Source organism: Arthrobacter sp. 754, from assembly GCF_040548695.1.
Classification (GTDB): domain Bacteria; phylum Actinomycetota; class Actinomycetes; order Actinomycetales; family Micrococcaceae; genus Arthrobacter.
The window spans coordinates 450,873-557,570 of record NZ_JBEPSC010000004.1 but is presented as its reverse complement, the minus strand read 5'-3'; the positions used below and the strand labels follow the sequence as shown (position 1 = coordinate 557,570).

Here is a 106,698-nt window from a genome sequence, read left to right as displayed (position 1 = left end):
GCGAACATCATCGAGACCCAGGAGACGGTCCGGAATTCGGGTTTTTCGCCGTCTTTGCCCAGCGGGATGTTGCCGAATTTGCCCAGGGCCAGCCAGAGGACGAAGACCACGAAGAGCGAGGCCAGGAGCATGAAGAGCCAGCCGGTGTATTCCATGACCCAGTTCAGGGCAGCCGTGGAGGACGTCGCGAGGCTGTCGCGGCCGGTGAAGCCCCAGATCACAAAGGCGATGGCGATGGCGCCGGTGATTCCGAACGTGACCTTGTCCAGTGTGAGTTTGACATTCCGGCGCGCCGAAACGGCCTGCTCGGTTTTGGCGGTACGAAGCTCTTCCAGGATCTGGACGTACTCCTCTGAATCCGGCAGGCCCTCTGCGCCTCCGCCCTCCGGATCAAGGACAGCAGGGCTGGAGTCTTCGTCCGCGGGGACAGCAATGACTGTTGCGGTGTTCCGCGTTCTTTCACGCTTCCCGTTGGGGGGAATTGCAGCCAACGAACTCTCAGCAGGCAAATCCTCGGGCGTATGGGATTTCAGGTCACTATTAATAGCCAAGAGCGGGTCCTTTGATCGGTGAGGCATGGGCTGGCGGCTAACCATGGCCCAGAGTGTCAGTCCGGGCCGAAGGTTGGGGCCTCGTCCGGTTCGATGATCATGGTGTTGACGTCGACAATGTGCGCTTCGTGGGTGCCTACCGGAATGTTTGGCCGGGTTGCATCCCGGGTTCCGGTGCGGAGGGTTACCTGCGTGAAGGAGGCACCCTGTCCGGCACGTCTTTGGTGTTGGGGGACTAAATTCGCGTCGAGTGGGTTATGACGGGATCGTTCCGCATGACTCAACGACAATCGCGATAAGCAACAGATTGCGCTCGGAGGAGTCTGATGTCAAGGGTCTCGGCTGATTTGCGCCAATGATGACACGCAAAACGGAATAGTTACAGCTGTCGCCTACCGGCGTCTGTAGCCCATTTTTGTGCTGATGGCCAGGCCTGCGTCCTTGAGGCCGTCAATAAGCCCGGGCTGCTCTTCCGGTGTGAACCGGAAAGCGGGCCCGGAAATACTCACCGCGGCGATGACATTTCCCAGGTGGTTGTAGATCGGTACTGCAACCGCCGTCAGCCCGATCTCGAACTCCTCGTGAACGACGGCATAGCCATTGCGCGCGACGTCCAGCAGCTGCTTCTCCAGCTCCGAACGGTTGGTGACGGTACGTGGCGTGCGGGCAGGCAGGCCGATCGTCTTAAAGATTGCGTCCCTTTCGTCGGCAGTCAGGGCCGCGAGGAGCACCTTTCCACTGGACGTTGCATGCAGCGGTGTCAGGCTGCCCACCCAGTCATACGTGGCCAGCGTGGAAGGTCCCATTGCCTGGTCCACGTTGACGGCAAAATTCGATCGCAGCACAGCCAGGTTGACCGTTTCCTTATATGCCGCTGCGAGGCTCTCGAGGACCTCCCTGGCTTCGTGAACCACGCTCAACCTGCCCGGGATGGACGATGCCAGGCGCAGGATGCCAAATCCCAGCTGGTACTTTCCACGTTCGCTGTTCTGGCGGACCAGCTCGCGCCCGACCAAGGATCCCACCAGCCTGGACACGGTGGACTTGTGGATGCCCATCTCTTCGGCTATTTCACTGACGCCGGCATCGCCTTCGCGGGCCAGGATTTCCAGGATCTGCAGGGCGCGGTCCACCGATTGGACGCCTCCAGCCTGCGCATCCGGCTCCTTGTCCATGTCCGGGTCATTGCGTGCGGCCATCATGCCTCGTGTCGTCGTCCATGCAGGGTATGCGAACCCGGAGGGAGGTCCCAGCCAACCTTCCGGCTCATCTTGGTTCATCCTAGACCGACACTGCGGCAAGGCCGTCAATCGGCGTTAGGCGTGGCAATGCAGAAAACCCCGCCCCGTTGCCCGAAAGCGGTGCTTCGATGGGGCTACCTCCCCAGGTTTCAGGCCATCGAAGCACCATTTACGGGAACGGGACAGGCGCCAACGGTGCATGTCCAGAGATTTCCTAGCGGCCGTGGATCAGGCTCAGCGCCTCGGCCCGGGCGGCCGGCAGGCGCAGTTCGCCTCGGACTGCGGACGTTATGGTTTTTGCCCCTGGCTTGCGGACGCCCCGCATTGACATGCACAGGTGCTCGCACTCGATCACCACAATGGCCCCCAGAGGGCGCAGTGACGTAACAAGCGCGTCCACCACCTGGGTGGTGAGCCTCTCCTGGACCTGCGGCCTTCGCGCGAAGACGTCCACCAGCCTGGCAAGCTTGCTGAGGCCGGTCACGAGTCCCTCGGCGGACGGGATGTAGCCTACGTGGGCCACGCCATGGAACGGCACCAGGTGATGCTCGCAGGTGGAATAGAACGGGATGTCCTTAACGATGACCATTTCACCGTGGCCGAGGTCGAAGGTCCGGTCCAGGACCGCAACAGGATCCTCATGGAGCCCGCCGAACATCTCCGCGGCGGCGCGCGCAACACGGGCCGGGGTGTCCGCCAGCCCCGGCCTGTCCGGGTCCTCCCCGATGGCCAGGAGGTATTCGCGAACAGCCCGCTCCACCCTCGGCCCGTCCACACCCGTGGTGACGGCTGCTTCCGCCGTCAGGACGGAACTCACGCTTCAGCCCGCTCAAGCCGCACGATAACGGACTTGGAGGTCGGCGTGCCGCTGGTGTCGGCTACGGAGTCAAGCGGCACCAGGACGTTGGTCTCCGGGTAGTAGGCCGCCGCGCAACCCTTGGGCGTCGAGTATGACACGATGCGGAAGTTTTCGGCGCGGCGTTCGGTCCCCTGGAATTCGGAGATGAGATGGACCATGTCCCCGTCCGCGAACCCCAGTTCAGTGATGTCGTCCGCGTTGGTCATGACTACACGGCGGCCGCCGTGGATGCCGCGGTAGCGATCATCCTTGCCGTAGATGGTGGTGTTGTACTGGTCATGGGAGCGCAGGGTCTGGAGGACGAGCCGTCCTGCAGGGACCCTGATGAATTCGAGTTCGTTGCCTGTGAAGTGGGCCTTGCCCGAAGCGGTATCGAACTTCCTGGCGTCCCGGGGTGGGTGCGGAAGGACGAACCCGCCGGGGTGCTGGATCCGCTCCTCGAAGTTCTCGAAGCCGTTGAGCACCGCTTCGATGTGTTTCCGGACGATGGAGTAATCGTCCTTCATCGCTAGCCAGTCGGCTTTGGGGGTATTGGGCAGCGGGAGGTTATCACTGCCGGTGAAGATCCTGTGGGCAATGTTGCACACGATGGCCACCTCGGAGTGCAGGTGGTCACTCGCGGGCTTCAGGCGTCCGCGGGAAGCGTGGACCGCACTCATGGAGTCCTCCACGGTCACCCTCTGGTCGCCGGTGCGCTGGGTGTCCTTTTCGGTTCGTCCCAGCGTCGGAAGAATCAGCGCACGTCTGCCCGTCGATACGTGGGAATGGTTCAGTTTCGTAGAGATCTGCACCGTCAGGCCGGTGTTGGCCAGCGCCTGTTCCGTGACCTCGGAATCCGGGGCCGCCCGCACGAAGTTGCCGCCCATGCCGATGAAGACGCGGACCTTGCCGTCCCGCATGGCGCGGATGGCGGCCACCGTGTCGAAGCCATGCGCCCTGGGGGAGAGGAACTGGAACTGGTGGTCAAGCCTGTCGTGGAAGCTCTCCGGCATCTTCTCGAAAATGCCCATGGTCCGGTCACCCTGGACATTGGAGTGGCCGCGGACGGGGCAGACGCCGGCCCCGGGCTTGCCGATGTTGCCTTGGAGAAGCAGGACGTTGACCACGTCGCGGAGGGTGGGAACCGAGTGCTTGTGCTGCGTCAGGCCCATGGCCCAGCAGACGATCGTGGCGCTCGAGGCCAGGAGGCGCTCACCCGTGGACCTGATCTGCTCCAGAGTCAGGCCGGTGGCTTCGACGATGTCGTCCCATTCCGCCTTTTCGAGGTAGCGCAGGTACTCGTCGATGCCAACGGTGTGGTCCTTGATGAATGCGTGGTCCAGCACTGTGGCCAGCCCGGGGGTATTGCGCCCCTGGGCTTCGGCTTCGAGAAGGTATTTACCAAGTCCCTGGAAGAGGGCCTGATCGCCGCCGGCGCGGATTTGCAGGAAGTCGTCGGTCAGTTGTGTGCCCACCACCATGCCGGAAATGTTTTGCGGATTCTCGAACCGCATGAGCCCGGCTTCGGGGAGGGGATTCACGGAGATGATGACGGCGCCGTTCTTCTTCGCCTTCTCCAGCGCGCTGAGCATGCGGGGGTGGTTGGTGCCGGGATTCTGTCCCGCCACGAAAATCAGCGACGCCGTCTCCAGGTCCGTGAGGCTGACGGAGCCTTTGCCGATGCCGATCGTTTCGACCAGGGCCGATCCGGACGATTCGTGGCACATGTTGGAGCAGTCGGGCAGGTTGTTTGTCCCGATGCCGCGAACGAGGAGCTGGTAGGCGAAGGCTGCCTCGTTCGATGTCCGCCCGGACGTGTAGAAGACTGACTGGTCGGGGTGCTCCATGTCCCTGATCTCCTGGGCGATCAGCTCATAGGCGTCGTCCCATTCGATGGGCCTGTAGTGGGTTGCGCCTTCGTCGAGGAGCATCGGATGCGTCAGCCGGCCCTGCTGGCCCAACCAGTAGTCGTCCCGGGTCTTCAGGTCCGCGATGGAGTGTTGCGCGAAGAATTCTGGCGTGACGCGGCGGCGCGTGCCTTCTTCGGCTACCGCTTTGGCGCCGTTCTCGCAGAATTCCGCAGCATTGCGCTTTTCGTGTTCAGGCCAGGCACAGCCCATGCAGTCAAAGCCGTCAACCTGGTTGACGGCCAGGAGTGTCTGGATGCTGCGCAGCGGGCCCATTTGCTCAAGGGAGATTTTCAACGCATTCGCCACAGCCGGAAGACCGACGGCGGTCGTCTTGGGCTTCGTCAGAGTCAGCTTTGACTCGTCGATATTCTGCTTGGGGGCTTTTGAAGCCATGTGATCTTCTCCAACTGGTACCTACCGGCGGGTGACATTTTCTTGATAGTATATTGATATATCAGTTCTAGGAATACTATGTACAGGAGGCCTTCGCGTCAAGGCTAAGCCGTGCATCGGGAGGGGACGTGGAAATGGCAAGCGCTGGAGAACTACCGTCGGATGCTGGGAGGTCTTTGCGGCCAACGAGGCGGGAGGACGAATCCTTCGCCGACTTCGCCTACAGGGTGCTCTGCGATGAGCTGATTGTGTTGGACATCAAGCCTGGCGAACCGTTGAACGACGAAGTGATCTCCCGGCGGCTTGGAGTGGGACGGACGCCCATCCGGGAAGCCATGAAGCGCCTTGAGAGCGACCACCTGGTGGTGGCGTATCCCCGCAGGGGAACATTCGCCGCAGGCGTGGACATCACGGATCTGGCTGAAATATCCGAAATCCGGCAGCTTCTGGAGCCTGCGGCCGCAGCGCGGGCTGCCCGGATGGCATCGCCGCAGCTCCGGCGGGAGATCAGGGAATTTGCCAGGGAAGTCGGGGAGCTCCTGCCGGAGATGCACTCCCAGCAGGACCTGATGCGCCTGGACATGCGGGTGCACCGGATGATCTACCGGGCCACCGGGAGCCGGCATCTTGAGGATGTCCTGATCCGGTACGACAACCTGGCGACGCGGATCTGGAGCCTTGTGCTGGAGAAACTTCCTCCGGTATCCGAGCACATTGCCCAGCACATTGAGCTGCTCGAGTGCATTGCGGACGGGGACTCCGAAGCTGCTGCGCGGCTGACCACCAAGCATGTGACGGACTTCGAGAACCTCATCAGGGCCGTCCTGTAGCCCCGCGGCGGGGACACTGCGGGCCCCTTGGCGGGGCGGCGTCCGCGCCTGTCCGGATCGCAGGGATCCGCACGGGCGCGGAGATAACCGGGCCTAAGCGAAGCAGGGTTCCCTGCCGTGAATCACCCGGCTGCTCCCCGGACCAACGCACGCGACTGTTCCCGCGCTGCCTCGGTGGTGTGCAGCAGAAGCAGGGATGTGGTCACTGAGCCGACGCCACCCGGAACGGGTGTCAGTGCCCCGGCGATACCCCGGACGCTCGCTTCGTCCACATCCCCGGCGAGTGACCCGTCGGGAAGGACGTTGGTGCCGACGTCGATCACAACGGCCCCGGACGAAATGTGGCTGCCGTTCAGCAGGCCGGTGCGCCCGGCGGCGACCACCACGACGTCGGCCGTCTTGGTGTATTTCTCCAGCGCCCCTGACCTGGAGTGGCAGACGGTGACCGTGGCGTCGCGTGCCAGCAGCAGCAGGGACAGCGGTTTTCCGACGACGGCGGAACGTCCAATCACGACGACGTTCCGGCCGGCCACCGGGATGTCGAAGTGGTCAAGGATCTCGGTGACGGCCCGTGCGGTGGCAGGGGCGAACGAGGGCTGGCCGACAGCCAGGCGGCCAAGGCTCAGGGGATTCGCGCCGTCGATGTCCTTCCCAGGGGCGATCTGCCCCACCAGCGCATCTGCATCGACGCCGGGAGGCAATGGTGTCTGCAGGATGATGCCGTTGATGGACGGCTCGGCGCTGAGGTCTTTCAGGACTGAGGCCAATACTTGTCCTGACGCGTCGTGGCCCAGGTCAACGATCCGGCAATCGATGCCCGCACTCTCTGCGGCCCGTTCGATGGAACGCACATACCAGTGCGTGGAGCCGTCGTCGGTGGCCACAACCACTGCAAGGGTGGGGCGCAGGCCGTCAGATTCGAGGTTCCGGGCTTCGTCGTGGGCCTTCTGCTGAATGAGCTTTGCCAGGTTTCGTCCAGAGAGGAGTGTGGTGCTCAACTGAGAATCCTTTCACGCACGCGCTTCACGAGTTCGTCGGCTGCCAGGATGATTTTGTCCTCAAGGCCATCGGTCTGCTCAGCCAGACGGGACCGTGTTTCGGTGTCCTTGATGGCCACCACGTTGATGTCGATGTTGACCCGTGCAGTGGTGGCGGCTGCCCGGGCTGCGTCGACGGCGGCGGCGATGTCGCTGATCACGTTGGCGTTGGCCACCTCGAACAGTTCCGTGGCAAGTTCCACGACGGCGCCGGCGACAAGGATCAGGTCAGCCGGTGTTTTCGCGGCCTGGACGAGCGCGTCCTGGATGGACGCTGTCCGGGCGGCTTTGAGGCCGTCAGTACCGGACGGGAGCTTGTAGGCATCAATGACGCCTTGGAATGCGTGCTGGTCGGCGTCGGCGAGGCGCACGGCCTGGGCCACGAGTCCGTCCGCGCGGCTGATGATCCTGGTGACGAGTTCGGCGTGCTGCTCATATTTCGTACCGGTGGTGTATCGGGCCACCATGGCCACAAGCGCCGCCCCCTGGGCTGCGTGGAGTGCCGCGGCTGCACCGCCACCCGGGGTGGGTTCGCGGGAGGCAAGCCTGGCGAGGTAGTCGTTTATTGTCTCTGAACTGATCATGTGTCTTCCTGTGCTGAAGCTCTACCCGGCTGGCCCGGGGCATGGGACGGAAAAGCAGCGGCCCGGACTCCGGTTGCGCATGAAGAGTCCGGGCCGCGTGCCCTTGAGCGGTCTGGCGGGTGGTTAGCCGCGGAGCCTGGTCATCGTGGGGTCGTACAGTGGATCTGCCGTGACGGTGGCCTGGATGCGCCGGCCGAAGTACTCGATCTCGACCGAGTCACCAAGGGACACAGCGGCCGGGAGGTACGCGTAAGCGATCGGTTTGGCCACCGTGTAACCGTAGGCGGCACTGGTGACGTAGCCGACTGCCTGGTCCTTGTAGAAGACCGGTTCCTTGCCCAGGACGATGCTGCGGCCGTCGTCGACCGTCAGGCAGCGCAGGCGGCGGGCGGAGTTTTCCTCGGTCCGGCCTTCCAGTGCTGCCTTACCGACGAAGTTTTCCTTGGTCATCTTCACGGCGAAACCGAGTCCCGCTTCGAGGGGGTCGTGCTCGGTGGTCATGTCGGTGCCCCAGGAGCGGTAGCCCTTTTCCAGGCGCAGCGAGCTGAACGCGGCGCGGCCGGCAGCGATCACGCCGAACGGCTGGCCCGCCTTCCACAGTGCGTCCCACAGGCGCTGGCCGTTGTCCGCGCTGGTGTACAGTTCCCAGCCCAGCTCGCCGACGTAGGACAGGCGCATCGCCGTGACTTTGACGCCGCCAATGACTACTTCCTTGGCGCGGAAGTACTTGAGTCCGTCGTTGGAGAAGTCGTCGCTGCTGACCGTGCTGATGAGGTCCCGGGCGAGGGGTCCCCACAGGCCGATGCAGCAGGTGCCGCCGGTGGTGTCGCGCACCTGGACCCAGTCGCTGGCGGTGCCGTTTTCCGTCTGGTGGCGTGCGGCCCGCTCAAAGTAGGCCGTGTCGATGTTTCCATTGGCTCCGAGCTGGAAGGTGTCTTCGTTCAGGCGGGCCACGGTGATATCGCTTCGGATCCCGCCGGCGTGGTCCAGCAGGAGGGTGTAGGTGACGGCGCCCGGCTTCTTGGTCATGTCCGCGGTGGTCAGCTCCTGCAGCAGCTTCATGGCTCCGGGGCCGGAGACCTCAAGGCGCTTCAGCGGAGTCATGTCGTACATGGCCACCGCGGTGCGGGTCTTCCAGGCTTCGGCGGCGGCGATGGGCGAGCTGAACATCCCGGACCAGGCGTCACGTGCCGGCGGCTGCCATTCGTCAGGCATCTCCTTGAGCAGTTCGGCGTTGGCTTCGAACCAGTACGGACGCTCCCATCCGCCGCCCTCCAGGAAGTAGCCGCCCAGCTGCTTGTGGCGTGCGTGGAACGGGCTGACGCGGAGGTTGCGGGGGGAAAGCTTGGGCTGGAGCGGGTGCATGACATCGTAGATTTCCACGAAGTTCTGCTGTGACGTCTCGCTGACGTATTCGGGGGTCAGCTGGACCTCTTCGAAGCGGTGGATATCGCAGTCACCCAGATCGATCTCCGACTTTCCGGTGGTCAGCAATTCAGCAACGGCGCGGGCGATGCCGGCCGAGTGGGTGACCCACACGGCTTCGGCGACGAAGAAGCCGTCCAGCTCCTTGGACTCACCCACCAGGGATCCGCCGTCGGGAGTGAAGGAGAAGATGCCGTTGAAGCCGTCTTCGATTTCGCTTTCGCGCAGGGCCGGCAGGATCTGCTTGGTGGCCTCCCAGGCCGGGAGGAAATCCTCCAGGGTGAAGTCGAGGCGGGAGGGCATGTTGTGGTCGCTGATGGTCTCGGGTGCGAACGTGCCCAGCTCGTCAAGGTCCACGGGCATGGGGCGGTGGGCGTAGGAACCGATGCCGTAGCGCTCGCCGTGCTCGCGGTAGTAGAGGTCCTGGTCCTGGTGCCGCAGGATGGGCAGGGATGCGTCGTTGGGCAGTTCGTTCTTGCCCTTTTGCGCGGGCACCGGAGTGGTTTTGACGTACTGGTGGGCCAGCGGCAGGAGCGGGACTGACATCCCGATCATTTCGCCGATCTTGGCGCCCCAGAAGCCGGCGCAGGAGACCACGATATCGGCAGGGATGGTGCCCTCGGAAGTCTCGACGCCGGTGACCCGGCGGCCGGACTGCTCGATGCCCGTCACCGTGGTGTTGCCCAGGTACTTGACGCCCGCGGCTTCCGTGCGCTTGATCAGCAACTGGACTGCGCGGGCAGCACGGGCCAGGCCGTCGCTGGGAACGTGGAGCCCGCCCAGGACGTCTTCCTCGTTCAGGAGCGGGTAAAGCTCCTTGCACTCGGCACGGGTAAGGATCTTGCCCTCGATTCCCCACGCGGCGGCATAGCCGAGCTTCCGCTTCAGATCCGCGAGGCGTGTCTCGGTGGTGGCGATCTCGAGGCCGCCCACCTGGTTGAAGCAGCTGACGCCGTCCTCGGTCAGGGACAAAAGCTTTTCAACCGTGTACTTGGCGAAGAGCGCCATGGACTTTGAAGCGTTGGTCTGGAAGACAAGTCCGGGTGCGTGGGACGTCGAGCCGCCGGGCATGTTCAGCGGTCCCTGGTCCAGGACGGTGATGTTGTTCCAACCCCGGGTGACCAGTTCATCGGCCAGGTTTGTGCCGACGATTCCAGCTCCGATAATGACAATGCTTGGCGTCGATGCCATGTGGTTTCTCCTGCTGATTTTCGGGTGTTGTCTGTGCTGGGCGGGTGGCTGTGCTTAGCGGAACACTACGGTGCTGGTCTGGTCCAGCAGCACACGGTGTTCACAGTGCCACCGCACGGCGCGGGAGAGTGCCAGTGCTTCGGCGTCCGCTCCGACGGTTGAAAGGGCGTTCGGTCCATAGCTGTGGTCGACCCGGATGACTTCCTGTTCGATGATTGGCCCCTCATCCAGTTCCGCGGTCACATAGTGGGCCGTTGCGCCCACCAGCTTGACTCCGCGGTCGTAGGCCTGGTGGTAGGGGCGTGCGCCCTTGAATCCCGGGAGGAAGGAGTGGTGGATGTTAATGGCCCGGCCTTCCAGGGAGCGGCAGAGGTCGTCGGAGAGTACCTGCATGTACCGGGCGAGCACGACGAGGTCGATGTTGTGCTCGTCCACCAGTTCCAGCAGGCGCCGCTCGGCGTCGGACTTTGTCTCAGGGGTTACCGGGAGATAGATGAAGGGGAGGCCGGCGGCCTCGGCCATGGCCCGGTGGGTTTCATGGTTGGAGACGATCAGGGCGATGTCGCCGCCGAGGCTTCCGCCGCGCCAGCGGAAGAGCAGGTCGTTCAGGCAGTGGCCGAACTTGGACACCATGACCAGGATGCGCTGCTTGGTCTGGTCGTGGAAGCTGAACTTCATCTCGAAGCGGTCCGCAATGGCGCTGAACTCCTCCTGGAGGCGCTCCGGTGTGTATTCGGGAGACCCCGAGAACGCGGTGCGCAGGTGCAGCGTCTCGCGGAGCCCGTCGTCGAACTGCTGGTGCTCCTCGATATTGAAGCCGCGTTCGAAGAGGAAAGTGGTGACCGCCTGGACGATACCGGCACGTTCGACGCACGACAGTGTGAGTACGAACTTCTGGGCATTGTCCTTCACGCGGGGCCGGTCCTGAGTCAGCGTGCTGGTTGATGAGTCTGTTGCCACGAGGGTCATGTCTCCTCCTTTGGGTGTCTTCCCGTTAGATATATTCTCAGATAATAAACTGATATATTAGGGCTGGGAATCAGCGTATACTGGTCAGTGGGCGAGGTCAATAGCCTGTTCGGCTGAATTGAAAGGGGTCCGGGTTATGGCAGTTGAAGCTTTGGCGATCGTGGAGGATGCGGTAAAGAAGTCGTTGGCGGACGTGGCGTATGAGCGCATCCGCGACCGGCTGCTGATGCTTGAGATCAAACCCGGCGACCTCCTTAACGACGACCACCTTGCCAGGGACCTCGGAATGGGGCGGACTCCGGTGCGGGAGGCTTTGAAGCGGCTCGAGCTCGACCGCCTGGTGGTTTCGTATCCACGCAGGGGCACCTTTGCCACCCGCGTGGAGGTGACCGACCTCGCTTTCATTTCAGAAATCCGGACACAGCTTGAACCACTCGCAGCGTCCCGCGCCGCCCGGGTGGCCACGGAGCAGCAACGGGAGCAGTTGCGGGCTGTGTTGCGGGCTGTTGAAGCCTTCGATACCGATGCGGCCCCCGTCGTCGAGACCCTGCGCCTTGATGCCCGCGTCCATCAAGGCATCTATGCAGCGGCGGGCAATCCCCACCTCGAGGACGTCCTGATCCGGTACGACAATCTCGCCACCCGCATCTGGTGCATGGTGCTGGACCGCCTTCCCGATCTTTCCCGCCACGTGCATGAGCACCTGGACCTGCTCGGCGCAGTGATCGACGGCGACGAGGAGCGGGCCGCTGACCTGGCGCGGAGCCACGTCAGCGGCTTCGAGGACGCCGTCCGCAAGGCGCTCTTCACCTGACCTGATCCCCACCTCCCGGCGAATTACCGAATGCGCGGCCCTTCCGGCCGCGCATTTGGCGCCTCTGGAACGGCTCAAAAAATCTGTTGACACCCACCAGCCTGGATAGCATACTTGAGTCACGTAACTAATATATCAACAGGATATTAGATAGCAGAGGAGAAAAGATGGTCGACGTTCTGACCCGTACGCTCGCAGAGACCGATCCTGCGATCCACGCAGCTGTTCAGCAGGAGCTCCTGCGCCAGCAGGGCACACTCGAGATGATCGCCTCCGAAAACTTCGCGCCGACCGCCGTCATGGAGGCGCAGGGATCCGTCCTGACCAACAAGTACGCCGAAGGCTACCCGGGCAAGCGCTACTACGGCGGCTGCGAACACGTTGATGTGGTCGAGCAGCTGGCCATCGACCGTCTCAAGTCATTGTTCGGCTCCGAATTCGCCAATGTGCAGCCCCACTCAGGCGCCCAGGCCAACGCAGCGGCGATGTTCGCCCTGATCCAGCCCGGCGATACCATCCTGGGGTTGAACCTCGCACACGGTGGCCACCTGACCCACGGCATGAAGATCAACTTCTCCGGCAAGCTCTACAAGGTGGTCCCGTACGGCGTGCGCGAGGACACCATGACCATCGACATGGCTGAAGTCGAGCGCCTGGCGGTTGAGAACAAACCGCAGCTGATCGTCGCCGGCTGGTCCGCCTACTCCCGGCAGCTGGACTTCGCCGAATTCCGCCGTATCGCGGACCTGGTGGGCGCCTACCTGATGGTGGACATGGCCCACTTCGCCGGGCTGGTGGCTGCAGGGCTGCACCCCAACCCCGTGCCTCACGCCCACATTGTCACCAGCACCACCCACAAGACCCTGGGCGGCCCGCGCGGTGGTGTGATCCTGACCAATGACGCCGCCATCGCCAAGAAGGTCAACTCCGCGGTGTTCCCCGGACAGCAGGGTGGCCCGCTGGAGCACGTCATTGCCGGCAAGGCTGTGGCCTTCAAGCTCGCTGCTGAGCCCGAGTTCCGCGACCGCCAGGAACGCACCCTGGAAGGCGCCCGCATCATCGCAGAACGCCTGCTCTCTGACGACGTTGCGGAGTCCGGCGTGACGGTAGTCAGCGGTGGCACCGACGTGCACCTGGTCCTTGTGGACCTGCGCCATTCGGAACTGGACGGCCAGCAGGGCGAAGACCGCCTGCACCGGATTGGCATCACGGTCAACCGCAACGCCGTACCGTTCGACCCGCGGCCGCCGATGATCTCTTCCGGTCTGCGCATCGGAACGCCGGCACTGGCCACGCGCGGGTTCGGGAAGGCAGAGTTCACCGAGGTCGCAGACATTATCGCCGCAGCACTCAAGCGCGAGTTCAGCGACGAGACCGTGGCGGAACTGCGGCAGCGGGTGGAAATCCTCGCCGGAAAGTTCCCGCTCTACCCCAATCTCTCTTCTGACGCGAACGAAAACGAGGTGGCATAATGGCCGATCTGCTTCCCGAGCACCCGGAATTCCTCTGGCACAACCCGGACCCCAAGAAAAGCTACGACGCAGTCATCGTCGGTGGCGGCGGGCACGGCCTGGCCACCGCCTACTTCCTGGCCAAGAACCACGGCATGACCAACATCGCCGTCCTCGAAAAGGGCTGGCTGGCCGGCGGCAACATGGCCCGGAACACCACCATCATCCGGTCCAACTACCTCTGGGACGAGAGCGCGGCCATCTACGAGCACGCCCTCAAGCTCTGGGAAATCCTGCCGGAGGAGCTCGAATACGACTTCCTCTTCAGCCAGCGCGGCGTGATGAACCTCGCCCACACCCTGGGTGATGTCCGCGAAAGCATGCGCCGGGTCGGGGCGAACCAGCTCAACGGAGTGGACGCCGAGTGGCTGGACCCCAGGCAGGTCAAGGAACTCTGCCCCATCCTGAACATCAACGACAACATCCGCTACCCCGTCATGGGCGCCACGTACCAGCCGCGCGCCGGCATCGCCAAGCATGACCACGTTGCCTGGGCCTTCGCCCGCAAGTGTGACGAGCTGGGCGTGGACATCATCCAGAACTGCGAAGTCACCGGCTTCGTCAAGGACGGCAACCGCGTCACGGGTGTCCAGACCAACCGCGGCACCATCAACACCGAAAAGGTGGGCCTGTGCGCCGCCGGGCACAGCTCGGTCCTGGCCGAAATGGCCGGCTTCCGGCTCCCCATCCAGTCCCACCCGCTGCAGGCGCTGGTTTCGGAACTGCACGAACCGGTCCACCCCACCGTCGTCATGTCCAACCACGTGCACGTCTATGTTTCCCAGGCCCACAAGGGCGAGCTGGTCATGGGCGCCGGTGTGGACTCCTACAACGGTTACGGCCAGCGCGGCTCGTTCCACGTGATCGAGCACCAGATGGCGGCCGCCGTCGAGCTCTTCCCGATCTTTGCCCGTGCGCACGTACTCAGGACCTGGGGCGGCATCGTTGACACAACGCTGGACGCCTCCCCGATCGTGGGCACCACTCCGGTGGAGAACATGTTCGTGAACTGTGGCTGGGGCACCGGCGGCTTCAAAGGCACGCCGGCCGCGGGCCTCACCTTTGCCCACACCATCGCCACGGGAACTCCGCACGAACTGAACAAGCCATTTGCGCTGGAGCGGTTCGAAACCGGCGCCCTGATCGACGAGCACGGCGCAGCTGCCGTGGCCCACTAGAAGAGAGTCCGGACATGCTCCTCATTTCATGCCCCAACTGCGGCTCCCGCGACGAGACCGAGTTCCACTACGGCGGCCAGGCCCACGTGGCCTATCCGGAAAACCCGAACGAACTGAACGACCGCGAATGGGCCGAGTTCCTGTTCTACCGGGACAATACCAAGGGCGCCTTTGCCGAACGCTGGCTCCACAGCACCGGCTGCCGCCAGTGGTTCAACATGCTCCGCGACACGGTCACCTATGAGATCCAGGCGATCTACCCCATGGGCGCGCCCCGGCCCGACAAAGCCGCCCCGGCACCTGAATCAGGCACTGCCAGCACCGCCCCGGACAGCACCACCACCGGGACCGCGGCTCCCAGCATCTCCGGCACCAGCATCGCGCCGGCCGATTCAGCGCCCAGCACCAGCACCACCGCCCCGAAGGGAGCAACCAAGTGACTTCCCAGAACGCCCGCCTCGCCTCCGGCGGACGCATCGACCGCACCATCTCCTGGCGTTTCACCGTGGACGGCGAGGAATTCACGGGCCACCCCGGCGACACCCTCGCCTCGGCCCTGATCGCCAACGGGCGCATCGCCGCCGGCAACTCGCTCTACGAGGACCGCGCCCGTGGCATCATCTCCGCCGGCGTTGAGGAATCCAACGCGATGGTCAAGATCTTCCCGCGCTTCCCCGGCGACGTCGCCGAGTCCATGCTCCCCGCCACCACCGTCACCCTGGTGGACGGCCTGAAGGCGGAACTGCTCAACGGCCTGGGCAAGCTTGACCCGGACGAGGACCACGCTGAATACGACAAGAAGTACGTCCACACCGACGTCCTGGTCATCGGCGGTGGCCCCGCCGGCCTCGCCGCAGCCCGCGAAGCTGTCCGCAGCGGCGCCCGTGTCATCCTCATGGACGACCAGCCTGAACTGGGCGGGTCCCTCCTGTCCGGCTCCACCGCCCCCGAACTGGCCGAGACCATCGAAGGCAAGCCGGCCCTGGAATGGGTAGCTGACGTGGAAGCCGAGCTCGTTTCCGGCGCCGAATCCACCGTCCTGAACCGCACCAGCGCCTTCGGTGCCTACGACGCCAACTACGTCATCGCCGTCCAGAACCGCACCGACCACCTGTCCAGCCCGGCCGCCCCCGGCGTGTCCCGGCAGCGGATCTGGCATGTCCGCGCCAAGCAGGTCGTGGTGGCACCCGGCGCGCACGAACGCCCGCTGGTGTTCGAGAACAACGACCGCCCCGGCATCATCCTGGCCTCGGCCGTCCGCAGCTACCTCAACCGCTACGCAGTTGCCGCCGGGCAGCGCGTTGTCATCAGCACCACCAACGACAGCGCCTACGCCCTGGCCGCAGACCTCCGCGCCGCCGGGGTCAAGCTCGCCGCCGTCGTCGACGCCCGCCCCCAGCTCACTCCGGTGGCTGCGGCCGCCGTCGAAGCCGGCACCCGCGTGCTGATCGGCAGCGCGGTGGCCAACACCACTGCGGGAGAGGACGGCCGTCTGAACTCCGTCACCATCCGCAGCATCAACGACGACGGCGAACTCACCTCCGGCATCGAGGAGATCGCCTGCGATCTGCTGGCAGTTTCCGGTGGCTGGAGCCCGCTGGTGCACCTCCACTCCCAGCGCCAGGGCAAGCTGCGCTGGGACGATGAGCTCGCCGCTTTCGTGCCGAGCACCGTGGTCCCGAACCAGCAGACCATCGGCTCCGGACGCGGCAGCTTCGAACTCGCAGACTGCCTGGCCGAGGGGATCTCCGCCGGAGCATCGGCGGCGATCGCTGCGGGCTTCGAGTCCACCACGAAGCCCGTCCCGTTCGGTGAGCCAAAGGCCTCGGCCCCGACGCGCCAGCTGTGGCTGGTTCCGGGCGAGCAGGGCACGCCGGATGACTGGCACCACCACTTCGTGGACTTCCAGCGCGACCAGTCAGTGGCTGACGTGCTGCGGTCCACCGGAGCCGGCATGCGGTCCGTGGAGCACATCAAGCGCTACACCTCCATCAGCACCGCCAACGATCAGGGCAAGACCTCCGGCGTCAACGCGATCGGCGTCATCGCCGCAGCGCTCCGCACGGTCGGCGAAGCCTCCCGCGGCATCGGCGACATCGGCACCACGACCTACCGCGCGCCGTTCACCCCGGTGGCGTTCGCGGCACTGGCCGGACGCCAGCGCGGCGAACTGTTCGATCCCGCCCGCGTCACCTCGATCCACCCGTGGCACGTTGCCAAGGGCGCCCTGTTCGAGGACGTCGGACAGTGGAAGCGTCCCTGGTACTACCCGCAGGCCGGCGAGGACATGGACGCTGCCGTGCTGCGCGAATGCGCCGCCGTCCGCGATTCCGTGGGCTTTATGGACGCCACCACGCTGGGCAAGATCGAAATCCGCGGCAAGGACGCCGGAGAGTTCCTCAACCGGATCTACACCAACGCGTTCAAGAAGCTCGCCCCGGGTTCGGCCCGGTACGGCGTGATGTGCATGGCTGACGGCATGATCTTCGACGACGGCGTGACCCTCCGTCTGGACGATGACCGCTACTTCATGACCACCACCACCGGCGGCGCCGCCAAGGTGCTCGACTGGCTGGAGGAATGGCTGCAGACCGAATGGCCTGAGCTGGACGTCCACTGCACCTCGGTGACCGAACAGTGGTCCACCATTGCCGTCGTCGGACCCAAGTCCCGCGAGGTCCTCGCCAAGGTGGCACCGGAACTGGCAGCCAACGGCGGGCTGGAGGCGGAAGCCTTCCCGTTTATGACCTTCCGTGAAACAACCCTCGCCTCCGGCGTGCAGGCACGGGTCTGCCGGATCTCCTTCTCCGGTGAGCTGGCCTACGAGATCAACATTCCGTCCTGGTACGGGCTGAACACCTGGGAAGCCGTGGCCGCGGCAGGGGCCGAATTCAATATCACCCCCTACGGCACCGAAACCATGCACGTGCTCCGCGCCGAAAAGGGCTACCCCATCGTGGGGCAGGACACCGACGGCACCGTTACCCCGCAGGACGCCGGCATGGACTGGGTGGTCTCCAAGGCCAAGGAGTTCATCGGCAAGCGCTCCTACGCCCGGGCGGACGCCCGGCGCGAGGACCGCAAGCACCTGGTCAGCGTGCTGCCCGTGGACGGCTCGTTCCGGCTTCCGGAAGGCACCCAGCTCGTGGAAAAGGGGATCCCCACCACCCCCGCCTACGGCCCGGTTCCCATGCAGGGATTCGTGACCTCGAGCTACCACAGCGCCGCACTGGGCCGCTCCTTTGGCCTCGCACTGATCAAGAACGGCCGCAACCGGATCGGCGAGACCCTGGTGGCCGTCGCAGGAAACCAGGTGGTTGACGTTGTTGTCGCAGAAACCGTACTTTTTGACCCCGAAGGGACCCGCAAAGATGGCTGAAACAGCAGCACCCAAAACCTCCCGTGAGACGAACCTGTCACTCCGCACCAGCCCCGCTGCGCTGCTCAGGGCAGCATTTGAAACGGCGTCCGTCCCCGGCACCGTGGAACTGAGTGAAATCACCTTCCTGACCATGGTTGGCGTCCGGGTTAATCCGGCCACCGAAGCCGGGACACGCATCGCGTCCGTCACAGGCGGGCTGCCCGCAGCGTGCGGCGCCGTCAGCGGCGCCGGGGAAACGTCCGTGCTGTGGCTCGGGCCCGAGGAGTTCCTGGTGGTGGCGCCGATGGAAGCCCACGAGTCGCTGGGCGGTGACCTGCTGCAGGCACTCCGGGAAGCCCTTGGCGACGGCGAAGGCCAGGTGGTGGACCTCTCCGCCAACCGCACCACGTTCGAACTGACCGGGGCGCGGGCCCGGGCCGTCCTGGAAAAGGGCTGCTCGCTGGACCTCCACCCCCGCGGGTTCAAGGCCGGTACGGCACTTTCCACGGAGATCGGCAACATCCCGGTGGTCCTGTGGAAAACCGCTGACGAAAGCTACCGGATCTTCCCCCGGGCTTCATTCGCCGATTTCCTGGGCCGCTGGCTCCTTGATGCCATGCGGGAATACGCCTCCCCTGAGGTCCCTTAATGGCACTCAGTGCCCTGGACCTGTTTTCCGTTGGCATCGGGCCGTCGTCATCACACACGGTCGGCCCGATGCGGGCAGCGAAGCTGTTCGCCGACGGGCTCAAAGGCGAAGGACACCTGAGCTCCACCAGGCGCGTGCAGGCCGAACTGTTCGGCTCGCTCGGGGCCACCGGCCGGGGCCACGGCTCGGACAAGGCCGTGGTCCTGGGCTTTAGGGGGCTTGATCCCGAAACCGTGGACACCACCACGGCGGATGACCAGGTGGCCGCGGCGGCCCTCGACGCCGAACTGTGGGTGTGCGGGGTCCACCGCGTGGACTTCAACTGGGACGAGGACGTGGTGCTGCACCGGCGCAAGTCCCTCCCCGCCCACCCCAACGGCATGACATTCCGGGCTCTGGACCACGCTGGAACCGTCCTCAGCGAGCGGAGCTTCTATTCGATTGGGGGCGGCTTCGTCGTTGACGGCGATGCCGCGGGCGAGGACCGGGTAGTGGCCGACGCCACCGTCCTGCCGTGCCCGTTCAGCACGGCGGACGAACTACTGGAGATCTGCAGCCGCGAGGGCATGTCCATCTCCGACGTGATGCTCGCCAACGAACTCACCTGGCGCAGCGAAGCTGAGCTTCGGGAAAAGCTGCTGGGGCTGTGGGCGGTGATGCGCGAATGCGTGGACAACGGCTGCGCTGCGGAAGGGATTCTTCCCGGCGGCCTTAACGTCAGGCGACGGGCGCCGTCGTTGTTCCAGACCCTGACGGCGGACACCGGGGTGACCGATCCGCTCCGGGCGATGGAGTGGGTGAACCTGTTCGCCCTGGCCGTCAACGAGGAAAATGCCGCCGGCGGCCGGATCGTCACCGCACCCACCAACGGCGCGGCCGGCATCGTTCCCGCGGTGCTGCACTACTACGTGAAGTTCGTGCCCGGCGCCAACGACGACGGTGTGGTCCGTTTCCTGCTGACAGCGGCCGCGGTGGGAATCCTGTTCAAGATCAACGCCTCCATCTCCGGGGCCGAGGTGGGCTGCCAGGGCGAGGTCGGCTCCGCCTGCTCGATGGCCGCGGCCGGCCTCTGCGAAGTGCTGGGCGGCACGCCGGCCCAGGTGGAGAATGCCGCCGAGGTGGGCATTGAACACAACCTTGGCCTGACCTGCGACCCAGTGGGTGGCCTGGTGCAGATTCCCTGCATCGAGCGCAACGCCATTGCCAGCGTCAAAGCCATCAACGCCGCCCGCCTTGCCCTGCACGGCGACGGCAGCCACAAGGTATCCCTGGACAAAGCGATCAAGACCATGAGGGAAACCGGCGCCGACATGATGAGCAAATACAAGGAGACGTCCCGGGGCGGCCTCGCGGTGAACGTCATCGAATGCTGACTCGGTGACCTGCGTGTAGCCCCGGGTGCGCTCATGCGCCCGGGGCCAGTCCCTTTACCCGAATGCCTGGCTTCGCAGGCGCCCCGTCCTTTTGGAGCAAGAAGTGACCCTGAAACGACTCCCGTACGAACATATTGCTGTCGCGGGCAGCAGCCGCGTCAAGCGCGGTATGGCTGAGATGCTCAAGGGCGGCGTCATCATGGACGTCGTCAACGTCGAACAGGCCCGCATCGCCGAAGATGCCGGTGCCGTGGCAGTCATGGCGCTGGAACGCGTTCCGGCCGATATCCGCGCCCAGGGTGGCGTGTCCCGCATGTCCGATCCGGACATGATCGACAAGATCATCGACGCCGTGTCCGTGCCCGTCATGGCCAAGGCCAGGATCGGCCACTTCGTCGAGGCGCAGATCCTGCAGTCACTCGGCGTGGACTACATTGACGAGTCCGAGGTCCTGACCCCCGCCGACTACACCAACCACATCGACAAGTGGAAGTTCACCGTTCCCTTCGTCTGTGGCGCCACCAACCTCGGTGAGGCACTGCGCCGTATCAACGAGGGCGCGGCGATGATCCGTTCCAAGGGCGAGGCCGGCACCGGCGATGTCTCCAACGCCACCACCCACATGCGCCAGATCCGCGCCGAGATCCTCAAGCTCGCGTCCTTGCCCGAGGACGAGCTGTACGTCGCGGCCAAGGAACTGCAGGCCCCGTACGAGCTCGTCAAGGAAATCGCCTCCACCGGCAAGCTTCCCGTGGTGCTGTTCACCGCCGGCGGTATCGCCACCCCGGCTGATGCTGCGATGATGATGCAGCTCGGCGCCGACGGCGTGTTCGTCGGTTCCGGCATCTTCAAGTCCGGCAACCCGGCCCAGCGTGCCGCCGCCGTCGTCAGGGCCACTGCCTATTATGACGACCCGGACGTCATCGCCAAGGCCTCCCGCGGCCTGGGCGAAGCCATGGTGGGCATCAACGTGGACGAGATCCCGCAGCCCCACCGCCTCGCCGAGCGCGGCTGGTAACTCGCGCCTTGGGGCGCCGAACCACACCGCCCGTCGCCTTTCGCTCCGTAATTGTTTTAGACGTGGAGTGGAGTTATTTCCTTGGTTCCCGGCTGCCCGTATGGTTGCCGCGGCCCGGAACGGGTAGAACTAAGTCATGACGACGTCGCCCCTGGTGTTGGGCCCCATGATGCGGTACGTGGACGAGACTTCTGCCAGCATCTGGGTGGAGACCCGGGGCGATTCCCGTGTCACGGTCCGGGCCGGTGACCGCAGCTGGGAGGCCCGCACGTTTGTTGCGCACGGCCACCACTATGCTCTGGTGGAGGCGGCCGGGCTGGAGCCGGGCAGCGTGCTGCCTTACACCCTTGAAATTGACGGGACCCAGTGCTGGCCCGAGCCCACCTCAGGGTTTCCGCCACCGGTGATTGCGACGCTGAAGCCGGGCAAGCCATTGCGCATGGCCTACGGCTCCTGCCGCACCAGTGTCCCGCACGACGCGGCCGGCAACCGCACCCATGGCGTCGATTCACTCCGCGCTTTCGCCTTGGCGATGGCGTCCGACGCTGACCTGCCGTGGCCGGATCTGGTGGCTTTCCTAGGGGACCAGGTCTACGCCGATCTGACCAGCGAACAGATGCAGGAGTTCATTCGGGCCAGGCGGGACATCGAGGCGCCGCCGGGGGAGGAACTGAAGGACTACGAGGAATACGCCCACCTTTACTTCCTGGCCTGGTCGGACCCGGCGAACAGGTGGCTGCTGTCCACCTTGCCCAGCGCCATGATCTTCGACGACCACGACATCCGTGATGACTGGAACACCTCCTTGAGCTGGAAAAAGGAGATGGAGGCGACGTCCTGGTGGCACGGGCGGATCGTCGCGGGGCTGGCCTCATACTGGGTCTACCAGCACCTGGGGAATCTCTCACCGCAGGAACGTGATGAGGACCCGATCTGGCGGCAGATCGCCGGCCACACGGGTGAGGCCGAAATCGACGTCAGCGCTGCGCTGGATGATTTCGCGGACCGGGCTGATCAGGATCCGAAGTCCTACCGGTGGAGCTACTGCCGGGATATTGGCGATACCCGGCTGATTGTGGTGGACTCGCGCGCCGCCCGGGATCTGGCTCCGGACAACCGTGCCCTGCTCGACAAGGATGAAATGGCCTGGCTCGACGGCAGTATGCGGGGCGGTTTCCGGCACCTGCTGGTAGCAACCTCGCTGCCTTTCCTGCTGCCGATGGGCCTGCATTATGTCGAATCCTGGAATGAGGCCATTTCCCAAGGTGCATGGGGAAACCGTGCCGCTCGTGCGGGTGAGAAAGTCCGCCAGGCTGTGGATCTTGAACATTGGGGCGCTTTCGAGAACAGCTTCCATCAGGTGGCAGCCATGGTCACTGAGATCGCCGACGGCAAACGCGGCGTTGCACCGGAAACAATCATGTTCCTCTCCGGGGACGTCCATTATTCCTACGTCGCGGAGGTGGAGCGCGCTTCGGGCAGCCGCATCATGCAGGCCGTCTGCTCCCCGATCCGCAACCCCCTGCCCCGCTTGATGAGGTCCTTCGCTGCAGTCATGTCCTATGGAGTGGCTGCGCCGGTGGGTGCTTTGGTGGCGCGCTCAGCGAAAGTGCCGGACCCGCCGTTCCGCTGGAAAGGCGTCAAAGGTCCCTGGTTCACCAACAACCTGGCCTGCCTCGAAGTCCTCCCGGAGGGGCTGAAGCTGTGGTGGCAGACCGGAGTGGTGGAAGACGGCGACGACCTGCACCCGCGGCTCGAACAAGTCGCCTCCGTTACCGTGGCCTCCCGGGAGGAAGGCGGGAGCCCACCTGCGGGGCGGGGTCTGGACAGGCTCACCCGCCGGCGCGCGGCACGAACGTAGCCAGCAGGAAACCATCAGGAGAGGCCTGCGACGGGGAGTTCAACCACGGAGCGGAGGACCTTACCCTCATGCATTTTGGCGAACGCCTCCTCCACCTGGTCGATGGTGATCCGCTCGGTCACAAACGCGTCCAATTCCAGGTTGCCCTGTTTGTAGTGGGCCACGAGCATGGGGAAGTCGCGGGAGGGCAGGCAGTCGCCGTACCAGGAGGACTTCAGCGAGCCGCCCCGGCCGAAGACGTCCAGCAGCGGCAGTTCGAGCAACATGCCCGGCGTCGGGACGCCCACCAGGACCACGCGGCCGGCGAGATCGCGGGCGTAGAACGCCTGCTTGTAGGTTTCGGGGCGTCCGACGGCGTCAATCACCACGTCCGCTCCGTTGCCGCCCGTGAGGGCACGGATGGCCTCGATGGGATCTTCCTTGCTGGAATCCACACCATGGGTGGCTCCCAGAGACCTGGCCATTTCCACCTTGTTGGCGTCGATGTCCACCGCGATGATGGTGGTGGCCCCTGCGAGCTTGGCGCCGGCGATCGCGGCGATGCCCACACCGCCGCAGCCGATCACGGCTACGGACTCGCCGCGCTTGACCTCACCGGTGTTGATGGCGGCACCGATGCCGGCCATCACGCCGCAGCCCAGCAGGCCGACGGCGGCGGGATCGACGTCGTCGTCAATTTTGGTGCACTGCCCGGCGGCGACGAGGGTCTTCTCCGCGAAGGCGCCGATGCCGAGTGCGGGGGAGAGTTCCGTGCCGTCCTCGAGGGTCATCTTCTGGGTGGCGTTGTGGGTGTTGAAGCAGTACTGCGGCTGGCCCTTGGCACACGCACGGCATTCGCCGCACACGGCCCGCCAGTTCAGGATGACGCGGTCACCGGGGGCCACTTCTGTGACGCCGGGACCCACGGCGCTGACCACGCCGGTGGCTTCATGGCCGAGCAGGATGGGGAAATCGTCGGTGATTCCGCCCTGCTTGTAGTGGAGGTCGGTGTGGCAGACGCCGCAGGTGAGGATGTCCACCAGGGCCTCGCCCGGGCCCGGATCCGGGACGAGGATGGTCTCCACCGAGACCGGAGCGTTCTTTTCCCTGGCAATGACGGCCTTGACCTTGTGAACCATTTAGCTGTGTTCCTTTCATGGGTCCGCGGACCTGGGGGAGATCCCATTGCGTATTACACAACACAGTGCGTATAGCGCGTACTCGAAATATCTCAGCCGAGGGAGGGCGAGTCAATAGAACCTGGAAGTACTACGCCTGCCGCCTCACGGCGAAGTGGACTCTGCTGTTGACTCCATGCAACACGGTTACTCCTGACGCAACTTCTCATGATCCGCCAGGCATGCCCCTACCGTGGCGTGCCGGCCACCGGGCGTCCGCAAGCGCGCGGCCTGTGCCCCTGCTGAGCTTGTCTGCGATCTAGGACGAAAATCAAAGAGTGGTATTGACTGTGGCGCAGCTCACCACCTAGTCTGATGCAACAGCGTTGCGCTGATTGCAACCCCAACACAACTTGGTGGATACATGAGTAACGAAACTTCTTCTCCCGCTCTGGCGGGACGACCCGTCCCGGAACCGCATGGCACCCATGCCGGCGTCCGGACCGGCCGCAGCACCATGAGCGGCCAGAATTATGAGCCTGACAACGGTGTCAGCAAGGAAACCCGCCGCAGGGTCATCGCGGCAAGCTTCATCGGCAACTTCGTTGAATGGTTTGATTACGCCGTCTACGGCTACCTGGCCGTCACCATCGCCACAGTCTTTTTCCCCGAATCAGATCCCCAGACCGGGCTTCTGCTGACCTTCGCCCTGTTCGCCATTTCGTTCCTGGTCCGCCCGCTCGGCGGGTTCGTCTGGGGCCACATTGGTGACAGGGTGGGCCGGCGGACGGCTCTGTCGCTGTCCATCCTGATCATGTCCGGAGCGACGTTCTGCATCGCACTCATCCCGGGCTACGACACGATCGGTATCTGGGCTCCGGTCCTGCTGCTGATCATCAGGGTTGTCCAGGGCTTCTCGGCCTCCGGCGAATATGCCGGAGCCTCGGCCTTCCTCGTGGAGTACGCACCGGGCAACAAGCGCGGCCTGTACGCCGCGGTGGTTCCGGCCAGCACCGCTGCGGGGCTGCTCCTCGGCTCCCTGATCGCGGGCCTGCTGACCGTCCTGCTGACGTCCGACGCCATGCACAGCTGGGGTTGGCGCCTGCCGTTCCTGCTGGCAGCCCCGATGGGACTGATCGGCCGGTACATCCGGACCAAGCTCGAAGACACCCCGGTGTTCCGCGAGTTGGCGAAGGAGGACCAGGCCGTCAAGGCTCCGGTATCCAGCCTTTTCAAGAACCACTGGCGGCAACTGCTGCTTGCCGTTGGCGCCGTGCTGCTCAACGCCGTCGGGTTCTACGTGATCCTCAGCTACATGCCCACTTACCTGTCCTCCGAGCTGGGGCTGGGCGAAACGGAATCATTCCTGGCCACCACCATCGCGTTGCTGACGTACATCGGGTTCATCTTCCTCACCGGTATGCTCTCGGACCGGTACGGCCGCAAGAAGGTGCTGATCAGCGCCTCCATCACGTTCATCGTGCTGACGGTGCCCGCGTTCGCGTTGCTGGGGACCGGCAACTTCCTGGTCATCGTCCTGGTCCAGATCCTGCTGGGCGCCATGCTCACCCTCAACGACGGGACGCTCCCCAGCTTCCTGGCCGAAATGTTCCCCACCCGGGTCCGCTACAGCGGCTTCGCGGTCAGCTTCAACTTCTCCAACGCGCTGTTCGGCGGCACCGCCCCGTTCATGGCCACGCTCCTGATCGCCGCTACCGCCAACGATCTGGCGCCGGCCTGGTACCTGGTGGGCGCGGCAATCATCTCCCTGATCGCCGTCGCGCTTTCCAGGGAGACCTGCAAAGAACCGCTGCGCCACGAATAGCCCACAATCTTCCCTACTTTCCTCCTCAAGTAATTGCTCTAAAGAAAGGCACCACCACAATGACCACCACAACATCCGAGAACGCAACGTCCGTCGCCGAACTGGAGCGGGTCAAGTTCCTGAAGAACGGCGAGAAAGTCAGCCTCACGTTCTCAGACACCGAATTTGAGCGGCGCCTCGCCGGCCTCCGCCGCATCATGGCTGAGAAGGAACTCGACGCCGTCGTCCTGACCAGCTACCACTCCATCAAGTACTACTCCGACTTCCTTTTCACCACCTTCGGCCGTCCGTACGCCATGGTGGTCACCAAGGACGACAACGTCACCGTCACCGCCAACATCGACGCCGGGATGCCCTGGCGCCGCAGCTACGGCGACAACATCATCTACACGGACTGGCGCCGCGACAACTACATCTTCGCGATCCAGGAAGTCCTGCGCACCCGCGGCATAAACCCGCGCCGCCTCGGCGTCGAGGATGACTCGCTTCCGCTGGACAACCGCAACAAGATCCAGGCAGCGTTCCAGTCAGCCACCCTCGTGGACGTGGCCCAGGCCGCCATGCGCCAGCGCATGATCAAGTCCGCCGAGGAGATCGAGGTCATCAAGCACGGCGCACGGATCGGTGACCTGGGCGGCGAAGCCATCCGTAACGCCATCACCGCCGGGATCACCGAGTACGAGGTGGCCCTGATCGGCACCGAGGCCATGGTCCACGAGATCGCACGGACCTTCCCGAACTCCGAAATCCGCGACACCTGGGTGTGGTTCCAGTCCGGCATCAACACTGACGGCGCCCACAACTGGGCCACCACCCGCAAGATCCAGGAACACGACATCCTGTCCCTGAACTGCTTCCCCATGACCTCCGGCTACTACACCGCCCTGGAACGCACCCTGTTCTACGGCGAACCGGACGCCCGCTCCCTGGAGCTGTGGAACATCAACGTTGAGGTGCACAAGCGTGGCCTGGAACTCATCAAGCCCGGTGCGGTCTGCAAGGACATCGCAGCCGAGCTCAACGAGATTTACGTCGGCTACGGGCTGCTCGCCAACCGGACGTTCGGCTACGGACACTCCTTCGGCGTCCTGAGCCACTACTACGGCCGGGAAGCCGGGCTTGAGCTCCGCGAGGACATCGACACCGTCCTGGAGCCCGGCATGGTGGTCTCCATGGAACCGATGATCACCGTCATGGACGGCCAGCCGGGCGCCGGCGGCTACCGCGAACACGACATCCTGGTGGTTGGCGAGGACGGCGCGGAGAACATCACCAAGTTCCCCTTCGGCCCGGAATACAACATCATCGGAGCCTGACCGGCGACCCAACCTAGCAACGCGGGGTCACTCCCGGCCCAATCTCGGGCGTTTTGAGGGCCAAAAGTGACCCCGCGTTGGGGTTAAGGTGACCCTGGGCGAGAGCCTGCCGGCGGCGCCGCACCCAGTGCGGCGCCGCTTTCGGCTGACAAGCTTTCGACTGAGAATGCGGAATGATAGTGAGCACCATGACCACACCAGACTCCAGTGATACGAACGACGGCGATACCAACGGCAGTGACATGAACAGCAGTGACATGAATGGCAGCGGCACGAATGGCAAGGGCGACACCAAAGGCGCCTCCGTCATCGTCAACGCCATCGCGGTCCTGCGCTCCTTCACGGCGGACGAACCGTTACTGGGGGTCACCGAGATCGCCAACCGGGTGGGCCTGCACAAGAGCACCGTCTCCCGGATACTGGCAACCTTCGAACAGGAAGGCCTGGTGGAACGGGATCCGGACACGCGCCGCTTCCGCCTGGGCCTGGGGCTGATCGCCGTCGCTGGTCCCCTCCTGGCCGAGCTGGAGGAGCGCCGCGTTGCCTACCCTGTCCTGCGCGAGCTCACGGAGCGGACCGGAGAAACCAGCGCGCTCATGATGTGGGAGGGCAACGAGTCCATCTGCGTGGAGCAGATTGCCAGCCGGCACCAGATCAAGCACACCGCACCATTGGGGGCACGGTACAACGATGCGCTGAGCTCCTCCGTCCAGGTGTTCCTGGCCAAGGAGCCGGAAGAGCGGGTGCGTTCCCTCCTGCTCAGCGGAGCGATCGCCTACCCCGGCCTGGACGAGTCGAGCCTCGAGGACTACCTGGTCCGCCTGAAGGAGGATTCCAGCCGCGGGTGGGCCATCAACTACGGGGAATCCTCCCTTGACGAGGTGGGTGTTGCTGCCCCGGTCTACGACCACCGCGGCGACGTCGTTGCTGCCGTCCTCATCCCGGCCCCACGGTTCCGGGTCTCCCAGGAGCGCCTGCAAAGCCTTGGCGAATCGTGTGCCGCAGCTGCGGACAAAGTCACCGCGCGCCTTGGCGGCCACGCGCCGGGGACCCGCCGCGGCGAACGCTAAACAGCCTCAGGGAACGATGGAAGCCGCCCCAAACACTGAAAGGCGTCAGGCGGTATCCTCCGGGCCAGCGGGATCGGCGGGTGGATCATCAGCGCCGAACTCGTCGGAGTAGGGTGCGCGGTGGCCCGGCTGGCCTGAGAACAGCTCGTTGGCGGCCATGGCCAGCAGGTCCCGCTGCAACTCGGGGAGGGACAGCAGCCCCTGGAGATACGCCTCAACCTCATACTCGCCCACCGATCCGCCGATGCCGAAGTAGTACAGCCACAGATCGCCCGTGCTGATCTGTGCTGCTGACAACGCTGACCGGAGCCTGCTGCGTTGCTCGGGTTCGCTGCTATCGAAACCCATCACTTCTGCCTCTGTCCGTGGCGGCGGATGTGACGCCTGCCAGGATCGCGGCGCTTACCTCCCTGAGTGTGCTGCGGGTGATCCGGGCTTCCCGCATCAGGAGCCTGAGCGCTTCGTCCTGCGTCAGTGTGTGGCGTTCCATGAGCACGCCGCACGCCCGGTTGATCAGATCCCTGCTGTAGAGGGCGGCCTGCAGGCTTTCGCTGATGCGTTCCGGGATTTCCGCGGTTTGGATGTGCGAGAGGAGGGTTGCTGCCGGTGAGGCAAACAGCTCCATGAGGGCCGCGGTTGATTCCTCAAAGGCCCCTGGGCCTCCAGCGTAGATCTTCATGGCGCCGATACCCTGCCCGTCGGTGATCAGGGGCGCACTGATCACCGATCGGATGGAGAGCTCGCGGACGGCGGAGCTCCAGCCGGGCCAGCGGGGGTCTGCGGCGACGTCGTTGACCAGCACGCTTTCCTGGGTAGCCCAGGCAGTGAGACAGGGCCCTTGCCCCAGCTGATACTGGAGGGCGTCCGCCCGTTCCACAATTGCGTCCGTGAAGCCGGAGCTGACCGGCCGAGCCTGGGAATCGAGGATGGAGACGCCCGCGCCAAGGGTTCCCGGAATTGATTCCTTGACGGCGCGGGACAGGAGCTGGACGGCGTGGTCCACTTTTTCCTCGGTCAGAAGCAGCCCCATGATCCTGCCAATGACAGAGGAAAGCTCATCCAAGGGATACTTCCTGATCATGTGTTTGCCTCCGGCCATTTCCGCGCGACCCGTCCCCGGGGGCCGTTTCACCCGGTATCGACCGTTCATTTACTCCGAATAAAGACTATCGCTTTGTGTTGCACTGCTACTCCGCCGGGCACGAATTCCGGTGCATGGCGCTATTCATCGTAAGTGGTCGGAATTTCCTCCTCGCCGGCGATGGAGGAAATTATTGCTGTGGCCACTTCCCTTAGCTTGACGTTCCGGTTGCTGGAGGTCGTGACCAGGATCTGGAATGCCGCGTCACGGCTGCACCGGTTCTGCGCCATGATGGCGCCGATGGCCGTGTCAATAACGGTGCGGGACTTCAGCGCGGCCGTGAGGTCGTCCCGGGCGTCACGCAGGTGTGCAATGTTCAGGGCAAGGTCCAGGGCTTTGGCTGAGATGCCGGTGAGGTTTTCGGCCTCATCCATGTCCTGGCGCGTGAAGCCGTGCGCTGCGGGTGAGTAGAGATTGACCACGGCCTGCGCTTGATTTTGTAGGCGCATCGGAACTGCCAGGACGGAGCCGATGCTCGCTGCCCCGGCAGCGCGGAGGTATTTGGGCCAGCGGCCGTCCGAGTACGTGTCCGGTACGGAGACCACGGTCCCCGACCGGAGGGCTGTCAGGCAGGGGCCGTCGCCGAAGCTGTTTTGGAGTTCATCCAGGCTTTGCGCCAGGGCGTCGCTGCTTGCCACAGCAACCGGCCTCTTGTGCCGGACCACCGTCATCCCACAGGACATGCGGTTCCCCTCCCGCGAGAGCTGCCCGGCGATAGTCGTTGCCATTTCTGTCAGGAAATTTCTCACGTCAGAGCTTTCCAGGACGAGGTCCTGGAGGAGGAGCACGAAGTCCTGCAATCCTGTTCCGGTGGGCTCAAAGCCGTCGGCGGGTATTTCGCGGATTCCTACGTTGTCCGACATGGCAGCCCCTTCACGGTCCGTCCGCCGTGATCTCCTCGATGGCGGCGTGGATCAGGTCCATCTGCAGCGGAGGCAATTCCATTATCTCGTGCAGACAGGCGTCCAGCGCCAGCTCATCGGCGTTTCCGCCAATGCCGCAATAATAGGTCCACAATCCCGTCAGATTGATGTTCCCATTCCGGTAGCGTCTGGCGGCGAAGCAGCGCGGGTCCGCTTCGTCGCCGGGCTGCTGAACTCCAAGGCTGCCGTTGTCATTCATTTCCTGCCCTTTTGCTTACCTCTCCCCATCCGGGGTTATCACCGGTATGTCCGACGCGCGCTGGAGAATGTCCTTGGCGATATCGTGCAGGCGGCGGTTGCTGCTGCGGGAGGCAAGGTGCAGGAGCTTAACGGCATCTTCGCGTCCGCAGCGGTTGTGCACCATGATCAGGGACACTGCCGCGTCCACGATCGCACGGGACTGCAGGGCCGACCGCAAATGCTCTGGGTAGGCCTCCGAAGGATGCACACGAATCGCCAGGCGAAGAATCCTTGACAGCGATGCTGCATGCTCTTCAACGGCGGCCACCGTTTCCGGGTCAAAGGTGCCGGCGCGGGTGGAGTAACAGTTAAGGGCTGAACGCGAACCGTTGTCGGTCTCGATGGGGACTGCGAGAACGGTCCGGATTCCTTCGTCGGCAACCGCCCGCGCGTACCAGTCCCATTGCTCGTCAGACTGGAGGTCGGAGATCAGGACCGTGTGCTGCTGCCGGAGGGCGGTCAGGCAGGGACCGTCATCGAACGCGTACTGCCGTTCGTCCAGTCCCCGGGCCTCCTCGCTGCTGCTGGCCACTGTCGACGGACCCTCATCCCTCTCAACAGTGATGGCGCACAGCAGGGGCGTTTCGCCGCCCAGCAGAGATGCGGAAATGGCCGTCAGTTCCAACAGGAATTCCGTGAAACCCGGGCTCTCGAGGAGAAGGTCCTGAAGCTGCTCGGCAGTGGGGAGAGCATCGTGGTCGGCCATACGGCCTCAATTCCATGCAGCGCCGGGGTTCGAAACGACCCCGGCTGGCGGCTGGGCGCTCTATGCGCGCACGGCCCGAATATTCAACCCCGGACCTGTATGCCACCTATATGTTCCCGAAATCTCCTACTACTGACATTACGCCTACCTGGTCACCCCGCGGGGGTTCCGTAGGAGATTGATGAACGGTTGCCTGCCCTAAGCCCGATCTAAAGCCGGGACGATCCCGTCGTGCTTGGGAAAGTGTCTGCAACCTTCGCCACAGAGCACGCTGTAGGCTCGGCACATGGCTGATCTGCGGCGTCGGACGTTTGTCTTCCGCACGCTGGTTGGCGCGGTTGCCGCGGCAGCCGTTGGAACTCTCGGCGCCGCGTGTACGCCCGGCGCCGGGCCGGACGGCACCGCCGGTGGCGGCGCCAAGGGGGATGCGGTGAAGCGGCACAAGTACCAGTACGGCGAGGATGCAAGCCAATGGGGGGAGCTCTTCCTCCCTGACCAGCCCGACGGCGGTGAGCACCGTGGTGTCGTGGTGGTTATCCATGGCGGCTATTGGCGCTCGCAGTACGGGGCAGAGTTGGGGGAGCCGCTTGCCAAGGACCTTGCCGCCCACGGCATGGCTGCCTGGAACCTTGAATACCGCCGGGCCGGAAACGGGGGTGGCTGGCCGAACACTTTCGCGGACGTTCTTGCGGGCATCGACAAACTCGGCGACCTCGCGGCCGAACACGCTTTGAACCTTGGCCCGGTGGTTGCCCTGGGCCATTCGGCAGGCGGGCATCTGGCCGCCTGGGCGGCCGGCAGGGGCAAACTCGCCCAGCTGGGAATGCCTGACGTTGACCGCCAGCTCCTGCGGAAATCGGATGGCTCGGCCGTGCACCTGACCGGCGTGGTCAGCCAGTCGGGCCTGCTGGACCTGGCGGGGGCAGAGAAGCTGAACCTCAGCAACGGTGCGGTGAGCAACCTGCTGGGCGGGTCGTCGTCGAAATATCCGCTCCGCTACAAATACGCGGACCCCATGACGGCCCTTCCGCTGCCGGTGCCGGTTTATGCGGTGCATGGGTCCGATGACACCACCGTTCCAGTGGGGCAGTCCCGGTCGTACGTCAACGCTGCTGCGGCCGCCCGGATGAGTGCGAAGTTAGTCATGGTCCCCGGCGACCACTACGCCCTCATTGATCCGAAAATGCGTGCCTACCGGACGTGCCGGGAGCTGGTCCGGTCCCTGCTGGATTAGATTCGGTCGCGGGGTGAGGATTGTTCAAAATTGGTTTGATCGTTCTGGACATTGGACGTCCCATCTCCTGTACTCTTGAGAGGTAACGAGTCGCGAACCCTGAGCGCGGCAAGGAGGAGACCCACGTGGCCATCGCATCGCAAGAAGTATCGCCCGCACGTTTCAGTGCGCAGCTCCGTTCGCATGCCCTGCAGACACGGATCATGGACCTGATTCTGGACCGGGGGCTGGACGTTGGGGACGCGCTTCCCACTGAAAGCGAACTGTCGGCCGAACTGGGCGTGGGACGCAACACCGTCCGCGAGTCCCTGAAAGTGCTGCAGGCCCTGGGGGTCATCGAGATCCGGCACGGCTTTGGCATGTTCGTGGCGCCCAACAACTTCAGCGCGCTGGTCTCCGGCCTGACCTTCCGCGGCCGGCTGTCCCTCCGCCACAAGGGCGAGGAAGCGATGGAACTCATCGATGTCCGGCAGGCCCTCGAATCCGGGCTGATCGGATCGGCCATTGACCTGCTCACCGACGAGCACCTTGCTGACCTGCGCACCACCATGGAGGCCATGGAGGCCGCGGCCCGCAACGACGAGCCCCTCTACGAGCACGACGCCGAGTTCCACCGCAGGCTGTATGCGCCCCTGAACAACGAGCTGCTGATCAACCTGATGGATGTCTTCTGGCAGGTTTACCGCAAGATCCATCTGGCCCTCGGTACCGGCCCGGTGAATCTGGAGCAGCAGACGCAGGACCACTGGGACATCTTTGAGGCCGTGGCCAACAAGGACAAGGCCCTCGCCTCCGAACGCCTGCAGCGGCACTTCGACGGGATCCGGCTGAAGCTTAAAGACGTCGCGGCCGCTTAGCCGGCACCTGCCTCCACCTTTTACGCCCTTGCCCTTACACCGACACCCGGCTCCCTGACGCCCGGGTGTCATGACACCTGCCACCCCCTTTGTAGAGAGTGCCTTTGACGTGGAAATTTTCGTTGTGCCTACCGCCTCAGCCACCGGCTCCGTTGCCGCCGGAATCCTGGCCGCCGTCATCCGCAGCAAGCCGGACGCCGTCCTGGGCGTAGCCACCGGCGGATCGCCGCTGCCCATTTACGCGGCGCTCGCGGACCACCGGCTGGACATGTCCTCCCTCCGGGCCTTCGCCCTGGACGAGTACGTGGGCCTGCCCGCCGGGCATCCCGAGAGCTACGCCGAGGTGGTCCGGCGCGAAGTGACCGAACGGCTCCACCTTGACCCTGCCAACGTGAGTGTGCCGGACGGAGCCGCAGCCGATCCCGAGGCAGCCGCCGCCGGCTACGACGCAGCGATTGCCGCTGTTGGCGGCGTCGACGTGCAGATCCTCGGGATCGGCCACAACGGGCACCTGGCGTTCAACGAGCCCGGCTCGGCCCTGGACTCTCGGACGCGGGTGGAGGTTCTCACCGAACGCACACGTGAGGCCAACGCCCGCTATTTCAGCTCGCCGGAAGAGGTGCCGCTCCGCTGCATCACCCAGGGCCTGGGCACCATCCTTGAAGCCCGGCACCTGCTGCTGGTGGTCAACGGGCCGGACAAGGCAGGCATCCTCGCTGCCGCCCTGCACGGGCCTGTCACGGCCGACTGTCCGGCGTCGGTCCTGCAGCTTCATCCGCACGTGACAGTGGTGGCCGACGAAGCCGCCGCCGCGCAGCTGGATGAGGGGCGCGGGCAGGTCACCGTGCGGGTGTCCGGCGCAGTAGCCACGGCATAGGGTCCGATGGCTAATCGACCAGTGGCCGAGCCGGCAATGATTATGGGTGCATTCCCCCGGCGTCGGAGGCGCGGCGTCTAAAGTCCGAGGCCGGGATGGACCAGCACCTTCCCGGCCCGCATCACCAAAGTGCGCTCGAAGTTCCGGTCCACCACCACGACGTCGGCACTCAGTCCCGCACGGAGGCTCCCCAGTTCCTGTTGGAGACCAAGGATCCGGGCCGGAACCGCCGTGGCGGACTGGACGGCGGCCGCCGTCCATACGCCGGCATCGACGGCCCGCCGCACAACGTCCAGCAGCGTGGCCGTCCCGCCCGCAAGCGAACCATTGCTCCGCAGCCGTGCCTCGCCGCCACTGACAGTGACGGCGGACGGTCCAAGTTCGTAGTCGCCGTCGGGCAGCCCGGTGGCAGCCATCGAGTCAGTCACCAGGACGACGTTCTCGGCTCCCACCAGTTCGAAGACCATCCGGACGGTCTCGTGATCCAGGTGCACGCCGTCGGCAATGAGCTCGACGGTGGCTGTCCCCGCGCGGGCCAGCCGGAGGCAGGCTGCGACTGGTCCAGGGCTGCGGTGGTGAAGCGGCGGCATGCCGTTGAAAAGGTGCGTGACGGTGGGGCGCGAGACCCCCGGCTGCCCGGAGCCCGCCAGCAGCCGCGCCGCCTGGGTGAGCGAGGCCGCCGTCGTCCGTGCGTCCGCGTCCGTGTGGCCCAGCGACGGGGTGACGCCATGCTCGGCGAGCACCCGCACCAAGGCGTCAGCCCCGGGAAGTTCGGGGGCGTAGGTCATGGTCTTCAGGTGGCCGAGGGCCGCCTCGATCAGTTCCCTCAGGAAAAACACATCAGGGTCGCGCAGGAACCGGGGATCCTGGGCGCCGCAGCGGGCGTGGGAGAGGAACGGGCCCTCCGAGTGGATGCCCGCTATGAGCCCTTCCTCGGCGAGCGGTGTGAGGGCGCCGATGGCCCGGAGCAGATCCTCACGGGAGGCCGTCACCAGGCTGGCCAGAAGGGTGGTGGTGCCGCTGCGGTGCAGGAAATCGACAGTGGCCCGGGCGGAATCGGCGTTACCGGTGGGGAAATCGCCGCCCGCCGCGCCATGGCAGTGCAGATCCACCAGGCCGGGCAGGATCATGCTGCCCGGCGGTACTTCGAGCTCCTCGAAACCCGGCAGCGACGAAGCGTCCATTCCCGCGCGCGGACCAACATAGGCGATGCGGCCTTCGGCGACGGCCACCACGGCGTTGTCCATGGCCATGCCGTCTGTGAGGACAGTGCCGGCCAGGAGGTAGCCGGCCCCGGTGCCGTCCGCGGCGGGGATCACTTCAGGGCCTCAGCGAACCAGCCGGTGATGGTGGCCGGGTGGGTGATCGCCGTCCCGACGACGACGGCGAACGCGCCGGCGTCGAGCGCCTGTTTTGCCTGGCTGGGTGAGTGGATCCGGCCCTCGGCGATCAGCGGCACCCCGAACCCGGCGGCGGCAATCTGTTCGAGCAGTTCGAGGTCCGGGCCATCCGTCTTGGGGCGCTCGCCGGAGTACCCGGACAGGGTGGTGCCGATCAGGTCCGCGCCGGCCTCGACAGCGGCGGCGGCGTCCTCGAACGAACCGCAATCCGCCATCACCAGCGCATGTGAGTCCGCGTGGATTCCGGCGACGGTCCGGGCCAGGGTCAGCCCGTCCGGGCGCGTGCGCCGCGTGCCGTCCAGTGCCACAACGTGCGCGCCGGCGTTGGCCACGGCCAGGGCGTGCCGCAGCGTGGGGGTGATGAAGACGCCGTCGTGCCCGTCCTTCCAGAGCCCGATCACCGGGACCTCGACGGCGGTGCGCGTGGACTGCACGTCGGCCAGACCCTGGACGCGGATGGCCGCCGCCCCGCCGATAACGGCCGACGCCGCCACCTGGCCTGTGGTGCGCGGGTCCCGCATGGGCTCGCCCGGGTACGCCTGGCAGGACACGATCAGCCGGCCGCGCAGGGCTTCGAGGGCTTCGGGGGTCAGGATCACGGGAGGTTCCTTTGGGGCGTAGGGCTGGTGGTGAGGATCAGGCTTGCCGCGCCCACGATGGCAGCCGCGTTGCCGAGTTTAGCGGGCATGACCGGCAGGGCAGCCAAAGTCGGCAGCAGCTCGGCGCGGAGGGCACGTTCCATCGGGTGCCACCAGGGGGCGCCGGCATCGGAGAGTCCACCTGTTACCACCACAACTTCGGGGTCCAGGATGTTGGCGAGCCCGCCCACGGCCTGCCCGGCAGCCGCGGCCCCGAGGCCCACCGCCTGGATGGCAAGGGCGTCACCGGCCCCCGCCAGAGTGAAGACGGCGCGGGCGTCCGGGGCCGGGGTGCGGCCACCCAGGCGCAGGTAGGCCTCACGGAGGGCCGGACCGGAGGCTATGGCCTCAACGTGCCCGGCTCCGCCGCAGACGCAGGGGAGTGGGGTGCCGTCGTGCTGGGCATAGGGCGACGCGAAATGGCCCACATGCCCGCCGCCGTATCGATGGCCCAGGACGGGCTGGCCGGCCAGGACAAAACTGCCGCCAACGCCTGTGCCGAAGGCGACCAGAAGCGAACTCGCCGTTCGCGCGGCCGCACCGGTCCATGCCTCGCCGAGCGCATGCGCATGGACGTCGTTGACGGCGCGCACAGCTTCCGGAGCCAGCCCCAGCCGGCGGGCCAGCCCCGCAGTGAGTTCGGTCCCGGCCCAGCCGAGGATCGCATCAGTTGCGGACACCACAACACCGCGCCCGGCATCAATCACCCCGGCAGAGCCAACCCCAACCCCCACAACTGCCAGGCCCTCAGCCCGAGCCCGTGCAACGAGCGAAGAAACCAGCACAGCAGTAGCATCAAGAATCGCCCCGCCACCATCCCGGTTCAGCGTCGGAATGGTCTCCGAAAACAACACCTCGCCCGCTGCCGAAACAACTCCGGCAGCAGTCTTAGTACCGCCGAGGTCAACACCGATCGCGTACATCATGTCTGTCCTTCTTATCGTGGGAGGGGCGCCGGCGGAACGCAGCTACCGCACCGCCCCAATCACGGCTAACTAAACGAGCCCGTTGCGTTCCAGGATGCCGCGGATTGACTTGGTTTCGTCGTCGTTGAGGGAGAGCATCGGCACGCTCATGGTGTTGGATTCGATGATGCCCATGATCTGGAGGGCGGTCTTGAAGGCGCCGAGTCCTGCTGCGCCGCCGGAGACACGGCCGTTGGGGGTGTAGACGATCTCGAAGAGATCGGCCAGGCGGTCCTGTTCGCGGGCCGCTCCGGCCCAGTCGCCGGCCTGGGCGGCGTCGAACAGGCGGCGGTAGCCGGCCGGGTCCACGTTGCCCAGCCCGGGGACGACGCCCTGGGCGCCGCCGAGGAGGGCGCCGTCAACCACTACTTCGTGGCCGGTGAAGATATCGAAGTTGGGGATATCGCGGGCGGCCAGGAGCAGCTGGCGGAAGGAGACGTCGTCTCCGGAGGAGTCTTTCACGCCGGCAATGACACCGTCGCGGCCCAGCCGGAGCAGGAGGTCGGTGGGGAGCTTGAAGTGGGTGCGGACGGGGACGTCGTAGGCGAAGATCGGCTTGTCGATGGCGGCGTGGATGGCGCGGAAGCTGGTTTCGGTTTCCGCCACGTTGCCGATCGCGTAATACATGGACGTGACCACAATGGCGTCGGCACCGAGGTCAATGACCTTCCGGGCTTCCTCGATCACGCGGTTGGTGGTCTGCTCGTTGGCGCCCACGATCAGCGGCACTGAGCCCGCGTTGGCGTCGGCGATGGTGCTGACCACAAGTTCACGCTCGGCGTTGGTCAGGTAGGGGACCTCGCCTGAGGAGCCCAGGACGAACAGTCCGGACACGCCGCCGTCGAGCAGGTGCTTGGTGACGTTCTTCAGCGACGCGGTGTCGATGCTGCCATCAGCATGGCGGGGGGTGACGACAGGCGGGATGACGCCCTGGAATTGGGTAGGCACGTGGATTCTCCGTTGGTTGGAACTGATGAAGTGAAAGCTAGATGTGCAGGAGGCTCGGGGCGGCGCCCAGGAGCTTCTTGGTGTAATCGTTGGTGGGGCTGTCGAAGACCTGCGCGGCGGTGCCCTGCTCCACGATCTTGCCGAAGTACATCACGCAGATCCGGTCCGAGACGTAGCGGACGGTCTGGATATCGTGCGAGATGAACACCATGCCCAGGTTCAGCTGGGTCTTCAGGTCCGAGAGCAGGTTCAGAACCTGCGCGCGCACCGAAACGTCCAGGGCCGACGTCGGCTCGTCCGCCACAATGATGTCCGGATCCAGGGTCAGGGCGCGGGCGATCGCCACACGCTGGCGCTGGCCGCCGGAAACCTGCGACGGCGTGACCTCGGACGCGGACTGCGGGAGGCCCACGAGGGCCAGCAGTTCCTTGACCTTGGCCGCCCGCGAAGCGGCGGTTCCGATGCCGTGGATCTGCAGCGGGTCCGTCAGGATGTCCTGGACGGTCATCCGCGGGTTCAGAGCGGTGGCCGGGTCCTGGAACACAACGGACACCGACCGCCCGAATTCCTTGCGCATCGCCGCGTTCCGCTTGATGGCCGGCTTGCCGTGGAAGAGGACCTCGCCCGACGTCGGGACCTGAAGTCCCACCAGCACGGAAGCCAGCGTGGACTTGCCGCAGCCGGACTCGCCTACGATGCCCACGGTTTCGCCGCGGCTGATGGTGAAGTCGACGCCGTCCACGGCTTTGACGATGTTGGGGCGGAACAGCCCGCCGCCGCGTGCGTGGTGATGGACCTTGACGTCCTTGAGCTCGATGCCCGGCTTATCGGTGGAAATGCTCATTTCGCATCCTCCTTCAGGTGGCTTGCCCAGTAGTGGTCGGCATCCCCGCCTCCGGCGGCGCTTACGGATGTCAGGACCAGCTTCTGGTCCGGATCGGCGTCGGACCGCAAAGAGCGCGGAGCGAAGCGGTCACCGGCGGCGAAGTCGCGCGGGGACGGGACGGTGCCGGGGATCTGGTGCAGCCGGACGGCGTCGGCCTCGATGGAGAGGACGGCACCGAGCAGGCCGCGGGTGTATTCGTGTTTGGGGTTCTGCAGGAGTTCGGACGCCTGTGCGGATTCCACTACCTGGCCTGCGTACATGACCGTGATCCGGTGGGCCAGGGAGGCTACCAGGGCGAGGTCGTGGCTGACGAAGACCATGGCAAAGCCGAGCTGTTCACGGAGATCGTTGAGCAGGTCCACCACCTGTTTCTGGACGGTGACATCCAGGGCGGTGGTGGGCTCGTCCGCCACCACGATCTTCGGCGAACGGGACAGGGCCATGGCGATCAGGACGCGCTGGCGCTGGCCGCCGGAGAGCTCGTGCGGGTAGCTGGCGAGCGTCCGGGCCGGGTCAAGCCTGACCAGTTCCAGCAGTTCGGTGGGGGTCTTGCGGCCGCCGCGCTTGGTCAGCTGCTCCAGCTGGTCCTTGATTTTCATGGAGGGGTTCAGGGAGCTCAGCGCGTCCTGGTAGACCATGGCGATCTGCTGGCCACGCAGGCCTTCGTAGGCCTTGATGCTGCTGTGCTTGGTGGCGGGATCCAGCAGTTCCTTGCCGTCGAATGTGATGGACCCGGTGACCTGGGCGGTCTTGGGCAGCAAACCCATAACGGCCAGGGAGGTGATGGACTTTCCGCAGCCCGATTCACCCACCAGGCCCATGGTTTCGCCTTCGCGGACAGTGAAGGAGACGTTGTCCACGATCGCGGTCTCGCCGAAACGGCCGGGGAATCGGATGGACAGGTTCTTCACCTCAAGGACGTTCCGGGCGCCGGCCGGAACCTGGGGGAGGCGGTCGGTGCGCGTGGCCTCGATGGCTGAGAGCAGTTCAAGTTCCTTGTCCAGGAGCAGGTGCGGGTTGGCTACGGCAAGCTTCGGATCGGCGAGGACGTCTGCCTCGGTGTAGCGCTCTTCGGTGAGGACATCACCAAAGGAGGCGCGGACGCCGTCGAGCTCGTGCTCCTCCACTACGGAGGGCTGGGCTACGGACGTCGCCACCTGGGTATCGACAGGTTCGGCGGCGGCACCCACCGCAGCGCCGGAAACAACAGCTGCCGAGCCGTCGTCGTCCTTGACGCTCACTGCCTTGCGCAGCTTCGGGTTCACCATGGCGTCGGTGAGGCCCTCGGCCAGGATGTTCAGTGACAGCACCGTCAGCAGGATGGTCACACCGGCAAAAGTGGTGGCCCACCAGCCGCCGGACAGCACCAGGTTGCGGCCGTAGGAGATGACGTTGCCCCAGGACGGCGCGGGATCCTGTACCCCGGCGCCCAGGAAGGACAGCGAGGCCTCGAGGATGATGGCGTCGGCCACCATGACCGTGGCGAACACCAGCACGGGGGCTGCGGTGTTGCGGACGATGTGCTTGAGCAGGATGTAGAAGCGGCCGGCACCGATCACACGCTCGGCGCGGACATAGTCTTCGCCGTACTGCGAGAGCACGTTGGCGCGGACCACGCGGGCCAGTTGCGGGGTGTAGATGATGGCGATCGCGATGATGATGGTGGGTACGGAGTTGCCGAAGGCTGCCAGTAGGACGGCTGCCAGGGCGATGCCGGGGAACGCCATCAGGATGTCCATCAGGCGCATGATGATTTCGTTGACGGCCTTGCTGGACGTGGCGGCGAGGGACCCCAGCAGGGCACCGACGAGGATGGCCAGGATCACGGCGCCGAGGCCGATCATCAGCGAGGACTGGGCGCCGAACAGCAGCCGGGAGAAGATGTCGCGGCCCAGCCGGTCGGTGCCGAAGAAGTGCTCGGCGCCCGGCGGGGTGGCGGGGATGAACGTTTCCAGCGGGTCATGCGGGGCGATGACCGGCGCAAAGACGGCCGCGAGGACGATCATGATGAGGAAGAGAAGGGCGATGCGGGAGCCCCAGGGCAGCGCCTTGAAACGGATGCCCGGCGCACTCAGCCGGTCTGCGAGCTTGCTGCGCATGAGCTATACCGTCCTGATTCGGGGGTTGATGAGCAGGTAGAGGAGGTCCACCACGATGTTCACCAGAACGAAGGTGACGGAGATGGTGAGCACCACGCCCTGGACCAGGTTGATGTCCAGGTTGGTGATGCCGTTCAGGATCAGCTGGCCCATGCCGGGCAGGGCGAAGATCATTTCAATCACGACGGCGCCACCCAGCAGGTAGCCCACGCGCAGTCCCAGCACGGTCACCGGAGTGACCAGGGCGTTGCGGAGGACGTTCTTGGAGACCACTTCGCCGTAGGGGACACCGTTGCCGATGGCGGTGCGGACGTAGTCGCGGTCCAGTTCCTCCACCATCGAGGTGCGGACCACACGGATCAGCGACGCCGAAACAGGGATGCCGAGCGCCAGGGCCGGGAGGGCCATGGAGTTGAGCCAGCCGCCGAAGCCGGATTCCGGCGTCGCGATTCCGCCGGAGGGGAACAGCGGGCTGGCGCCGAGGGCGAACCACTGGATCAGCAGGATGCCCAGCCAGAACGACGGCGTGGCGATCGCCGCGATCGAGAAGACGCGGACCAGCTGGTCCTGCCATTTATCGCGGTAGAGGGCGCCGAGGATGCCGAAGACCAGGGACAGGACGATCGCGATCAGGACGCCCAGGAAGGTCAGCTGCAGCGTCAGGGGGAACGCCGAGCCGATCATGGAGGCCACCGACTTTGCCGGCGGGGTGGTGACGCCGAGGTCGAAACGCAGGAGCTTGGCCAGGAAGCCGAAGTACTGCACGATCAGCGGATCGTTCAGGCCGTTTTCCTGGCGGTACTGCTGTTTGGCTTCTTCACTGGCGCCGTCACCGAGGGCCGAGCTGGCCTGGTCGCCGGGAGCTGCCTGCAGGACGAGGAAGACCAGCAGGGTGATGCCCAGGATCATTAGTGGCAGTGCTGCGAGTCTGCGGCCGAGCAGACGCAATATCGTGACCAATGTGTTCTCCGGTGTGTTTGAGGTGCTGCAGATCCTGTGTTGCGGTGCCTGCCCTGCGTGCTTCCCCGGGGATCAGGGGCGCAGGGCAGGCCTCGCAACGCAAGGGGGTGCTTAGGCGGTGCGTCCGACGTCGATGAAGGACAAGCCGGTGGTGGGCAGCGGCTTGAAGCCGTTGAGCTTCTTGTCGTCCCAGGCGCTGGGCAGTTGGCGGTGGAAGATCGGGTAGAGGGGGAGTTCCTCGGAGATCAGGTCGACGATTTCGCCGGTGATCTTCTTGGCGTCTGCCTTGGCGGCCTGGGAGCCCTTGTTCATGAGTTCCTGCAGTTTGGCGCGTTCCGGGGCGGTCCAGTAGGCGCGTTTCTCCATCCAGGTGGCGCCCGAGTAGAACCAGCTCAGGAGCAGGTCCGCGTCGTTGCCGAAGACGGAGGGATCTCCCGGGGCGGCAACCACGGAGTAGTCACCTGCACCTACGCGGTCGGTGTACAGGGCGCCGGACTGGATGCTCTTCACAGTGACCTTGACGCCCGGGAGCTTGTTCCAGGACTCGAGGATCAGCGGGGCAACATCCTTGACCCAGGCGGTGTCCGTGGTGAGCAGCTCGAACTCGAGGCTCGTCACGCCGGCTTCCTTCAGCAGCTCTTCGGCCTTCTTGGCGTCGTAGCCGTAGACGTTCTTGGCCTTGACGTAGTCCGGGTGGCCTTCCTGGAAGTAGGAGCTGGCGGGCTTGGCGTTGCCGAACAGGGCCTTCTTGATGATGGCGTCCTTGTCCAGGCCGTAGTGCAGGGCCTGGCGGACCAGCTTGTTGTTGAAAGGCGCCTTGGTGCAGTTGAACATGAGGAACATCAGGCCGAAGGACTGCACGGATTCGACCTTGACCTTGGATTTCAGGCCATCGATATCCAGGTAGGGGACATCCTCGATCGCCTGGACGCGGCCGGACTGGACGGCAGTGACGCGGGCTGCGGCGTCGGAGAGCAGGAGCCAGGTCATGCCCTTGGCCAGGGCCGGCTTGGGTCCGTTGTATCCGGCGAAGGCCTCGAAGACGATTTTGTCGTCCTTGACGGCGGAGATGAGCTTGTAGGGGCCGGTGCCGACAGGCGCTGCGTCGAAGGCCTTCAGGTCGGTGGCGAGGGCCTTGGGGACGATCTTCACCACGGAAATCCGCGGGCCGAAGCCCGGGAAGGCGTACTTAAGGGTGAACTCGACCGTTTTGGCATCCACTGGCTTGACGTCCTGGATGAACGGGATGAACTGGGAGAAGAGCGATTTGTTGGCGGGGTCCATAACGCGGGTGAAGGAGAAGGCCACGTCTTCGGTGGTGACGGGGGCGCCGTTGTGGAACGTGGCGCCGTCGCGAAGGGTCACCTGGTATGAGGTGTCGCTGACCTTCTTGGGATCTGCCGCCGCCAGTGCGTTGTACGGCTCGCGGGTGGCCGGGTGGAGCTCGATGAGTCCTTCGAAGATGTGCAGGTTGGCGGCCATCGGGGTGGCGCCGGAGGAGCTGAGCGGGTCGAAGCCGGTGGAGAGGGCGTAGGAGATGCCCGCTTCGATGGTGAGGTCCTTGTTAATTGCAGCGGAGTTGGCGGAGCCGCCGCTGGTGGTGGTGGCTGCAGGGCTGCCGCACGCCGCCACGGAGGCGGTAAATGCTGCCGCGGCGCCCATGGCACCGGTCAGCTTGAGGAAATTCCGGCGGCTGGCGTCATTGACCAGCGGCAGGTTCTTGGTGGTTACATTCATGAGGGCCTCGCCATTCCAGAAGGTTTATCGGATGTAGGACGTCCGAGCTCGTAGGACGACTGTAAGCGTCATCACAGGTCCGCGTCAAGCAGCACCCGGGTCCAACGCTCTCTCATCTCCCGCACGTTTTTCCCGGACGCTCTGGCACTTAACGCGGATTTTCACCGAACGCTTCGTCAGTTCGACTCGCGGATGTCACCCGTGCGGGTGTCAAACCTGAACGTCCGACGGCGGCGCACGGCACCGCTTTCACACTCGCCGGTTACCCCGTAGGTCACTTGGGCGAACCCGCGTGCCACATCCGCGGCGGTGACGGTATAAGCCGGGGTGAAGTGGCGGTCCGCACCACCCGCTGGGCGCCCCAGGTCCGGCCGCTGTCCTTGGTGCGGCGGAGCAGGAGGTCGATCGGGTTCGGCAGGTCGTCGAGGTTGGGGTGGCCATCGTAGGCGGCCAGCAACGTGCCTTCGCGCGAGACGGCCAGGGCCGGGATCCTGTATTGGCGGTAGCCGCCGCTGCCCCGCGTTGCGAGCACATGTTCGACGCCGGCCACGGCAGCCGTCATCGGCCGCAGGACATGGGATGTCATATCTCCTTCGTGGGTGAAGCGGGCTTTGACATGCCGGGCGGCCGCTTCTCTGGCAGAGTATGACCATGCTCACTGTTATTGGCGAGGGCCTTGTTGACGTTGTCCAGCGCGCCTCCGGAATCGAAGCCCACGTGGGCGGCAGCCCCCTCAACGTCGCGGTGGGCCTGGCCAGGCTCGACCATCCCGTGCAGTTCATCGGCCGCTACGGGCGCGACGCCTACGGCGATTCGGTGGCGGCGCACCTTCGAACGAGTTCAGTCATGCTGCCGCTGGGCCCCGATGACCTGCCCACCAGCGTGGCCACCGCCCTGATTGACGACGACGGCGCCGCCACCTACACGTTCGACCTCGCCTGGGAGCTTCCCGGCCTGGCGGACCGCCTGGCGTTCATGCTGCAGGGAACCACCCTGCTGCACACGGGCTCCATCGCCACGATGCTGGCGCCCGGCGCCGCGGACGTTCTGGCCGCCGTCGAGCACGCCCACCCTGCCGCCACCATCAGTTTCGACCCGAACTGCCGGCCCAGCATCGTCACCGACGTGGGCTACGCGCGGCGGCAGGCAGAGAAGTTTGTCACCCTGTCAGACGTGGTCAAGGCCTCGGACGAGGATCTGGCGTGGCTCTACCCGCGTTCGGACGTGCTGGACTCGGCGCGCCGCTGGCTGGCACTGGGCGGCTCGGAAGGGCCTGCCATGGTGGTTGTCACGCGCGGTGCGGCCGGCCCGTGGGGCGTCACAGCAGCTGGTGAGGCGGAGTACCCCGCACCGAAAGTGGAGGTCGCGGATACCGTGGGAGCCGGGGACTCGTTCATGGCCGCGCTGCTCTCCGGGATCGTGGACCGGGGCCTGGACGGCGCCCAGAACCGGCAGGAATTGAGGGAGCTTCCGGCCGAGAGCCTGGCGGAACTCCTGGCCCACGCCTCCCGCGCGGCCGCTGTCACCGTCTCCCGGCCCGGCGCCAACCCGCCAACCCGCGCGGAAATGAACGCAATCCCGGAGGTGTACCCGGAGGCCGCGGAGTAGCTCGGGGACTACTGGCCTGTGACTCTACGGCGCCGTTTTTCACTGTGCCGCAGCTGAAGGATGCGGGCGCCGCCGGCGATTGCCACCAGGATGCCGCCTCCCACCGCTGCAATGAAGAAGGCCACACCCTGGGCAAGCCGGCCCTCAAAGCCGAGGAATTTCACCGCCACCATGTCCTGGTTCTGGATGAAGAAGATGATCAGCAGCACCAGCACTACGAGGCTGACAGCCACCGCACTCCAGATGACGGCAGCCCGGGTAACGCGGTTGGGTGCGGCCGCGCCCGCCGGGGGAGGCGCAGGTTCCGTGCGCTGGACCGTGGGCTTGCTATCCGGCGTCGGGGGTACCGCGCCGGGCGTCAGTGGTTCTTCTGTGCTCATAAGCCATTGTCTCTCCAGCGGGGTGTTTTGGCGGGACCCGGGAGGGCTGGCCGTTTCGGCGGAGCCGGGTCGTGGCGCCGAAGCGGGCCGGGCGCTACTCCTTGCCCAGCCCCGCAGCCGGGGTCTTGTCCCCGGTCACCTCGTTGAGGGCGGTGAGATCGAAGATGCCGTTGATGTCCGCCTGCTTGGTGGTGCCGGCCTCCACGCCGTCCTTGAGCAGCTTGGGGTAGGTTCCGGCGAGCGGATCCACGGTGAAGACGATGTTCTTCAACGACCGCTCGATGACGTCGGCCTTAAGTTCCGCGCCCGCTGCTTCCTTGAGCGCAGCATTGATGACGGTCGCCTTTTCGGCTGACGTTGCAGTGTTCAGCCACTCCACGGATTTCACGTGGCCCTGGAGCAGCGCCTTGATGGTGTCCGGGTGTTCGTCCGCGAACTTCTGGTTCACGATCAGGATGGTGGTGGGGAACTCGCCTGCCTTACCGGAGAGGGAACCGTCCCAGAGGTCCTTTTCGTCCACCAGCACCTTGGCGCCGGCGGTCAGCACCAGCCGGGAGGCCCAGGGTTCAGGCAACCAAGCGCCGTCGAGCTTTCCGTCCTGGAACAGCTTCAGCGTCTGCGCGTTCTCGGTGGGGTTGATGGCGACGTCGCCGCTGCCGTCCACATTGGTCTTGTAGCCCTGCGCCGACAGCCAGGCACGGAGCGCCACGTCCTGGGTGCCGCCAAGCTGCGGGGAAGCGAGCGTCTTTCCCTTCAGGTCGGCGGCCGAGGTGATCTCCGGCTTCACCACCAGCTGCGCGCCGCCTGCTGCGGCGCCGGCGATGATGTGCACCGACTCGCCTGCGCTCTTCACGAAGGAGTTGATCGCCGGGTTCGGCCCGATGTACGTGGCGTCGATGGCGCCGGCGTTCAGCGCCTCGATCGCGGCGGGTCCGGCGTTGAACACCTGGGTGCTGAGCTTGGTGCCGCCCAGTTCCCCGGCGATGTAGCCCTGGCTGACCCCCACCAGAGCCGGGGCGTGGGTGACGTTGCCGAAGTAGCCGAGCTTGAGCTCCGCCGCGGGGTTGCCGGCCGGAGCGGCGACTGACGCGGGGGAGGTGCCGGCGTTGCTGGCAGAGACGGCGGAAGCCACGGCAACGCCGCCGCCCACCAGGGCCAGGAGGCCGGCGGCAATGCCGATCTTCAGGCCGAGGGGACGTTTGGGGGCGGTCGGTTGCCCGGCCACGATGCGGGTGGATGCCTGGTGGTTCTGCGGACTGTTGCCCTGGGGAGTTGTCATGGAATTTCCTTTGCTGGCGGAGATGCTGGTGATGAGATTACGGAGCACCCCGCGGTGCCACAACGGTTCCTGACGCGGGCGTTAACGGGGCGTAGCGAAGGCTCAACATGACGTAGCGCAGCGTCAAGAATCGTCGCGGGACGACTCGGGCGGTCCTGCCCGCGGCAGGCCCGCGGAGCACCCCCGGAGGGCCCGCAGGCGGCCCGGGAAGCCTGCCGGGCCACGTAGACTGGCAGGATGCGGCTCGTAGCAAGTGATATTGACGGAACGATTCTTGGGCACGACGGAAAGATCAGCGACCGCACCGTCCGCGCCTTCCATGCCTGCCGTGAGGCCGGCGTCGAGCTGGTTTTTGTCACCGGGCGGCCGCCGCGGTGGCTCCACCCGCTCGAAGAGCAGCTCGGCCACACCGGCACGGTGATCTGTTCCAACGGCGCCGTGGTGTGGGACCTTGAGCAAGACAGACTTGTCTCGGCGCGGACGCTGAGCATTGATGCGGTCCTGGAAATCCGGCGGATCATCAAGGACGTCCACCCTGCCGCACTCTTCGCAGCGGAAACGCTGACCGGGTTCCACCTGGAGCCTGGTTTCATTGAGAACGGCTCCGGCGAGCTGCTGGCAGAGTTCACCCCGGCCGCGCTGGCCGAAACCCTCACCAAGGACGACGCCGTCGTGAAGTTCCTGGCCATCGTCAGGGAGGGCACCCCGGACGACTTCCTCGCAGCGGTCCGCCCCGCCGTCGCACATCTCGCGTTCGCCACCCACTCCGCGCCCAGCGTGGCCATGCTGGAACTGTCCTTTCCCGGCGTCAACAAGGCCGTCACCCTGGCCGAGTACGCGGGCTCCCTGGGGATCGACGCGGCCGACGTCGTGGCGTTCGGGGACATGCCCAATGACATCGAGATGCTCCGCTGGGCCGGTCACGGGTATGCCATGGCCAGCGGCCACCCCGAAGCCATCCGCGCAGCCGGGCAGCAGGCACCGCACTTCGACGACGACGGCGTGGCCCAGGTCCTCGAGGCCAGGCTCGCGGCGCTGGGTGTGGAGCTGGCCTGACCGGCGGCTTCGGCTTTCCCGCGCCTGGCGCGGAACATTCACAGCCTGCGCTCACCTGCCGTTCATCTTTGCCCCCTAGCGTGGTCCCTGGATACACATCCACAGCTTGAGGGGAAGTCATGGCAAGGAACAGCAACCGCGCCGCCGAGGCGCCGCTGCGCCCGGCAGAGCCGGCAGAGCACTGGAAAGCACTCAAAGAGGGCGACCGCGTGCGGGTCCGCCTCACCCCTGGTTTCGAAACCGGCGGCCTCGTGGATGCAATCACCTGGGACCACACCGCCGTGTGGGTGGATCTCGACGGCGGCAAGGGCCGCACCCTGCTGCACTGCAGCGACGGCGTGGAGATAGAGCCGCAGGACGCCTAGCCCCAGGCCCCGGGGTACGCTCACAACGTGACCTTGCCCTTTTTCGACCGTTCCCCGGACGATGCGCATCCAGCCGGGCCCATCGCCATGGCCCACCGCGGGTTTTCCCGGGAGGGGCTGGAAAACTCGATGGCCGCGTTCCGCGCCGCCGTCGAACTCGGCTACCGGCACCTCGAAACGGATGTCCACACCACCTCCGACGGCGTGCTGGTGCTGTTTCACGATGACACCCTGGACCGGGTCACCGACGGGCGCGGCCGGATCTCCGAACTGACCGCCGCCGAAGTTGCCGCGGCCCGGATCGGCGGTCGTGAGCCGGTGCCGCTGTTCGATGAACTGCTCACGGCGTTTCCCGATGCCCGGCTGAACCTGGACGTTAAGGACTGGAACTCCGTGCAGAGCCTGGCTGCGGGGATTGAGCGGCACGCCGCCCATGACCGCGTCCTGGTGGCCAGCTTCTCGGACCGCCGACGCCGGGCGGTGCTGAAGCTGCTCAGCCGGCCGGTGGCGTCGTCGGCAGGCCGGATGACCATCTCGCTGTTCGTCCTTTTGGGACCGGTGCTCCCGGCTTCTTTGCTGCGCGCTGTGCTGCGCGGTGCGTTGCGCGACGTCCAGGCGCTGCAGGTTCCCGTTCGTTACGGTGCCGTCCGGGTGGTGACGCAGGCCTCGGTTCGCCGCGCCCACACCCTCGGGCTGGTGGTCCATGTGTGGACCATCAACGAACCCGCCGAGATGCACCGGCTGCTGGACCTCGGCGTGGATGGGATCGTGACCGACCGCGCGGACCTGCTGACACAGGTACTGCAGGAACGGGACCGGCGGCCCCAGGGCTGAGCCGGAGACTGGCCGGTTTCAGCTGCGTCCAAGATTGGTGGACGGATCTTCGTCACCCTCGCCGGGATCGGCCCGCAAGGTATCCGGATCGCCGTTCGGCAAGCCGCCGGGACCAGGAACGTCACGTGGAACGTCCGCCGACGCTGACCCTGCCGACGAATCCGCTGCGGACGATTCCGTTGCCGCCGATTCGTCACTGCCTTCAGGCCCGGTGGGATTCGCAGACACCGGTCCGGTGGCGGGGCCGGGCTTCAGGCCGGGGGCCTTCTCTTTTTCGGCTTCCATGGCGTTGGACCCCTCGCTGATGGAGGAGTGCACTTCAACGTCGCTGTTCGGATCGGTCGGCTCCGGGATTTGGGTGCCTTCAGTGGGCGATGACGTGCCCGCCAGATCCTCCATGGCGTTTTCCGCGGCCTTGCCGATGCTGTCTCCAATGCCCATCTGACTGCTCCTTCGTGACGATGAGGGCCGGCCGACTGCCTGCCGGTCCGCCGGTCTGCTACCGTTCCAGAATTATCAGCATGCTTACAATTAGTCCAGAGCTGTGGAGAAACCCAGCCGATTATGGAGAGGAAACCGCACCATGAGCAGTTACCATCCGGAGAACGATCCCGCGAACCCCGATCAGCCGGGGCGTCACCAGCAAGAGCGCGGCCAGGCAGGGCACGGGCAGCCCGGCAAAGACTCTGCAGCCTCGGCGAACCCTGACCCCGCAGAAGGAAACATCACCGGCCTGGAGCCGGGCGGCGGCGTCCCGCCGGGCGAAACCCCGCCGGCAGAGGACCAGATGAGCGGTGATCAGGGGCACGCCGAGTAGCCGGAATCAGGCTGGCTTGGGTTGGGGCGGGTCCCGAACTACTGGTGCGGCTGCAGTGAGCAGCCGCTTCACTGCCGGTCGGGGCCGCCGGGACCGTGGCTCGCGCGGCTGGACTCGGCCGAGACGTGACGCAACCCGTCCGGATCGAGTGGGGTGTTCCACGCGGCCCAGTCCTTCGGCCGGACGGAGGGCCGTCCGAGCAGATAGCCTTGGCCGGCGCTGAAGCCGAGCTCGGTGAGGACCCGGAGTTCCTCCGCCGTTTCCACGCCTTCCGCCACCAGGACGCTGCCAATTTGCTCAGCGAAGTCCACCATGCACGCCGCCAGCACGCGCTGGGAATCGTCCTGGTCCACTCCGCTGATCATGTTCCTGCCCAGCTTGATGAAGTCCGGCCGTAAATGCAGCATGCGGCTCAAGGCGCCGGCATGGGGGTGGGAATCGTCGATGGCTATACGCAAACCGCGTTCCCGCAGCGGCGTAATTGCGGCAACGAAATGCGAGTATTCTTCGTCCGGAATTCCATCGGTCAATTCGAGCACGATGCGGCTTATGGGCAAGCTGATGTGATCAAACAATTCAGGCAGCCGCGGATCGAGGCATGATTTCGGCGAGATGTTGAGGGCAACATAAAGGTTCGGGGGGAGGGTGGCAGCCGCGGCCGCAGCGGATCCAAGTGCCGAGAATTCCAGGTTGGCGCCCATGCCAACCGCCGCAGCTTCGGCAAACCAGAGTTCGGCCCCGGCGCCGTCATCGCTGACAAAGCGCGACAAAGCTTCAACGCCCACGACGCTCCTTGACGCGAGGCCGTAAATCGGCTGGAAAGCGGTCATCAGCATCTGGTTTTCCAGCAGGGCGCTGATCCGGGACAGGCTCCGCAGTGAATCCAGCCGCTCGGCCAGCAAAGGCGGCATCGAGTTCAGTGGCTGGGGTGCGCGGGCGGCGTCGGGGGTGGCCCCGTTTTCGCTGTCCTGTTGCCGGCGTTCCAGAAGATATTCCAGCAGCGCCCGTTCCGGGACGCCGGGATTCTCGCCAAGGCTGTCGCTAAGACGCTGGCGTGTGGCTGCCCCGGCGGGATCTGAATCCGCCAATACCGCAGCAATAATTCCCCATGCTTGCACCCGAACAGTCATTATCGACGCCCCCAGTTGACGAAGTAATGGCTCGTTTGCCATTTTGTTTTCAAGTGTTTGACGCTTTCGGAATCGCTGGTTCTGATGTCGGCCGATCTTCTGGCCTCGAAGAATCGGGTATTCCAACTTGATCGTATATCGGCGTGAACCAAAACGCAGCCCTACATCATGAACCGGTATTGCTTTCCGCGGACGTTCTGGCCAGCAGCTCCGGAATTTTCCCGGGCGGTACGGGTTTGCTGAAGAAATATCCCTGCGCGCTCAGGCACCCCAGGCTTCTCAGATGCTCTGCCTGTTCGGCTGTCTCCACACCCTCCCACACCGCTTCGAGGCCGCAGGCGCGCACCAGCTGCAGGACGGCCGCCACCAGGGGCGGCTGGCTGGGGTCGGTTCCCAGGCCCACGATCAGGGACCGGTCCACCTTGACCCTGTCGACGGGCAGCCGGCGGAGGTAGCTGATGGAGGAGTATCCGGTGCCGAAGTCATCGATCTCGATCCCGACGCCGAGCCCCCGCAGCCCGCCCAATGAGTAGCGGTCCAGTTCGTTGCCCCTGACGATGGCCACCTCCGTCAGCTCCAGGACAACCTGTTCCGGCCGCACTCCGGTTTCCTTCAGGACCCCGCGGACGTCCTCGATGAACTGCAGGCTCTGCAGGTCTGTTGCGGAGATGTTGATGCGGACCGAAAACCTGCTGTCCACCACGTCAGCGTCGATCCAGCTGCGGAGCTGGCGCACAGCGGTAGTGAGCACCCACAGGCCAAGCTCGGATATGAGCCCGGCGTCTTCAGCGAGCGGGATGAACTCGTCGGGCATGATCAGCCCGCGGGAGGGATGGTTCCAGCGGACCAGGGCTTCCACGCCTTCGATCCGTCCGGTGCCCAGCTCCACCACGGGCTGGTAGTGAAGGATCAGGCCCTCGCCCTTGATGGCCGCCCGGAGATCGTCCAACAGCTGGCTCCGGAGCCGCCGGACCAGCAGGAGCCCGGGTTCAAAGACGTGCAGGCGGTTCTGGCCCTCGGCTTTGGAGGCGTACATCGCGATGTCGGCCTCCATCAGCAGGTCCTCCGGCGTCCGCCCAGGTTCCCCGAGGCTGAGCCCGATGCTCGCCCCGCAGCGGATGGTCCGGTCCGGCAGCTCGATCGGCTCCTTCAGGGCGGCCAGGATCCGCTGGGCAACGACGGCGGCCTGGTCGACGCCAGTGCCCGGCATCACGATCGCAAACTCGTCGCCGCCCAGCCTGCCCACCACGTCGGTGGCGCGGACGGCGCTGCGGATCCGCTGGGCGACGGTGATCAGCACCTCGTCGCCGGCAGCATGGCCGAGGGTGTCGTTGATGGATTTGAAGGCATCAAGGTCCAGGAGCAGGACGACGGGCTGGGTGGGGGTTTCGTCGTGGCCCTCGCTGGAGGACTTCAGCGCCGCGAGGAGCGCGGACCGGTTGGCAAGACCGGTGAGGGGGTCCTGCATGGCCATCTTCTGCATTTCACGGTGGGCCTCATGGAGCAGCTGCGTGCGGACCTCCACCCGCTGCTCAAGTTCCTCGTAGATGATCTGCAGGTCTTCGGCCAGCAGGTTGGTGCCCATGATGATTGCATCGAGTTCGTCGCGCGCCGGCGATACTTCTATCCGCGACTGGAGGTCACCGGAGGCAAGCCGGACAATGCCGTCGAGCAGCTGGGACAGCCGCGGGTCGTCGTCGTTGAACATCGGGGCCCTCCTTTCCGGTTACGTGGAATCCTGCCTGGGTCACAGACCTGTGATCAGGGAACCTGCATCGCGTGCGCGTCGAAGGGGAGGCTCACGCTGACGGTCGTTCCCGCCCCGAGCTCCGAGGCCACATCAATCCTTCCGCCATGGCGCCTGACGATGTCCTGGGTAATGGCCAGTCCAAGCCCTGTCCCCGGGACTGCGCCGGACATCGCGTTCGAGGCGCGGTAAAAGCGGGTGAAGATGTGGGCTAACTCGTCACCGGAAATGCCCATCCCGGTGTCCGCCACGCTGACAGTCGCCAGGCGGGCGCCGTCGGGGTCCGCATGGAGCCGCATGCCGACGTCGATCCGCCCGCCTCCCGGCGTGAACTTGATGGCGTTGGAGACCAGGTTGGTGAAGACCTGCTGCAACTGCACCTCGTCAGCCAGGATTTCCGGATCTTCCCGGGCAGGTGCAACCGCTATGGTGACGTTCTGCAGCTTCGCCAACGGCCTGAGCGCGGCTGTGACGATCTCCAGCGTCCGCGCCAGCCGGACCGGCGTCAGGTGCAGGGGGCTCTCTTCATGCCCGTTCCGGGAGACGCTGAGCATGTCTTCAACGAGCAACCTCAGCCGTTCGGTGTTCCTGACCACAATGTCCAGCATCTGGTGGACCTCGTGGGAGACGGGATCGGACGTGTTCTCCTGGATCATGTCCAGGTAGGCCATGATCGAGGTCAGCGGAGTGCGGAGTTCGTGGTTGACGGTGGCCAGGAAGTCAGTCTTGGCCTTGTCCAGCTGCTGGAGCTGTTTGACGACCTGCTGCTGGTTGGTGATCAGGTGGCTTTGGATCAGCCCGTGTGCGGCGTTACCGGCCACGTGCTGGATCAGCCCAAGCTCAGCCCGGGACCAATCCCTGGGCGAGTCCATGAGTGCCATCCAGATAAGCCCGAGCGACGAGCTGCCTTCTCCCATCGGGACGGCTACGGATGCCGCGGCCCCCAGGGCAGCGAGTTCGGCCGGCAACCTGATGTCGCCCTCTGCGGCGGACGGGTGGGCATCCTCCACTGTCACCGTCTCAGCACGCGTCCAGAGGGCATCCGCCGTCTTTCGCGCGGACTCCTCGTCGCTGAAAAGATCGTCCGGCAGGGGTGCCAGCCGTGGCCGGTGCCACTGGGCCGTAATGGGGGGCACCCTTTCGTCGTCGAACGTTGTCAGCCAGACACGGTCGGCACCGAACGTTTCACCGAAACCCCTCACCACGAGGTCGGCGATCTGCCGGGGGTCGTTCGTGCCGCGGACAGCGGCCGAGACCTGGCGCAGCCTTTCACGCAACGTCTCGGCTTCCTCGCGGGACTCGTTCCGGCGCGAGACCAGGTTGATCAAGGCTGTGGCCCGGTGGACGAGCTCCTTGGCCACGGGTGGTTTCGCGATGCAGTCGCGCACTCCGGCGTGCTCCACCGCCTTTACCTCCGCCGGGCTGTCGAGGTCCACCAGGACCAGGGCTGGGGCGGCGGTTTCGATGTCGGAGAGGGAACTGTCCAGGACCAGGACGGAGGGATCGGAGTTGTCCAGGAGGGCTGACAGGCCTGCCTGATCCGCCGCAGTGCTGACCGTGAAGCCCGCAGCTTCCAGCGCTTCCGCGCTCGATTGCCTGCGCCCGGCGTCGGGATCGGCGACGACTGCCAGGTATGGCACCGTTGCGACGTGTGGCGTGTCCCCTGGCAACCTGTCCCCTTTGCTGCTGATTGAGCGCCCAGTACTCCTGAATGAGTACATTGTAGGGGGACGGCGCTCAGCAGTTCCCTATGAATATGCGTGGAGGGCAATCGTGACGAATCAGCCGGCAGATGGTGCCAAGGCAAATCTGGCGCTGGACGGGCACAGTGTGGTCCAGCTGAAGTGGCCGCACGGTGTCTCCATTTCGGAAGCCGATGCCGAGGCCGCCATGCGCGGCGTAAATGAGCTGTGCGGGGCGGCCCGCTACCCGATGCTGGTGGATATGGCGAGCACGGCGCAGGTCAGCAGGGGAGCGCGCGCGGTATTTGGCCGCCCGTGCCAGGCGTCCCGCATTGCGCTGCTGGGTGCTTCGCCCGTTGACAAAGTGCTGGCGAACTTCATTCTGGGTATCAATAAACTGCCGTGCCCCACCCGCTTCTTTACCTCACGGGAGGATGCCATGGCCTGGCTGCTGAAGGAGCGGGCGGCCGCCGCCTGACCGAAAGACGGACCGAAGGACTGACCAGGGCCGGCTGGACTGCTAGCCGTGGGCGGAACGTCATGTGGGGATTCCGGGCCTATATTTGAACGGTGTCCTCCCCAGTTGATTCAGTGCGCTCCGCCCTGCGGAAATACCTGATCCTCCCCAAGCTGATCCGGCTTTCCCGGTCTGCCCCCAAGGACAGGGCTGTTGCCTGGGACCGCTACTGGGCAGGAATCGCCAGGACGGGCCCCAAGGGCGAGGTGCTGTGGGACTCCGGCACTGACCACGAGGTGCTGGGCTACCGCGACACCCTCGACCGGCACTTTGATTCAGCCCTTCCCGTGGTGGATGTGGGCTGCGGTCATGGCGGTTTCAGCCGCGCCCTGGCTGCTTTTTATCCGAAGGTTCTCGGTGTGGACGTCTCTGCGCACGCCGTGGCCCGCGCCCGCGAAGAATCCGGGGGCCTGGACAACGTCAGCTACCTGGAGCAGGACATGACACTGCCAGGGGCAGGTACCGGGCTCGCGGGGCCCGGGGACGTTAACGTCTTTATCCGCGGCGTGCTCCACGTCCTCGATCGGCCCGACCAGGCGGCGCTGCTGGATAACGTTCTGCAGCTGGTGGGGACGCGGGGCACCGTGTTCCTGGCGGAGACGAACTTCCAGGGAAACCCGGTGGAGTATGTTTCACACCTCGGCGCATCAGTGCGGAACATCCCGGCGCCGCTGGAACTTGCCATCCGGAAACTCCCCATGCCCGGCCACTTTGGACCGGAGCAGCTCGCCCGGGTGCTGCCGGCTGACCGCTGGACCCTGCTGGAGGACGGGCTGGCCACGATCGAGACGAACCCGATGACGGACGCCCCGGGCGACAGCCTGGTACCGGGGTACTTTGCCCTTTTGCGCGCGAGGCAGTAATTCCCGCCTTTTGCCGCCCTTTGCCGCACAGATTCCGCAGTACTGGTGCCGGGATCCTGCCCTGCCCTTGACACAAAGACGGCTTGGACGGGTACTTATAAGTACCCTTATCAAAACGGCAATCGCGGAAAGGACTTCGGAACCGCGGCGGGGAAACAGCCTCCGCCACGCGGGCCTGTGGGAGGCGCATGGACCTTCGGCTCCCCCGGCTCAAATCATCCATCAGAACAAGCAGTGGCGGCCGAAACGCCATCATCTTCCGGCTCGGGAACAGGGCCGCGAAGGCGATAACCGCCGCTGCCCAATCGTCCGGCACTGACCGGCGACCGGATGACCCCGGGAGCCGCTTCAGGGGCCGGCGCACGAGTTACAGGAACGATCATGCTCGAACTGCTAGCCTCCGGCTCCCTCCGCGGAATGTTGCTGCCCCCCACCTACGGGACGCATATCACCCAGTCGGCCGAATTCACCGTGCTGTCCGTCGAAATCTGGACCACTGGCCTGGTGGTTAACATCCACCTGGCCTCAACCGGCGGCGCTCCGCCGAACATCACGCTGCAGGACCACTTCGGCACGGAGTACTCCCTGAAGGACTCCGCCACGGTAGGGTCCCGCAACCTGCAGGTCTTCACCCCTTCCGTCCCGGAGGGAACCAGGAGCCTGACCATCCGGTCGAAGGATGACGAGGAAGCCCGTGCTGTGGTGACGTTTGCCGTTCCGCCCCTGTTCCGCCGTCGCGCCGCGGAGCAGCCGCGGGCCATCCCCCTCCCGGCGCCCGCCCGGCTCCGGCGGCCGGCGTAGGGCACCGGCACGCCTCAAGCGCCGCACGGCTCCAGCCGCGGTCCCAGCGCCCGCCGGAATACACCGCGGTTCCCGGCCTGTCCGCATCGCGGATTCGGCAAGCGCTTTCCGGCGCGGGACTGGCATGATGGAGCGCATGCGTATCCTCATCGCCCCGGACAAATTCAAGGGCTCGCTCACAGCTGCAGAAGCCGCCGCCGCCATCGCCGAGGGCGCCCTGCGCGTCTATCCGGACGCCGTCGCCACCCAGTTCCCCATAGCCGACGGCGGTGAAGGAACCCTGGAGGCAGCCGTGTCCGCAGGGTACGAGGAGCGGCTCAACGCCGTCGTGGGTCCCATCCTTGCCCCCGTGGGGGCCGCATGGGCGATCCGTCCGAACGCCGACGGCGGGGCTACCGCGGTCATTGAAACGGCGCAGGCCTCCGGTCTCGCGGAGATGGAGCCCACTCCGGCAAACGCCTTGCGTGCCCACAGCTACGGTTGCGGGCAGCTGATCGCGGCTGCCATTGAGGCCGGAGCCACCGAGATCGTGCTGGGAGTGGGCGGATCGGCCATGACCGACGGCGGCAGCGGCGCCCTGCGTGCGCTGGGGCTTAAGCCCCTCGACGCTGCCGGAAACGTGGTCCCGCTCGGCGGCGGATCCCTCGCCGACGTCGTGGCCCTCGATACCTCGGGACTGGATCCCCGGCTGTCCACAGTGACCTTCCGGATCGCCGTGGACGTGCAGAACCCGCTGTACGGCATTACGGGCGCCGCGCATGTCTTCGGCCCCCAGAAGGGCGCCGATGAGGAAGCGGCGGAACTGCTCGACGCCGGGCTCCGCAACTGGGCGTCGGTCCTGCGCGAAGTCACGGGCCGGGACGTCAACGTTCCGGGGGCCGGAGCGGCAGGCGGCTTCCCGGCGTCGTTCCTTGCCTTTACCAGCGCCACACTGGAAGGCGGGTTTGCCTTGGTGGCAGGACTCACCGGCCTCGCCGGACAGCTGGAGAACGCCGACCTGGTGATCACCGGTGAGGGTTCCATGGACTCCCAGTCACTGACGGGTAAGGCGCCCATTGCCCTGGCCGATGCTGCCCATGGCCTCGGCATCCCCGTGATTGTGGTGGCGGGACGGATCCTGGTCACCCCGGAGGAGCTGGCGGGACACGGCGTGGTGGCTGCGGCGCAACTGCTCGACGTGGCGGGAAGCGCGGAAGACGCCGTCGCAAACGCGGCAAAGTACCTCACCTGGGCCACCACGCAGGTGCTGGAAGGCGCGTAGCGGCCCACACCTGCGGCCCACGCCGGCGGCACCTCCTGCCGGCGGCACCTCCTGCCGGTGGCGTGGGCTGGTGCGGCGGCTTAGGCGCCGGTTTCGTAATGCGGCTCGGCCACCGGTTTGGACTCGGGGGAGCCCTTTTCCCGGAGGTAGACGGACGCGCCCACCAGGACCGCGACGGCGAGGAATTCGCTTTGCCAGTTCTGGAAGGATTCGAACCAGAACTGGCTTGTTCCCATGAACTCAAAGACGCTGACAGCGGCCTCCCCATGGCTTTGCTGGTCCTCGCTGTACGCCGCAGCGCCGCCCATGGCATGCAGGCTGAACGAGGCGATAAAGAGCAGGAACAGCAGCAGGGACAATGAGTGTTCGTAGACCTTGAGCACCGCGCCGCCCCGTTTTACCGGCCAGGGCGTGGTGTCCTTGATCGTAGCGGTCCGGGGGTCCTCATCCTGCGGCGCTTCCTTGCCCATCGGCTTGGACTCGGACGATCCCTTTTGGAACAGGAAGACGGTCAGGACCACGTACATGGCCATCTGAAGGAATTCGGATTCCCAGTTCTCAAAGGTGGCTTCAACGAAATTGCCGGTCGACAGATATTCCAGCACAGAGACACCAGGCTGCCCGTGTGCGGACTGCTCCTCGCTGTACGCCGCAGCGCCGGAGAGGATCATTCCACCAAAAAACGCCAGGAACAGCCCGACGTTGACCAGCAGCAGCCCGTGCTCTTTTACAAATTTACGCATGTAAACACCTTCGGTAGGTCCCCAGTAGCCTGCTTGAATTTCTTGCTTGCTCCCCTGACCCATTAGTCGCCGGCGGCACGCTTATTAAGCCGTACCGGGACATAAACGAGCAAAATGACAAGGACGGCCAGCAGAACCCCTCCCGCTGCCAGGCCGGCAGCGCGGCCCACTGTGACATCGAAGACCAGCGACGCCGTCCCTACGCTCAGCATTCCGATCCCGGCCAAAGCCAGTTTGGTGATGGAATCGGCGCTGGAAACGAGGGTCGCCTTGAGCCGCTGGCGGAACAGTCTGCGGTGGACGCTCACCGGCAACAGGATCAGGGCTGTGGTCAGGGAAGCTATCACCACGTTGACCAGGTAGAGGGCAACCTGAAAATCGTCGAGGGATTCGAAACGCTGCTGGAAAGGCAGGGTCAGCAGGAAGCCGGCAAGAATCTGGACGCCCGTCTGCAGGACCCTGAGTTCCTGCAGCAGTTCAGCCCAGTTCCGGTCAAGTTGCTCCTCGCGGGTTTCGTTCCGCCCGGTCTTACCCGTGAAGTCCTCCACATCGGACACGGCTTCTCCTTCCCCGCTGTGCGCTGCTGGTCCCGCTGGCCCATGCCGGGGTGCTCCAAAACTAGGCCGAAGTTGCGCCGAGATCAACTTTTGATAAGTTTACTGATTATTCCTGTCTGGCGGTGGACTTGCTCCGTCCAGCGGGATAGTTTCGAAGGGCCGGAACACTCCGGGGCTGGCCTCGACAACCGACAGCGAACAGGCGGACTATGAGCGACACCGAGAAGCAGACGGACCAGCCCACAGACCCGCGGGGCGGCTACCACTCCGGCCCGTTCCCTGAGCAGGAACAGCAACAGCCGGGCCTCACGGCGCCAATGGACCCCAAGCCTGACCATGGTGAGCTCAGTTACGAGGGCCACGGACAGCTGCAGGGAAAGTCCGCCCTGATTACGGGCGGGGATTCGGGGATCGGCAAGGCGGCCGCCATCGCGTTTGCACGCGAAGGAGCCGACGTCGCAATTTCCTACCTTCCCGAAGAGGAAGAGGACGCCCGGGACACGGCTGACTGGATCCGCAAAGCCGGCCAGCGGGCGCTGCTCCTCCCCGGGGACGGACGCGAAGAGGAGTTCAGCACCAGCATCGTGGCAGATGCGGTGGCTGAGTTTGGCCGGCTGGATGTGGTGGTGCTGAACGCGGCCTACCAGAAGAACCGGGACAGCTTCGAGTCCCTGCCGACAGAGGAATTCGACCGCGTCTTCAAGACCAACCTCTACTCGCTTCTCTGGACGGCGCGGGCCGCGGTTCCGCACTTGGCTGCCGGATCGTCGATCATCACTACCGCCTCCATCCAGGCGTTCAACCCGTCACCCGAACTGATCGATTACGCCATGACCAAGGCGGCCCAAGTGGCCTTCACCAAGGCACTCGCCCAGGAACTGGGACCCAAGGGTATCCGCGTCAACGCGGTAGCGCCCGGCCCCATCTGGACTCCGCTGATCCCGGCCACGGAATGGCCGGACAAGCTGCCCACGTTCGGGCAGGACACGCCATTGCAGCGAGCCGGCCAGCCCGCCGAACTCGCCGCCGCCTATGTGCTGTTGGCCTCGGATCAGGGATCGTACATTTCGGGGGCCGTGCTGCCTGTCACCGGCGGCAAGGGTCTTTAGCAGGGTCACGAGATTTGCAAGGTCAGATTCATCCATATCCACTACAGGAGGAACCATGAGTCAGGACAATCAGCCCACCGCGCCGGAAGAGGAAGCAGGTGGCTACGGCACCCCGACAGCCGAGCAGGAGTCGGCCGGTGCGGACTCCAAGCAGTTCGCCCAGCCCCGCGACGAAGAGGACTTTGACGCCGCCGGCCTGAATCAGGACAGCCCTGCCGGTGAAACATTCGCCACCGGCACTCCGAACCTGAGCCACTTCGGTGAGGAGGACAAGGACAGCGCCGGTGAGCCCGGGGCGGGCCGGTTCGGCGGCACTGATGAGCAGCATCATGCCGAGGCCGACACCAACGATCCGGGGTTTGAATCGGGGGAGCCGCCGGTTCCGCGTGACGCCGATGTGCCTTCCGCAGAGGCCGAAATCGATGAATCGAACGCGGACTCGCAGGGCTCGGAGCCCTTCTCGTCCGAACCCGGCCAGGAGGCCTCCGGGCTGCCGGACGGCAGCGGCAATGACCTCCCCAAGGAGAAGTCACCCAGCGACGACGACGACGAAAGCTTTGACGCCGGCTGACCGGTGAGTGCCGCGGACCTGCCAGTGGTCCGCGGCGGTGAAAGGGGTGCCGTCCGGCTTCGTTCCGGGCGGCGCCCCTTTGTTTGCCGCCCGACCAACTTTCACCCATTCAGCCTGATACGGACGTATCCTAGGAAGAGGTTTTGCAGTGGGCCACGTTCCGAACCAAGGCGTGGATCATGGCCGCGGAAACTCCGGCAGAGCCGGCCTGGGAATCGCTTCCCGATCCCCAGGATGTGGTGTTCGACAGCAAGGATGTCGAGGTTTTCCTTGCTGAGGTAACCCACGAGTTCATGCGGGGCATAGACGGCGAGCACCGGGGCATCAGCTGGGCCGCCACGTTTTTCCGGCATGGGGCAGCACACACCGTAGCGGCAGGCAGCGCCCTGGCACTCGCCGCAGACCAGGAGCAGCACTCGTTCGGGGACGGACCCGTGCTGGAGGCCATTCGTTCGGGGGACTTCGTTCATTTGGCTGACGTGGCCCGCGATCGGCGGTGGCCGGGCTATGCCAGTGCTGCAGCCGGGCACGGCGTCAGATCCCTGCTTTCCATGCCCATTGTTGCCACGGCAGGATCCAGTGCCGCGATAAATCTCTATGCATCGACTCCGCATGCATTCACGAGCGAAGACATCATCAAAACCCGTGCGTACGCGCGGGAGGTGGCCAGGGCCCTTAGGGTGGTTCTCCGCGTTGCCGAGCGGGCCGAAGCCAGCGCGGAACGGGCTGTAGCCGAAAGCTCCATGGTGCTGATGGACCTGGCAGTCAGCACGCTGATGGCCGATTACGGGCTGGGTCACGAGGTGGCCCTGCAATATCTCCGGACCGTGGCGAGGCATAGCCAACAGGGGCTTCGCGAGGCCGCCATGAACATAGTGGCCGCCTCCACACAGGACGCGGGCACGCGTGGCCAGCCTGAAACTGATTTTCGTGGACTCATCGCAGTTGAATCACCGGCCCTCAACCGGGGACCCCGCAAAACAGGGAGTACGCCATGAACGCCTGGAAGGAAAACCGGGTACCTCAGGAAAACCCAGCGGATCCTGCACCCCACCCGTGGCGCAGGTTGGTAGCGCTGGGGGATTCCTTCACGGAGGGAGTGGGCGATCCCGAGCCCCGCAGCGAGGGCGGTTTGCGTGGCTGGGCCGACCGCGTGGCGGAAGAGTTGAGTGCCAACCAGCCTGATTTTGCTTACGCCAACCTGGCCGTCCGGGGGCGGTTGGTACGGCAAATCTTCGATGAGCAGCTTGGGCCGGCCCTCGCCCTGAAGCCTGATCTGGTCACTCTCTCAGCGGGAGGCAATGACATGGTCTTCCGGCGCAGCGACCCTGACCGGCTGGCGGAGAAGATCGACGTCGGGGTGGAACAGTTGGTCCGGTCCGGGGCCACGGTGGTCCTTTTCGCCGGTCCCGACTGGGGAGCGACGCCGGTTTTCAGCCAGATCCGCGGGAAGGTGGCCATCTTCAACGAGAACCTGCATACGGTGGCCGCCCGCCACGATGCGGTGATGGTTGACCTGTGGTTCCTGCGCGAACTCTCGGATCCCGGGATGTGGGATCCGGACCGGCTGCACTTTTCGCCGCTGGGGCATCACACCATTGCGGCGGCCGTGCTGAAGGCCCTGGGCGTCCCGAACACACTGGTGCCTCTGCAGCCCAAGCAGATGGCGCCGCGTAGTTGGCGGCAGGCCCGCTCAGAGGACCTCACCTGGGCCCGCGAATACCTGGTCCCGTGGGCCCTCCGGCAACTAAAGCTGCATGGCGAGGATGACGGCCTGCTGGTGCCCAAGCGGCCCCAGCCGCGGCCCGTTTTTGGCATTGGCAGCCCGTCAGCACAGCAACTCAGCGGAGGTCATGCCGCCTGAGCGGTAACCGGAGCAGCGTGAAAGGAACCTGACTGCTTAGCGTTTCTTCGGTGCCCGCTTCGCTGCTGCATTGGCGGCCCTTGCCGCCGGGGGCAGGCCGGACACCTCGGTTTCCGGCTCCGCTACCGAACCCCGGGCTTTGGCGATGGCTTTCATACCGTGGTAGATGACCAGTGCGGCGATGGAGCCGAGGGCGATGCCGGTGAACTTAAGCTCGCCGACGGTCCAGGTGTAGTCGGCAATGCCGATGATCAGTGCGACGGCGGCGGTGGTCAGGTTGACCGGGTTGGAGAAGTTCACCTTGTTCTGCACCCAGATCTTGACGCCCAGAACACCGATCATTCCGTACAACATGGTGGCGGCACCGCCCAGGACGCCCGGGGGGACGGTGGCAATCAGTTCGCCGAACTTCGGCGAGAAGCTCAGCACAATGGCGAAGACGCCGGCCACCCAGTACGCCGCCGTCGAATACACCTTCGTGGCAGCCATGACGCCGATGTTTTCCGCGTAGGTGGTGGTGCCGGAGCCGCCGCCAATGCCTGCCAGCACGGTTGCAGCGCCGTCGGCCATCAGCGCGCGGCCGGAGACGCCGTCGAGGTTCTGGCCGGTCATGGCTGCAACAGACTTCACGTGTCCGATGTTCTCAGCCACCAGGACCAGCACCACGGGGATGAACAGGCCAAGCACGCCCACATGGAATTCGGGGGTCTGGAAGTACGGCAGGCCGACCCAAGCGGCGGCGTCCATCTTTTCGTAGCTCACCTCGCCGCGCAGCATCGCCACGAGGTATCCCACCACCACGCCCACCAGGATGCTCAACCGGCCGACAATGCCGCGGAACAGCACGCTGACCAGGATGATGGTGGCGAGTGTTATCACGGCGGTGACAGGGGCGGCGTCGAAATTCTGCTTCGCGGCGGGGGCGAGGTTCAGCCCGATCAGCGCCACGATTGCGCCGGTGACGATGGGCGGCATCAGCCGGTTGATCCATTCCGCACCGAACTTCTGCACGATCGCACCGATGAGCGCCAGTGCGACGCCGGCAAGCACCACGCCGCCGAGCGCTCCGGGAACGCCGAACTGCTGCTGGGACGCCATGATGGGGGCGATGAACGCGAAACTGGAGCCAAGATAGCTCGGTACGCGGCCCTTGGTGATCACCAGGAAGAGAAGTGTGCCGATGCCCGAGAAGAACAGTGTGGTGGCCGGCGGCATCCCGGTGATGATGGGAACCAGGAAGGTGGCGCCGAACATGGCCACCACGTGCTGCATGCCCACCCCGATTGTCAGCGGCCAGGCCAGCCGCTCGTCAGGGGCGACCACATGGCCCGGCTTGATCGACTTGCCGTTGCCGTGGAGCTTCCATTTCATTCCGAGCATGCTCATGGACGGGGGCCTTTCAAGGGGGTTGCCGCAACGGGCGAGGATCTTCCGGTGCAACAATACCGCGCGGGCACGGCGTGGGGAACGTCACGTGCCGTCACGGGAAGAAGACACGATCACTTGAAGTTGCAACCATAGAAAGCAGACCGCCGGCCCATCATCCCGATGAGCGGGCCCAGCGAAAGGTAAGCCATGACTATTGCCCACGAAGAAGCAGTTATCGACCCGGCCGCGGTCGACGCCATCTTTGCCGAAGCCCGCACCGCCAACTCCTTCACAGGCGAGGTAACCGAGGACCAGGCCCGTGCCATCTACGAGCTCACCAAGTTCGGCCCCACAGCTTTCAACTCCCAGCCGCTTCGCGTCACCTATGTCCGCTCGGACGAGGCCCGCGCCAAGCTCGTCGACGCACTGTCCAACGGGAACAAGGCCAAGACCGCTTCCGCTCCCTTGGTTGCCGTGCTCAGCTACGACACCGCCTGGGCCGAGCAGTGGGACACCTTCCTGCCCGAGTACAACGCGCCGAAGGCCATGTACGACGCCGCCCCGGACCTGGCTGCAGCCACCGGCAACAACAACGCGCACCTGCAGGCCGGCTACTTCATCATCGCCGTCCGGTCCCTTGGACTCTCGGCAGGCCCCATGACCGGAGCCGACTTCAGCGCCATCGACGCAGCCTTCTTCCCGGCCGGGGACCAGAAGAGCTTCCTCGTGGTCAACATCGGCCAGCCCGGTGAAGGCGCCTGGGGTGCGGCAAAGCCCAAGTTCGCCTACGAGGACGTCGTCCGCACCGTCTGACCCTCTGGCACTTACTGCACGTTTAACAGCAACGCACTGTCACTCTCTTGAGGAGAGTGACAGTGCGTTGCTGTTTTTGTTGCAGTAAGTGCCAGAGCGTCCGGTATGGCAGGACTGGGTGTACTGCTTTCCGGGTGTACTGCTTTCCGGGTGTACTGCTGCCCTGGTTTACTGCTAGGCGATGACGCCGTCCACCAGCGCCTTGGCCTCGGCCTGGACCTGCTTGAGGTGCTCCTCGCCCTTGAAGGACTCGGCGTAGATCTTGTAGACATCCTCAGTGCCGGACGGGCGGGCTGCGAACCAGGCGTTCTCGGTGACTACCTTGAGCCCGCCGATCGGCGCGCCGTTGCCCGGCGCCTCGGTCAGCTTCGCGAGAATCGTCTCGCCTGCCAGTTCGGTGGCGGTGACGTCCGACGGCGACAGCTTGCCGAGTGCCGCCTTCTGCTCCCGCGTGGCCGCGGCATCAATGCGCGCGTAGACGGGCGCGCCGAACTGATCGGTCAGGCCCTTGTACAGCTGTGACGGGGACTTGCCGGTGACCGCGGTGATCTCCGAGGCCAGCAGCGCCAGCAGGATGCCGTCCTTATCAGTGGTCCACACGCTGCCGTCCAGCTTGTTGAAGGAAGCGCCGGCTGATTCCTCGCCGCCGAACGCGCCTTCGCCGGACAGCAGCCCCGGCACAAACCACTTGAAGCCAACGGGAACCTCCACCAGCTTGCGGCCCAGGCTTTCGGCCACGCGGTCGATGATCGAGGAGGACACCAGGGTCTTGCCCACCACCGAGTTGGGGTTCCAGCCGCTGCGGTTGCGGTAGAGGTAGTCGATGGCGACGGCCAGGTAGTGGTTCGGGTTCATCAGGCCGCCGTCGGGGGTGACGATGCCATGGCGGTCGGCGTCGGCATCATTGCCGGTGGCGACGTCGAACGCGGCTGAACTGCCGCCGTCGGACATCCGCTTGATCAGCGAGGCCATCGCGGCCGGCGAGGAGCAGTCCATCCGGATCTTCTCGTCCCAGTCCAGGGTCATGAACGCCCACTGCGGGTCCACGGTGGGGTTCACCACGGTGAGGTTCAGGTGGTGGCGCTCGCCGATCTCGCCCCAGTAATCCACGGCGGCACCGCCCATGGGGTCGGCGCCGATGCGGACACCGGCGTCGCGGATGGCGTCCAGGTTCAGCACCGACGGCAGGTCGTCGACGTAGCTGCTCAGGAAGTCAAACTTGCCGGTGCTGTCCGCGGCCAGGGCGTCGGCGAGCGGAATGCGCTTGACGCCGCGGAGGCCGTTTTCAAGCAGCTCATTGGCGCGGTTGGCGATCCAGCCCGTGGCGTCGGAGTCTGCGGGGCCGCCGTGCGGGGGGTTGTACTTGAAGCCGCCGTCGGCCGGCGGGTTGTGGCTGGGAGTGACGACGATGCCGTCCGCTTCCGGGGCGCCGGCGGCGCGGTTGTTGTTGTAGGTCAGGATGGCGTGGCTCAGGGCAGGGGTGGGGGTGTAGCCGTGGCGGGCGTCCACCAGCACCTGCACGCTGTTGGCGGCCAGCACTTCGAGGGCGGAATTCTGCGCCGGCTCACTGAGGGCGTGGGTGTCCTTGGCCAGGAAAAGGGGGCCGGTGATTCCCTGCCCCGCCCGGTATTCCACGATTGCCTGCGTGATGGCGACGATATGTTTTTCGTTGAACGACGCCTTGAGGCTGGAACCGCGGTGCCCGGAGGTGCCGAACGCCACGCGCTGGCCGGGATCACCAAGATCCGGCGTGATGTCGTAGTACGCGTCGAGGAGCGCAGTGATGTCAACAAGGTCCTGGGGTTGGGCAACTGTGCCCGCGCGGCTAGCCATGGGACCAGCATGCCAGACGCAGGCCGGGGGCAAAACGACCTGTCCAGAATCCGGCCCCTGTGACGCGGAATGTCACGAAACAGGTAATGAAACCTGAGTACCGGCCCCAAAAGTACCTATATACCGGCCCAGCCGGCGCTGTTACGTTCGGAAAAAGTCAGGAACGTCAAAGCGCGACGGCGGCAGTGGCGCCGCGTCGTACGCGGCAGCAAGCAGCCGCCGGGACAGTAAGGAGGCGGCCATGGGGGCAGGGGACGGCGCGGCCGAACAGGCAAGGCTGGCCGCGGAAAGAGTGCAGCGCCTCAAGCGCCAGCTCGACCAGGCAGAGCGTGCCACCAAGTCGTGGGACGAGGGTGCTGTTGGCGAACGGATCGTGGCGGACAGGCTGGGCAGGCTCCTCCCGCACGGCTGGTTCCTGCTGCACGACGTACATTGGCCAGGCCGGCCCAATGCGAACCTCGACCACGTGCTGGTGGGGCCCGGCGGTGTAGTGGTGGTGGACGCCAAGAACTGGACCGGCGAGGTCAGCGTCGCCTCCGGGGTCCTCTGGCAGGGCCGGTTTGCCAGGACACAGTCGGTGGAAGGCGCCTTGGCGCAGTGCGCCGCCGTCGCCTCCGTCCTGTCGCCGCCGCACCGGCGGTTTGTCCGCCCTCTGATCTGTCTCGCGGGGCAACCCGACCTGTTCGGCATCACCAGCTCCGACGTCGCCGTGGCCGGTGCCGACCGCGTTGTGGATACCGTCCTGGCGCTGCCCGCGGTGCTGGACAACCAGACCGTCCTGGGGCTGTACGCCCACCTCGGCCAGCAACTCACCCAGGAACCTGCAGCGGAAAGCCCGGCCGTGAAGGCGTTGACAGCCAAACCGGCCGGCCCGCCCGTGGTGGCCCAGCCTCCGGGGAGTCCGACGGGGGCGCTAACGCCAAGCCGGCCGGGCCCGCGGACCACCGCACCCGGCGTCGGCCGTGGCCCGGGTACAGGCCGCACCGGCAACGGCCGTGGCGGCACCGGTGCCGGCAGGAAGTCCAGGGCCCAGCAGCAGGCGACCAGCGTGACGCACCTCATGTTCCTTGCCGCCTTCGTGGTTTTCGCGGTGTACGTCCTTCCCTACTGGGGACGGTAAAGCGCCGGTCCGCAGGGCGGGGCAATTCAGGGGGACGGCAGGGCCAGGAAATGGCAGCGGCGGTAAGCTGAATAGCAAGACTTCCGAGGGGGAAACCATGAGTGACCAGCCAACGCCGCGCCCTGATTCTGACGGTTCCAGCGCGCAGGGTTCCAGCGCGCAGGGTTCCGGCGCCCAGGGTTCCGGTGCCCAGGGGACGGGCGATTCGCCATCGGGGTACGAGCCGCCGCGCTTTGTGCCGCCGCAGGGTCCGGACATCCCCGCCCCGCCTCTCTACGACCAGAACAAATACGGCGCGGGCCGTTACGGCGATCCCCATAACCAGCCCGGCGGGCAGTACGGAGCGCCTTACGCCCAGCCGTCCAGCCCCTACGGCCAAGGCGCGGGTGGGTACGGTCAGCCCTCCGCCGCCTATGGGCAACCCAGCCCCTACAGCCAGCCCGGTCCATACGGCCAGCCCGGGTACTACGGCATGCAGGCCGAACCCAAGGGCCTGAGTATTGCCAGCATGGTCTGCGGCATCGCCTCGGTGATCCTTGGCTGGCTCTTGATCCCGCAGATCGCTGCGATCATCACCGGCCACCTTGCCCTTCGCCGCGAACCGACGGGCAAGGGCCTGTCCATCACGGGGCTGGTCCTCGGGTATCTCTGCCTGCTTGGCTATGGAGCGCTCTGGCTGTTCCTCATCCTCGGGTTGACGGCGTACAGCACAAGCTACGGGTACTGAGCCCCGGCCGGGCCGGCGCCTGATCGATCCGGCAGGACGCCACGTCGATCCGGCAGATTCAGGTGGGCTGGCGCACGTTACCCGAATCCTGCCAGGCCGCCCTGTCCGCGACGTCTACCGTGCGGCGATCCGCACCGCCCGTTCGCGCTCACTTTGGCTCAACGAGCCGGCTGCGCTCTGCTGCAGGGACCAGCTGGTTCTCACTCCATCGGGGCCGGTAAGGCCGCCGGCTGCCAGGGCTTTCACGATCCGACGGCGGACCTCGTGTTCGGCTTCCGGCTCGGCCGCGAAGACCACCCTGAGCCTCAGCTGGTCGCCCTTCCGCTCATGGCTCGTGTGATGCGGCGCCAGGGGACAGGGCGGCGAGTGCTCCCAGCTGCCGCAAAGCTCCGCAGTGATGGCAGCTCCGGGCGCCCCAGGATCGCCTTCAGCATCCATGACGAGCGACGCCTGGTGTACGAACGGTTCACGCATCTGGCCTCTGCTTTTATGACGGGGCTTTCGTGACGGGGCTTTCGTGCCGGTGGACCGGGCGGATGGGGAGGTGCAGTGCCGGCAGCGGAAAGGCCCCTGTCCGGGGCCTTTCGTCGGGAGGGTGGGACCGGAGAGGTCAGACCTTCTCGTGTGTGCGCTCAGCAGCCGGCTCCTGCGCTTCATGGGTCTTCCGGCGACGCGGGAAGGCCCAGAAACTGAAGTCCTGAGCCGTGTAGTGCGGCTCCTGACGGTCCGGCGGTGTTTCCTGGCGCGGTTCGGATTTCGGTTTGGCGTCCTTCCTGGCCCGCCACCCGTAGTCCTCCATGGATGAATAGCACATCACAAACCTCCTCATAGTGACTGCGCTCTTAATCCTCCTCCGGATCTGCCCCGGAGTCGACACCCTGAAACCGGGAACCCCGCTAGTGGCCAGGGCTCAGAAACCGAGCTGGGCTGCCACCTGGAGCAGGAGTGCTTCAGAGCCCGCCGGCCCCACGAGTTGGATCCCCATCGGAAGGCCGTGGCCGGGCAGCCCACCGGTCCAATAGACAGGGATAGTGATGGCCGGCAGGCCGCAGACGTTCACCATGGACGACCACGGCGCGAACTCGCATTGCCGCCGGTAGTCGCCGTCGGCGTCGTGCGCCCACTCCGTGGCCGGCCAGCGGCCGTCGCCGTGGGTGGCACCGGTGAACCAGCCAACGGGCCGCGGGGTCTGCGCGAGAGCCGGCATCAGCATGAGATCCCACTGCCCGTACTGGGTGATGGTGTCGCGCTCGAACTGTCGGAGGAATGCCAGGGATTCGTTGAGCTTGGCGGCGCTGCGCTGTTGGGCCCGGCGCCGGAAGGTGCGGGTGAGCGGGGTCAGGAGCGCTTCGCGGTGCGGACTGATGCGGGCCGTGCCGACGGCGGCGGTCCACACCGTGGTGAAGGCGTCCGGGTAGCGGTTGTCATAGCGGATCGCGGCCTCGGCAACAATGTGCCCGGCATGTTCGAGCATCCCGCGGCCCGCCTCCAGCCCGGCCAGCGCTTCGGGCTCGGGCGTGAACGGGAAGATGGCGGACCACGGGCTGTCCAGGGTCAGGCCGATCCGCAGCCGGCGGGGCCCCTGTTCCACGGTGTCGAGGTAGCCGCTACCGGTGGCGGGGGCCAGCGCATCCATCATCAGTGCCGCATCGGCTGCAGTCCTGGCGAGGGGGCCAGTCACCACCAGGCGGCCGGGGTCTCCCGAGCTCTCGCCCGACGGCACCACTCTCCTCCCGGGCTTGAGACCTACCAGGCCACAGGCAGCAGCGGGAATGCGGACCGAACCGCCGCCGTCGGACCCCGGTGCGAAAGGCAGCAGGCCTGCGGCAACCGCCGCAGCGCTGCCGCCTGAGGAGCCGCCGGAACTCCGGCTCGGTGCGTGCGGATTGCGCGACGGCGGGGCGATCAGGTTTTCGCTGTAGGCAGTCAGTCCGAATTCCGGAACCTGTGTTTTGCCCAGTGAGACGACGCCGGCGGCTTTGAGTTGGGTGACCAGCGCCCCGTCCATCAGGGCCGGCTTGTGCTCCAGGGCTGCGCTGCCGTGCGTCGTCACCACACCGGCAACGTCGGTCAGGTCCTTGAAGGCCAGTGGCATGCCGTGGAGGAGGGGCAGGGAATCCCGGTTACCACCTGGCGTGCCGTTATGGGAGCCCGTTCCGAAAACCTTCCGGGCGCGGGAGTAGCGGGCGTCGGCCGCTGCGGCGTCTGCCAACGCCTGTTCGGCCGTCACCGTGACAAACGCCCCCAGCAGCGGGTTCCGTTCATTGATGCGGGCAAGGAAGTGGGCGGTGGCGTCCTGCGAGGAGACCTCTCCGGTGCGCAGCGCATGCCGGAGAGCGAGGGCCGGGAGTTCATGGATCTCGGTCCCGGCAGCGGTGGGCGGAACAACGGGCACGGCGCCTCCTCCTTGGAGTCATCTAGAAGCGTAACCTGCGGGACGTGCAGCGGACGGGGCACGAGGCTGGCGCTAGGCTGGGACCAGACCATGATGTTCCGAAGGAGGACTCCTGTGAGCGATTTCGATACCGTGCCAGTCAACGATGTTCCCGAGGACGCCGCCATCCTGGACGTGCGCGAAGACTATGAGTGGGTGGCCGGGCATGCTGATGGTGCCATCCACATCCCGCTGGACCAGCTGCCCGCGCGGTTGGAGGAATTGGACCCGGACGAGGATCTGTACGTCATCTGCCGGACCGGCGGGCGGTCCTTCCGCGCCGCACAATGGCTGACGGGCCAGGGCTATGCGGCCATCAACGTCGCTGGCGGAATGGACCAGTGGCTCGAATCGGGTAAACCGCTGGTGTCGGACAACGGACTCAAGCCCCTGATCCTCTAGGCAAGCTCAACTCCCACAGTTTGAACCAGCGTCCATCACCCCGAGGGAATACTTCATGCCGGCGTCACCCGCTACGTACACTTTCCTGGGTCCCGAAGGCACCTTTACCGAGGCGGCGCTGATGCAGGTCCCCGGCGCCGCGGGGGCCACCCGAATCCCGGCTTCCAATGTCAATGCAGCGCTGGATAAAGTACGCGACGGCTCCGTGGATGCCGCGATGGTTCCCATCGAGAATTCGGTGGAAGGCGGCGTGACTGCCACGCTTGACGCCATCGCCAGCGGGCAGGAGCTGCGGATCATCCGCGAGGTCCTCGTCCCCATCAGCTTTGTGCTGGTGGCACGCCCCGGGGTGCCGGTCTCCGACATCCGCCGAATTTCCACTCACGGCCACGCCTGGGCGCAATGCCGGCTGTGGGTTGATGCAAACATTCCCGGGGCGGAATACGTTCCCGGTTCGTCCACCGCAGCCGCAGCTCTGGGGCTGTTGGAGGAGGACGCCCACTACGACGCAGCGATCTGTGCGCGCATTGTGGCCGAGGAGCAGCCGGGCCTGTCTGTCCTTGCGGAGAACATTGGGGACAATCCGGGCGCGGTGACGCGGTTCATCCTCGTCAGCCGGCCGGGCCTCCTGCCGGAGCGGACGGGTGCCGATAAGACCACCGTGGTGGTACCGCTCCCGGAGGACCGCCCGGGCGCCCTGATGGAAATCCTTGACCAGTTTGCCACCCGCGGAGTGAACTTGAGCCGGATCGAATCCAGGCCCACCGGACAGTATCTCGGCCACTACTTCTTCAGCATCGATGCTGACGGGCACGTCGCCGATGCGCGGGTTGCCGACGCCCTGGCAGGGCTGCACCGGATCAGTCCCGCCACACGTTTCCTGGGCTCCTATGGCCGGGCCGACGCGCAGAGCGCTGTAGTGGCGCCGCACACTTCCGACGAGGCGTTCCGCGCCGCGCACGCGTGGGTCGCTGCAATCCTGCAGCAGAAACCCGCAGGGCCTGAAACCGTTTCCGGTGCTTCGCCCACAGCGTAGGCAAATGCCGCGGAAGGTACTTCCCCGGGGCAACTACTGTGCGTATGCTTACTTGATCCACTTGGGGGATGGCCCCTAACGAAGGGAGCGGGTCATGAATACCAGCAGCACAGAGAACGATGGTCAGGGCATGATCGTGAACCCCAAGCCCACCGCCGATAACCAGGACTGGGATGGCGACGACGCTGACCGCGCTGACCGCCTGCGCTTTGAGGAAGAGCAGGCCATGATCCGTGAGCAGTCAGAGGCACGTGCCGCCGCAAAGGCCGCCGCCGAGACCGGAGCTGCAAAGAAGGCCAGCGCCTGAGCGCCACATGACCCCGTACTGAGGACCCTCAGCCCGGCTGGCCCTTGACCCTGATCAGCAGGGACCGCGGTTCCACGTGGACCGTGAGTTTGGTCGCTTCCCCGGTGGTGTCGCCGTCCACCTGGGTGGGCATCGGTTCCGGACACTTGATGACGATCTTGCCGGCGCGGTACACGGTCATGATGGGCAGGTTGCCCTTGTGTTTGAAGATGATCTTGGCGTACATGGCCAGCCAGCCGACGGCGCTCCGGGGGCTCATGACCACCACGTCCAGCATGCCGTCGTCGATCATGGCTTCGGGGATGAAGTCGATGCCGCCCGGGATCAGCCCGCAGTTGGCGAACAGGACGCTTCGGATGTTCCGGATCTGCTCGGGATTGCCGTCCAGGGAGACGGACACTTTTTTCCGCCTGCCTGGCAGGTGCCGCATCCCCGCCTCCGTGTAGGCGAGCCAACCTACGGCTTTCTTGAGGCCGTCGTTGGTGTCGGCGAGGATTTCGGCGTCCATGCCGATGCCTGCGATGACCAGGAAGGCGTGTTCTGACGAGTGCCCGGTACGTGAGTTTTCGATCGCCATCCGCGCCGTGTCGATGTAGCGCTGTTGGCCGAAAAGCGCCGTCTGCACATTGGCGTGCAGGTCGTAGACGTCCAGGTCCACGTTCCGGGCCAGCAGGTTTCCGGTGCCCAGCGGGATGATGCCCATTGCCACATCGGTGTGGGCGAGGATCTCTGCCACCGCACGGACCGTACCGTCGCCGCCGCCCACGACTACGACGTCGGCCTTGTAGTCCAGTGCCGACCGCGCCTGGGAGTATCCGGGGTCCTCGGCGGTAGTCTCCAGGAAGAGGGGATCATCCCAGCCGGCGGCCAGGCATGCGCGCTGGATGGCTTCCTTCGCATCCGAGGCGCGGGCCTTGATCGGGTTGAGGATCACCGCCACCCGCTGGTGTGCTAGGCCCGCTGCGTGCGCATCTTCCCCCACGGCGCTGCGGATGTGAAGGGCTTTGAGCCGCCGCACGCCCCACCAGCTGGAGACGGCGAAAGCCAGTGCTGCCGCGCTCAGGAGGTAGAGAAGCCAGTCGTTCATGGTGCTCCAACAGTATCCCGGCGTCCACGGCCCCCGTTCCCGGTCCGTGCCGGAGCCCGGCTCCGGCCGGATTTGGATACTCTTGTCTGGTGATCGACGTAAAAGAACTCAGCGAAAACCCGGACAAGTTCCGTGCCAGCCAGCGCGCCCGCGGTGCGGACGAATCAGTGGTGGACGCAATCATTGCCGCGGACGCCGCCCGGCGTGCCGCCCTGATCCGGTTTGAGAACCTTCGCGCCGAGCAGAACGTCTTCGGCAAGAAGGTGGCGCAGGCCAAGGGCGACGAGAAGAAGGCACTCCTGGCCGAGGTCAAAGAACTGGCCAACACCGTCAAAGCTGCATCGGCCGAGGCCGACGCCGTCCAGGCCAAGCAGGACGAACTGCTCCGCACCATCCCCAACCTCATTGAGGACGGCGTCCCCGAAGGCGGCGAGGACGACTACGTTGTGGTCAAGACCGTCGGCACGCCCCGCGAATTCCCGGACTTTGAACCGCGCGACCACCTGGAGATCGGCGAGCTGATCGGCGCGATCGACATGGAGCGCGGCGCCAAGGTTTCAGGCTCGCGGTTCTACTTCCTGCGCGGCGTCGGCGCCCGGCTGGAGATGGCGCTTCTGCAGATGGCCATGGAACAGGCCGTGGACGCGGGCTTTGTTCCGATGATCACCCCCACGCTGGTGCGCCCCGAGATCATGCAGGGCACCGGGTTTGACGTGAAGCACGACGCCGAGATCTACCGTCTCGCCGAGGACGACCTTTACCTCGTGGGAACCTCCGAGGTGGCCTTGGCCGGCTACCACGCTGACGAGATCCTGGACCTCACCTCCGGCCCCATCCGCTTCGCCGGGCAAAGCTCCTGTTACCGCCGCGAAGCCGGCTCGCACGGCAAGGACACCCGCGGGATCATCCGGGTCCACCAGTTCAACAAGGTGGAGATGTTCATCTACACCACAGTGGAGGAAGCGGCAGCCGAGCACGCGCGGCTCCTGGCCTGGGAAGAGGAGATGCTGGCCAAGTGCGAGCTGCCTTACCGCGTGATCGACACTGCTGCCGGCGACCTCGGGATGTCCGCGGCCCGCAAATTCGACTGCGAAGCCTGGGTCCCCACACAGGGCGCCTACCGTGAGCTGACGTCCACCTCCAACTGCACCACCTTCCAGGCCCGCCGCCTGAACATCCGGGAGCGTGTGATCAACCCCGAAGGCGTGGCCAAGGGCACCCGTGCGGTGGCCACCCTGAACGGCACACTGGCCACCACCCGCTGGATCGTAGCCATCCTGGAGCACCACCAGAACGCCGACGGCTCGGTCAACGTCCCGGCCGCGCTGCAGAAGTACCTCGGCGGCCTGGAAGTCCTGCCGGTCCTCTAAAACCCGCGGCCCGTCCGCCTACTCCAACGCGGGGTCACTTTTCGCCCGATAAATCCCGATTATCGGACGAAAAGTGACCCCGCGTTGTGGTTGGAGCGGCGGGCCCGTGAGCCGGAGGTTAACACTCACAACGGGGATAACCTGTGAGTATTTACCGGCTGTTCACCGGGTGTGTGGCCCGCGTCCTAGGCGGCGTCCGGGGCCATCTGCTTCACTGTATGCATGACAACACTGACTGAAACCTCAGTCGCTGGCAACGAAGACCAGCGAAGCACAACCGAAAACAACTCTGACCGCTTTATGATCGCGCTCGACGTGGACGGCACCTTGGTAAACCACGACGGCCATATGTCTCCCGGCGTCCGCGAGGCGGCCCAGGCTGTCGTTGCCGCGGGGCATGAGGTCATGATCGCCACCGGCCGGTCCCTGAACGCCACGCTGCCCATCATTGAGCAGATCGGCATCGGCACCGGGTACGCGGTCTGCTGCAACGGTGGCGTGACGCTCCGGCTGGACCCGGCCCTCTCCGACGGCTACGAAGTGATCCACAAGGCTACGTTCGATCCCGCCCCTGCCCTCCGCGCGCTCCGGTCCAAGCTCCCTACGGCGAAGTATGCGCTGGAGGACGAGGACGGCAACTTCCTGTCCACCGAGCGTTTCCAGGACGCCAGCTTCGGAGTGGAGGCCATCGGGGTCGATTTCCAGACCCTCCTGGATTCCACCGCCGTCCGCCTTGTGGTGTTCAGCACCGAAAACACTCCGGAAGAATTTTCCGCAACCATCAGCGAGATCGGCCTTGCCGGCGTCACGTATTCCGTGGGCTGGACCGCATGGTTGGACATCGCCGCAGCAGGCGTCACCAAGGCCAGTGCCCTGGAGCACCTCCGTGTGCGGCTCGACATCGGGCAGCACCTCACGGTGGCCATCGGCGACGGCCGGAACGACATCGAGATGCTCGGCTGGGCCGGGCGCGGCGTGGCCATGGGCCAGGCGCCTGAGGAAGTGATCGCGGTGGCCAATGAGGTCACCGCTTCCGTGTACGACGACGGCGCCGCCCACGTGCTGCGCAGCCTCCTGCCGTAGCGGCTGCTTCCGCGCCGCCCCGGTTAGGGGCGGACTGTAGTAATCCGGAGGGCAGGTGCCAGCTACTTCCCATCCGGCCCAAGATCGGGCCCGGACACAAAACGGACGCAGCGGGTGGTGCTGCCCTGAAGCTCCAGGATCGCCAGGTCATTGCTGCCCTTCCGGATCAGCGGCCCTGGCACATACAGGGTGCGCTGCGGTCCGCGGCTCCAGTAGCGGCCCAGGTTGAAGCCGTTAACGTAGGCGTTACCCTTTGTCCAACCGTCGAGCCGGAGGTAGCGGTCCTCCGGTCCGTCCGCGTCGAACGTGGCGAAGGACAGCGACGGCCCGGCAACCCCGCCGGATCCCGGTAACCCCAGCGCCGCAGCCAGCAGCAGTGGATTTGAGCCAAGGCCTTCCAGGTCCAAGGCCCGGAGCTGCCAGTCCTTCACCTCTTCGCCATTCAGGACAGCCGGCCCGATCAGTCCCTTGGGTTCGCCGATCCGCGGCCCGTAATTCACCCGCCCCTGGTCTTCCACAAGGACCTGCAAGAGCCCGGGCCGCGGGATGACGATGGCGTGCTCGCCGAGTTCCCGGCTGAGTGTGCCGAGTGGGAACCCGTCCAGGAAGAACTGCGCCCGGTCGCGGACCTCCTCAAAGCTCAGGACGCCGCCGTGGTCAAGGCGCCGTTCATAGAGGCAAAAACCACGGTATTGCCCGCTGGCCTCGGCGCCCGGCACGGCTCCGGCAAACACACGAGGCGTACCCAGCGTGTCCACCACGCTGAGGAGCGGGACACTCGAGCTCACCGTCACATCAGACCGTGGCCCCGCCGGCCGCGCTGCAGGCACCTCTGACGGAACCGGAAAATGCCTGGCAATCACGTCCCGGAACGCGAAGTACTTCTCCGTGGGGTGCCCGTCCTCGCTGAGCGGTGCGTCGTAGTCATAGGAGGTGATGGTGGGTTCGTAGATGCCTTTATCGTTGGCACCGTTGGTGAAGCCGAAGTTTGTGCCGCCGTGGAACATGTAGATGTTCACCGACGCTCCCGCGGCTAGCAAAGCGTCCAGCTCTGCCGCAGAAGCTGCGGCGTCCGTGGTGTGGTGGTGGGTGCCCCAGTTGTCGAACCAGCCGTTCCAGAACTCGGCGCACATCAGCGGTCCGGTGGGTTGCCGTTCACGCAGGATGGCCAGGCGTTCAACAGAACGGGAGCCGAAGGTGCCGGTTTTGTGCAGCCCGGGCAGCGAACCGTCCTCGATCATGGTGCCGGACGGCTGGTCGCAGGTGAACAGCGGGACGTCCACCCCGTGCCGTTTCGCCAGGTCCACCAGATGCTGCAGGTAGGCCTTGTCACTGCCAAAGGCCCCGTACTCGTTTTCGAGCTGCAGCAGGATGACCGGTCCGCCATGAGTGACCTGCCGTTCCACCACTACGGGTAGCAGCGCATCGAAATAGGCTCCGACGGCGGCGAGGTAGCCCGGTTCGCTGCTGCGGACGCCCACGGTGGGATCGCTGAACAGCCATGCCGGGAGTCCGCCGTTGTCCCATTCGGCGCAGATGTAGGGCCCGGGCCGCACGATGGCCCGCATCCCCTCGGCTTCCACCAGGTCCAGGAACCGGCCCAGGTCCAGCCGGCCTTCGGTCAAAAACGTCCCCGGCGTGGGGGAGTGCTCGTTCCACGGCACGTAGGTCTCTATGGTGTTCAGCCCCATAAGCCGGGCCTTGTGGATCCGGTCCCCCCACAGATCCGGGTGGACCCGGAAGTAGTGTATGGCGCCGGAGAGGATCCGGAAGGGCTCGTCGTTCAGCAGGAAATCGTGATCGCCGATGGCAAAGGTATCCATGGGTTCCTTGGGAGCAGAGGCAGGAGTGGGGAGCTGATGCAGAAGGGCTCAGTCCGCCGGCAGCACGGTGTGGAAAGCGAAGGACGCATTACTCCAGACCACAAACAGCAGCGGCGCGGGCGCCAGGGCCACGCCCAGCACCGGCTGGAGCAGCGCCGCAGAGGCGATGATGCCGAGCAGGACCAGCATGGCCAGGCTCAGGTACCAGCGCTGAACGCACAGGTAGAGGGACGCCTTGGCCAGGCTTTTGAGCCTGGCGTTAGGAAGAAGTACGACGCCGGCAATCACCAGTACAGCCACGCTCACCGTTGCTGCCGCTGCCAGAACGATGACGGGGACAAGCACCGCCGCCGCCGGCATCGACTGGACTGCCACGAGGTCCACCCCAAGGAACAGCAGCAGCGCGACGGTCGCCAGCCCCAGCGGCGCGGTGCGTCTGAAACTGCGCCCATAGCCGCGGAGGAAGGAGGCAAACGGCCTGACCGCGCCGCCGTCGTCGTTCATTGACTGGAAGGCGGCGAACAGCCCGCCCAGCGAGGGCGGTACTGTCACCGAAAGCGCCAGGAAGAACGGCCACGATGCCACGGGATCGGCCACGAGGGCGAGGCAGAAAACCAGCGGGGCGTTGGCCAGCGCGAGGATCACGTTCCCGGCCAGGAAGGTGTAGACGAAGGCGAAGATGCTGCCGAACGCCTCGAACCCCGGACCGGCCCACCGGCGGCGCCTCTGCAGGGTTGTGTGCTGGGGCAGGGCGGTCATCCTTTCATGCCGCTCGTGGCGATGCCCTGGATGAAGTAGCGCTGGCCGATCAGGAAGATGATCAGGATGGGGATCACCGAGATGACCGAGCCCGTCATGATCATGGCGTATTCGGCGTCGAACTGGCCCACGAAGGAGCGCAGGCCAAGCTGGACAGTCCAGAGGCGGTTGGACGTCAGGTAGATGAACGGACCCATGTAGTCGTTCCAGGTGTTGACGAACGTCAGCAGGGCCAGGCTGGCGAGGGCGGGCTTGGACAGGGGCAGGATCACGCGCGCCCAGATGCCGTATTCGCTAAGGCCGTCGATGCGCGCAGCCTCACACAGCTCATCGGGGATGGTCATGTAGTACTGGCGCATCAGGAACACACCGAACGCACCGAACGCCTGAAGCAGGATGAGGGCGTTGAAGCTGTTGGTGAGCCCCAGCTGCTGCATCATGATGTACTGCGGCACCATGTAGGCCTGCCACGGCACGGCGATGGTGCCGATGTAGGCAAGGAACAGCACGTCCCGGCCCGGGAAGCGGACCTTGGCGAAACCGTACGCCGCCAGGGATCCGGTGAGGACCTGCAAACACGTGATGATCACCGCAAGGTACAGCGAGTTCTGCAGGTAGCCCATCATCGGGATGCGGGTCCAGATGTCGGTGTAGTTGCTCCAGACGAACTCCGTCGGAATCCACTGGATGGGGACGGTGAGTACCTGGTTGTTCTCCTTCAGCGAGGAGGAGACCATCCAGATGAACGGGATCAGGAGCGCCAGCACCAGCACCGCCAGGACGCCGTAGATCACGGCGTCGGTGGCCCGTGCCTTCCGTTCGCGGGGCGAACGCCCGCGCGGTGCCGGGGGTGCAGCCTGTGCGGCGGGCGCCCGGAGGGTTGCCTCTGTCCTGAGGTCTTCGGCCATGTTGGTCATCAGCGTTCCCTCCGCTGTTGGATCTTGAATTGCAGGACGGTGACCGTCAGGACGATCAGGAACAGCACCAGGGAGATAGCCGAGGAATAGCCGAACTTCCCTTCGCCGATGCCTTCCTGGTAGATGAGCTGCGAAAGCACCGTGGTGGCGCGTCCCGGACCGCCGTTGGTCATGACCACAATCAGGTCAAAGACCTTGAAGCTGGATACCGTCAGCATGACCACCACGAAGAAAGTGGTGGGCCGCAGCGACGGCAGGGTGACATTCCAGAACCGCTGCCACGGGCTGGCACCGTCCACTTCGGCTGCTTCGTAGAGTTCGGACGGGATGGCCTGGAGGCCGGCTAAGTACAGGATCATGTAGTAGCCCATGTCCCGCCACACACTGGTGATGATCACCGCCGGCATGGCCCAGTCCGAGCTGGAGGTCCAGCCCGGGGTTTCAGCGATGCCGACGGCGTTCAGGAACTGGTTGATGGGGCCGCTGTCCGGGCTGAAGAGCATGTTCCAGACGACGGCGACAGCCACCAGGGAGGTGATGTACGGGAAGAAGATGGCCACCCGGAAGAAGCCGATGCCCTTGAGCTTGCGGTTCAGGAGCAACGCCAGTACCAGTGCCAGTGCCATGGTCAGCGGCACGTGGCCGACGGCGTACAGGACGGTGTTGCGCAGGGCCACCCAGAAGGTATCGCTCTGCACCATGCGCTGGAAGTTCGCAAGGCCAACCCACCGCGGTGCGCTGAAGGAGGTCCACTCCATAAACGAGAGGGCGAAGGCTGCGATCACCGGAATGAGCGTGAAGGCCAGGAAGCCCAGGAAGTTCGGGAGGATGAAGGTCCAGCCGATCAGCGTGTTGCGCCGGGCCTGCTTCCGGTTTCCCCTGCTGTGTCCTACGCCCCTGCTTTGTCCGGCCGGGGCCGCCGGGAGTGTTTCCGTGGTCACTGGCCCAGGACTTCGCTCTTGACCCGCTTGTCCATTTCCGTGATGCCGTCAGCTACGGAGCGCTCGCCCACCATGATCAGATCGTGTTCCTGGTTGAGGATCTTGTCCGTTGCTGCGGACTTGTCGCTGACCGGCATTTCGAGGACGGTGGTATCGGGCGTGAAGGCCTTCTTGGACAGTTCGTCGGTGGGCAGGCCGTCAAGCTTGAAGTACGCCTCGGTGACGGAATCGTTCTGCAGGGCCGGCACGACGCCGATCTTGGAGATTGCCTTGGCGCCTTCTTCGCCCGCGGCCCACTCGATGAACTTCTTGGCTTCGTCAGAGTGCGCAGCGTTCTTGTTGACCGCAAAGGCAGTGGGGGAGCCGAACGTGGTGACCTTGCCGCCTGAGGATTTCTGCGGCATGGGAGCGAGTCCCCAGTTGACGTTGGTCTTGGCGTCCTTCTTGGCCTGCAGGACGCCGGCGATGTACCAGGTTCCCATGGGCATCATGGCGGCCTGGCCGGTTTCAAACATGGTCCGGTAGCTGGTCTTCTGGCTCTTGGCAGTGCCGAAGTCCAAGGTGGCGCCGGTCTTCTGCAGCTCGAGGGCGGTGTTGTACTGGTCTTCGAAGAAGCTGTAATCGCCGCCGATCTGGTTGCCGTCGCTCTGCGCTGCGGAGATGGCCTGGACCACGGAACGCCAGATGTGGTGGTAGGTGCCGTAAACGGTCTTTCCGTCAGCTCCCTTCGTGGTGAGCTTCTGGGCCAGGGCTGCGTACTCATCCCAGGTCAGGCTGGACGGATCCTCCACCCCGGCCGCCTTGAAGAGGTCCTTGTTGTAGTAGAGCAGCCAGAAGTCCTGGCGGTAGGGGGCGGCGAAGTACTTGCCGTCGACGTCGAACGCGTCCAGGCCGGCGAGGTTGTCCTTGTCCAGGGAGTCCACCACGCTGTTAATCTCCTGGAGTTGCCCGTTGCTGGCATACCGGGAGTAGTCGATGACGTTTTTCATGGTCAGGACATCGGTGGTGTCGCCGCCGGCAAGCATGGTGGTGACCTTCTGCGGGTAGTCGTCGGCCAGGATGTCCACCGGTTCGATGTCAATGGTGGGGTTGGCCGCTTCGTAGCTGTCGAACAGCGCCTTGAACTCCGGGGTTCCTTCGTAGTTCCAGACGGAGACGGTGAGGCGGGTCTTGCCTTCCTGGCTCTGGGGTTCCGCCGGGCCGGCTGCGCCTCCGCATCCGGTCAGGCCAAGCCCGGCGGTTACGGCCAGGGCGATCGTGGCGAGGGTTGTGCGCTTCATTGCGTTCTCCTTAGATGAGGTTCGGGTTTGCCGCGTGGTGCGGCGCTTGTAGTACTTTCAGGCGCTGAGTGAGAGGTCTCCGTGGACCACCTGGGCGAGAAGCTCCCGTCCGGTCAGGTACCTCTCAAGGTCGTCCAGGGCTGCATCGGACATCCTCCGGGTTTCTGTTCCAAGGGAGCCGGCGATGTGCGGGGTGATGACCACATTGGGCAGGTCGTACAGCACGGAGTCCGCCGGCAGCGGCTCGGGTTCGGTGACGTCCAGCAGGGCGTGGATCCGTCCGGTGGCGCACTCTGCCTCAAGAGCCTTGGTGTCCACCAGTGATCCGCGGGCTGTGTTGATCAGGGTGGTGTGGTCCTTCATGGCCCGAAGCTCTGCGGCCCCGATCATGTGCCGTGTCTCGGGCAGGGCAGGCGCGTGGATGGTCACGATATCCGACGCCCGCAGAAGTTCATCAAGCGGGACAAGCCGGCCCCCGGCTGCCTTGACGGCAAACGGGTCCGCGTGGGGATCGCTCACCAGGCAGGTGACATCCTGCAGCTGCTGGACCAGCTGGACCACCCGGCGGCCGATCCGGGAGAAACCGACCACGCCGATGACCCGGCCGATGTTCCCGAGTTCACCGCGACGGGTGGCGTAACTCCAGTCTTCGCGGTGCGCCCGGGCATCATTGGCCAGGACGTGGGCCTTTTTCCCGGCCAGGACGATGGAGGCGAACGTGAACTCGGCGACCGGGATGGCGTTGGCATCGGCGCCGCTGGTGACCAGGATGCCGCGTTCCCACAGCTCATCGCTGGCGAAGCTGCGAACGGTGCCGGCGCAATGGAAGACTGCACGCAGGTTGGGCATCCGCTCAAGCCGGTCCGCTGTGAGCAGGGGAACTCCCCAGCTGGTGAGCAGGATTTCAACGCCCGCCAGTCGGGCCGCCAGCTCCGGCGAGTCCAGCGTCTCCACCCACGGGCGCCCGCCCAGGTCTACGAGTTCTGCGAGCCGCTGCAGGCGGGTGGAATCGAATTGATCAGCAAAAGTTCCGCTGTTCATGACCAGCAGTGCCTTGGGCTTGCGTGACATCAGGAGACCCTCCTTTCAAGTGTCAGGTGTTTGTGTTCGAGGTGATTCATGTCTTGCATCACATCTAACAATCAGTAGATACTCATAAACAAGACAAATCACTCATGTCATCCAATATCGAACTGAAACATTCAGATTCGAACAACAGAAGAGTTCTCCTCATGAATTCAGCACCCGCCGGAGCTTCGGCGTTGGCAGCTTTGGCTGACGGTCCGCTGACCCGGGCCTGGGGGAGCGCCGCCTCGCCCGCCAGGATCATGGATCTCATAGCGGGTGGCCGGAGTGGCCTCCGCGTCCGTCCGCAGGGTGATGCATCCTGGCGCGCGGTAGGTGCCGCTGCCGTCGCCGGATGGGCGCCGCAGGCACGCGCGGAACGGGGGACTCCATGGCCGCAGCCCGTGGTGTCGGACTACGCCAGATACTTCAGGGACGGCAACCGGACGGCATATGAATCGCTGGTGGCGGCGCGCCAGCAGCGGTTGACGCGGGCGGTGGTGATGGCACTGCTTTCAGGGAACGACGACGGTCATGACGGTTCCAGCGACGGCAGCAACACCAGAGGCACCAGCGACGGCGGTGGCCCCAGCGCCGGACGCACCAGCCAAGGCCCCGACGCCAACCTCTGGCTCGATGAGGTGATCGACGGCGTCTACCTGCTCTGCGAACAGAGCTCCTGGAGCTGGGCGGCGCATGACGACGTTTTCAGCCGCAGCGGCGAGGTGGTACCGGAGAGGACACGGCCGTACCTGGACCTTGGAGCGGGTGAGGTTGCTGCACAGCTCGCGTGGACTGACCACGTGCTGGGGGAGGCCCTCGATGCCCGGGCGCCCGGCCTGCGGCGCAGGATCAGGCAGGAAACACACCACCGGGTCATCGCGCCGTTCCTTGAGCGCATGGACTGGCACTGGCTCGGGCTCGATGGCAACGTCCACAACTGGAACCCCTGGATCCACACCAACCTGATGGCCGCTGCACTTTTCCTGCTGGATGATCCACGGGCCCAGGCAGCAATTGTGGCCCGGTGCATTGAGGGCCTTGACCGCTTCCTCGCGGCCATTCCCGCCGACGGGGCCATCGACGAGGGCTTCGCGTACTGGTGGAACGGGGCAGGAAGGGCGTTGGAGGGCCTGGCGCTGCTGGCGGAAGCCACCGGCGGGGCGCTCGACGCCGACCTTCCGGTGGTCAGGGAGCTCGCCGCCTTTCCACACCGCATGCATCTGGGCGGAACGTGGTTCCTTAACGTCGCAGACGGCCCGGCCCGGGCGGCCGGGGGTTTGCCGTGGGACATGCTGCACCGCTGGGCCGTGCGCCTGGGAGACAGTGACGCCGCCCGGCACGCCGCTGCCTTTACCTCCATCGAGCCCGCGGCGACGGCGGGACTGGGCCGCGTCCTGCATGCGCTGGCGCTCGGGGCGCAGCAAGGAGGGACCACCGAAAACGGAGCCGCAAGAAGAGACGGCGAAAAAGAGGACGCTCCGCTGGTTCCGTTCACCTATCTTCCCTCTGTGCAGATCATGGTGGCACGCCAGGCTGCCGGCACCACCCATGGCCTCTTGCTGGCAGCCAAGGGCGGTCACAACGGCGAACACCACAACCACCGCGACGTCGGCTCCGTGGTGGTTGCCGTGGACGGGGTTCCGCTGCTGGTGGATGCCGGCCAACCGACCTACACAGCTCAGACGTTCGGACCGGACCGGTATAGGATCCGGGCGATGCAGAGTGCGTGGCACAGCGTCCCCGCGCCCTTTGGACTGGAGCAGGGAACAGGTGAGGAATTCGCGGCCCAGGTCCTGAGCGCACCCACAGAGCCGGACCCCACGCTGACGCTGGCCCTCGGGGCTGCCTACGGCCTGCCCCCGGAGCAGTGGACCCGCACGTCCTCGCTCAGCAGGGCGGCCGGGCAGGTGGTCATCACCGACCGCTGGGACCTCCCGGTATCCCCGCACAACGCAACGCCCGACGTCGGCATCACCTACCTCGCGGCAGGCACCTTACGCCTCGGCGGGGAGGGAACCGCAACCATTACGCCCGCCGGAATTCCCCTTGCGGGGGACGGCAGGGGAGCGGTGCTTCGCTGGGAGCCGGGCGCCGCCGTCGTCGTCGTGGATGAATGGCTGCTGGATGACCCCTTGCTGTCCGATGTGTGGGGAGAGCGGCTCACCCGGCTGCGCTTCCGCGTGCCCGACGAACACCGCGCCGCCGGCGCATTCACCCTCACAGTGGAGGCAACATCATGAGCCCCGAACAACCAGCCCAGGGCCAAGGCAAGTCCCTGTTTTCGCTCCAGCGCCGCGAGCGCCTGATGGAGGAGTTGCGGGCCCACGGCGCCATCACCGTCCGGGACATTGCCGTCAAACTGGGCGTCAGCGAGCTGACCATCCGGCGTGACGTCAACATCCTGGCGGACGAGGGGCTGGTCTCCCGGGTCCACGGCGGTGCCACGCTGCCCAGCCCCCTGGACCGCTCCGGGGCGGCGGGACGTCAGCAGCCGCACAGCTACTCCATCGGCATGGTGGTTCCCTCGCTGGACTATTACTGGCCGCAGGTCATCAGCGGTGCACGGGCCGAGGCCGAGGAGCAGAATTTGCGGATCATGGTCCGCGGCTCCACCTACGACGCCGCGGACAACCGCCGCCAGGTCCAGGCCCTGCTCGACACCCAGAACATCGACGGGCTGATCGTCGCCCCGGACATGACCGGCGAGAGCGGGCAGGAACTGCTGCGCTGGCTCAACGCGCTGCCCATCCCGGTGGTGCTGGCCGAGCGGCGTCCGCCGGAGGAGAACCCGGCCCACCGGCTCGAATGGGTTGCGACGGACCACGCGTTCGGCGCCGGCATGGCAGTCCGGCACCTCTGGCAGGAAGGCCACCGGAGGATCGGCTGCCTGACCGATTCCTCGAGTCCCACCAGTCCGCATGTGGTGCGCGGCTGGCGGCAGGCGATGGCGGCCCTGAAGAATTCTGTGGAGGACGCCGTCCACGAGGATTCTGCGAGGACGGCCAATGGTGACCGGGCAGCCCACTTCGATCACGTCCTGGAACTCTGCGAAGAGACGGGAACCACGGCAATGCTGGTCCACTCGGACACCCAGGCGGTGGCGTTCGTTCAGCACTGTGTTGACAAGGGACTCAAGGTGCCGGGGGACATGGCGATCGTCGGCTACGACGACGAAGTGGCGTACCTGGCCGAACCCGCCATCTCGGCCGTCCGGCCACCCAAACAGTACGTGGGGAAGGTGGCCGTCCAGCTGATGGCCGCCCGCCTCGCCGAGGGACGGATGCGGCCCGTGCACCGCATTCAACTGAACCCGGATCTGATCCTGCGCGAGTCGTCCATCGGCGCACCCCGGGGTGCCGCGGCCGGCCTGCTCCAGGACTCAAAGTGACGGCCTCTCAGGCGCTGGTCCTGAGCGGCGGCGGACGGTACGCGGACCCCTGGCACCCGTTCGCGGAGACTTCCGGGGCGCTGGCGGGCATCCTCGGGGAGGCGGGGTTCGGCGTCGAAACGGCGGACGACGTCGATGCCGCCCTGGCGGGTCTCGCAGGTCCCAGCGCGGCAGGTCCAGACGCGGAAGGTCTCCTCACAGAAAGTCCCGGCCTGCCGGACCTTCTGGTAGTGAACGTGGGCCTTCCGCGCGACGGAAGCCCCTCGCCGGGCACACCGGAAGCCGCTGCCGGGCTGCGGCGCTGGCTGGCGGATGGCAGGCCGTTGCTGGTGAGCCATTCCAGTTCCACGAGTTTCCTCGATTCCCCTGAATGGGAGGATGCCCTGGGCGGCCGCTGGATCCGCGGAACGTCCATGCATCCCAAGTACGGACGTGCGGCGATCCACGTGGTCCCGGAATCCGGCGCCCTGGTTGCGGGGATCGGCGACTTCGAGCTGATGGATGAGCGCTACAGCTATCTCCAGACGGCGCCCGGCATCACAGTGCACGCAACCCACACCCACGAGCACCGGGAACATCCGGTGATGTGGTCCCTGAACCGTGGCGGCGGCCGGACATTTTTTGACGCCCTCGGCCATGATGCCGCCTCCTACGAATCACCCGAGCACCGTGAACTCCTGCTGCGGGCCATCGCCTGGCTCATGGCCAGCTAGAACCGACGAACCCAAGGAACCCCATGCCTTCCACAGCGCCTTCCCGGGCCCTGATCCTGCCTGCACCGGACCGCGAGCTCTCGCCTTTCACGGGCCTCACCCGCGAGCACTGGTGTGCGTACGCTGATTTCCTCCTCCGTTCCGCCCACCGCTTCGGCACCGGGGACCACGCCAACATCCATTTGCCCGGCGCAAACAGTTCCTACGGTCCGCGCAGTGATTCGCTGGAGGCGTTCGCCAGGACCTTTCTGCTGGCTTCCTTCCGGATCGCCGGTGACCCCAACAGCACGGGCTGGATCGCCGAATGGTACGCGGCAGGCCTGGACGCCGGCACGGATCCGGCCAATCCTGACCGCTGGCCCACTCCCGGGGAGCTCGACCAGGCGAAGGTCGAGGCCGCATCCCTCGCCGTCGGACTGTCGTTGACCCGCGACGTGCTGTGGGACAAGCTTCCCCAGCGCGTCCAGGAGCAGCTGATTGCGTGGTTCGAAACAGTCATCGGCGAGCAGTACCCGCCGATCAACTGGGTGTGGTTCCAGATTGTGGTGGAGACGTTCCTGGCAAGCGTCGGCGAGCGCTCGTCGGACGCGGACATCGACGCCGGTCTGGCCATCCACGATTCGCTCTACCGCGGGCACGGCTGGTTCGCCGACGGTCCGGAGCGCGCCTACGACCATTACGTGGGCTGGGCTTTCCAGGTTTACCCGCAGCTATGGGCACTGATGGCCCCCGGGGATCCCCGGGTCCAGCAGCGGAAAAAGGCCGACGGCGAACGGCTCGCCGATTTCCTCGACGACGCCGCCTGCCTGGTCGGCGGAAACGGGGCACCGCTGATCCAGGGACGCAGCCTGATCTACCGGTTCGCCGCGGCTGCGCCTTTCTGGGCCGGTGAGCTCGCCGGGCACACCCGGCTCTCCCCGGGGCTGGCGCGGCGGGCGGCCTCCGGCATGCTCGGCTACTTTGCGCGGCGCGGAGCGATCACCGGCGACGGTTTGCTCTCCATTGGCTGGCACGGCGAGTTCCCCGGCATGAAGCAGTCCTATTCCGGGGCGGGATCGCCTTACTGGGCTGCGAAGGGCTTCCTCGGCTTGGCGCTCCCGGCGGACCACCGGGTGTGGACCGCCGTCGAGGAGCCCTTGCCTGTCGAGGCGGGCGATACGCAGCGCCTCATCGCAGCGCCCGGCTGGCAGGTGGACGGGACCGTCGCCGACGGCGTGGTGCGCGTCCGGAACCACGGAACCGACCACGCCAATCCCGGCGTCGCCGCGGCCGATTCCCCGCTCTACGCGCGCCTCGGATACTCCACGCACACCTTCCCGGACCTGGAACCGGAATCCCTGGACAACGCCGTCGTCCTCGAGGACCCCGAAGGCCGGCTGACGCACCGGACTGGCTTTGAGTTCCTTGGCCAGAAAGACTTCGGCGGTGTCCTTGCCGGTGCCTCCCGGGCTGCCACGAACTGGATAACGGTTGATCCCGACGGCGGTCCGGACCACGGCAGCGGCGCCACAGGTACGGCCACCGCGGGGCCGGAAGTGACCGTGGTGTCCCTGACGCGTGGCGCGGTGGAGGTGCGCCTGGTGCGGCTCCGTGGCACCGCCGGTTCCGGCGCCCGCCTGAGGATTGGCGGGTGGCCCGTGGATGCAGCATCCCCTTTGACCAGTGACATCCGGTCCCTTGCCAGCTGGGGATCGCCCCTGGACGACGCCGGGACCTGGCAGCGGGAAGGGCCGCACCCGATGGGGGAGTGCCTCGGCGTGCCGTGGATCGGCACCTCCGGACCGGCAGACGACGGCGACTATGCCGCCGTCGTACTGCTCGCCGGCGAGGGTGCCCTTGCTGCACTGGACGCAGTCCGGCTTAGCGACGGCGTCCGCCGCCTGGAGTTCCCTGACGGAACCGCCGTCGACCTCGGAACCGTGTGGGCGGAATTCACGGCCCATTGAGCCGGGCGGTCAGCCCGACGGCACGGCCGCCGCAACGCCTGGTAGGTCCGGGAGTTGCGGCGGCCGTGTTCTTTGAAGGGCGCCGTCTTTGGTCAGCTACTTGGCCGCGAAGTAGCTCACGCACTCCCCTTCACTGCCAAAACCGGGCTCGACGTTCGTTGCCCAGCCACCGGCTGCACAGGCAGCCTTGCCGGTCACGAACGCAACGGCGTACTCCTTCGTGGTGCCGTCAGGGGCGGTCACGGTGACTGCCGCCGTCGGGTGATCAGCGGTGGCCTGGGCGATGGAAACCCGGGCATTGCCATCCAGCGCGTACGCCGCGACGGTGGGTACCGCCGTCGACGCTGTCAGCACTGTGTATCCGTTGGTGCCTGCGGAGAAGCCAACCACTGACTTCTGGTCCACGAGAAGCCGCCCGAGATCGGCAAGGCCCGCTTCGCCCAGCCGGGACCCTGCGATGGCCACCTCCGCCACCTTGGTGTAGGAGCCCGTGGTGACGAAGGAGACCCGGATCCCGCGTGTAGTGACGGGGCTGAAGGTTACTTTGGCCGGTGCGGCGGTGGTCAGGCCGGTGGTTGCTCCCGCCGTCGCGTTCTGCCACGTCCCGGTCGCGTCCAGGTATTGAACCGTGAGGCTCTGCGGTGCCTTTTCAGCGAGCGTTACAGTCACCGAGTCAACCGTGTAGTCGCGGCCGAAGGCGTAGCTCAGGCTGTCACCGTTGCGCCCGCCGCTGACCCAGTTGGACCAGCGGGTGGTGGCGTTCCCGTCGCAGGTGTTCCGTGCGGTGTAGGACCCTTCCGTGTAGCTTGCGGTGACGGCGGTGGCGGGATCGTCCTTGCAGATGTGACTGCTCGGAACACGGTTCACCACCAGGACCGTCAGCAGGGCGTCGAGCGGTTTGTCGCCCTCCACTCCCGTAGCCGCCTTGCCCCGTACTGTGGCGGTTCCCGGTGCCTGCAGCACAGCGGGGTCAAAGGCGCTCCAGTCCCAGGTCACCGCAAGGCTGTTTCTGGCGGTTCCGGTGCCAACCTGTCCCGGCACGGTTGCCGGGGCCGCGGCCTTGACGTCCGCCAGTGCTGCGCCGGTTCCCACGGTGACGGAAACCGGATCGGTGGCCGTGTACTTTCCAACGGTCACGGTGACCGTCGCGTCGGTGAAGGCCTGGCCATAGACGTCGGTTCCCGAACCGGAGACGGTGACAGTGCCCCGCTTTTTCCATAGCGACGGATCCACCGCATCCCACTGGACCGGCACAGGCCGTCCCTCACCCTTTGCATAAAGCGGGGTGACGGTGGCGGGCAGGGAAGGAGCGACGCCGAGCGGCGTGCTCAGTTCGACGGGTCTGGTTCCAAGAAGCTGCAGGTCCGCAAGGTCCGTGAATGACCATGACTGGTGCGTGCTGCCGGTCGCCGTGGCGGTGGTTCCCGCGGAGGAGGCAAGGGCAACGGGAGCTCCGGCGGCCGTCTGGTTTCCGGATACCTGAAGGGCGATGGCCGCCGCTGCGTTCACCAGCGACCACTGCTTGCCGTTCTCTGTTGCCACGATCCACTGCGCGGACGGGGTGGCCTTGGCCTGTTCCAGGTTAGTGGTGGCCAGGGAAGCCGCTCCGGACTGGCTCGCGTTCAGGACGCCGCCATTCCCGGTCAGCACCCGCCCGTCCTTGTTGGTGACCACCCATCGGCGGTCGTTGGCGTATTCGTCGCCGGCGTTCACAGCGTGGAAGGTCCACAGCTGCGGGGTGACCTCGGCCGCCGTCGCTCCCAGTTCCTGGATGGCGGTTGAGCCGTCCGCCCGCCCCGTCAGGTACTTGCCGCTGGCATCTCCGGTGAGGTGGTAGCTGTGGCCGTCCTGCACCGGCGCGGCGTCCTCCGCGACTCCGCTGACGCCGTCGACGACGAACGTCACAACGGAGGCCGCCGGAACCTCGAGCGTCGCTGACTTTGCCGAGGCGTCGACGGCGACCGGGGCGCCCTTGACCAGTGCGTTCCGTTCGATGTCATCCAGCGGGGACTTGGTGGTGACCACAGGCGTCACGGTTGCCCCGGGGGCGATGGCACCGAAGCGGCTGAGGTCGAGGATGACCTTTTCCGGCGTCGGGGTGTCGTTGAAGTGCACCAGGGTGGCGCCGTTGCCGTCAGCGTCCAGTGCGCTGGCTGTCTTGGCGTTGTCGTTCTGGATGAGGAAGTCGCCGGGCCGGATGTAGTGCGTGAAGTTCCGGGTGGTGTTGTATTTCTGGTTGGTCAGGACCCTGCACTTGGCGGCATCGGCGGCCGCCCCGTCGTTGAGCCGGCGGTTGGAGAATCCCTCGCGGCCTTCGTAGTTGCAGTCGAAGTCGATGTAGATGGAGCCCCAGCCCTTGTCGCCCTTCTCCTGCTTGTAGGTGTCCTCCACCGGCTGCCAGAAGACCCAGGCATCGGGTTCCAGCTCGCGGAGATCGTTCACCATCCGGCCGGCAATGCCCAGGCCGTTGGTGATGTTGGAGCGGTCCCAGCCGCTGGTGGAGTCGCCAAGCGCCGGGTTGCCGGGCCAGAAACCGCCCACCTCGCTCATCCACAGCGGCTTGTCCGTGGAGCTGGCCAGGTCACGGACGCGGCGGCGGTCGTTGGTGCCGTAGGTGTGGACATTGAGCTGGGCCACAGCGTCTTTGGCTGCTTGGCTGTAGCCGTTCCAGTTGGTCATGAACTTGCTGGGGTCAGTCTCGTCCATCGCGGAGATCACGGCGTCCGTGGTGGTGCTGCCCTCGGCCAGCTCGGCGGCGAGCAGCCTGGTGACGCGGTCCTGGGCGGCCGGGTAAATCAGCGCACCCTCCTGCTTCTGGGTGTACGTGGTGGGCGGTTTCCCGGTGGCCGCATTGATATCGGTTCCCCAGTAGCCGGAGTTCGGTTCGTTAAAGGGGTCGATCGTGTCCACGGTAATGCCGCTGCCCTGTTCCAGGAGTTCCACGGCGTTCTTCATGTAGGCGGCGAATTTCGCTTCCGCCTGGGGCAAGAGGTTTTCTCCCTTGTTGGAATTGACCTGCCCCGAGACGTAGCCGCTCTTGGTCATGAACCACGGCGGCGAGTTGCTGAATGCCTCCCAGTGGGTGATCTGCCGGTCCGCGGCCAGCCGTTCCACCCACCAGCGCTGATTCTGGTCGGCCTCGGGGTTGTAGGACGCGGGGTCGTCAGGATTCCACTGGTTCAGGAACGCCAGCTTGTTGGCCTGGGCCGGCTCCACGGAGCCGTCCGGGTTGTAGAGGTTCGAAGCGGCGGTGCCTGCCGCGGGATCAGTGACCGGCTTCCACCAGCCTTCCACGGCACTGCCGTCGTTGAGGTAGTTGGCCACGTCCGAAGCGTTTCCGCCGCCCACGTTGTACCGCGCGATGTTGAGGTTGAGTCCGTCCTCGCCGAAGACCTTCTGGTAGAGCTCCTCGCGCAGCTCGGGGGAGTAGCCGGCAGTGGCGTTGGCGAACCAGACCAGGCTGGTGCCCCAGCCCTCAAACGCCTGGCCACGGCTGGCAGGATTCGGCGTGATGGTTACCGGGGTTGCCTGGTCTGCTGCTGTTGCCGGCGGCGCAGCCGGCAACAGCGCCAGCCCTGCCGCCGCCGTCACTGCCGCGGCCAGGGCAGCCACCGGCCTTCGGATTCTTCGTGCGGAAAACGCCATTGTTTATACCTCTTGGTCTCGGGGTGCGGGCAGCTCCGGCCGGTGAACGCCTGGTCCTTGGGTTGCGGATCAGCGAAGCCGGGCACAGCGAGACTATGTTCGAGGTGGTGCTGCTACAAGGGAAACGAACACGTTCGTCCGGACTTGGTCAGAGGTGTTCAGCGCACTTCGAGGATCAGCGCCAGGAGCCGGGCCGCGGCCGGACGGGCGGCGTGCTCCTCAGACCACTGGGACCTCGCCACGGCCTTGCTGACGGCCTGGGTGGTGATCCCCAATTCGTAGGCCACCGCCTTCTGCTGCCCGCGGACGCCCGGCGTCATCAGGTCCAGGACCCGCCACTCGGCCCCGCTCCGGTCGCGGACAATGTGGCCCAGAAGCCGGAGGACTGCCTCGGCTTCGCCGGCGATGTCTGCGAGCGGCCCCTCCACGGCAACCGGGATGCGTTCTTTGCCGTTCCGGAGCCGGTCCACGGCGCGGCGGGCGTAGACTAGGCCGTGTCCGGAGGCGTCCTTTATCTGGTTGGGAAGCGGCTCATTGACCGGCCCCACACCGATCCCCACGTACCAGGAACCGCAGCGCAAGGCGACCAGCGCTGCCTCGACTGCCTGGTGCGGGCAGTCCACAATGCCCTGGACCTCGTCTTCCACGGACCTGTCGAAATCCAGGCGCGCCGGAATGTGCCGCAGGTCCTTCAGGAGTTGAGGGACACGGTCGCCGTCGCGTCGGCTATCCGTTTGGTTGATGGTCAACGTGAACATTGTGAACAAAGACTACCCGCAGGTAGCTATCGCGGGGCAAGTCGAAGAACGGCTGCCGAAAGGGCTTGTGTTCACGGGTTGAAAGGTGTTGCGATGGAGGCGCTGTTGCCAGGGGGCGGCAGCGCTACGGGAGGATGGTTATGGCCGGCAGCATGACGCAGGACGAGCTCGAACTGGTGGATCGCTGGTGGCGGGCCGCGAACTACCTTTCCGTAGGGCAGATCTACCTCCGCTCCAATCCGCTGCTGCGCGAACCGCTGAAGGCGGAGGACACCAAGTCCCGGCTATTGGGGCACTGGGGGACAACGCCCGGACTTAACTTCGTTTACGGGCACCTGAACCGGGTGATCCGGCGTGACGCCCAGGAGATGCTTTTCGTCGCCGGCCCGGGCCATGGCGGCCCGGCCGTGGTGGCCAATGCCTGGCTCGAGGGCACCTACTCGGAGATTTACGGCCAGGTGGGGAACGACGCCGACGGCATGGCCGAACTGTTCCGCCAGTTCTCCTACCCTGGCGGCATTCCCAGCCACGCAGCGCCGGAGACCCCCGGCTCCATCAGCGAGGGCGGCGAACTCGGATACTCGCTGGCCCACGCGTACGGGTCCGTATTCGACAATCCCCGGCTGATCACCGCCGTCGTGATCGGGGACGGCGAGGCAGAGACGGGGCCGCTGGCCGCGAGCTGGCACTCCCATAACTTCCTGGATCCGGTGGCGGACGGCGCCGTGCTGCCCGTCCTGCACCTGAACGGGTACAAGATCGCCAACCCCACCATCCTGGCGCGCATGCCGCAAGAGCAGCTCGAGCAGCTGCTGCGCGGTTACGGCCACGAACCGTATTTCGTGACCGTCGAGGATCCGGACAACACAGCGCAGGCGCACCGGGACTTTGCGGAAGCGCTTGAGTCAGCCTTGGCCGGAATCCGCGCCATCCAGGGATCCCGCCGCAGCGGCAACCGCAATGGCAACGGCGGGACAAAGGCTGAGGCTCCCGACGGCGGCACTCCCGGCAGCGATCCGGCTCCCCGCTGGCCGATGATCGTGCTGCGCTCGCCGAAGGGCTGGACGGGCCCGCGGGTGGTGGACGGGCTGCAGGTGGAAGGGACCTGGCGCAGCCACCAGGTCCCGCTCTCGGAGGTCCGCACCAATGGCGAGCACCTGAAGCAGCTGGAGGAGTGGCTGAAGTCCTACGGTCCGGAGGAACTGTTCGACGGCGACGGGCGGCTCATGCCCGGCATCGCGGCGAATGCGCCCGCCGGGAACCTGCGGATGAGTGCCACGCCCCACGCCAACGGCGGGCTGCTGCGCAGGCCCCTGAAGCTGCCCGCCTACGCCGACCACGCCGTCGAAGTCGCCGAATCAGGGACCGAGCGGATCAGCCCCATGATCACGCTGGGCTCGTGGATGCGTGACGTCATCTCGCTGAACCCGGAAACGTTCCGGCTCTTCGGGCCGGACGAGACAGCATCCAACCGGCTCCAAAGCGTCTACGAGGTCACCGACAAGGTATGGCAATACCGGATTGACGACGTCGACGAGCACCTCGCGCGGTCCGGCCGGGTGATGGAGGTCCTCAGCGAGCACCTGTGCCAGGGCTGGCTGGAAGGCTACCTCCTGACCGGGCGGCACGGCGTGTTCAGCTGCTATGAGGCCTTCATCCATATCGTTGATTCCATGTTCAACCAGCACGCCAAATGGCTCAAGGTCCACAGCCAGCTGCCCTGGCGCCAGCCCGTGGCGTCGCTGAACTACCTCTTGTCCTCACACGTCTGGCAGCAGGACCACAACGGCTTCTCGCACCAGGACCCCGGTTTCATTGACCATGCCGTGAACAAAAAGGCCGAGGTCATCAGGGTCTACCTGCCGCCGGATGTGAACACGCTGCTCTCGGTGATGGAGCACTGCCTGGCGTCCACGGACTATGTGAACATCGTGGTCAGCGGCAAGCAGCCGTCTCCGACGTGGCTGGGGCCCGCCGACGCGGAGAACCACTGCGAGCGGGGCCTGGGAATCTGGCACTTTGCAGGTTCTGAGGTGCAGGGGGAGGAGCCGGATGTTGTGCTCGCCTGCGCCGGCGACGTGCCCACGGTGGAAACCGTGGCGGCAGCAGAACTGCTGAAGGAGGGCGCCCCGGGACTGAAGGTCCGGGTGGTCAACGTGGTGGACCTCATGCGGCTCCAGGACGTGAGCGAGCACCCGCACGGCCTCCCGGCGTCGGACTTTGACGGCATCTTCACCCCGGACAAGCCGATCATCTTCGCCTACCACGGCTACCCGGCCCTGATTCACCGCCTCGCGTACCGCCGGACCAACCAGGAGGGCCTGCACGTGCGGGGATACAAGGAAGAGGGCACCACCACCACGCCGTTCGACATGGCGATGCTCAACGGAATCGACCGGTTCCAGCTGGCCATCGACGCCATCGACCGGGTGCCGGGCCTCGCGGAAAAACATTCCATGCTGCGGCAGACTCTTCAGGACCGCCGGATGCAGGCCCGGGAACACACCCGCATCCACGGCGAGGACCCGGAGGAAATCCGTAACTGGGTTCTGAACTTCAAACGCTGAAACCCTGAACCGAAGCAACGCGGGGTCACTTTTCGCCCGATATTCCGGGTTTATTGGACCAAAAGTGACCCCGCGTTGCCCTGGCCTCCAAGGCTGGCGAGCCCGCCCGACGGCACGTGGATCCAGCCTTCGGTCAATGCGGCGGCGGCGTAGGCTTCCGGTGGCTGGAGAGTCTGCCCCAGACTGACTGCGCGGGCGGACAGCGCGGCGATCACCGCATCAAAGAGGTCGTCGGAGGCGGCCAGCCGGTCCTCGTGACCGGCCAGGTCCAGCCAGGGCGCCGTCGCAACCAGGTGGTCCAGGATCACACCCAGCCGTTCCGCCTCGGGAGCCCGCCCGCCCTTGTAGCCGCGCGCCAGCAGACCCCAGGTCTTAAGGGACGCAGCAGGATAGACCTCAGCCAGCCGGCCTGATCCGTCCCTGGCCTGCGGCCCGTACTCCGCCGCGATCTTGGCCTGGATAACGGCGCACCTCATGGCCGGGTGGGCGAGCCGGTCGGCAGAGACGCTGAGCGGGATCAGCCCGGTATGCCCGGTGACGAACCGGTCCGTGTCCCGGTAGGCCAGGAGGCGGCGGCCCTCGATGCCGTCGTGGTCCAGTACCGGACGGGCGTCAAAGTTCAGGTGACCGGCAAGGAACGGCAGGAAGGCGTCCGGCCAGCCCACCGGGCAGTCGATCCCGGTCATCGAACTGCTGCCGAACAGTTCCACGATCTCAGCATCGCCCACGTCCAGCGCCAGATGCTCCAGACGGGCCGCGCCGGCGTCCCATTCCAGCACAGCCACTGCCGTCTTCTTGGTGGCTGCGGCCAGATCGACGCCGAGGGTTCTCATGGGACCGCGCGGTACTGCAGGGCGCCGGGGATTTCACCCGTTTCCCCCAGGCCGTCCCCGCGGGCGAACGAGGCCCAGAGCCGGCGGACCTCACGGCCCACGGCGTTGGTCTCGTCCCAGGAGGCGCCGGCAAGCAGGCCGGCCCGCTCCCAGGTCTCTTGGTTCCCGAAGAGCAGGGGCAGGTCAACGGTGTGCGCTGCGCGGTAGAAGTTCCCCGGCGCACCCCACGAGAGCACATACGTATAGGCCTTGCCGCCCGCACGCGCGTGCCGGCGGGCAAACCGGCGCGCGGACCTGCCGTAAACCGCTTCCGTAACGGCCCAGTTGACGGCCTTCACGGCAGCGCCGCCCAGGACCGGAACCTTGGCCAGCCGGCCCACAACCGGGTTCCGTGGCAGGAACAGCCGGGCCTCATCGGAGGTGTGCCCGATCAGCACGTCGATGGCCGGCGCCGTCGTGTTCCAGGCGGCTTCGATTTCGTCTTCCGGCGGCAGCGGGGCGTGTCCGTACTGCGTGCCGAACGGCATGGCAGCCATCAGCCCGTACTTCCGCGCCACCTGCGAGACGTGGCCCTCGATCTCCACGACCTCCAGCATCGGAGTGTCCTCGGTGACGGCTTCCGCCGCGATGCCCATGGCAGTGCTCATCTTGTGCCGGCCGCGTGTGATGCCCAGCGGTGCACTCTGGATGATGGCCCGCTGGAACAAGGAAGGTGCTTCCGGGGTCGCCATCAGGTGCGCCACCGAATCGCCGCCGGCCGATTGACCGAACGCAGTGACGCACCCGGGGTCGCCGCCGAAGGCAGCTATATTGCGCTGCACCCAGCGGAACGCCTCCAACTGGTCCAGCAGGCCGAGGTTCGCGGGCCTGCCCGTACCGGTGGCCAAGTATCCGAACAGGCCCAGGCGGTACGTCACGGACACCACAATGACCCGGTTTTCGGCAACAAGGGCCTTCGGGTCGAAGATGGCCAGGTCGCCGGAGCCTGACGTGTACGAGCCACCGTGCAGCCACACCATGACCGGCACGTGCTCGTTCCCGGCGAGGTCGGCAGGCAGCGTGATCGAGAGGCGCTGGCAGTCCTCGCTCCCTGGCAGCTCGCCGTAACGCGTGCCCAGGATGTCGTCCAGGAAAGGGACGGGACCCTGCGGGCAGGCAGGCGCAAGCGTTGTGGCGGCGAACCCGGAGGTCCGGTCCGGCGCGGGGACGGGAGGCTGGAAGCGGCCGGCGGTGGCGTACGGGATGCCGGTGGCGCGCAGCACGTCACCGTCCCGCCAGCCGGTGACAGGACCGCACGGAGGATTAAACAAAGGCTCGGAACTCACCCTCCACCTTAACCACCCTTAACCACAACGCGGGGTCACTTCCGGCCCAATTCCGAAGGTGGAATGGGCGGGAAGTGACCCCGCGTTGCTTTAAGCGGTGGGGATTAGTGCGCCGCCGGCACGTAACGCTTGATGGAGGCTTCCAGCTCGGCCTCGGCGGCAGCGCGGTCGCCCCAGCCCTCGGCCTTGACCCACTTGCCCGGCTCCAGGTCCTTGTAGCGGGTGAAGAAGTGCTCGATTTCCTTGATCAGGAATTCGCTGACGTCGCCCACTTCCTGGATGTGGTCAAAGCGGGCGTCAACAGGGACGCACAGGACCTTGGCGTCGCCGCCGCCGTCGTCGGTCATGTTGAAAACGCCGATGGGGCGGGACTCGACGATGACGCCCGGGTGCAGATCGAAGTCCTGCAGGAGCACCAGTGCATCAAGCGGGTCGCCGTCTTCGCCCAGGGTGTTCTCGAAGAACCCGTAGTGCGTGGGGTACTGCATGGAGGTGAAGAGGACGCGGTCCAGGCGGACGCGGCCGGTCTCGTGGTCAACTTCGTACTTGACGCGGGATCCCTTGGGGATCTCGATGGTCACGTCATGCTTCATGGAATGCTCCTCGGCAATTGCAGGGGTTCGCGGCACAGGAAGACGAACCGCAAAAGGAGTGTCGGTGCCGCCGACTATTATTGAGGATATAGCGAGAGGCCCAGGTTTCAGGAACTGGCAAGGATATTTCAGGACTTGAGGACCAGCACCAGCATGAAGGAAACAGCGGCCACGGACGTGTCCAAGGACGCGTCCTCGCGCAGGTTCCACCCCGGACTGCGGGCCTTGCCCACCGCGCTGCTCCTTGCTTTGATCGTCCTCCTGGCCGCTCCCGCCGCCTTGCTCATCGCCCCGGCCTTCGTGGGTCCGCCGCCGGTTGCCACTCCGCAGACACCCGCCTGGCAGCAGGCTCCCACGGCACTGTCCGCCCGGCAGGGCCTGGCGCCGCTGTCCGAATCTGCACCGCTGCCGCTGCCCGCTGCAGTCGGCGCTCAGCTGGACCCCCTGTTAAAGCCCGACGGCGGCGGCACCTTTACGGGGCTGGTCCAGGACGGGATGACCGGCCAGATCCTGTTTGACCGCGGCGGTTCGGAGAACCGGGTCCCGGCCTCCAACATGAAGCTGCTCACTACCGTGGCAGCACTGCGCGCCCTGGGGCCAGGGCACCGGTTCAGCACCAGGGTCCTGGCCGGTCCCGGCCCAGGGCAGGTGGTCCTGGCCGGCGGCGGCGATGTCCTCCTCGGACCCGGCGAATCCGCGCCGGACCGCGTGATGGGCCACGCCGGGCTCGCGTCCCTTGCCGCGGCCACCGTGGCAGCGCTCCAGGACAAGGGAGCCGCCGGCGAGCTCAAGGTCCTCGTGGACGATTCCCTGTTCAGCGGCCCGCCACTTAATCCGGCCTGGGCCGAGGGTGACGTCGCAGCAGGGGAGGTGGCGCCGCTGTTCCCCCTGGCACTGCACTCCGCACGTTTCGATCCCGCGGTCACCACCGGCCCGCGGCCCCAGGACTCCGCCGTCACCGCAGCGGAGGCGTTCGCTGCCCAGCTCAAAGCTGCGGGTTCCGCTGCGGGATTCACGGTAACCGCCGCCGTCGAGCGTTATTCACCCTCCGGAACGGGGGAGGCGGCAGCCGCCTCGGAGCCGGTGGTACTGGCCGGGGTGCAGTCCGCCACCGTGAGCGAGCAGGTGGACCTGATGCTGCAGACCTCTGACAACTACCTGGCCGAAGTGCTGGGCAGGATGGCGTCGGCGGCTTCCGGCGGACCGGCCAGCAATGAGGGCGCCACCGCTGCCGTCCGTGCCCGGCTCGGGGAGCTGGGCATCCCCGCCGAAGGCATGAACCTCGCCGACGTTTCAGGCCTGGCCCTGGGCAACCAGGTCTCCGCCCGCCAGTTCGCCGAAGTGGTGCGCGCCATCACCACCGGTCCGGATCCCCGGCTGCGCGGGGCCCTGGACGGATTCCCGGTGGCGGGCCTGACCGGAACACTGGATGAACGTTACTCGGGCGAGGCCACGGAACGCGGCGCCGGCCTGGTGCGGGCCAAGACCGGAACGCTGAATTCGGTGATCGCACTCAGCGGCTACGTGGTGGATGCGGATGGCCGCCTGCTGGTGTTTTCGTTCATCGGAAACGGACTGACGCCGGGAGCTGCCGGAAACCGGGAAGCGCTGGACCGTGCCGCCACGGCGCTCGCTGCCTGCGGCTGCCGGTAGGGCACCGGTTCCGGAAGCAAGGACGTCGTGGTGCGGCCGGCAGGAACGTCCGGACGGTAGGGTCACACCGTTCGAACCGGTACAGGGCCGCTGTGCTTCGCTGGTTCCTGCTGCAACCACTCTGCCCCTGCGGCTTGGGACGGGGCTTTCGGCCTCCTGTGGGAGGCCTGTGAAAGGTGTGGGCCGTTCGCCGGTCAGCGAACTTAAGGTCGATCCGGCGCCCGCTGTGTTCTGATGGGAACTATGGAGTCCACTGCACGTGATTCGTCAGCACCGGCAACATCCGGCCCCGCCCAGGCCCTGATCAACTGGGACCTCGCGGCATCCACCGCGGCCCGGCTGGCTTCGGCGGGTCCAACCCTGGATACAGGGGAAATCAACGATGCCGTGGACAGCCTGCGCCGCCTCGCGGACGCCTCGGTTCCGCACGTCCACGAGATCACCGGCCTCGAAGCGGCCAGGGACCTCCGGGACTCGTCCGTCCTGGTGGTGGACCGGGCAAACTGGGCCAAGGCGAATACGCAGAGCTTCGCCGTCATGCTCAAGCCCGCCATGGAAAAGATGCTTGCCAGCCGCCGCGGCACCCTCAGCCCCGCGGCCGCCAGCGTCAGTGGAGCCATCACCGGCAGCCAGCTGGGTGCGGTCCTGGCGTTCCTGTCCAGCAAGGTCCTGGGCCAGTACGATCCGTTTGCGGCGCTCGCGGAAGGCTCCAAAGCGCCGGCGGCCGGAAGGCTGCTGCTGGTGGCGCCCAACATCGTCGCAGTCGAGCGTGAGCTCAACGTCGCACCGGAGGATTTCCGTCTCTGGGTCTGCCTGCATGAGCAGACGCACCGGGTGCAGTTCGCGGCGGCGCCGTGGCTCCGCCACCACATGCTCGAGCAGATCGACGACCTCAGCGGACACCTTCTGGGCAATGTGGACACCCTTATGGAACGTGCCTCCGCCGCCGCCCGCTCCCTCAAGGACCGCAGCGCCAACGGCAACACCCCCGGCCGCGGCGCCATCCTGGACCTGCTGCAGAACCCGGAGGAAAAGGCTGCCATCTCGCATCTGACGGCGGTGATGAGCCTTTTGGAGGGCCACGCCAACGTGGTGATGGACGGGGTGGACGCCAGCATCGTCCCGTCGGTCAAGACCATCCGGCAGCGCTTCACGGACCGGGGCAAGGACCGCGGGGTGATGGAGAAATTCATCCGCAACCTGCTGGGCCTGGACGCCAAGATGCGGCAGTATTCCGACGGCGCCAAGTTTGTCCGCGCGGTGGTGGACGTGGCCGGCATGGAAGGCTTCAACCGGGTATGGGAATCCGCCGACCACCTGCCCACCGAACCCGAGATCCACGACGCCAAGCTGTGGCTTGACCGGATGGGCCTGTAGTTGCCTGACGCTGCCACCGGTTTCCACAGCGGACGACGACGGCCCGGCAGGCTGGCACCTGTCGTCGGCACAGCGCGTAAAGCCCTCCAGAACGCCCTGGCCGAGGCGGGGTATCCCGCACATGTGTTGGTGGCGTGCAGCGGGGGACCGGACTCGCTGGCCCTGGCCTCCGTGGCGGCGTACTTTGCCCGGCGGGGACACGTGGACGGGCACCCCGTCACGGTGGGCGCTGTGGTGGTGGACCACCAGCTGCAGCCCGGCTCCGCTGGGGTGGCTGCCCGGACGTCCCGCACCCTGAAGGAACTGGGCCTCGCTCCGGTGGTGGTCCGGACTGTCGTTGTGGCGCCAACAGGCATGGGCCCGGAAGCCGCCGCGCGGGATGCACGCCACGCAGCGCTGGAGGCGGAAGCGCGGGAGCAGGGTGCCGCCGCCATCCTCCTCGGCCACACCCTGGACGACCAGGCCGAACAGGTCCTCCTCGGCCTGGCCCGCGGATCCGGCACCCGCTCCCTCGCCGGGATGAGACCAGCCCGCGGCATGCTGCTGCGGCCTTTCCTGGGCCTCCGGCGCGCGGACACCCTGGCGATCTGCGCTGCTGAGGAACTGGAACCCTGGCACGATCCGAGCAATGCGGATCCCGCGTTTGCCCGTTCGCGGACCCGGGTGGAGGTCCTGCCGCTGCTGGAGGAAAAGCTCGGCCCCGGCGTCGCGGAATCACTGGCGCGCACGGCATCCATCCTCCAGCTGGACGCCGACTACCTCGAGCAGGTGGCTGGCAGCACATTCGCTGCCCTCGCGGAGCGGTCCGGGCGGGAACTGAGCCTGCCCGAGGAGGCCCTGGGCGAACTGGCCCCGGCCATCAGGTTCCGGGTGATCGCCAAGGCCGCGGCCGACGTCGGGGGCCAACAGCCCAGCTACCAGCGACTCCTGGCTGCGGAAGCACTGCTTCGGCGGCAGGGTTCCGCCGGTCCGGTGGAGCTCCCCGGCGGGGTGAGCGTGTACCGGCTCTCGCTGGCCCAGCTGGCAGAACCCGACGTCGGGGGCCTGCACGCAGCCGACGCCCGCCGGCCCGGGGACGGCATTCCTGTTCCCCGCGAAGGTGCCCGCTGTGGGAAGCTAGTATTCCGGCCTCAAAAACCGCCCTCAAATTAGTCGCATCCCGCATCTACACAGGAGCCATTGGTGGATTCAAACGACGTCCAGGCAGATCTCAAGCACGTTCTCTACACCAAGGAACAGATCCAGCAGCGGATCGGTGAACTCGCTGCGCAGATCGACAAGGACTACGAGGGCCGCGATCTCCTTATCGTAGGCGTCCTCAAGGGTGCCGTGATGGTCATGGCAGACCTCGCCCGCGCGCTCCACAGCCATGTGTCCATGGACTGGATGGCTGTCTCCTCCTACGGTTCGGGCACGCAGTCCTCAGGGGTTGTCCGCATCCTCAAGGACCTGGACACCGACCTCATGGGCAAGGACGTCCTGATCGTCGAGGACATCATTGATTCCGGCCTGACACTGTCCTGGCTGAAGACAAACCTGGAGTCCCGCGGCACTGCGTCGGTGGAGATCTGCACCGCCTTCCGCAAGCCCGCAGCCACCAAGGTCAAGATCGACGTCAAGTACGTCGGGTACGACATCCCCAGCGAATTTGTGGTGGGCTACGGCCTGGACTATGCCGAGAAGTACCGCAACCTGGACTTCGTGGGCACGCTCGCCCCGCACGTCTACGAGTAACCCGCCGGGTACCGCCGGTAACGGCTGTGTGCAGGTTCCGCTACGCCCAGAGGGAACTTTTGGGCGCCTCCATGCGTGAATTACACCGGACGGTGTATAGCTAGAAGCTGACGCAGCACCATCACGCGCGCAGACCACTCGCCGTGCAGCACTACCAGGAGGGACGGGGCCAGCCCCCGATCAGATGAAAGCTAAGAGTTTCTTCAAGGGCCCGGGAATCTGGATCGTCGTTGTGATCGCCATGCTGCTTGTGGCCTTTGCGACGCTGGCTCCCGGCGGTGCGGCAAGGATCGACACCGACAAGGGCCTTGAGCTCCTCGCCGACAGCGGCAAGGTGGAGCAGGCAAAGATTTTCGACGGCGAAAACCGTGTTGACCTGGTCCTGAAGGACAGCCTGAACGTCGACGGCCAGGACAAGGGCAAGAGCGTCCAGTTCTTCTTCGTTGACGCCCGCGCCGCCGACGTCGTCAAGGCCGTCACAGCCGCCAAGCCCGCCAACGGTTACACCGACCAGCCGATCGAAAGCAACTGGTTCTCCGGCCTGCTTTCGCTGCTGATCCCCGTGATCCTGCTCGGCGCGCTGTTCTGGTTCCTGATGACCCGCATGCAGGGCGGCGGCTCGAAGATCATGCAGTTCGGCAAGTCCAAGGCCAAGATGGTCAACAAGGACATGCCCCAGGTGACCTTCGTTGACGTCGCCGGCGCGGACGAGGCAGTGGAGGAACTCCAGGAAATCAAGGAGTTCCTGCAGGAACCGGCCAAATTCCAGGCCGTGGGAGCCAAGATCCCCAAGGGCGTGCTGCTCTACGGCCCTCCCGGAACCGGCAAGACCCTCCTGGCCCGCGCCGTCGCCGGCGAGGCCGGAGTTCCCTTCTTCTCCATCTCCGGTTCCGACTTCGTGGAAATGTTCGTCGGTGTGGGCGCCTCCCGCGTCCGCGACCTCTTTGAGCAGGCAAAGGCCAACTCGCCGGCCATCATCTTCGTTGACGAGATCGACGCCGTCGGCCGCCACCGCGGCGCCGGCATCGGCGGCGGCAACGACGAACGCGAGCAGACCCTGAACCAGTTGCTGGTTGAGATGGACGGCTTCGACGTCAAGACCAACGTCATCCTGATCGCGGCGACCAACCGTCCGGACGTCCTGGACCCGGCGCTCCTGCGGCCGGGCCGTTTCGACCGCCAGATCACGGTTGAGGCGCCGGACCTGATCGGCCGCGACCAGATCCTCCAGGTGCACGCCAAGGGCAAGCCGATGGCACCGGGCGTTGACCTCAAGAGCGTGGCCAAGAAGACCCCCGGTTACACGGGTGCTGACCTCGCCAACGTGCTCAACGAAGCAGCGCTGCTGACCGCGCGCTCCAATGCCAACCTCATCGACGACCGCGCCCTGGACGAGGCAATCGACCGCGTCATGGCCGGCCCGCAGAAGCGCAGCCGCGTGATGAAGGAACATGAGCGCAAGATCACCGCCTACCACGAGGGCGGCCACGCCCTGGTGGCAGCGGCGCTGAGGAACTCGGCGCCGGTCACCAAGATCACCATCCTGCCCCGCGGCCGCGCCCTGGGCTACACCATGGTGGTGCCGGAGAACGACAAATACTCCATCACCCGCAACGAACTGCTGGACCAGATGGCCTACGCCATGGGCGGCCGGGTGGCCGAGGAGATTGTGTTCCACGACCCCTCCACCGGCGCTTCCAATGACATCGAAAAGGCCACGGCCACGGCCCGCAAGATGGTCACCGAGTACGGCATGAGCGAACGGGTGGGAGCTGTCCGCCTCGGGCAGGGCGGCGGCGAGCCGTTCCTGGGCCGCGACGCCGGGCACGAGCGCAACTACTCCGACCAGATCGCCTACGTGGTGGATGAGGAAGTCCGCCGCCTGATCGACCAGGCACACGACGAGGCCTACGCCATCCTGACCGAAAACCGCGACGTCCTGGACCAGCTGGCCTTGGAACTCCTGGAGCGGGAAACCCTTAACCAGACGGAGATTGCGGACATCTTCACCGAAATCCGCAAGCGCGACTTCCGCGAGGTGTGGCTGTCCAAGGAGACCCGACCGGTCCAGCAGGCCGGCCCGGTGGAGTCGCGCCAGGAGAAGGCCGAACGGGAAGCCCAGGAGGAGGCCAAGCAGGCCCGCCTCGACGAACCGCTGGACGCCCAGCCGCCGCACCCCCAGGGTGTGCCGGAGGATGCTCCCTTCAAGGGCGGCATCCCCGACTCGGGGCCTGACGCCCTGCGCGGCTAAGCTTTCTCCTGTGACTCACTTCGACGACGACGACGCCCACGACTCTGCCATGCACCACGCGGAGGGTGGATCCCACCACAAGAAGCACGAAAAGGTGGACCGGCCGCGGATCGAAGCCGCCGTCCGCGAAATCCTGCTGGCCATCGGTGAAGATCCGGACCGCGGCGGGCTCCAGGACACCCCCAAGCGGGTGGCCAAGGCCTACGCCGAGGTGTTCGCTGGGCTGCACCATAATCCCGCAGATGTCCTGTCGACCACCTTCGACCTGGACCACGAGGAACTGGTCCTGGTCAAGGACATTCCCTTCTACTCCACGTGCGAGCATCACCTGGTGCCGTTCCACGGGGTGGCCCACGTGGGCTACATCCCGTCACATGACGGAAAAGTGACCGGGCTGAGCAAGCTGGCCCGGCTGGTGGACATCTATGCCCGCCGTCCGCAGGTGCAGGAGCGACTCACCACGGAAATCGTCGAAGCGATGGTCACCCACCTCAAACCCCGTGGGGCGATCGTCGTTGTTGAATGCGAACACATGTGCATGTCAATGCGCGGTGTCCGCAAGCCCGGAGCAAAGACCGTCACCAGTGCGGTCCGCGGGCAGCTCCATGACCCGGCCACCCGTGCCGAAGCCATGAGCCTCATCCTCGGAAGGTAACAATCAGACCATGGACTCACTCGCAGCAGCCCCGGGAACCGGGCCGGCAACATCG

The 106,698-nt window shown here is 65.8% G+C and carries 97 protein-coding genes (1 of these 97 cut by a window edge); 49 read left to right on the top strand and 48 right to left on the bottom strand.

What is annotated here, in order from left to right; genetic code table 11:
- The 4 genes from ABIA70_RS14770 to ABIA70_RS14755 form a co-directional block, all read right to left on the bottom strand.
- Window positions 1–434 (bottom strand): BCCT family transporter (locus tag ABIA70_RS14770; protein WP_502917212.1); only part of this gene is annotated, 434 nt, incomplete at its 3' end.
- A 509-nt stretch (window positions 435–943) separates the two neighbouring features.
- Window positions 944–1,750, bottom strand: coding sequence for an IclR family transcriptional regulator (locus tag ABIA70_RS14765; RefSeq protein WP_354148296.1), 807 nt, complete (start codon window positions 1,748–1,750; stop codon window positions 944–946).
- A 256-nt stretch (window positions 1,751–2,006) separates the two neighbouring features.
- Complete coding sequence (gene folE / locus ABIA70_RS14760) at window positions 2,007–2,609, bottom strand: GTP cyclohydrolase I FolE (RefSeq protein WP_354148295.1); 603 nt, start codon at window positions 2,607–2,609, stop codon at window positions 2,007–2,009.
- A complete protein-coding gene (locus tag ABIA70_RS14755; protein WP_354148294.1) occupies window positions 2,606–4,933 on the bottom strand; it encodes an FdhF/YdeP family oxidoreductase in 2,328 nt (775 codons plus the stop codon). The genes folE (ABIA70_RS14760) and ABIA70_RS14755 overlap by 4 nt, the downstream gene beginning before the upstream one ends.
- A 134-nt stretch (window positions 4,934–5,067) precedes the next feature.
- Between ABIA70_RS14755 and ABIA70_RS14750 the strand changes: the two genes are divergently transcribed.
- Window positions 5,068–5,763, top strand: coding sequence for a GntR family transcriptional regulator (locus ABIA70_RS14750; RefSeq protein ID WP_354148293.1), 696 nt, complete (start codon window positions 5,068–5,070; stop codon window positions 5,761–5,763).
- Window positions 5,764–5,885: 122 nt separating this feature from the next.
- On the opposite strand, the gene ABIA70_RS14745 is transcribed toward ABIA70_RS14750, so the two are convergent.
- The 4 genes from ABIA70_RS14745 to purU all read right to left on the bottom strand — a co-directional run bounded on the left by ABIA70_RS14745 (window position 5,886) and on the right by purU (window position 10,969).
- Window positions 5,886–6,761: a bifunctional 5,10-methylenetetrahydrofolate dehydrogenase/5,10-methenyltetrahydrofolate cyclohydrolase gene (locus ABIA70_RS14745; protein WP_354148292.1), complete on the bottom strand. Its 876-nt coding sequence runs from the start codon at window positions 6,759–6,761 to the stop codon at window positions 5,886–5,888.
- Window positions 6,758–7,384, bottom strand: a complete 627-nt coding sequence (locus tag ABIA70_RS14740; RefSeq protein WP_354148291.1) for a cyclodeaminase/cyclohydrolase family protein — start codon at window positions 7,382–7,384, stop codon at window positions 6,758–6,760. Before ABIA70_RS14740 ends, ABIA70_RS14745 begins: the two co-directional genes overlap by 4 nt.
- 123 nt (window positions 7,385–7,507) lie before the next feature.
- Entirely contained in the window at window positions 7,508–10,000 is a 2,493-nt protein-coding gene (locus tag ABIA70_RS14735; protein WP_354148290.1) for a GcvT family protein, read from the bottom strand.
- Between the two features lie 54 nt (window positions 10,001–10,054).
- Window positions 10,055–10,969: a formyltetrahydrofolate deformylase gene (gene purU / locus ABIA70_RS14730; RefSeq protein WP_354148289.1), complete on the bottom strand. Its 915-nt coding sequence runs from the start codon at window positions 10,967–10,969 to the stop codon at window positions 10,055–10,057.
- A 136-nt stretch (window positions 10,970–11,105) separates the two neighbouring features.
- Between purU and ABIA70_RS14725 the strand changes: the two genes are divergently transcribed.
- The 9 genes from ABIA70_RS14725 to ABIA70_RS14685 all read left to right on the top strand — a co-directional run bounded on the left by ABIA70_RS14725 (window position 11,106) and on the right by ABIA70_RS14685 (window position 22,734).
- The gene (locus tag ABIA70_RS14725; RefSeq protein ID WP_354148288.1) at window positions 11,106–11,783 is read left to right on the top strand and encodes a GntR family transcriptional regulator; all 678 of its coding nucleotides are present in this window, start codon (window positions 11,106–11,108) and stop codon (window positions 11,781–11,783) included.
- 167 nt (window positions 11,784–11,950) lie between these two features.
- Window positions 11,951–13,255: a serine hydroxymethyltransferase gene (glyA, locus tag ABIA70_RS14720; RefSeq protein ID WP_354148287.1), complete on the top strand. Its 1,305-nt coding sequence runs from the start codon at window positions 11,951–11,953 to the stop codon at window positions 13,253–13,255.
- A complete protein-coding gene (locus ABIA70_RS14715) occupies window positions 13,255–14,472 on the top strand; it encodes a sarcosine oxidase subunit beta family protein (protein ID WP_354148286.1) in 1,218 nt (405 codons plus the stop codon). The genes glyA and ABIA70_RS14715 overlap by 1 nt, the downstream gene beginning before the upstream one ends.
- Before the next feature lie 14 nt (window positions 14,473–14,486).
- A complete protein-coding gene (locus ABIA70_RS14710; protein ID WP_354148285.1) occupies window positions 14,487–14,912 on the top strand; it encodes a sarcosine oxidase subunit delta in 426 nt (141 codons plus the stop codon).
- Window positions 14,909–17,851, top strand: coding sequence for a sarcosine oxidase subunit alpha family protein (locus ABIA70_RS14705; RefSeq protein ID WP_354148284.1), 2,943 nt, complete (start codon window positions 14,909–14,911; stop codon window positions 17,849–17,851). Before ABIA70_RS14710 ends, ABIA70_RS14705 begins: the two co-directional genes overlap by 4 nt.
- On the top strand, window positions 17,844–18,482 hold the full coding sequence (locus ABIA70_RS14700; protein WP_354148283.1) for a sarcosine oxidase subunit gamma: 639 nt from the start codon (window positions 17,844–17,846) through the stop codon (window positions 18,480–18,482). The genes ABIA70_RS14705 and ABIA70_RS14700 overlap by 8 nt, the downstream gene beginning before the upstream one ends.
- On the top strand, window positions 18,482–19,855 hold the full coding sequence (locus ABIA70_RS14695) for an L-serine ammonia-lyase (protein ID WP_354148282.1): 1,374 nt from the start codon (window positions 18,482–18,484) through the stop codon (window positions 19,853–19,855). The genes ABIA70_RS14700 and ABIA70_RS14695 overlap by 1 nt, the downstream gene beginning before the upstream one ends.
- A 109-nt stretch (window positions 19,856–19,964) precedes the next feature.
- Window positions 19,965–20,873, top strand: coding sequence for a pyridoxal 5'-phosphate synthase lyase subunit PdxS (gene pdxS / locus ABIA70_RS14690; protein WP_502917211.1), 909 nt, complete (start codon window positions 19,965–19,967; stop codon window positions 20,871–20,873).
- 136 nt (window positions 20,874–21,009) lie between these two features.
- Window positions 21,010–22,734, top strand: a complete 1,725-nt coding sequence (locus ABIA70_RS14685; RefSeq protein ID WP_354148280.1) for an alkaline phosphatase D family protein — start codon at window positions 21,010–21,012, stop codon at window positions 22,732–22,734.
- Between the two features lie 14 nt (window positions 22,735–22,748).
- On the opposite strand, the gene ABIA70_RS14680 is transcribed toward ABIA70_RS14685, so the two are convergent.
- A complete protein-coding gene (locus tag ABIA70_RS14680) occupies window positions 22,749–23,852 on the bottom strand; it encodes an S-(hydroxymethyl)mycothiol dehydrogenase (RefSeq protein ID WP_354148279.1) in 1,104 nt (367 codons plus the stop codon).
- 403 nt (window positions 23,853–24,255) lie between these two features.
- Here ABIA70_RS14680 and ABIA70_RS14675 point away from each other — a divergent pair, with 403 nt between their 5' ends.
- From ABIA70_RS14675 to ABIA70_RS14665, 3 genes are all read left to right on the top strand, one after another.
- Window positions 24,256–25,656, top strand: a complete 1,401-nt coding sequence (locus ABIA70_RS14675) for an MFS transporter (RefSeq protein WP_502917209.1) — start codon at window positions 24,256–24,258, stop codon at window positions 25,654–25,656.
- A gap of 59 nt (window positions 25,657–25,715) precedes the next feature.
- Window positions 25,716–26,972: an aminopeptidase P family protein gene (locus ABIA70_RS14670; protein WP_354148278.1), complete on the top strand. Its 1,257-nt coding sequence runs from the start codon at window positions 25,716–25,718 to the stop codon at window positions 26,970–26,972.
- Between the two features lie 242 nt (window positions 26,973–27,214).
- Complete coding sequence (locus ABIA70_RS14665; RefSeq protein ID WP_354148328.1) at window positions 27,215–28,042, top strand: IclR family transcriptional regulator; 828 nt, start codon at window positions 27,215–27,217, stop codon at window positions 28,040–28,042.
- A 45-nt stretch (window positions 28,043–28,087) separates the two neighbouring features.
- Here ABIA70_RS14665 and ABIA70_RS14660 read toward each other — a convergent pair whose 3' ends face one another.
- The 5 genes from ABIA70_RS14660 to ABIA70_RS14640 form a co-directional block, all read right to left on the bottom strand.
- On the bottom strand, window positions 28,088–28,390 hold the full coding sequence (locus tag ABIA70_RS14660; protein WP_354148277.1) for a hypothetical protein: 303 nt from the start codon (window positions 28,388–28,390) through the stop codon (window positions 28,088–28,090).
- Entirely contained in the window at window positions 28,377–29,123 is a 747-nt protein-coding gene (locus tag ABIA70_RS14655) for a GAF and ANTAR domain-containing protein (protein ID WP_354148276.1), read from the bottom strand. The genes ABIA70_RS14660 and ABIA70_RS14655 overlap by 14 nt, the downstream gene beginning before the upstream one ends.
- Before the next feature lie 140 nt (window positions 29,124–29,263).
- Window positions 29,264–30,046, bottom strand: a complete 783-nt coding sequence (locus ABIA70_RS14650; protein ID WP_354148275.1) for a GAF and ANTAR domain-containing protein — start codon at window positions 30,044–30,046, stop codon at window positions 29,264–29,266.
- Between the two features lie 10 nt (window positions 30,047–30,056).
- Window positions 30,057–30,305 carry a hypothetical protein gene (locus tag ABIA70_RS14645; RefSeq protein ID WP_354148274.1) on the bottom strand — a complete coding sequence of 83 codons (249 nt, stop codon included), beginning with the start codon at window positions 30,303–30,305 and terminating at the stop codon, window positions 30,057–30,059.
- A 15-nt stretch (window positions 30,306–30,320) separates the two neighbouring features.
- Window positions 30,321–31,052 carry a GAF and ANTAR domain-containing protein gene (locus ABIA70_RS14640; RefSeq protein ID WP_354148273.1) on the bottom strand — a complete coding sequence of 244 codons (732 nt, stop codon included), beginning with the start codon at window positions 31,050–31,052 and terminating at the stop codon, window positions 30,321–30,323.
- A 430-nt stretch (window positions 31,053–31,482) separates the two neighbouring features.
- Between ABIA70_RS14640 and ABIA70_RS14635 the strand changes: the two genes are divergently transcribed.
- From ABIA70_RS14635 to ABIA70_RS14625, 3 genes are all read left to right on the top strand, one after another.
- Window positions 31,483–32,286 carry an alpha/beta hydrolase gene (locus ABIA70_RS14635; protein WP_354148327.1) on the top strand — a complete coding sequence of 268 codons (804 nt, stop codon included), beginning with the start codon at window positions 31,483–31,485 and terminating at the stop codon, window positions 32,284–32,286.
- Window positions 32,287–32,417: 131 nt separating this feature from the next.
- On the top strand, window positions 32,418–33,143 hold the full coding sequence (locus tag ABIA70_RS14630; protein WP_439436518.1) for a FadR/GntR family transcriptional regulator: 726 nt from the start codon (window positions 32,418–32,420) through the stop codon (window positions 33,141–33,143).
- 109 nt (window positions 33,144–33,252) lie between these two features.
- A complete protein-coding gene (locus ABIA70_RS14625) occupies window positions 33,253–34,020 on the top strand; it encodes a glucosamine-6-phosphate deaminase (protein ID WP_354148271.1) in 768 nt (255 codons plus the stop codon).
- A 77-nt stretch (window positions 34,021–34,097) separates the two neighbouring features.
- Here ABIA70_RS14625 and nagA read toward each other — a convergent pair whose 3' ends face one another.
- From nagA to ABIA70_RS14580, 9 genes are all read right to left on the bottom strand, one after another.
- Window positions 34,098–35,339, bottom strand: coding sequence for an N-acetylglucosamine-6-phosphate deacetylase (gene nagA, locus ABIA70_RS14620; protein ID WP_354148270.1), 1,242 nt, complete (start codon window positions 35,337–35,339; stop codon window positions 34,098–34,100).
- Window positions 35,336–36,019, bottom strand: a complete 684-nt coding sequence (locus tag ABIA70_RS14615; protein WP_354148269.1) for an N-acetylmannosamine-6-phosphate 2-epimerase — start codon at window positions 36,017–36,019, stop codon at window positions 35,336–35,338. Before ABIA70_RS14615 ends, nagA begins: the two co-directional genes overlap by 4 nt.
- Window positions 36,016–36,984 carry an ROK family protein gene (locus ABIA70_RS14610; RefSeq protein ID WP_354148268.1) on the bottom strand — a complete coding sequence of 323 codons (969 nt, stop codon included), beginning with the start codon at window positions 36,982–36,984 and terminating at the stop codon, window positions 36,016–36,018. The genes ABIA70_RS14615 and ABIA70_RS14610 overlap by 4 nt, the downstream gene beginning before the upstream one ends.
- A 69-nt stretch (window positions 36,985–37,053) precedes the next feature.
- Complete coding sequence (locus tag ABIA70_RS14605; protein WP_354148267.1) at window positions 37,054–37,971, bottom strand: dihydrodipicolinate synthase family protein; 918 nt, start codon at window positions 37,969–37,971, stop codon at window positions 37,054–37,056.
- Window positions 37,972–38,008: 37 nt separating this feature from the next.
- Entirely contained in the window at window positions 38,009–38,815 is an 807-nt protein-coding gene (locus tag ABIA70_RS14600) for an ATP-binding cassette domain-containing protein (RefSeq protein ID WP_354148266.1), read from the bottom strand.
- Entirely contained in the window at window positions 38,812–40,956 is a 2,145-nt protein-coding gene (locus ABIA70_RS14595) for a dipeptide/oligopeptide/nickel ABC transporter permease/ATP-binding protein (protein WP_354148265.1), read from the bottom strand. The genes ABIA70_RS14600 and ABIA70_RS14595 overlap by 4 nt, the downstream gene beginning before the upstream one ends.
- Before the next feature lie 3 nt (window positions 40,957–40,959).
- Window positions 40,960–41,916 carry an ABC transporter permease gene (locus ABIA70_RS14590; RefSeq protein WP_108598073.1) on the bottom strand — a complete coding sequence of 319 codons (957 nt, stop codon included), beginning with the start codon at window positions 41,914–41,916 and terminating at the stop codon, window positions 40,960–40,962.
- 111 nt (window positions 41,917–42,027) lie between these two features.
- Window positions 42,028–43,653, bottom strand: coding sequence for an ABC transporter substrate-binding protein (locus ABIA70_RS14585; RefSeq protein ID WP_354148264.1), 1,626 nt, complete (start codon window positions 43,651–43,653; stop codon window positions 42,028–42,030).
- A gap of 274 nt (window positions 43,654–43,927) precedes the next feature.
- Window positions 43,928–44,239 (bottom strand): sialidase family protein, encoded by a 312-nt coding sequence (locus tag ABIA70_RS14580; RefSeq protein WP_354148263.1) that lies wholly within the window; start codon window positions 44,237–44,239, stop codon window positions 43,928–43,930.
- 65 nt (window positions 44,240–44,304) lie between these two features.
- Here ABIA70_RS14580 and ABIA70_RS14575 point away from each other — a divergent pair, with 65 nt between their 5' ends.
- Entirely contained in the window at window positions 44,305–45,261 is a 957-nt protein-coding gene (locus ABIA70_RS14575) for a carbohydrate kinase family protein (protein WP_354148262.1), read from the top strand.
- An 8-nt stretch (window positions 45,262–45,269) separates the two neighbouring features.
- On the opposite strand, the gene ABIA70_RS14570 is transcribed toward ABIA70_RS14575, so the two are convergent.
- The gene (locus ABIA70_RS14570; RefSeq protein WP_354148261.1) at window positions 45,270–45,641 is read right to left on the bottom strand and encodes a LapA family protein; all 372 of its coding nucleotides are present in this window, start codon (window positions 45,639–45,641) and stop codon (window positions 45,270–45,272) included.
- Window positions 45,642–45,735: 94 nt separating this feature from the next.
- Window positions 45,736–46,920: an ABC transporter substrate-binding protein gene (locus ABIA70_RS14565; RefSeq protein ID WP_354148260.1), complete on the bottom strand. Its 1,185-nt coding sequence runs from the start codon at window positions 46,918–46,920 to the stop codon at window positions 45,736–45,738.
- A 237-nt stretch (window positions 46,921–47,157) separates the two neighbouring features.
- Between ABIA70_RS14565 and ABIA70_RS14560 the strand changes: the two genes are divergently transcribed.
- From ABIA70_RS14560 to ABIA70_RS14550, 3 genes are all read left to right on the top strand, one after another.
- A complete protein-coding gene (locus ABIA70_RS14560) occupies window positions 47,158–47,976 on the top strand; it encodes an HAD family hydrolase (RefSeq protein WP_354148259.1) in 819 nt (272 codons plus the stop codon).
- 119 nt (window positions 47,977–48,095) lie between these two features.
- Window positions 48,096–48,341 (top strand): hypothetical protein, encoded by a 246-nt coding sequence (locus ABIA70_RS14555; protein WP_354148258.1) that lies wholly within the window; start codon window positions 48,096–48,098, stop codon window positions 48,339–48,341.
- Window positions 48,342–48,368: 27 nt separating this feature from the next.
- Window positions 48,369–49,175, top strand: a complete 807-nt coding sequence (locus ABIA70_RS14550) for a glycerophosphodiester phosphodiesterase family protein (protein WP_502917208.1) — start codon at window positions 48,369–48,371, stop codon at window positions 49,173–49,175.
- 18 nt (window positions 49,176–49,193) lie between these two features.
- Here ABIA70_RS14550 and ABIA70_RS14545 read toward each other — a convergent pair whose 3' ends face one another.
- Window positions 49,194–49,616, bottom strand: a complete 423-nt coding sequence (locus tag ABIA70_RS14545; RefSeq protein ID WP_354148257.1) for a hypothetical protein — start codon at window positions 49,614–49,616, stop codon at window positions 49,194–49,196.
- Window positions 49,617–49,758: 142 nt separating this feature from the next.
- On the opposite strand from ABIA70_RS14545, the gene ABIA70_RS14540 reads away from it, so the two are divergent.
- Complete coding sequence (locus tag ABIA70_RS14540; RefSeq protein WP_354148256.1) at window positions 49,759–49,992, top strand: DUF6480 family protein; 234 nt, start codon at window positions 49,759–49,761, stop codon at window positions 49,990–49,992.
- 68 nt (window positions 49,993–50,060) lie between these two features.
- On the opposite strand, the gene ABIA70_RS14535 is transcribed toward ABIA70_RS14540, so the two are convergent.
- Genes ABIA70_RS14535 through ABIA70_RS14525 form a run of 3 tightly spaced genes read right to left on the bottom strand, consistent with a single transcriptional unit; the run spans window position 50,061 to window position 54,590 of the window.
- Entirely contained in the window at window positions 50,061–51,248 is a 1,188-nt protein-coding gene (locus ABIA70_RS14535; RefSeq protein WP_354148255.1) for an EAL domain-containing protein, read from the bottom strand.
- Between the two features lie 40 nt (window positions 51,249–51,288).
- Window positions 51,289–52,830 (bottom strand): putative bifunctional diguanylate cyclase/phosphodiesterase, encoded by a 1,542-nt coding sequence (locus tag ABIA70_RS14530; protein ID WP_354148254.1) that lies wholly within the window; start codon window positions 52,828–52,830, stop codon window positions 51,289–51,291.
- Between the two features lie 53 nt (window positions 52,831–52,883).
- Window positions 52,884–54,590, bottom strand: coding sequence for an ATP-binding protein (locus ABIA70_RS14525; RefSeq protein ID WP_502917207.1), 1,707 nt, complete (start codon window positions 54,588–54,590; stop codon window positions 52,884–52,886).
- 52 nt (window positions 54,591–54,642) lie between these two features.
- Between ABIA70_RS14525 and ABIA70_RS14520 the strand changes: the two genes are divergently transcribed.
- The 4 genes from ABIA70_RS14520 to ABIA70_RS14505 all read left to right on the top strand — a co-directional run bounded on the left by ABIA70_RS14520 (window position 54,643) and on the right by ABIA70_RS14505 (window position 57,993).
- Window positions 54,643–55,029, top strand: coding sequence for a DUF7793 family protein (locus ABIA70_RS14520; protein ID WP_354148252.1), 387 nt, complete (start codon window positions 54,643–54,645; stop codon window positions 55,027–55,029).
- Window positions 55,030–55,121: 92 nt separating this feature from the next.
- Window positions 55,122–55,931 carry a class I SAM-dependent methyltransferase gene (locus ABIA70_RS14515; RefSeq protein WP_354148251.1) on the top strand — a complete coding sequence of 270 codons (810 nt, stop codon included), beginning with the start codon at window positions 55,122–55,124 and terminating at the stop codon, window positions 55,929–55,931.
- A gap of 381 nt (window positions 55,932–56,312) precedes the next feature.
- Window positions 56,313–56,732 (top strand): hypothetical protein, encoded by a 420-nt coding sequence (locus tag ABIA70_RS14510; RefSeq protein WP_354148250.1) that lies wholly within the window; start codon window positions 56,313–56,315, stop codon window positions 56,730–56,732.
- Window positions 56,733–56,868: 136 nt separating this feature from the next.
- Window positions 56,869–57,993 carry a glycerate kinase gene (locus ABIA70_RS14505; RefSeq protein WP_354148249.1) on the top strand — a complete coding sequence of 375 codons (1,125 nt, stop codon included), beginning with the start codon at window positions 56,869–56,871 and terminating at the stop codon, window positions 57,991–57,993.
- Window positions 57,994–58,073: 80 nt separating this feature from the next.
- Here ABIA70_RS14505 and ABIA70_RS14500 read toward each other — a convergent pair whose 3' ends face one another.
- Both ABIA70_RS14500 and ABIA70_RS14495 read right to left on the bottom strand, forming a co-directional pair.
- Window positions 58,074–58,736: a DUF6766 family protein gene (locus tag ABIA70_RS14500; RefSeq protein ID WP_354148248.1), complete on the bottom strand. Its 663-nt coding sequence runs from the start codon at window positions 58,734–58,736 to the stop codon at window positions 58,074–58,076.
- 62 nt (window positions 58,737–58,798) lie between these two features.
- Window positions 58,799–59,293, bottom strand: coding sequence for a DUF6328 family protein (locus ABIA70_RS14495; RefSeq protein ID WP_354148247.1), 495 nt, complete (start codon window positions 59,291–59,293; stop codon window positions 58,799–58,801).
- A gap of 209 nt (window positions 59,294–59,502) precedes the next feature.
- On the opposite strand from ABIA70_RS14495, the gene ABIA70_RS14490 reads away from it, so the two are divergent.
- The 4 genes from ABIA70_RS14490 (at window position 59,503) to ABIA70_RS14475 (ending at window position 62,837) form a co-directional block, all read left to right on the top strand.
- Window positions 59,503–60,402 (top strand): SDR family oxidoreductase, encoded by a 900-nt coding sequence (locus ABIA70_RS14490; RefSeq protein ID WP_354148246.1) that lies wholly within the window; start codon window positions 59,503–59,505, stop codon window positions 60,400–60,402.
- 55 nt (window positions 60,403–60,457) lie between these two features.
- Window positions 60,458–60,973 carry a hypothetical protein gene (locus ABIA70_RS14485; protein WP_354148245.1) on the top strand — a complete coding sequence of 172 codons (516 nt, stop codon included), beginning with the start codon at window positions 60,458–60,460 and terminating at the stop codon, window positions 60,971–60,973.
- A gap of 179 nt (window positions 60,974–61,152) precedes the next feature.
- Window positions 61,153–61,971 (top strand): GAF domain-containing protein, encoded by an 819-nt coding sequence (locus ABIA70_RS14480; protein ID WP_354148244.1) that lies wholly within the window; start codon window positions 61,153–61,155, stop codon window positions 61,969–61,971.
- Window positions 61,968–62,837, top strand: a complete 870-nt coding sequence (locus tag ABIA70_RS14475) for an SGNH/GDSL hydrolase family protein (RefSeq protein ID WP_354148243.1) — start codon at window positions 61,968–61,970, stop codon at window positions 62,835–62,837. Before ABIA70_RS14480 ends, ABIA70_RS14475 begins: the two co-directional genes overlap by 4 nt.
- A gap of 36 nt (window positions 62,838–62,873) precedes the next feature.
- Here ABIA70_RS14475 and ABIA70_RS14470 read toward each other — a convergent pair whose 3' ends face one another.
- Window positions 62,874–64,223 (bottom strand): uracil-xanthine permease family protein, encoded by a 1,350-nt coding sequence (locus ABIA70_RS14470; RefSeq protein WP_354148242.1) that lies wholly within the window; start codon window positions 64,221–64,223, stop codon window positions 62,874–62,876.
- 189 nt (window positions 64,224–64,412) lie between these two features.
- Here ABIA70_RS14470 and ABIA70_RS14465 point away from each other — a divergent pair, with 189 nt between their 5' ends.
- Window positions 64,413–65,018, top strand: coding sequence for a malonic semialdehyde reductase (locus ABIA70_RS14465; RefSeq protein ID WP_354148241.1), 606 nt, complete (start codon window positions 64,413–64,415; stop codon window positions 65,016–65,018).
- Between the two features lie 174 nt (window positions 65,019–65,192).
- On the opposite strand, the gene pgm is transcribed toward ABIA70_RS14465, so the two are convergent.
- Entirely contained in the window at window positions 65,193–66,851 is a 1,659-nt protein-coding gene (pgm, locus tag ABIA70_RS14460; protein WP_354148240.1) for a phosphoglucomutase (alpha-D-glucose-1,6-bisphosphate-dependent), read from the bottom strand.
- A 241-nt stretch (window positions 66,852–67,092) separates the two neighbouring features.
- On the opposite strand from pgm, the gene ABIA70_RS14455 reads away from it, so the two are divergent.
- A complete protein-coding gene (locus ABIA70_RS14455; protein ID WP_354148239.1) occupies window positions 67,093–67,971 on the top strand; it encodes a nuclease-related domain-containing protein in 879 nt (292 codons plus the stop codon).
- A gap of 97 nt (window positions 67,972–68,068) precedes the next feature.
- The gene (locus ABIA70_RS14450; protein ID WP_354148238.1) at window positions 68,069–68,698 is read left to right on the top strand and encodes a DUF4190 domain-containing protein; all 630 of its coding nucleotides are present in this window, start codon (window positions 68,069–68,071) and stop codon (window positions 68,696–68,698) included.
- 114 nt (window positions 68,699–68,812) lie between these two features.
- Here the strand turns inward: ABIA70_RS14450 and ABIA70_RS14445 are convergent, their stop codons facing one another.
- The 3 genes from ABIA70_RS14445 to ABIA70_RS14435 all read right to left on the bottom strand — a co-directional run bounded on the left by ABIA70_RS14445 (window position 68,813) and on the right by ABIA70_RS14435 (window position 71,093).
- On the bottom strand, window positions 68,813–69,172 hold the full coding sequence (locus ABIA70_RS14445) for a hypothetical protein (protein WP_354148237.1): 360 nt from the start codon (window positions 69,170–69,172) through the stop codon (window positions 68,813–68,815).
- A gap of 136 nt (window positions 69,173–69,308) precedes the next feature.
- Window positions 69,309–69,512, bottom strand: a complete 204-nt coding sequence (locus tag ABIA70_RS14440; RefSeq protein ID WP_354148236.1) for a hypothetical protein — start codon at window positions 69,510–69,512, stop codon at window positions 69,309–69,311.
- 96 nt (window positions 69,513–69,608) lie between these two features.
- Window positions 69,609–71,093, bottom strand: coding sequence for an amidase (locus ABIA70_RS14435; RefSeq protein ID WP_354148235.1), 1,485 nt, complete (start codon window positions 71,091–71,093; stop codon window positions 69,609–69,611).
- A gap of 114 nt (window positions 71,094–71,207) precedes the next feature.
- On the opposite strand from ABIA70_RS14435, the gene ABIA70_RS14430 reads away from it, so the two are divergent.
- The 3 genes from ABIA70_RS14430 to ABIA70_RS14420 all read left to right on the top strand — a co-directional run bounded on the left by ABIA70_RS14430 (window position 71,208) and on the right by ABIA70_RS14420 (window position 72,877).
- A complete protein-coding gene (locus ABIA70_RS14430; protein ID WP_354148234.1) occupies window positions 71,208–71,534 on the top strand; it encodes a rhodanese-like domain-containing protein in 327 nt (108 codons plus the stop codon).
- A gap of 55 nt (window positions 71,535–71,589) precedes the next feature.
- On the top strand, window positions 71,590–72,570 hold the full coding sequence (pheA, locus tag ABIA70_RS14425; RefSeq protein ID WP_354148233.1) for a prephenate dehydratase: 981 nt from the start codon (window positions 71,590–71,592) through the stop codon (window positions 72,568–72,570).
- 94 nt (window positions 72,571–72,664) lie between these two features.
- Window positions 72,665–72,877, top strand: a complete 213-nt coding sequence (locus ABIA70_RS14420; protein ID WP_354148232.1) for a hypothetical protein — start codon at window positions 72,665–72,667, stop codon at window positions 72,875–72,877.
- Window positions 72,878–72,905: 28 nt separating this feature from the next.
- Here ABIA70_RS14420 and ABIA70_RS14415 read toward each other — a convergent pair whose 3' ends face one another.
- On the bottom strand, window positions 72,906–73,964 hold the full coding sequence (locus ABIA70_RS14415) for a diacylglycerol/lipid kinase family protein (RefSeq protein WP_354148231.1): 1,059 nt from the start codon (window positions 73,962–73,964) through the stop codon (window positions 72,906–72,908).
- 89 nt (window positions 73,965–74,053) lie between these two features.
- Between ABIA70_RS14415 and serS the strand changes: the two genes are divergently transcribed.
- Both serS and ABIA70_RS14405 read left to right on the top strand, forming a co-directional pair.
- Entirely contained in the window at window positions 74,054–75,334 is a 1,281-nt protein-coding gene (gene serS / locus ABIA70_RS14410) for a serine--tRNA ligase (protein ID WP_354148230.1), read from the top strand.
- A 222-nt stretch (window positions 75,335–75,556) separates the two neighbouring features.
- Entirely contained in the window at window positions 75,557–76,417 is an 861-nt protein-coding gene (locus ABIA70_RS14405; RefSeq protein WP_354148229.1) for an HAD family hydrolase, read from the top strand.
- A gap of 62 nt (window positions 76,418–76,479) precedes the next feature.
- On the opposite strand, the gene ABIA70_RS14400 is transcribed toward ABIA70_RS14405, so the two are convergent.
- The 6 genes from ABIA70_RS14400 to ABIA70_RS14375 are packed head-to-tail and all read right to left on the bottom strand — an operon-like array spanning window position 76,480 to window position 83,208.
- The gene (locus ABIA70_RS14400) at window positions 76,480–78,240 is read right to left on the bottom strand and encodes a glycoside hydrolase family 35 protein (RefSeq protein WP_354148228.1); all 1,761 of its coding nucleotides are present in this window, start codon (window positions 78,238–78,240) and stop codon (window positions 76,480–76,482) included.
- Between the two features lie 48 nt (window positions 78,241–78,288).
- Entirely contained in the window at window positions 78,289–78,999 is a 711-nt protein-coding gene (locus ABIA70_RS14395) for a hypothetical protein (protein ID WP_354148227.1), read from the bottom strand.
- A complete protein-coding gene (locus ABIA70_RS14390; RefSeq protein WP_354148226.1) occupies window positions 78,996–79,916 on the bottom strand; it encodes a carbohydrate ABC transporter permease in 921 nt (306 codons plus the stop codon). The genes ABIA70_RS14395 and ABIA70_RS14390 overlap by 4 nt, the downstream gene beginning before the upstream one ends.
- On the bottom strand, window positions 79,916–80,857 hold the full coding sequence (locus tag ABIA70_RS14385) for a carbohydrate ABC transporter permease (RefSeq protein WP_354148225.1): 942 nt from the start codon (window positions 80,855–80,857) through the stop codon (window positions 79,916–79,918). Before ABIA70_RS14385 ends, ABIA70_RS14390 begins: the two co-directional genes overlap by 1 nt.
- Entirely contained in the window at window positions 80,854–82,137 is a 1,284-nt protein-coding gene (locus ABIA70_RS14380) for an ABC transporter substrate-binding protein (RefSeq protein WP_354148224.1), read from the bottom strand. Before ABIA70_RS14380 ends, ABIA70_RS14385 begins: the two co-directional genes overlap by 4 nt.
- Before the next feature lie 57 nt (window positions 82,138–82,194).
- Window positions 82,195–83,208 (bottom strand): hydroxyacid dehydrogenase, encoded by a 1,014-nt coding sequence (locus ABIA70_RS14375; protein ID WP_354148223.1) that lies wholly within the window; start codon window positions 83,206–83,208, stop codon window positions 82,195–82,197.
- Between the two features lie 161 nt (window positions 83,209–83,369).
- Here ABIA70_RS14375 and ABIA70_RS14370 point away from each other — a divergent pair, with 161 nt between their 5' ends.
- From ABIA70_RS14370 to ABIA70_RS14355, 4 genes are read left to right on the top strand one after another with little or no spacing between them, the layout of a single operon-like run.
- Window positions 83,370–85,445: a heparinase II/III family protein gene (locus ABIA70_RS14370; protein WP_354148222.1), complete on the top strand. Its 2,076-nt coding sequence runs from the start codon at window positions 83,370–83,372 to the stop codon at window positions 85,443–85,445.
- Window positions 85,442–86,593 carry a LacI family DNA-binding transcriptional regulator gene (locus tag ABIA70_RS14365; protein ID WP_354148221.1) on the top strand — a complete coding sequence of 384 codons (1,152 nt, stop codon included), beginning with the start codon at window positions 85,442–85,444 and terminating at the stop codon, window positions 86,591–86,593. Before ABIA70_RS14370 ends, ABIA70_RS14365 begins: the two co-directional genes overlap by 4 nt.
- Complete coding sequence (locus ABIA70_RS14360) at window positions 86,590–87,306, top strand: ThuA domain-containing protein (RefSeq protein ID WP_354148220.1); 717 nt, start codon at window positions 86,590–86,592, stop codon at window positions 87,304–87,306. The genes ABIA70_RS14365 and ABIA70_RS14360 overlap by 4 nt, the downstream gene beginning before the upstream one ends.
- A gap of 23 nt (window positions 87,307–87,329) precedes the next feature.
- A complete protein-coding gene (locus ABIA70_RS14355; protein WP_354148219.1) occupies window positions 87,330–89,252 on the top strand; it encodes a DUF2264 domain-containing protein in 1,923 nt (640 codons plus the stop codon).
- A 96-nt stretch (window positions 89,253–89,348) separates the two neighbouring features.
- On the opposite strand, the gene ABIA70_RS14350 is transcribed toward ABIA70_RS14355, so the two are convergent.
- Both ABIA70_RS14350 and ABIA70_RS14345 read right to left on the bottom strand, forming a co-directional pair.
- Window positions 89,349–92,897: a discoidin domain-containing protein gene (locus tag ABIA70_RS14350; protein ID WP_354148218.1), complete on the bottom strand. Its 3,549-nt coding sequence runs from the start codon at window positions 92,895–92,897 to the stop codon at window positions 89,349–89,351.
- Window positions 92,898–93,055: 158 nt separating this feature from the next.
- Window positions 93,056–93,655, bottom strand: a complete 600-nt coding sequence (locus ABIA70_RS14345; RefSeq protein ID WP_354148217.1) for a hypothetical protein — start codon at window positions 93,653–93,655, stop codon at window positions 93,056–93,058.
- Between the two features lie 140 nt (window positions 93,656–93,795).
- Here ABIA70_RS14345 and ABIA70_RS14340 point away from each other — a divergent pair, with 140 nt between their 5' ends.
- Window positions 93,796–96,222: a phosphoketolase family protein gene (locus tag ABIA70_RS14340; RefSeq protein ID WP_354148216.1), complete on the top strand. Its 2,427-nt coding sequence runs from the start codon at window positions 93,796–93,798 to the stop codon at window positions 96,220–96,222.
- Window positions 96,223–96,272: 50 nt separating this feature from the next.
- Here ABIA70_RS14340 and ABIA70_RS14335 read toward each other — a convergent pair whose 3' ends face one another.
- From ABIA70_RS14335 to ABIA70_RS14325, 3 genes are all read right to left on the bottom strand, one after another.
- Window positions 96,273–97,055 carry a DUF429 domain-containing protein gene (locus tag ABIA70_RS14335; RefSeq protein ID WP_354148215.1) on the bottom strand — a complete coding sequence of 261 codons (783 nt, stop codon included), beginning with the start codon at window positions 97,053–97,055 and terminating at the stop codon, window positions 96,273–96,275.
- Window positions 97,052–98,380 carry a carboxylesterase family protein gene (locus tag ABIA70_RS14330; protein WP_354148214.1) on the bottom strand — a complete coding sequence of 443 codons (1,329 nt, stop codon included), beginning with the start codon at window positions 98,378–98,380 and terminating at the stop codon, window positions 97,052–97,054. Before ABIA70_RS14330 ends, ABIA70_RS14335 begins: the two co-directional genes overlap by 4 nt.
- A 104-nt stretch (window positions 98,381–98,484) precedes the next feature.
- On the bottom strand, window positions 98,485–98,973 hold the full coding sequence (locus ABIA70_RS14325; protein WP_354148213.1) for an inorganic diphosphatase: 489 nt from the start codon (window positions 98,971–98,973) through the stop codon (window positions 98,485–98,487).
- 153 nt (window positions 98,974–99,126) lie between these two features.
- Here ABIA70_RS14325 and dacB point away from each other — a divergent pair, with 153 nt between their 5' ends.
- From dacB to folP, 7 genes are all read left to right on the top strand, one after another.
- Window positions 99,127–100,626: a D-alanyl-D-alanine carboxypeptidase/D-alanyl-D-alanine endopeptidase gene (gene dacB, locus ABIA70_RS14320; protein WP_354148212.1), complete on the top strand. Its 1,500-nt coding sequence runs from the start codon at window positions 99,127–99,129 to the stop codon at window positions 100,624–100,626.
- A gap of 243 nt (window positions 100,627–100,869) precedes the next feature.
- Entirely contained in the window at window positions 100,870–102,003 is a 1,134-nt protein-coding gene (locus ABIA70_RS14315) for an Rv3626c family coenzyme F420 biosynthesis-associated protein (RefSeq protein ID WP_354148211.1), read from the top strand.
- 51 nt (window positions 102,004–102,054) lie between these two features.
- Window positions 102,055–103,155: a tRNA lysidine(34) synthetase TilS gene (gene tilS / locus ABIA70_RS14310; RefSeq protein WP_354148325.1), complete on the top strand. Its 1,101-nt coding sequence runs from the start codon at window positions 102,055–102,057 to the stop codon at window positions 103,153–103,155.
- A gap of 30 nt (window positions 103,156–103,185) precedes the next feature.
- Entirely contained in the window at window positions 103,186–103,737 is a 552-nt protein-coding gene (gene hpt / locus ABIA70_RS14305; protein ID WP_108597333.1) for a hypoxanthine phosphoribosyltransferase, read from the top strand.
- A 184-nt stretch (window positions 103,738–103,921) separates the two neighbouring features.
- Window positions 103,922–105,988, top strand: a complete 2,067-nt coding sequence (gene ftsH, locus ABIA70_RS14300) for an ATP-dependent zinc metalloprotease FtsH (protein WP_354148210.1) — start codon at window positions 103,922–103,924, stop codon at window positions 105,986–105,988.
- A gap of 10 nt (window positions 105,989–105,998) precedes the next feature.
- Window positions 105,999–106,643: a GTP cyclohydrolase I FolE gene (folE, locus tag ABIA70_RS14295; protein WP_354148209.1), complete on the top strand. Its 645-nt coding sequence runs from the start codon at window positions 105,999–106,001 to the stop codon at window positions 106,641–106,643.
- A gap of 10 nt (window positions 106,644–106,653) precedes the next feature.
- On the top strand, window positions 106,654–106,698 hold the beginning of the coding sequence (gene folP, locus ABIA70_RS14290) for a dihydropteroate synthase (protein ID WP_354148208.1). The gene runs 876 nt beyond the window's last position; 45 of the gene's 921 nt are visible here — the first part of the coding sequence; its start codon is at window positions 106,654–106,656; its stop codon lies beyond the right edge, outside the window.

Excerpts from the sequence above, each read along its gene's own strand:
- ABIA70_RS14765 (WP_354148296.1), bottom strand. The coding sequence starts at position 1,750 with ATGGCCGCACGCAATGACCCGGACATGGACAAGGAGCCGGATGCGCAG.
- ABIA70_RS14755 (WP_354148294.1), bottom strand. The coding sequence starts at position 4,933 with ATGGCTTCAAAAGCCCCCAAGCAGAATATCGACGAGTCAAAGCTGACT.
- ABIA70_RS14750 (WP_354148293.1), top strand. The coding sequence starts at position 5,068 with ATGGCAAGCGCTGGAGAACTACCGTCGGATGCTGGGAGGTCTTTGCGG.
- ABIA70_RS14740 (WP_354148291.1), bottom strand. The coding sequence starts at position 7,384 with ATGATCAGTTCAGAGACAATAAACGACTACCTCGCCAGGCTTGCCTCC.
- ABIA70_RS14735 (WP_354148290.1), bottom strand. The coding sequence starts at position 10,000 with ATGGCATCGACGCCAAGCATTGTCATTATCGGAGCTGGAATCGTCGGC.
- purU (WP_354148289.1), bottom strand. The coding sequence starts at position 10,969 with ATGACCCTCGTGGCAACAGACTCATCAACCAGCACGCTGACTCAGGAC.
- ABIA70_RS14725 (WP_354148288.1), top strand. The coding sequence starts at position 11,106 with ATGGCAGTTGAAGCTTTGGCGATCGTGGAGGATGCGGTAAAGAAGTCG.
- glyA (WP_354148287.1), top strand. The coding sequence starts at position 11,951 with ATGGTCGACGTTCTGACCCGTACGCTCGCAGAGACCGATCCTGCGATC.
- ABIA70_RS14715 (WP_354148286.1), top strand. The coding sequence starts at position 13,255 with ATGGCCGATCTGCTTCCCGAGCACCCGGAATTCCTCTGGCACAACCCG.
- ABIA70_RS14710 (WP_354148285.1), top strand. The coding sequence starts at position 14,487 with ATGCTCCTCATTTCATGCCCCAACTGCGGCTCCCGCGACGAGACCGAG.
- ABIA70_RS14700 (WP_354148283.1), top strand. The coding sequence starts at position 17,844 with ATGGCTGAAACAGCAGCACCCAAAACCTCCCGTGAGACGAACCTGTCA.
- ABIA70_RS14695 (WP_354148282.1), top strand. The coding sequence starts at position 18,482 with ATGGCACTCAGTGCCCTGGACCTGTTTTCCGTTGGCATCGGGCCGTCG.
- ABIA70_RS14685 (WP_354148280.1), top strand. The coding sequence starts at position 21,010 with ATGACGACGTCGCCCCTGGTGTTGGGCCCCATGATGCGGTACGTGGAC.
- ABIA70_RS14680 (WP_354148279.1), bottom strand. The coding sequence starts at position 23,852 with ATGGTTCACAAGGTCAAGGCCGTCATTGCCAGGGAAAAGAACGCTCCG.
- ABIA70_RS14675 (WP_502917209.1), top strand. The coding sequence starts at position 24,256 with ATGAGTAACGAAACTTCTTCTCCCGCTCTGGCGGGACGACCCGTCCCG.
- ABIA70_RS14670 (WP_354148278.1), top strand. The coding sequence starts at position 25,716 with ATGACCACCACAACATCCGAGAACGCAACGTCCGTCGCCGAACTGGAG.
- ABIA70_RS14665 (WP_354148328.1), top strand. The coding sequence starts at position 27,215 with ATGAACAGCAGTGACATGAATGGCAGCGGCACGAATGGCAAGGGCGAC.
- ABIA70_RS14660 (WP_354148277.1), bottom strand. The coding sequence starts at position 28,390 with ATGGGTTTCGATAGCAGCGAACCCGAGCAACGCAGCAGGCTCCGGTCA.
- ABIA70_RS14655 (WP_354148276.1), bottom strand. The coding sequence starts at position 29,123 with ATGATCAGGAAGTATCCCTTGGATGAGCTTTCCTCTGTCATTGGCAGG.
- ABIA70_RS14650 (WP_354148275.1), bottom strand. The coding sequence starts at position 30,046 with ATGTCGGACAACGTAGGAATCCGCGAAATACCCGCCGACGGCTTTGAG.
- ABIA70_RS14645 (WP_354148274.1), bottom strand. The coding sequence starts at position 30,305 with ATGAATGACAACGGCAGCCTTGGAGTTCAGCAGCCCGGCGACGAAGCG.
- ABIA70_RS14640 (WP_354148273.1), bottom strand. The coding sequence starts at position 31,052 with ATGGCCGACCACGATGCTCTCCCCACTGCCGAGCAGCTTCAGGACCTT.
- ABIA70_RS14610 (WP_354148268.1), bottom strand. The coding sequence starts at position 36,984 with ATGATGTACGCGATCGGTGTTGACCTCGGCGGTACTAAGACTGCTGCC.
- ABIA70_RS14600 (WP_354148266.1), bottom strand. The coding sequence starts at position 38,815 with ATGAGCATTTCCACCGATAAGCCGGGCATCGAGCTCAAGGACGTCAAG.
- ABIA70_RS14595 (WP_354148265.1), bottom strand. The coding sequence starts at position 40,956 with ATGCGCAGCAAGCTCGCAGACCGGCTGAGTGCGCCGGGCATCCGTTTC.
- ABIA70_RS14585 (WP_354148264.1), bottom strand. The coding sequence starts at position 43,653 with ATGAATGTAACCACCAAGAACCTGCCGCTGGTCAATGACGCCAGCCGC.
- ABIA70_RS14580 (WP_354148263.1), bottom strand. The coding sequence starts at position 44,239 with ATGACATCCCATGTCCTGCGGCCGATGACGGCTGCCGTGGCCGGCGTC.
- ABIA70_RS14575 (WP_354148262.1), top strand. The coding sequence starts at position 44,305 with ATGCTCACTGTTATTGGCGAGGGCCTTGTTGACGTTGTCCAGCGCGCC.
- ABIA70_RS14570 (WP_354148261.1), bottom strand. The coding sequence starts at position 45,641 with ATGAGCACAGAAGAACCACTGACGCCCGGCGCGGTACCCCCGACGCCG.
- ABIA70_RS14565 (WP_354148260.1), bottom strand. The coding sequence starts at position 46,920 with ATGACAACTCCCCAGGGCAACAGTCCGCAGAACCACCAGGCATCCACC.
- ABIA70_RS14560 (WP_354148259.1), top strand. The coding sequence starts at position 47,158 with ATGCGGCTCGTAGCAAGTGATATTGACGGAACGATTCTTGGGCACGAC.
- ABIA70_RS14555 (WP_354148258.1), top strand. The coding sequence starts at position 48,096 with ATGGCAAGGAACAGCAACCGCGCCGCCGAGGCGCCGCTGCGCCCGGCA.
- ABIA70_RS14545 (WP_354148257.1), bottom strand. The coding sequence starts at position 49,616 with ATGGGCATTGGAGACAGCATCGGCAAGGCCGCGGAAAACGCCATGGAG.
- ABIA70_RS14540 (WP_354148256.1), top strand. The coding sequence starts at position 49,759 with ATGAGCAGTTACCATCCGGAGAACGATCCCGCGAACCCCGATCAGCCG.
- ABIA70_RS14530 (WP_354148254.1), bottom strand. The coding sequence starts at position 52,830 with ATGTTCAACGACGACGACCCGCGGCTGTCCCAGCTGCTCGACGGCATT.
- ABIA70_RS14525 (WP_502917207.1), bottom strand. The coding sequence starts at position 54,590 with ATGTACTCATTCAGGAGTACTGGGCGCTCAATCAGCAGCAAAGGGGAC.
- ABIA70_RS14510 (WP_354148250.1), top strand. The coding sequence starts at position 56,313 with ATGCTCGAACTGCTAGCCTCCGGCTCCCTCCGCGGAATGTTGCTGCCC.
- ABIA70_RS14505 (WP_354148249.1), top strand. The coding sequence starts at position 56,869 with ATGCGTATCCTCATCGCCCCGGACAAATTCAAGGGCTCGCTCACAGCT.
- ABIA70_RS14500 (WP_354148248.1), bottom strand. The coding sequence starts at position 58,736 with ATGCGTAAATTTGTAAAAGAGCACGGGCTGCTGCTGGTCAACGTCGGG.
- ABIA70_RS14490 (WP_354148246.1), top strand. The coding sequence starts at position 59,503 with ATGAGCGACACCGAGAAGCAGACGGACCAGCCCACAGACCCGCGGGGC.
- ABIA70_RS14485 (WP_354148245.1), top strand. The coding sequence starts at position 60,458 with ATGAGTCAGGACAATCAGCCCACCGCGCCGGAAGAGGAAGCAGGTGGC.
- ABIA70_RS14480 (WP_354148244.1), top strand. The coding sequence starts at position 61,153 with ATGGCCGCGGAAACTCCGGCAGAGCCGGCCTGGGAATCGCTTCCCGAT.
- ABIA70_RS14475 (WP_354148243.1), top strand. The coding sequence starts at position 61,968 with ATGAACGCCTGGAAGGAAAACCGGGTACCTCAGGAAAACCCAGCGGAT.
- ABIA70_RS14470 (WP_354148242.1), bottom strand. The coding sequence starts at position 64,223 with ATGAGCATGCTCGGAATGAAATGGAAGCTCCACGGCAACGGCAAGTCG.
- ABIA70_RS14465 (WP_354148241.1), top strand. The coding sequence starts at position 64,413 with ATGACTATTGCCCACGAAGAAGCAGTTATCGACCCGGCCGCGGTCGAC.
- pgm (WP_354148240.1), bottom strand. The coding sequence starts at position 66,851 with ATGGCTAGCCGCGCGGGCACAGTTGCCCAACCCCAGGACCTTGTTGAC.
- ABIA70_RS14455 (WP_354148239.1), top strand. The coding sequence starts at position 67,093 with ATGGGGGCAGGGGACGGCGCGGCCGAACAGGCAAGGCTGGCCGCGGAA.
- ABIA70_RS14450 (WP_354148238.1), top strand. The coding sequence starts at position 68,069 with ATGAGTGACCAGCCAACGCCGCGCCCTGATTCTGACGGTTCCAGCGCG.
- ABIA70_RS14445 (WP_354148237.1), bottom strand. The coding sequence starts at position 69,172 with ATGCGTGAACCGTTCGTACACCAGGCGTCGCTCGTCATGGATGCTGAA.
- ABIA70_RS14440 (WP_354148236.1), bottom strand. The coding sequence starts at position 69,512 with ATGTGCTATTCATCCATGGAGGACTACGGGTGGCGGGCCAGGAAGGAC.
- pheA (WP_354148233.1), top strand. The coding sequence starts at position 71,590 with ATGCCGGCGTCACCCGCTACGTACACTTTCCTGGGTCCCGAAGGCACC.
- ABIA70_RS14420 (WP_354148232.1), top strand. The coding sequence starts at position 72,665 with ATGAATACCAGCAGCACAGAGAACGATGGTCAGGGCATGATCGTGAAC.
- ABIA70_RS14415 (WP_354148231.1), bottom strand. The coding sequence starts at position 73,964 with ATGAACGACTGGCTTCTCTACCTCCTGAGCGCGGCAGCACTGGCTTTC.
- ABIA70_RS14405 (WP_354148229.1), top strand. The coding sequence starts at position 75,557 with ATGACAACACTGACTGAAACCTCAGTCGCTGGCAACGAAGACCAGCGA.
- ABIA70_RS14400 (WP_354148228.1), bottom strand. The coding sequence starts at position 78,240 with ATGGATACCTTTGCCATCGGCGATCACGATTTCCTGCTGAACGACGAG.
- ABIA70_RS14395 (WP_354148227.1), bottom strand. The coding sequence starts at position 78,999 with ATGACCGCCCTGCCCCAGCACACAACCCTGCAGAGGCGCCGCCGGTGG.
- ABIA70_RS14390 (WP_354148226.1), bottom strand. The coding sequence starts at position 79,916 with ATGACCAACATGGCCGAAGACCTCAGGACAGAGGCAACCCTCCGGGCG.
- ABIA70_RS14380 (WP_354148224.1), bottom strand. The coding sequence starts at position 82,137 with ATGAAGCGCACAACCCTCGCCACGATCGCCCTGGCCGTAACCGCCGGG.
- ABIA70_RS14375 (WP_354148223.1), bottom strand. The coding sequence starts at position 83,208 with ATGTCACGCAAGCCCAAGGCACTGCTGGTCATGAACAGCGGAACTTTT.
- ABIA70_RS14370 (WP_354148222.1), top strand. The coding sequence starts at position 83,370 with ATGAATTCAGCACCCGCCGGAGCTTCGGCGTTGGCAGCTTTGGCTGAC.
- ABIA70_RS14365 (WP_354148221.1), top strand. The coding sequence starts at position 85,442 with ATGAGCCCCGAACAACCAGCCCAGGGCCAAGGCAAGTCCCTGTTTTCG.
- ABIA70_RS14355 (WP_354148219.1), top strand. The coding sequence starts at position 87,330 with ATGCCTTCCACAGCGCCTTCCCGGGCCCTGATCCTGCCTGCACCGGAC.
- ABIA70_RS14350 (WP_354148218.1), bottom strand. The coding sequence starts at position 92,897 with ATGGCGTTTTCCGCACGAAGAATCCGAAGGCCGGTGGCTGCCCTGGCC.
- ABIA70_RS14345 (WP_354148217.1), bottom strand. The coding sequence starts at position 93,655 with ATGTTCACGTTGACCATCAACCAAACGGATAGCCGACGCGACGGCGAC.
- ABIA70_RS14340 (WP_354148216.1), top strand. The coding sequence starts at position 93,796 with ATGGCCGGCAGCATGACGCAGGACGAGCTCGAACTGGTGGATCGCTGG.
- ABIA70_RS14335 (WP_354148215.1), bottom strand. The coding sequence starts at position 97,055 with ATGAGAACCCTCGGCGTCGATCTGGCCGCAGCCACCAAGAAGACGGCA.
- ABIA70_RS14325 (WP_354148213.1), bottom strand. The coding sequence starts at position 98,973 with ATGAAGCATGACGTGACCATCGAGATCCCCAAGGGATCCCGCGTCAAG.
- dacB (WP_354148212.1), top strand. The coding sequence starts at position 99,127 with ATGAAGGAAACAGCGGCCACGGACGTGTCCAAGGACGCGTCCTCGCGC.
- ABIA70_RS14315 (WP_354148211.1), top strand. The coding sequence starts at position 100,870 with ATGGAGTCCACTGCACGTGATTCGTCAGCACCGGCAACATCCGGCCCC.
- ftsH (WP_354148210.1), top strand. The coding sequence starts at position 103,922 with ATGAAAGCTAAGAGTTTCTTCAAGGGCCCGGGAATCTGGATCGTCGTT.